102 protein-coding genes and 3 pseudogenes (2 of these 105 running past the window's edge) are annotated in these 113,525 nt (G+C 68.6%); 36 read left to right on the forward strand and 69 right to left on the reverse strand.

Annotated elements, in window-relative coordinates; translation table 11 throughout:
• Nucleotides 1–445, reverse strand: the 5' end (the start) of a protein-coding gene (locus ACFYTE_RS14245) for a SpoIIE family protein phosphatase (protein ID WP_388709673.1). Its footprint begins 1,337 nt before the window's first position; the window shows 445 of its 1,782 coding nt (coding positions 1–445); its start codon is at nt 443–445; its stop codon lies off the left edge, out of view.
• 33 nt (nt 446–478) lie between these two features.
• Nucleotides 479–1,174 (reverse strand): annotated as a pseudogene (locus tag ACFYTE_RS14250) (PAS domain-containing protein); the annotation flags it as partial.
• A 539-nt stretch (nt 1,175–1,713) separates the two neighbouring features.
• On the opposite strand from ACFYTE_RS14250, the gene ACFYTE_RS14255 reads away from it, so the two are divergent.
• The 4 genes from ACFYTE_RS14255 (at nt 1,714) to ACFYTE_RS14270 (ending at nt 5,479) form a co-directional block, all read left to right on the forward strand.
• Nucleotides 1,714–2,877 carry an acyl-CoA dehydrogenase family protein gene (locus tag ACFYTE_RS14255; RefSeq protein ID WP_388709303.1) on the forward strand — a complete coding sequence of 388 codons (1,164 nt, stop codon included), beginning with the start codon at nt 1,714–1,716 and terminating at the stop codon, nt 2,875–2,877.
• A 446-nt stretch (nt 2,878–3,323) separates the two neighbouring features.
• On the forward strand, nt 3,324–3,926 hold the full coding sequence (locus ACFYTE_RS14260) for an acyl-CoA dehydrogenase family protein (RefSeq protein WP_388709305.1): 603 nt from the start codon (nt 3,324–3,326) through the stop codon (nt 3,924–3,926).
• A 325-nt stretch (nt 3,927–4,251) separates the two neighbouring features.
• Nucleotides 4,252–4,644: a hypothetical protein gene (locus ACFYTE_RS14265; RefSeq protein WP_388709307.1), complete on the forward strand. Its 393-nt coding sequence runs from the start codon at nt 4,252–4,254 to the stop codon at nt 4,642–4,644.
• Between the two features lie 61 nt (nt 4,645–4,705).
• On the forward strand, nt 4,706–5,479 hold the full coding sequence (locus ACFYTE_RS14270; protein WP_388709309.1) for an enoyl-CoA hydratase-related protein: 774 nt from the start codon (nt 4,706–4,708) through the stop codon (nt 5,477–5,479).
• A gap of 30 nt (nt 5,480–5,509) precedes the next feature.
• On the opposite strand, the gene ACFYTE_RS14275 is transcribed toward ACFYTE_RS14270, so the two are convergent.
• Together ACFYTE_RS14275 and ACFYTE_RS14280 are read right to left on the reverse strand one after the other, a co-directional pair.
• Entirely contained in the window at nt 5,510–6,427 is a 918-nt protein-coding gene (locus ACFYTE_RS14275) for an MBL fold metallo-hydrolase (protein ID WP_388709311.1), read from the reverse strand.
• A gap of 101 nt (nt 6,428–6,528) precedes the next feature.
• A complete protein-coding gene (locus ACFYTE_RS14280; RefSeq protein ID WP_388709313.1) occupies nt 6,529–8,397 on the reverse strand; it encodes a flavin-containing monooxygenase in 1,869 nt (622 codons plus the stop codon).
• A 153-nt stretch (nt 8,398–8,550) separates the two neighbouring features.
• Here ACFYTE_RS14280 and ACFYTE_RS14285 point away from each other — a divergent pair, with 153 nt between their 5' ends.
• From ACFYTE_RS14285 to ACFYTE_RS14295, 3 genes are all read left to right on the forward strand, one after another.
• The gene (locus ACFYTE_RS14285) at nt 8,551–9,321 is read left to right on the forward strand and encodes an SDR family NAD(P)-dependent oxidoreductase (protein ID WP_388709315.1); all 771 of its coding nucleotides are present in this window, start codon (nt 8,551–8,553) and stop codon (nt 9,319–9,321) included.
• 235 nt (nt 9,322–9,556) lie between these two features.
• Complete coding sequence (locus ACFYTE_RS14290) at nt 9,557–10,786, forward strand: cytochrome P450 (RefSeq protein ID WP_388709317.1); 1,230 nt, start codon at nt 9,557–9,559, stop codon at nt 10,784–10,786.
• A 111-nt stretch (nt 10,787–10,897) separates the two neighbouring features.
• Nucleotides 10,898–13,240, forward strand: a complete 2,343-nt coding sequence (locus tag ACFYTE_RS14295; protein ID WP_388709319.1) for a pyruvate dehydrogenase — start codon at nt 10,898–10,900, stop codon at nt 13,238–13,240.
• A 471-nt stretch (nt 13,241–13,711) separates the two neighbouring features.
• Here ACFYTE_RS14295 and ACFYTE_RS14300 read toward each other — a convergent pair whose 3' ends face one another.
• The 7 genes from ACFYTE_RS14300 to ACFYTE_RS14330 all read right to left on the reverse strand — a co-directional run bounded on the left by ACFYTE_RS14300 (nt 13,712) and on the right by ACFYTE_RS14330 (nt 20,144).
• Complete coding sequence (locus tag ACFYTE_RS14300; RefSeq protein ID WP_388709321.1) at nt 13,712–14,266, reverse strand: flavin reductase family protein; 555 nt, start codon at nt 14,264–14,266, stop codon at nt 13,712–13,714.
• 67 nt (nt 14,267–14,333) lie between these two features.
• Complete coding sequence (locus ACFYTE_RS14305; protein WP_388709323.1) at nt 14,334–15,461, reverse strand: acyl-CoA dehydrogenase family protein; 1,128 nt, start codon at nt 15,459–15,461, stop codon at nt 14,334–14,336.
• Between the two features lie 177 nt (nt 15,462–15,638).
• Nucleotides 15,639–15,986: a DoxX family protein gene (locus ACFYTE_RS14310; protein ID WP_388709325.1), complete on the reverse strand. Its 348-nt coding sequence runs from the start codon at nt 15,984–15,986 to the stop codon at nt 15,639–15,641.
• Nucleotides 15,987–16,049: 63 nt separating this feature from the next.
• Nucleotides 16,050–16,451, reverse strand: coding sequence for a nuclear transport factor 2 family protein (locus ACFYTE_RS14315; protein WP_388709327.1), 402 nt, complete (start codon nt 16,449–16,451; stop codon nt 16,050–16,052).
• 338 nt (nt 16,452–16,789) lie between these two features.
• Nucleotides 16,790–18,562 (reverse strand): FAD-dependent monooxygenase, encoded by a 1,773-nt coding sequence (locus tag ACFYTE_RS14320; RefSeq protein ID WP_388709329.1) that lies wholly within the window; start codon nt 18,560–18,562, stop codon nt 16,790–16,792.
• 84 nt (nt 18,563–18,646) lie between these two features.
• Nucleotides 18,647–19,516, reverse strand: coding sequence for a fumarylacetoacetate hydrolase family protein (locus tag ACFYTE_RS14325; RefSeq protein ID WP_388709331.1), 870 nt, complete (start codon nt 19,514–19,516; stop codon nt 18,647–18,649).
• A gap of 46 nt (nt 19,517–19,562) precedes the next feature.
• Nucleotides 19,563–20,144 carry a VOC family protein gene (locus tag ACFYTE_RS14330; protein ID WP_388709333.1) on the reverse strand — a complete coding sequence of 194 codons (582 nt, stop codon included), beginning with the start codon at nt 20,142–20,144 and terminating at the stop codon, nt 19,563–19,565.
• Nucleotides 20,145–20,561: 417 nt separating this feature from the next.
• On the opposite strand from ACFYTE_RS14330, the gene ACFYTE_RS14335 reads away from it, so the two are divergent.
• From ACFYTE_RS14335 to ACFYTE_RS14355, 5 genes are all read left to right on the forward strand, one after another.
• The gene (locus ACFYTE_RS14335; RefSeq protein WP_388709335.1) at nt 20,562–21,902 is read left to right on the forward strand and encodes a hypothetical protein; all 1,341 of its coding nucleotides are present in this window, start codon (nt 20,562–20,564) and stop codon (nt 21,900–21,902) included.
• Nucleotides 21,899–23,068, forward strand: coding sequence for a thiolase family protein (locus ACFYTE_RS14340; protein ID WP_388709337.1), 1,170 nt, complete (start codon nt 21,899–21,901; stop codon nt 23,066–23,068). The genes ACFYTE_RS14335 and ACFYTE_RS14340 overlap by 4 nt, the downstream gene beginning before the upstream one ends.
• 15 nt (nt 23,069–23,083) lie before the next feature.
• Nucleotides 23,084–24,727, forward strand: a complete 1,644-nt coding sequence (locus tag ACFYTE_RS14345; protein ID WP_388709339.1) for an AMP-binding protein — start codon at nt 23,084–23,086, stop codon at nt 24,725–24,727.
• A 312-nt stretch (nt 24,728–25,039) separates the two neighbouring features.
• Entirely contained in the window at nt 25,040–25,717 is a 678-nt protein-coding gene (locus ACFYTE_RS14350) for a TetR/AcrR family transcriptional regulator (RefSeq protein WP_388709341.1), read from the forward strand.
• A gap of 91 nt (nt 25,718–25,808) precedes the next feature.
• Nucleotides 25,809–26,456, forward strand: a complete 648-nt coding sequence (locus tag ACFYTE_RS14355) for a TetR/AcrR family transcriptional regulator (protein WP_388709343.1) — start codon at nt 25,809–25,811, stop codon at nt 26,454–26,456.
• Nucleotides 26,457–26,507: 51 nt separating this feature from the next.
• Here the strand turns inward: ACFYTE_RS14355 and ACFYTE_RS14360 are convergent, their stop codons facing one another.
• The 4 genes from ACFYTE_RS14360 to ACFYTE_RS14375 all read right to left on the reverse strand — a co-directional run bounded on the left by ACFYTE_RS14360 (nt 26,508) and on the right by ACFYTE_RS14375 (nt 30,242).
• Nucleotides 26,508–26,966, reverse strand: coding sequence for a Zn-ribbon domain-containing OB-fold protein (locus ACFYTE_RS14360; protein ID WP_388709345.1), 459 nt, complete (start codon nt 26,964–26,966; stop codon nt 26,508–26,510).
• On the reverse strand, nt 26,963–28,126 hold the full coding sequence (locus ACFYTE_RS14365) for a thiolase family protein (protein WP_388709347.1): 1,164 nt from the start codon (nt 28,124–28,126) through the stop codon (nt 26,963–26,965). Before ACFYTE_RS14365 ends, ACFYTE_RS14360 begins: the two co-directional genes overlap by 4 nt.
• A complete protein-coding gene (locus ACFYTE_RS14370; protein WP_388709349.1) occupies nt 28,123–29,193 on the reverse strand; it encodes a hypothetical protein in 1,071 nt (356 codons plus the stop codon). The genes ACFYTE_RS14365 and ACFYTE_RS14370 overlap by 4 nt, the downstream gene beginning before the upstream one ends.
• Nucleotides 29,194–29,276: 83 nt before the next feature.
• Entirely contained in the window at nt 29,277–30,242 is a 966-nt protein-coding gene (locus tag ACFYTE_RS14375; protein WP_388709351.1) for a PDR/VanB family oxidoreductase, read from the reverse strand.
• 177 nt (nt 30,243–30,419) lie between these two features.
• Between ACFYTE_RS14375 and ACFYTE_RS14380 the strand changes: the two genes are divergently transcribed.
• Nucleotides 30,420–31,313, forward strand: a complete 894-nt coding sequence (locus ACFYTE_RS14380) for a cyclase family protein (RefSeq protein WP_388709353.1) — start codon at nt 30,420–30,422, stop codon at nt 31,311–31,313.
• Nucleotides 31,314–31,384: 71 nt separating this feature from the next.
• Nucleotides 31,385–31,516, forward strand: coding sequence for a hypothetical protein (locus ACFYTE_RS14385; protein ID WP_388709354.1), 132 nt, complete (start codon nt 31,385–31,387; stop codon nt 31,514–31,516).
• Between the two features lie 208 nt (nt 31,517–31,724).
• Here the strand turns inward: ACFYTE_RS14385 and ACFYTE_RS14390 are convergent, their stop codons facing one another.
• The 6 genes from ACFYTE_RS14390 to ACFYTE_RS14415 all read right to left on the reverse strand — a co-directional run bounded on the left by ACFYTE_RS14390 (nt 31,725) and on the right by ACFYTE_RS14415 (nt 35,756).
• Nucleotides 31,725–32,381 (reverse strand): CoA transferase subunit B, encoded by a 657-nt coding sequence (locus ACFYTE_RS14390; protein WP_388709356.1) that lies wholly within the window; start codon nt 32,379–32,381, stop codon nt 31,725–31,727.
• The gene (locus tag ACFYTE_RS14395) at nt 32,381–33,136 is read right to left on the reverse strand and encodes a CoA transferase subunit A (RefSeq protein WP_388709358.1); all 756 of its coding nucleotides are present in this window, start codon (nt 33,134–33,136) and stop codon (nt 32,381–32,383) included. Before ACFYTE_RS14395 ends, ACFYTE_RS14390 begins: the two co-directional genes overlap by 1 nt.
• A 212-nt stretch (nt 33,137–33,348) precedes the next feature.
• Entirely contained in the window at nt 33,349–34,197 is an 849-nt protein-coding gene (locus ACFYTE_RS14400; protein ID WP_388709360.1) for a fumarylacetoacetate hydrolase family protein, read from the reverse strand.
• On the reverse strand, nt 34,194–34,646 hold the full coding sequence (locus tag ACFYTE_RS14405) for a nuclear transport factor 2 family protein (RefSeq protein WP_388709362.1): 453 nt from the start codon (nt 34,644–34,646) through the stop codon (nt 34,194–34,196). Before ACFYTE_RS14405 ends, ACFYTE_RS14400 begins: the two co-directional genes overlap by 4 nt.
• Nucleotides 34,640–35,236: a VOC family protein gene (locus ACFYTE_RS14410; RefSeq protein ID WP_388709364.1), complete on the reverse strand. Its 597-nt coding sequence runs from the start codon at nt 35,234–35,236 to the stop codon at nt 34,640–34,642. Before ACFYTE_RS14410 ends, ACFYTE_RS14405 begins: the two co-directional genes overlap by 7 nt.
• Before the next feature lie 172 nt (nt 35,237–35,408).
• Nucleotides 35,409–35,756 (reverse strand): DoxX family protein, encoded by a 348-nt coding sequence (locus tag ACFYTE_RS14415; RefSeq protein ID WP_388709366.1) that lies wholly within the window; start codon nt 35,754–35,756, stop codon nt 35,409–35,411.
• An 80-nt stretch (nt 35,757–35,836) separates the two neighbouring features.
• On the opposite strand from ACFYTE_RS14415, the gene ACFYTE_RS14420 reads away from it, so the two are divergent.
• Nucleotides 35,837–36,178, forward strand: a complete 342-nt coding sequence (locus ACFYTE_RS14420; protein ID WP_388709368.1) for a winged helix-turn-helix transcriptional regulator — start codon at nt 35,837–35,839, stop codon at nt 36,176–36,178.
• Nucleotides 36,179–36,360: 182 nt separating this feature from the next.
• Here the strand turns inward: ACFYTE_RS14420 and ACFYTE_RS14425 are convergent, their stop codons facing one another.
• Nucleotides 36,361–37,047, reverse strand: coding sequence for a TetR/AcrR family transcriptional regulator (locus ACFYTE_RS14425; protein WP_388709370.1), 687 nt, complete (start codon nt 37,045–37,047; stop codon nt 36,361–36,363).
• A gap of 215 nt (nt 37,048–37,262) precedes the next feature.
• Here ACFYTE_RS14425 and ACFYTE_RS14430 point away from each other — a divergent pair, with 215 nt between their 5' ends.
• The 5 genes from ACFYTE_RS14430 to ACFYTE_RS14450 are packed head-to-tail and all read left to right on the forward strand — an operon-like array spanning nt 37,263 to nt 41,534.
• The gene (locus ACFYTE_RS14430; protein WP_388709372.1) at nt 37,263–38,237 is read left to right on the forward strand and encodes an ABC transporter substrate-binding protein; all 975 of its coding nucleotides are present in this window, start codon (nt 37,263–37,265) and stop codon (nt 38,235–38,237) included.
• Nucleotides 38,238–38,256: 19 nt separating this feature from the next.
• Nucleotides 38,257–39,210: an ABC transporter permease gene (locus ACFYTE_RS14435; RefSeq protein ID WP_388709374.1), complete on the forward strand. Its 954-nt coding sequence runs from the start codon at nt 38,257–38,259 to the stop codon at nt 39,208–39,210.
• The gene (locus ACFYTE_RS14440; protein ID WP_388709376.1) at nt 39,203–40,036 is read left to right on the forward strand and encodes an ABC transporter ATP-binding protein; all 834 of its coding nucleotides are present in this window, start codon (nt 39,203–39,205) and stop codon (nt 40,034–40,036) included. The genes ACFYTE_RS14435 and ACFYTE_RS14440 overlap by 8 nt, the downstream gene beginning before the upstream one ends.
• The gene (locus tag ACFYTE_RS14445; protein ID WP_388709378.1) at nt 40,033–41,163 is read left to right on the forward strand and encodes an alpha-hydroxy acid oxidase; all 1,131 of its coding nucleotides are present in this window, start codon (nt 40,033–40,035) and stop codon (nt 41,161–41,163) included. Before ACFYTE_RS14440 ends, ACFYTE_RS14445 begins: the two co-directional genes overlap by 4 nt.
• The gene (locus ACFYTE_RS14450) at nt 41,160–41,534 is read left to right on the forward strand and encodes a RidA family protein (RefSeq protein ID WP_388709379.1); all 375 of its coding nucleotides are present in this window, start codon (nt 41,160–41,162) and stop codon (nt 41,532–41,534) included. The genes ACFYTE_RS14445 and ACFYTE_RS14450 overlap by 4 nt, the downstream gene beginning before the upstream one ends.
• A gap of 128 nt (nt 41,535–41,662) precedes the next feature.
• On the opposite strand, the gene ACFYTE_RS14455 is transcribed toward ACFYTE_RS14450, so the two are convergent.
• From ACFYTE_RS14455 to ACFYTE_RS14465, 3 genes are all read right to left on the reverse strand, one after another.
• Entirely contained in the window at nt 41,663–43,978 is a 2,316-nt protein-coding gene (locus ACFYTE_RS14455; protein WP_388709381.1) for an LLM class flavin-dependent oxidoreductase, read from the reverse strand.
• Nucleotides 43,979–44,190: 212 nt separating this feature from the next.
• Nucleotides 44,191–45,522, reverse strand: coding sequence for a cytochrome P450 (locus ACFYTE_RS14460; RefSeq protein WP_388709383.1), 1,332 nt, complete (start codon nt 45,520–45,522; stop codon nt 44,191–44,193).
• A gap of 205 nt (nt 45,523–45,727) precedes the next feature.
• Nucleotides 45,728–46,297: a MarR family winged helix-turn-helix transcriptional regulator gene (locus ACFYTE_RS14465; RefSeq protein WP_388709385.1), complete on the reverse strand. Its 570-nt coding sequence runs from the start codon at nt 46,295–46,297 to the stop codon at nt 45,728–45,730.
• A gap of 222 nt (nt 46,298–46,519) precedes the next feature.
• Here ACFYTE_RS14465 and ACFYTE_RS14470 point away from each other — a divergent pair, with 222 nt between their 5' ends.
• On the forward strand, nt 46,520–47,377 hold the full coding sequence (locus tag ACFYTE_RS14470; protein ID WP_388709387.1) for a calcium-binding protein: 858 nt from the start codon (nt 46,520–46,522) through the stop codon (nt 47,375–47,377).
• Nucleotides 47,378–47,473: 96 nt separating this feature from the next.
• Here the strand turns inward: ACFYTE_RS14470 and ACFYTE_RS14475 are convergent, their stop codons facing one another.
• Entirely contained in the window at nt 47,474–48,145 is a 672-nt protein-coding gene (locus ACFYTE_RS14475) for a response regulator (RefSeq protein WP_388709389.1), read from the reverse strand.
• Complete coding sequence (locus tag ACFYTE_RS14480) at nt 48,142–49,329, reverse strand: sensor histidine kinase (RefSeq protein ID WP_388709391.1); 1,188 nt, start codon at nt 49,327–49,329, stop codon at nt 48,142–48,144. Before ACFYTE_RS14480 ends, ACFYTE_RS14475 begins: the two co-directional genes overlap by 4 nt.
• Nucleotides 49,330–49,462: 133 nt before the next feature.
• Here ACFYTE_RS14480 and ACFYTE_RS14485 point away from each other — a divergent pair, with 133 nt between their 5' ends.
• The gene (locus ACFYTE_RS14485) at nt 49,463–50,728 is read left to right on the forward strand and encodes an alpha/beta fold hydrolase (protein ID WP_388709393.1); all 1,266 of its coding nucleotides are present in this window, start codon (nt 49,463–49,465) and stop codon (nt 50,726–50,728) included.
• A gap of 97 nt (nt 50,729–50,825) precedes the next feature.
• Here ACFYTE_RS14485 and ACFYTE_RS14490 read toward each other — a convergent pair whose 3' ends face one another.
• The 6 genes from ACFYTE_RS14490 to ACFYTE_RS14515 form a co-directional block, all read right to left on the reverse strand.
• A complete protein-coding gene (locus ACFYTE_RS14490) occupies nt 50,826–52,157 on the reverse strand; it encodes a flavin monoamine oxidase family protein (RefSeq protein ID WP_388709395.1) in 1,332 nt (443 codons plus the stop codon).
• A 141-nt stretch (nt 52,158–52,298) separates the two neighbouring features.
• Nucleotides 52,299–52,739, reverse strand: a complete 441-nt coding sequence (locus ACFYTE_RS14495) for an Lrp/AsnC family transcriptional regulator (protein WP_388709397.1) — start codon at nt 52,737–52,739, stop codon at nt 52,299–52,301.
• 517 nt (nt 52,740–53,256) lie between these two features.
• Complete coding sequence (locus ACFYTE_RS14500; RefSeq protein ID WP_388709399.1) at nt 53,257–55,155, reverse strand: NAD(P)-binding protein; 1,899 nt, start codon at nt 55,153–55,155, stop codon at nt 53,257–53,259.
• Between the two features lie 241 nt (nt 55,156–55,396).
• A complete protein-coding gene (locus ACFYTE_RS14505; protein ID WP_388709400.1) occupies nt 55,397–56,278 on the reverse strand; it encodes a sugar kinase in 882 nt (293 codons plus the stop codon).
• Between the two features lie 52 nt (nt 56,279–56,330).
• A complete protein-coding gene (locus ACFYTE_RS14510; protein WP_388709402.1) occupies nt 56,331–57,227 on the reverse strand; it encodes a dihydrodipicolinate synthase family protein in 897 nt (298 codons plus the stop codon).
• A 4-nt stretch (nt 57,228–57,231) separates the two neighbouring features.
• On the reverse strand, nt 57,232–58,401 hold the full coding sequence (locus tag ACFYTE_RS14515) for a mandelate racemase/muconate lactonizing enzyme family protein (protein ID WP_388709404.1): 1,170 nt from the start codon (nt 58,399–58,401) through the stop codon (nt 57,232–57,234).
• A gap of 262 nt (nt 58,402–58,663) precedes the next feature.
• On the opposite strand from ACFYTE_RS14515, the gene ACFYTE_RS14520 reads away from it, so the two are divergent.
• The gene (locus ACFYTE_RS14520; protein ID WP_388709406.1) at nt 58,664–59,488 is read left to right on the forward strand and encodes an IclR family transcriptional regulator; all 825 of its coding nucleotides are present in this window, start codon (nt 58,664–58,666) and stop codon (nt 59,486–59,488) included.
• Nucleotides 59,489–59,634: 146 nt separating this feature from the next.
• Here the strand turns inward: ACFYTE_RS14520 and ACFYTE_RS14525 are convergent, their stop codons facing one another.
• The 6 genes from ACFYTE_RS14525 to ACFYTE_RS14550 form a co-directional block, all read right to left on the reverse strand.
• Entirely contained in the window at nt 59,635–60,639 is a 1,005-nt protein-coding gene (locus ACFYTE_RS14525; RefSeq protein WP_388709408.1) for a DUF4862 family protein, read from the reverse strand.
• Nucleotides 60,603–61,325, reverse strand: coding sequence for an SDR family NAD(P)-dependent oxidoreductase (locus ACFYTE_RS14530; RefSeq protein ID WP_388709410.1), 723 nt, complete (start codon nt 61,323–61,325; stop codon nt 60,603–60,605). The genes ACFYTE_RS14525 and ACFYTE_RS14530 overlap by 37 nt, the downstream gene beginning before the upstream one ends.
• 215 nt (nt 61,326–61,540) lie before the next feature.
• Nucleotides 61,541–62,368 (reverse strand): IclR family transcriptional regulator, encoded by an 828-nt coding sequence (locus ACFYTE_RS14535; protein WP_388709412.1) that lies wholly within the window; start codon nt 62,366–62,368, stop codon nt 61,541–61,543.
• A 51-nt stretch (nt 62,369–62,419) separates the two neighbouring features.
• Complete coding sequence (locus ACFYTE_RS14540; protein ID WP_388709414.1) at nt 62,420–63,721, reverse strand: ABC transporter substrate-binding protein; 1,302 nt, start codon at nt 63,719–63,721, stop codon at nt 62,420–62,422.
• 41 nt (nt 63,722–63,762) lie between these two features.
• Nucleotides 63,763–64,629, reverse strand: coding sequence for a carbohydrate ABC transporter permease (locus ACFYTE_RS14545; protein WP_388709416.1), 867 nt, complete (start codon nt 64,627–64,629; stop codon nt 63,763–63,765).
• The gene (locus ACFYTE_RS14550; RefSeq protein WP_388709418.1) at nt 64,626–65,462 is read right to left on the reverse strand and encodes a carbohydrate ABC transporter permease; all 837 of its coding nucleotides are present in this window, start codon (nt 65,460–65,462) and stop codon (nt 64,626–64,628) included. Before ACFYTE_RS14550 ends, ACFYTE_RS14545 begins: the two co-directional genes overlap by 4 nt.
• Before the next feature lie 373 nt (nt 65,463–65,835).
• Between ACFYTE_RS14550 and ACFYTE_RS14555 the strand changes: the two genes are divergently transcribed.
• The 4 genes from ACFYTE_RS14555 (at nt 65,836) to ACFYTE_RS14570 (ending at nt 70,425) form a co-directional block, all read left to right on the forward strand.
• Complete coding sequence (locus ACFYTE_RS14555) at nt 65,836–67,161, forward strand: hypothetical protein (protein ID WP_388709420.1); 1,326 nt, start codon at nt 65,836–65,838, stop codon at nt 67,159–67,161.
• Nucleotides 67,162–67,305: 144 nt separating this feature from the next.
• On the forward strand, nt 67,306–67,881 hold the full coding sequence (locus ACFYTE_RS14560; protein ID WP_388709422.1) for an L-rhamnose mutarotase: 576 nt from the start codon (nt 67,306–67,308) through the stop codon (nt 67,879–67,881).
• Between the two features lie 103 nt (nt 67,882–67,984).
• A complete protein-coding gene (locus tag ACFYTE_RS14565; RefSeq protein WP_388709424.1) occupies nt 67,985–68,845 on the forward strand; it encodes an amidohydrolase family protein in 861 nt (286 codons plus the stop codon).
• Between the two features lie 260 nt (nt 68,846–69,105).
• A complete protein-coding gene (locus ACFYTE_RS14570; RefSeq protein WP_388709426.1) occupies nt 69,106–70,425 on the forward strand; it encodes a hypothetical protein in 1,320 nt (439 codons plus the stop codon).
• 129 nt (nt 70,426–70,554) lie between these two features.
• On the opposite strand, the gene ACFYTE_RS14575 is transcribed toward ACFYTE_RS14570, so the two are convergent.
• The 16 genes from ACFYTE_RS14575 to ACFYTE_RS14650 form a co-directional block, all read right to left on the reverse strand.
• The gene (locus tag ACFYTE_RS14575; RefSeq protein ID WP_388709428.1) at nt 70,555–70,842 is read right to left on the reverse strand and encodes a hypothetical protein; all 288 of its coding nucleotides are present in this window, start codon (nt 70,840–70,842) and stop codon (nt 70,555–70,557) included.
• Between the two features lie 88 nt (nt 70,843–70,930).
• Nucleotides 70,931–72,460 (reverse strand): GMC family oxidoreductase, encoded by a 1,530-nt coding sequence (locus ACFYTE_RS14580; protein ID WP_388709430.1) that lies wholly within the window; start codon nt 72,458–72,460, stop codon nt 70,931–70,933.
• The gene (locus tag ACFYTE_RS14585; protein ID WP_388709431.1) at nt 72,457–73,944 is read right to left on the reverse strand and encodes an aldehyde dehydrogenase family protein; all 1,488 of its coding nucleotides are present in this window, start codon (nt 73,942–73,944) and stop codon (nt 72,457–72,459) included. The genes ACFYTE_RS14580 and ACFYTE_RS14585 overlap by 4 nt, the downstream gene beginning before the upstream one ends.
• 47 nt (nt 73,945–73,991) lie before the next feature.
• Nucleotides 73,992–75,422: an aldehyde dehydrogenase family protein gene (locus ACFYTE_RS14590; protein ID WP_388709433.1), complete on the reverse strand. Its 1,431-nt coding sequence runs from the start codon at nt 75,420–75,422 to the stop codon at nt 73,992–73,994.
• Nucleotides 75,419–76,321: an NAD(P)-dependent oxidoreductase gene (locus ACFYTE_RS14595; RefSeq protein ID WP_388709435.1), complete on the reverse strand. Its 903-nt coding sequence runs from the start codon at nt 76,319–76,321 to the stop codon at nt 75,419–75,421. The genes ACFYTE_RS14590 and ACFYTE_RS14595 overlap by 4 nt, the downstream gene beginning before the upstream one ends.
• Entirely contained in the window at nt 76,318–76,701 is a 384-nt protein-coding gene (locus ACFYTE_RS14600) for a carboxymuconolactone decarboxylase family protein (RefSeq protein WP_351727255.1), read from the reverse strand. The genes ACFYTE_RS14595 and ACFYTE_RS14600 overlap by 4 nt, the downstream gene beginning before the upstream one ends.
• 34 nt (nt 76,702–76,735) lie before the next feature.
• The gene (locus ACFYTE_RS14605) at nt 76,736–77,680 is read right to left on the reverse strand and encodes an MBL fold metallo-hydrolase (RefSeq protein WP_388709437.1); all 945 of its coding nucleotides are present in this window, start codon (nt 77,678–77,680) and stop codon (nt 76,736–76,738) included.
• Nucleotides 77,674–78,834: an FAD-dependent oxidoreductase gene (locus ACFYTE_RS14610; protein ID WP_388709439.1), complete on the reverse strand. Its 1,161-nt coding sequence runs from the start codon at nt 78,832–78,834 to the stop codon at nt 77,674–77,676. The genes ACFYTE_RS14605 and ACFYTE_RS14610 overlap by 7 nt, the downstream gene beginning before the upstream one ends.
• A 23-nt stretch (nt 78,835–78,857) precedes the next feature.
• The gene (locus tag ACFYTE_RS14615) at nt 78,858–79,385 is read right to left on the reverse strand and encodes a YbhB/YbcL family Raf kinase inhibitor-like protein (protein WP_388709441.1); all 528 of its coding nucleotides are present in this window, start codon (nt 79,383–79,385) and stop codon (nt 78,858–78,860) included.
• A complete protein-coding gene (locus tag ACFYTE_RS14620) occupies nt 79,382–80,098 on the reverse strand; it encodes a cupin domain-containing protein (RefSeq protein WP_388709443.1) in 717 nt (238 codons plus the stop codon). The genes ACFYTE_RS14615 and ACFYTE_RS14620 overlap by 4 nt, the downstream gene beginning before the upstream one ends.
• Nucleotides 80,095–80,994 (reverse strand): amidohydrolase family protein, encoded by a 900-nt coding sequence (locus ACFYTE_RS14625; protein ID WP_388709445.1) that lies wholly within the window; start codon nt 80,992–80,994, stop codon nt 80,095–80,097. The genes ACFYTE_RS14620 and ACFYTE_RS14625 overlap by 4 nt, the downstream gene beginning before the upstream one ends.
• An 8-nt stretch (nt 80,995–81,002) precedes the next feature.
• The gene (locus ACFYTE_RS14630) at nt 81,003–82,100 is read right to left on the reverse strand and encodes an ABC transporter permease (protein WP_388709447.1); all 1,098 of its coding nucleotides are present in this window, start codon (nt 82,098–82,100) and stop codon (nt 81,003–81,005) included.
• Nucleotide 82,101: 1 nt separating this feature from the next.
• Complete coding sequence (locus ACFYTE_RS14635) at nt 82,102–83,202, reverse strand: ABC transporter permease (protein WP_388709449.1); 1,101 nt, start codon at nt 83,200–83,202, stop codon at nt 82,102–82,104.
• Complete coding sequence (locus ACFYTE_RS14640) at nt 83,199–84,740, reverse strand: ABC transporter ATP-binding protein (protein ID WP_388709451.1); 1,542 nt, start codon at nt 84,738–84,740, stop codon at nt 83,199–83,201. The genes ACFYTE_RS14635 and ACFYTE_RS14640 overlap by 4 nt, the downstream gene beginning before the upstream one ends.
• An 8-nt stretch (nt 84,741–84,748) precedes the next feature.
• Nucleotides 84,749–85,801, reverse strand: coding sequence for a BMP family protein (locus ACFYTE_RS14645; protein ID WP_388709453.1), 1,053 nt, complete (start codon nt 85,799–85,801; stop codon nt 84,749–84,751).
• A 966-nt stretch (nt 85,802–86,767) separates the two neighbouring features.
• Nucleotides 86,768–87,523: a GntR family transcriptional regulator gene (locus ACFYTE_RS14650; RefSeq protein ID WP_388709455.1), complete on the reverse strand. Its 756-nt coding sequence runs from the start codon at nt 87,521–87,523 to the stop codon at nt 86,768–86,770.
• A gap of 406 nt (nt 87,524–87,929) precedes the next feature.
• Here ACFYTE_RS14650 and ACFYTE_RS14655 point away from each other — a divergent pair, with 406 nt between their 5' ends.
• The 3 genes and pseudogenes from ACFYTE_RS14655 to ACFYTE_RS14665 all read left to right on the forward strand — a co-directional run bounded on the left by ACFYTE_RS14655 (nt 87,930) and on the right by ACFYTE_RS14665 (nt 89,988).
• Nucleotides 87,930–88,145, forward strand: a complete 216-nt coding sequence (locus ACFYTE_RS14655; RefSeq protein ID WP_388709457.1) for a hypothetical protein — start codon at nt 87,930–87,932, stop codon at nt 88,143–88,145.
• Nucleotides 88,146–88,190: 45 nt separating this feature from the next.
• Nucleotides 88,191–88,472 (forward strand): annotated as a pseudogene (locus ACFYTE_RS14660) (family 1 glycosylhydrolase); the annotation flags it as partial.
• 94 nt (nt 88,473–88,566) lie between these two features.
• Nucleotides 88,567–89,988, forward strand: coding sequence for a glucoamylase family protein (locus ACFYTE_RS14665; RefSeq protein WP_388709459.1), 1,422 nt, complete (start codon nt 88,567–88,569; stop codon nt 89,986–89,988).
• Nucleotides 89,989–90,058: 70 nt separating this feature from the next.
• Here the strand turns inward: ACFYTE_RS14665 and ACFYTE_RS14670 are convergent, their stop codons facing one another.
• The 5 genes from ACFYTE_RS14670 to ACFYTE_RS14690 all read right to left on the reverse strand — a co-directional run bounded on the left by ACFYTE_RS14670 (nt 90,059) and on the right by ACFYTE_RS14690 (nt 99,816).
• Nucleotides 90,059–92,338: a family 43 glycosylhydrolase gene (locus tag ACFYTE_RS14670; RefSeq protein WP_388709461.1), complete on the reverse strand. Its 2,280-nt coding sequence runs from the start codon at nt 92,336–92,338 to the stop codon at nt 90,059–90,061.
• A 103-nt stretch (nt 92,339–92,441) separates the two neighbouring features.
• Nucleotides 92,442–96,098 carry an alpha-glucuronidase family glycosyl hydrolase gene (locus ACFYTE_RS14675; protein WP_388709463.1) on the reverse strand — a complete coding sequence of 1,219 codons (3,657 nt, stop codon included), beginning with the start codon at nt 96,096–96,098 and terminating at the stop codon, nt 92,442–92,444.
• Between the two features lie 585 nt (nt 96,099–96,683).
• On the reverse strand, nt 96,684–97,196 hold the full coding sequence (locus ACFYTE_RS14680) for a copper chaperone PCu(A)C (protein ID WP_388709465.1): 513 nt from the start codon (nt 97,194–97,196) through the stop codon (nt 96,684–96,686).
• Between the two features lie 77 nt (nt 97,197–97,273).
• Complete coding sequence (locus ACFYTE_RS14685; RefSeq protein ID WP_388709467.1) at nt 97,274–99,553, reverse strand: heavy metal translocating P-type ATPase; 2,280 nt, start codon at nt 99,551–99,553, stop codon at nt 97,274–97,276.
• Nucleotides 99,553–99,816, reverse strand: coding sequence for a hypothetical protein (locus ACFYTE_RS14690; protein ID WP_388709469.1), 264 nt, complete (start codon nt 99,814–99,816; stop codon nt 99,553–99,555). Before ACFYTE_RS14690 ends, ACFYTE_RS14685 begins: the two co-directional genes overlap by 1 nt.
• Nucleotides 99,817–100,213: 397 nt before the next feature.
• Here ACFYTE_RS14690 and ACFYTE_RS14695 point away from each other — a divergent pair, with 397 nt between their 5' ends.
• The 3 genes and pseudogenes from ACFYTE_RS14695 (at nt 100,214) to ACFYTE_RS14705 (ending at nt 101,183) form a co-directional block, all read left to right on the forward strand.
• Entirely contained in the window at nt 100,214–100,621 is a 408-nt protein-coding gene (locus ACFYTE_RS14695) for a hypothetical protein (RefSeq protein WP_388709471.1), read from the forward strand.
• Nucleotides 100,622–100,713: 92 nt separating this feature from the next.
• A pseudogene (locus tag ACFYTE_RS14700) lies at nt 100,714–100,839 on the forward strand (hypothetical protein); the annotation flags it as partial.
• A gap of 188 nt (nt 100,840–101,027) precedes the next feature.
• Entirely contained in the window at nt 101,028–101,183 is a 156-nt protein-coding gene (locus tag ACFYTE_RS14705; RefSeq protein WP_388709675.1) for an ATP-binding cassette domain-containing protein, read from the forward strand.
• 398 nt (nt 101,184–101,581) lie between these two features.
• On the opposite strand, the gene ACFYTE_RS14710 is transcribed toward ACFYTE_RS14705, so the two are convergent.
• From ACFYTE_RS14710 to aztB, 5 genes are all read right to left on the reverse strand, one after another.
• On the reverse strand, nt 101,582–102,619 hold the full coding sequence (locus ACFYTE_RS14710; protein WP_388709473.1) for an ABC transporter substrate-binding protein: 1,038 nt from the start codon (nt 102,617–102,619) through the stop codon (nt 101,582–101,584).
• Between the two features lie 245 nt (nt 102,620–102,864).
• Nucleotides 102,865–104,064, reverse strand: a complete 1,200-nt coding sequence (gene aztD / locus ACFYTE_RS14715; protein WP_388709475.1) for a zinc metallochaperone AztD — start codon at nt 104,062–104,064, stop codon at nt 102,865–102,867.
• 91 nt (nt 104,065–104,155) lie between these two features.
• Nucleotides 104,156–105,145, reverse strand: coding sequence for a zinc ABC transporter substrate-binding protein AztC (gene aztC, locus ACFYTE_RS14720; RefSeq protein WP_388709477.1), 990 nt, complete (start codon nt 105,143–105,145; stop codon nt 104,156–104,158).
• A complete protein-coding gene (locus ACFYTE_RS14725; RefSeq protein WP_388709479.1) occupies nt 105,142–106,377 on the reverse strand; it encodes a hypothetical protein in 1,236 nt (411 codons plus the stop codon). The genes aztC and ACFYTE_RS14725 overlap by 4 nt, the downstream gene beginning before the upstream one ends.
• Nucleotides 106,378–106,398: 21 nt before the next feature.
• Nucleotides 106,399–107,253, reverse strand: a complete 855-nt coding sequence (gene aztB, locus ACFYTE_RS14730) for a zinc ABC transporter permease AztB (protein ID WP_388709481.1) — start codon at nt 107,251–107,253, stop codon at nt 106,399–106,401.
• Nucleotides 107,254–107,268: 15 nt separating this feature from the next.
• Here aztB and aztA point away from each other — a divergent pair, with 15 nt between their 5' ends.
• The gene (aztA, locus tag ACFYTE_RS14735; protein WP_388709483.1) at nt 107,269–108,012 is read left to right on the forward strand and encodes a zinc ABC transporter ATP-binding protein AztA; all 744 of its coding nucleotides are present in this window, start codon (nt 107,269–107,271) and stop codon (nt 108,010–108,012) included.
• A gap of 54 nt (nt 108,013–108,066) precedes the next feature.
• Here aztA and ACFYTE_RS14740 read toward each other — a convergent pair whose 3' ends face one another.
• The gene (locus ACFYTE_RS14740; protein WP_388709485.1) at nt 108,067–109,278 is read right to left on the reverse strand and encodes an FAD-dependent monooxygenase; all 1,212 of its coding nucleotides are present in this window, start codon (nt 109,276–109,278) and stop codon (nt 108,067–108,069) included.
• A gap of 154 nt (nt 109,279–109,432) precedes the next feature.
• Between ACFYTE_RS14740 and ACFYTE_RS14745 the strand changes: the two genes are divergently transcribed.
• Entirely contained in the window at nt 109,433–110,101 is a 669-nt protein-coding gene (locus tag ACFYTE_RS14745; RefSeq protein ID WP_388709487.1) for a TetR/AcrR family transcriptional regulator, read from the forward strand.
• Between the two features lie 283 nt (nt 110,102–110,384).
• A complete protein-coding gene (locus ACFYTE_RS14750) occupies nt 110,385–111,158 on the forward strand; it encodes an IclR family transcriptional regulator (RefSeq protein WP_388709489.1) in 774 nt (257 codons plus the stop codon).
• Between the two features lie 10 nt (nt 111,159–111,168).
• Here the strand turns inward: ACFYTE_RS14750 and ACFYTE_RS14755 are convergent, their stop codons facing one another.
• The 3 genes in view from ACFYTE_RS14755 to ACFYTE_RS14765 are tightly spaced (each overlapping or abutting the next) and all read right to left on the reverse strand, a layout consistent with a single transcriptional unit that may run on beyond the window.
• Complete coding sequence (locus tag ACFYTE_RS14755) at nt 111,169–112,011, reverse strand: citryl-CoA lyase (protein WP_388709491.1); 843 nt, start codon at nt 112,009–112,011, stop codon at nt 111,169–111,171.
• Complete coding sequence (locus tag ACFYTE_RS14760; protein ID WP_388709493.1) at nt 112,008–113,234, reverse strand: CaiB/BaiF CoA transferase family protein; 1,227 nt, start codon at nt 113,232–113,234, stop codon at nt 112,008–112,010. The genes ACFYTE_RS14755 and ACFYTE_RS14760 overlap by 4 nt, the downstream gene beginning before the upstream one ends.
• A protein-coding gene (locus ACFYTE_RS14765) for an IclR family transcriptional regulator (protein ID WP_388709495.1) crosses the window boundary here: on the reverse strand, nt 113,231–113,525 show its 3' portion. 443 nt of this gene lie beyond the right edge of the window; the window shows 295 of its 738 coding nt (coding positions 444–738); its start codon lies off the right edge, out of view; it ends in the stop codon at nt 113,231–113,233. Before ACFYTE_RS14765 ends, ACFYTE_RS14760 begins: the two co-directional genes overlap by 4 nt.

The raw sequence follows: 113,525 nt of genomic DNA on the forward strand, positions 1-113,525 counted from the left end.
CCACCATGGTCGAGTGGACCTCGTAGGTACGCATGCTGTGGGCACGCTCTGGAACGCCGATCGCCCATGACATCCGGGTTTCCTCAACAACGGGATGACGCATCGCTCTGCCGGTTGCCAGGGCCTGGCCCGGTGGTGACTGCTCATGGTAGGTGTGCCGCTCATCCAGTGAGATCACTGACTCGGGGCATCCCTCCAAAACCGACTGCTGGGCCACCCGGCGGAAGACGAGAGAGACGGGGGCGGCGGGTTCCGAGTCATCGCCGGACAGGATCGCGTCGAGTAGGTCGACGGCAACGAAATCGGCGAAGCAGCCGACGGCCACCTCGGCTAGTTCCTCGGCGGTACGGGCCAGGTCCAAGGTTGTCCCGATGCGCATGCTCGCTTTGTCGAGCACCTCCAGCCGTCGGCGTGCCTGATACTGCTCGGTGGTGTCGAAAGCCATCGCGGATACACCCTCAACCCGCCCTGTATGGTCCTTCAGCGGGGAGAACAGTGCGGTCCAGGCGTGTTCCCGGCTGTCCCCCGGGAAAGGCATGTACAGTTCATGGGACGCTGGCGCCCCAGTCCTGAGCACCTGCTCGACGATACGGCCCAGCTCTTCCAGGCCAGGCAGTACCCGGCCGGGCTCCATCTCACCGGCAGGCAGACCAAGCACCTGCTGTTCCACCCTGCCGACCAGCCGCTCTGAGATGGCGTTGGTCGCGACGAGCCGCCCTCGGCAATCGAAAAGTGCCACCGGTATCGGCAACTGATCCAGCCCCCGGGCACGCAGCAGCGCCCTACCGGGCTGGTTTCGCCGGCTTGAGGAATCCGGCGGCGGGCCGGCAAGGGTCAGACACCACTGGGTCTCCCCGGCGGCGTCCAGCAGCGGCAGGCCCTGAACTGACGCCCGTACCGGATGCCCGTCCGCATGCCGGAGTACGAGCGGCGCTCTCCATGCCCTCATCCCTGCGCAGCAGATTCTGACTGCCTCGGGCAGGCCGTCAACGAGCAACCAAGCCGCAGGCTGCCCGACGACGTCACCCGCTGCATAGCCCAGGAGCTGAGCGGCTCCGGTGCCCCATGCCGTAACGGTGTCCCTCTCGCCAACCATTACTACAGCGGTCTCATCCAGCGCGGCATGCGGATGCGTGTCACCCCGATCCGGACTCACGCCACCATCATTATTCATTGGGACCACTCATCCCTGGGCCCCCGCAGCATGGCATACAAGCCGCCCTTTACCCCAGAACCCAGCATGCTCCTCGGCCGAAGTGACATCAAGCGCCCTGCTCCTCGGCAAACCCGCCCTACCGCATCCACCGATGCCCCTATCTACGCACAGCGGGACGGGTCAGCCCCGAGGCGCTGTCCGCCGGGCGTCGCTGCCGGCCGCCCCTACTGTTGGCCTGATCAGTAGCTTGTCGCCATCTCGATCACAGTCATGGGCCGCCGCCGTTCATCACAAGGCGCACTTGGTCCGGGGTGAGGAGGCGACACATCGGGCGATCATGCTCGGTCCCGGTTCGGCGTCGCGCCACCCGGGATCACGCCTCACTCCGGATGCCCGCCGAGTTGCCGGCCGGGAGGAGACCGTGCGGGTACAGCACTTCGACAAAGCACCCGGCGCGGACGCGCTGTGCACGCTGACGTGATCGCAGGTCGCCCGGCCTCACACCTGGTGCCACTCGATCGGACAGCTCATCAATCAACATAGATGTTGACAGCCTTGTGGAGTCCTTCCTACGATCAGCGCATTCGTTGTCCGATGCGGGAGGTTTCGACATCGACGGGCACATTCGGGAGCTCCGCCATACGACACGGGCCCAGATCGAGCAGGACATGTCAGCACTCAGTGCGAAGGCACACTGCGACTCCTGGATGACGGCGCACTCCCCCGAATTCAGCCGTGTCGCCGGTGCACACGGCTGGATCGGGATGACTCTGCCGCAGGAGTTCGGCGGTGGCGGGCGGACACCTCTTGAGCGCTACGTCGTCATCGAGGAGTTGCTGGCCGCAGGCGCCCCTGTCGCAGCTCACTGGTTTGCTGACCGGCAGGTCGGTCCCGCCCTGCTGCGCCATGGGACCACCCAGCAGCGTGAGCGTTACCTGCACGGCATCGTGCGCGGCGAGTGCTACTTTTCGATCGGCATGTCGGAGCCTGAAAGCGGCTCCGACCTTGCGGCGGTCCGTACGAAAGCCACCGAGATCGACGGTGGGTGGCGCTTGAACGGCACGAAGATCTGGACCAGCCATGCCCACGCCGCCCACCACATGCTTGTGCTCTGCCGTACGGACGCGCCCGAGGACGGAGACCGCCGCACCGGTCTGTCACAGTTCCTCGTCGACCTGCGCCTGCCGGGCGTCACAGTCCAGCCGATCATTAGCCTCGACGGTCACCATCACTTCAATGAGGTGCTGTTCGACGATGTCATGCTCCGCGATGACGACCTCCTCGGCAGGCGGGGCCAGGGCTGGAACCAGGTCATGGAGGAACTCGCCCTTGAGCGCAGCGGGCCCGAGCGCTTCATGTCGACGATGCCGCTGCTGCGCGCCCTGGTGCGCGGCAGCAGCGCTCGTCCGACCGCTCTCGGTGCTCTGCTCGCCGAGCTTCAGAGCCTGCGGGCACTGTCGACCGCAGTCGCCGAGGCACTGAGCCGGGGCGAGGTCCCCACGGTCGACAGTGCCCTGGTGAAGGATCTCGGCACTAGGTTCGAGAGCAAAGTGGTCAGCCTGGCCCGCGCCATGTCGCCTGCAGTCCCCGATACCGAATCGCAGTGTGACCTTGAGCGGCTGCTCGCCGAGGCGATCCTGCATGCGCCCGACCGAACATTGCGCGGCGGGACCAACGAGATCCTTCGCGGGATCGTGGCAAGAGCTGTGGTGACGGCATGATGAGTGAGGTGGGTGGCGCCGTCCGTTCCCTGCTGGGCGGCCGTCCGCAGGACAGACCTGAGGGCTCCTGGGACGAGTCGGCAGGTCGGGCCGTTACCAAGGCCCTCGCCGCCGACGGGTGGCTGGGGGTGGGACTTTCTCCGGAGCGCGGTGGAGAAGGCGGTGATCTGGCCGATGCGGTAAGCGTGGTAGACGCTGTGACCAGCATCGGCTGGCCTTCTCCAGCAGCTGACGTGCTTCTGGTGACCAACACCGTGTTGTCGACGGTCAGCGGGCGGCCGCCGGACCTCGGGCCCGGCCCTGCTGTCGTGGTACCCGCCGTGGCGACCAGGGATCCACAGGGGCGAATCTCGGTATCAGCCGACCGCGTGGCCTGGGCGCCGTGGGCCGATCGGCTCCTGGTAGTAGTACCAGGATCGGACAGCTCCACTGCTGTCCTGGCCGCTGTGGATGCTGCTGACGCCCTCAATCGTCGCGGCACCGCGCTGCATGGCGCCCCCTGGGGGGACGTCCGCCTTGAGTCGCTTCCCGCCGGCAAGGTCACACCGCTGGACCGGCCGGCCGAGGACGTCATCGATCTGGCGGTGTGCGGCGGGGCCCTGGCCCGGTGTGTTCAGTCGCTCGCCGCGCTGCGGCGGCTCCGTGAGCTGTCGGTCGCCCACGTCACCAGCCGCCAGCAGTTCGGCCGACGCCTGGTGGCCTTCCAGGCCGTGCAGCAGCACCTGGCCGTGCTCGCCGGCGAGGTCGCCGCTGCAGAGGCCGCAGTGCGCGTGCTGCTCGACGCCACCAATGCAGTCGCACCACTGGTGGGCGACCCACGGCTGGCCACCGCGCGGATACGCACGTCGCAGGCCGCAGAGGAGGCCAGTCGCATAGCCCATCAAGTGCACGGCGCGATCGGGACAGCGCGGGAGTACGAGTTGCACCGGCACACCATGGCGCTCTGGTCATGGCGTGAGGAGTTCGGCAACGAGCACTACTGGGCGGACAGGCTCATCGCCGGGGTGGACCCGGTCAGTGACCTGTGGGCGTGGATCGCCGACTCATGACGATATCCGCCGGGCACTCTCGATGGAGGAGCCTTCCACGCACCCGGTGGGCGGGAAGGTCACACCAGGGCTTCGCGGGCAGTACCCAAAGGGCGACAGCTCGGCAGCAGCTCAAGGCAATGGCTGAGTGTACGTCCGTACAGCCCGAGCCGCGCTTGTCGAGCCGGAGGAGGTCCTGGTCCGTTGTCTCACGGAGAGGCGTCCCCCGCTGCAAAGAACAAGGTGGCGGGGAGTGGTACGGCCGGTCCGTCAAGGGCTCCGGTGAGCCGAGCGCCAGGACTTGGACCCTGGCCGGACAGAGGTTCGCTGCCTCCGCCTGCGGACGGTGACGGACGAGGGGTTGCGTCAGTGGATCGTCTCGGACGAGCTTTGCGTGCTGGTCGAGCGGTTCACGCAACTCCTGCCCTGCTCGACAAGGTCCCCGCCGTATCCGCCGTCGTCAGCCGACCGACCCGGACACCGAACCGACACGCTCGTCGCGGACCGCCGCTACGATCGCAACGAGTACCGGCGCCTGCTCTGCGGCATCCGCCTGGTCTTCCACCGCCTGCGGATCCGCTCAAAACGATGCGACGACATCCGTGAGGTCTTTCCTCGGCGTCCCCACCTGTCTGATCAGCCACCGCCGCACCATTTCTTTGTCGGCGCGCTTGAGCACGACAGTGTCATCGGCCGGCTCTCCGCAAGTCTGGCAGCCACACTGGTTGCAAGCCGCTGAAGGCAGAGAGACACAGAAAATGCATCGGCCTCCCGGGCCGCCCGACAATGTATGGAGTGCCATGAGTGCCCTCGTCGACGTCCAACGGACGAGCAGCGCCGTCGCCGTGCTGACCCTCAATGATCCCGACCGGCGCAACATTCTCTCCTCCGAGCTGGTGCGCGACATCGCGACCGCCCTCGACGAACTAGAGGCCACTCCAGGTGTGCAGGCACTCGTCGTCACCGGCACCGGGACAGCGTTCTGTGCCGGGGCGGAGTTGGAGACGCTGGCGCGTGCCGCCGAGGGGGATTTCGGGCTCATCCGGGAGGTGTACTCCGGCTTCCTGCGCGTGCTTCACTCACCCCTGTTGACCATCGCGGCCGTCAACGGACCCGCAGTGGGAGCCGGCTTCAACCTCGCTCTCGCCTGCGACGTCCGGTTCGCGGCCGAATCGGCGCAGTTCATTTGCCGCTTCGCGGAGCTGAACATTTTCCCAGGGGGTGGTCACACATGGATGCTCAGCCGTGCGGTCGGCCATCAGGCAGCCGTCGGGGGTCTTCTGCTCGGACAAACGTGGAATGCTGCCGATGCCCTGCGCATCGGTCTGGTGGCCGAGGTGGTCGCTCCGGACGAAGCTGTCGTGGATGTGGCGGCCGCCGCGGCATCCAGGTTGGCCCGCCTCGATCCCGAGTACACCCGCCGCTTGGTTCGGGTTCTCCGCGAGGCTCCGCTGCTCGACAGCCACGCCGCCGCACTGGAGATCGAGGCAACGCACCAGAAATGGTCCACTCGTCAGCCGTCGTTCCTCGATGGGCTCGCCCGGATCAGCTCCTCGGTCGGGCGGCACCGGTAGGTCGGTCGGCTGCGTCTGGGTACCGTCCGGTCAGACCGGGCGGTACTCCCACACCGCGTCGCCCGCCATGGTGAGAGTTCCACGGTGCACCAGGCAGGCCAAGTGCGCTTGGGTCTCTACCACCGCCAGCATGCGGTTGAAGTCATCCAACTGATCGAATCGACGCCCGCGTCGGGTCCACGTGAGCAGTTCGGCGACCGCTGCTGTAGAGGCCGATCCGAGATGCTCGACGATCGCGCTTGTGCGAGCCAGTCGCTCGTCGTGGTGTTGTATGAGTTCGTCGATCCGGGCATGGGTGCGCGCCTCGTCGGGTCCGTGGGCGGGCAGCACACGCAGATCAGGAAGGACACGGAGGCGCGCAAGCGAGTCGAGGAACGACAGCAGGGGCTGTGGTTGCGGAACGGCCTCGAAGCCGATCGACGGAGTGATGTGGGGCAGAATCTGATCGCCAGTGAAGAGCAGGCCTTCCTCGGGCGAGAGCAGCATGATGTGGCCCTTGGTGTGTCCCGGCGTCTCAAGCACCTGCAGTGTGCGTCTGCCGATCCTCAACTGGCTCTCTCCCAGCCAGACATCCGGCAGCTCCCAGCCCTCGTCCCGCGGGTCGGTTCGCTCGTCGTGCTGAGGCAGGGCACCCACAAGCCCTGCGGCGCCGGCGGCAACGAGCAGGGCCGTCTGGCGCTGGTGGCGCGGCCCCTTGCCAGCCAGCCACTCCAGCGACTCCCGCTCCCCACGTCCCACATTCACCTGGGTGCCGAACTGCTGCCGCAGTCTCACGGCCAGGGTGTAATGGTCGATATGCGCGTGGGTCACTACGATCCGCGTAACCTCGGACGGCGCGTAGCCGATCGACGCCAGGCTCTTGTCCAGCGCCTCACGTGCTGCGGCGACTGCCCACCCGGCGTCGACCAGGGCGACACCATCGTCGTCTTCGATCGCGTAGACGTTCACTGCCTTGAGGCTGTCACCTGGCATGGGCAGAGGTATCCGGTGGATACCCGGCGCGACCTCAAACGCGCCGGGCCTGGTCCACTCAGCTGTGCTTGCGCGGGTCATGATGTGAGGGCGGCTCGGGGGGTGCCGTCGGCGTCGTAGCGCGTCGAGGGCAGCCCCACCTCGGTCTGTGCAATGCCCTCAAGCTCTGCCTTGATGAGCAGGGCGAGGAAACGGGAGTACAGGCGGCAGTCGAGCAGTGAGCCGCCCATGAGCCAGAGGTTCTCCTGGGCCGTGCGCTGCCACATGTTGCGCATGATGTAGTTCTCGTCGAAGCCCCACACCGGGCCGATCTTGTCCGCGATCTCGTCGCCGAGCATCCGCCGAATGCCCTCCTGCTGGTTGGAGTATCCGGTCGCCATGACGACGAGGTCGAAGTCGTACACCTCATCGTTGCCCATCCTCAGGCCTGACTCGACAAACCGGTTGTAGTCCTGGGAATGGATGAGCTTGATCTCCCCGGAGATGATCATGTCGGAGCAGCCGACGTTGATGTAATAGCCGCCTCCGCGCCGCAGGTACAGCATGTGGAAGCCGGTGTCATCGGGGCCGAACTCCAGCTGAAAGCCACGCTCGCGCAGACCGTCGAGGAGTTCCTTGTCCAGTGCGCACGTCCTCTTGGTGAGCCACTGGTAGGTGTTCTGCAGCACGGGAAACGGGATGGCGGCGGTGACGAGGTCGACGTCGTCGGCCGGCGGCCCTTCCGAGTAGACGCTGTAGACCATCGTCCCGCTGGGCACCAGGCTGACGACGCATGTCGGCTTGCGCTGCATGATCGTCACGTCGGCCCCATTACTGTACAGATCCTGGGCAACGTCGTGGCCGCTGTTGCCTGTCCCGATGACGAGCGCCTTCCGGCCGGTGAAGTCCAGGCCGCTGGTGAACTCACTGGAGTGCATCACCGTTCCGCGGAAGTCGTCCAGGCCGGGGAGGTCGGGCCGGTGGGGAATGCCACTGGTGCCGCCGGAGGCGAGCACCAGATGCGTCGGACGCAGTTCCTGGATCGTGCCGTCCTGCCCTCGCACTCTGGCAGTCCACCGTTTCGCCGTCGTGTCGTAATCCGCCTCGACGAACTCCGTGGAGGTCCAGACGTCGAGCTCCATGAATTCGGCATATCCCTCAAGCCACCCCGCCAGCTTGTCCTTGGGCACGAAGGTGGGCCAGGTGGACGGGAACGGCAGGTACGGCAAGTTGTTGGCCCAGACCTCGTTGTGCAACGTGAGTGAGTGGTACCGGTTACGCCAGTTGTCCCCGATGCGCCCGTTCTTCTCCACGACGAGGGTGCGGACGCCCACCTGCCCAAGCCGTGCGGCCAGGGCCAGGCCCCCCTGTCCCGCGCCCACGATCAGGACATCGGGCGCACCATCAACGCAGGACGCCGACCTGCGGCGCTCATCGAGCCAGTTGTCGCCGGCGAAGCTGCGGGAATACTGTTCTCCCGTCGGGCGGAGGTCCCCGATCCGCTCCTCGAAACCGTGCAGCTGCTGCAATGTCGTCAGCAAGATCCAGACTGCCGGGTCGTCAGGCCGGTCGGCATCGTGCAGCAACCGGACGAAGCCGGTTCCTTGCCCGATTGGTGTGTCGAAGTCGAAATACGCTTCGATCACCGACCGCGCCGAGCGGCGCACGACCCTGGGCTTCGTCCTGTTGGCGGCGGGACGCAGCCGGGAGGGGCGCGTCTGGCTCAGGGTCGCCTCCAGGGCCGCGGAGATGTCGTCCTTCCCTCCAAAGGTGCGATAGCCCCAGGTGAACGACAGGATGTCCTTCCAGAACCCGTCCTCGGCGAAGAAACCCACGACCTCGGCTGTGTCCTGGCGTTCAAGGGCCTCACCGAAGCGGGTGAGCCATGCCTCGAAGATCCCTTCGATGCCTCCGGTGTCCGCCTCGTTTGTCGTGTGCGCTGCCTTCTTTGTGTCGACCCCGCCCATGAGAACCCTTCTTGTCAATCCGGCCAACTCGGTGTGGAGAACACCCATTACAGAGCCGCCTTCGCATGGTTGTCAACGCATGCGTTGACAACCCTTGCGGATGGACGCCAGTCTTGGCGCACACACTGAGATCAAAGCCGTCCGGGAGTCCCGATGCAGGGTCACAAAGCCACAGCAGTGGTCACAGGAGGCGCCTCCGGCCTGGGGGCCGCAACCGCTAGGGCCCTGTCGGCCCGCGGGCATGCCGTCTTCGCGCTCGACCTGACACCCGCCATCGAGGCGGCGGAACGCCCTCCTGGCGTGGAGTATCTTCCAACCGACGTCCGAGTGGCCGAAGAGGTCCGGTCATCCATTGCCGTCGCAGCGGCGTCCGCCGCTGAGCACCGGCTCCCCCTACGGGTCGCCGTCAACTGTGCCGGCACCGCGCCGTCGATGCGCATCCTCGGCCGTAAGGGCCCTCACGACCCCGAGCTATTCGCGCGCACGTTGGCCGTCAACCTGATCGGCACCTTCCACGTGCTGCTCTACGCCTCCGAGGCCATGGCCGGCAATACCGCCACGGACGACGGATCCCGAGGCGTCATAGTCAATACCGCTTCCATTGCCGCGTTCGACGGCCAGATGGGCCAGGTTGCCTACGCGGCATCCAAGGGTGGCATTGTCGGCATGACCCTGCCGGCGGCTCGCGACCTGGCCCAGCACGGGATTCGGGTGTGCACGATCGCCCCGGGCATCATGGAGACACCGATGTTCGCGGCATTCTCACGTGGCATGAAGGACGCACTCGCAGCGTCAGTCCCGTTTCCCCAGCGCCTCGGGGAGGCTGCAGAGTTCGCCCGCCTCGTGGAGATGATCATAGATCACGGCTACCTCAACGGTGAGACCGTCCGTATGGACGGTGCCCTGCGGCTGCCGCCGCGATAGCGCGACCCGCCGGCCACTCATCACGCGCACTGCCCGGGGGCCCAAAGTCCACCGAGCCGTTCGCTGAGCTGTACCAAAGGAATCAACGTTTGTGTTGACAACATGAAGTGGCGACCGGAGGATTGTCAGAGCCTGGCCACGCGAGGAGGTCCAGGCAACGCCAAAACACAGCGAACGGACCCGACCAACAGAGGGAGAGCGGACGATGACGACGACGGATGGCGGGGACAGTGCTGTGGCGGCCCGGCAGGCATCCCTCGTTGACCTCCTCAGCGACGAGGCCGTCAACGACCCGACGACATACTTCAACCGCGTGCGGGACGAGGGCCCCGTCTTCTGGAACCAGAGGTGGAACGGATGGATCGTCACCCGCCACTCGGACGTTGCCGCAGGGTTCCGCAACCACGAGCAGCTGTCGTCCGACCGCTTCGCCGGTCCTTTCGCTGAGGACATCCTGGAGTCGAAGACCAAATACACCCAGCTCATCGAGTTCATGAGCAAGTGGATGTTCACGAGCGACCGGCCCTATCACACGCATCTGCGTTCCCTTGTCAACGTGGCTTTCACGCCTCGCAGCGTGGAGGTGCTGCGCCCGCGCGTCCGCGAGCTGGTGCATTCACTGGCGGAGCCGCTGCGAGAGCGCGACCGGGTGAACTTCCTCGCCGAGTTCGCCTTCACTCTGCCCGTCATCGTCATTGCGGAGTACCTCGGCGTCCCCGCGGAAGCCCGCCAGCAAGTACGCGAGTGGTCGGAACACCTTGGGGCGGTCGTCTTCGTGGCCGGCGACAACCCCGACCGCTTCGTGACCGCGGAAAAGGCCATGAACAACCTCGTCGACCTCATCCGACCGATTGTCCGGGCGCGTGCCGTAGAGCCCAAGGACGACCTCATCAGCGCTATGGTCAACGCAGACGTTGACGGAGATAGGTTTACCGAGGAAGAGATAATCGCCAACGCGGTACTCATGGTGTTCGCCGGCCATGAAACCACCATGAACCTGCTGAGCAACGCGACCGTCCTGTTCCACCGGTTCCCCGACACATGGCACCGAATGAGCGAAGACCCCCGCCTGGCACGCACCGCTGTGGAGGAGGTCCTGCGGTACGACGGCCCCATCAAGGCGCTGGCGCGCTGGGCAACCGAGCCGTTCGAGATGGGCGGCAAGCGCATCCAGCGCAACGACCGGGTCCTACTCGTCCAGCACGCCGCCAACCACGACCCGGCATTCTTCGAGAACCCGGAACGGTTCGACCCGGCGCGCTGGCCCAACAAGCATCTGGGGTTCGGTCAGGGCATTCACACTTGCCTCGGCGGACCGCTGGCCCGGCTCGAAGCCCAAGAAGCACTCACCTACCTTTCGCGGGAGTTCGCCTCGATCGAGGTGCTCACGCAGGAACTGACGTACAACCGAACACTCGTCTCCCGCGGACTGCGAGAGCTTGACGTCCGGTTCCACCAGCGGTGAGCGGGAGTCGCCGTGCCGCAGGCTGCGGCAGATGCATCCATGTCCACTCATGCAGCACAAAGCGAAGAACCGGGGAGCACATATGTGTGCTTGGCGGCGGAGGTATCACACATGATCAGCGACGCAGTCTCGACGGTAGCGAAGACCAGGAACGGCTCGCGGCAGGACACCCTGAAGACCCTTCGTGACGTCGAGCGCAGGGTTCTCTGGCTCTCGACAGCGATCATCGACCACGCCAACCGGGTACGTCCCAACGCGTCCCGGCTGAAGGTGGGTGGTCACCAGGCGTCCAGTGCGTCGATGGCATCGATCATGACAGCGCTGTGGTTCCATGAACTCACCGCGGACGACCGAGTGTCAGTCAAGCCGCACGCCTCACCCGTACTCCATGCCATCAATTACCTACTGGGCGACTTGGACGCGTCATACCTGACGACACTACGGTCCTTCGGTGGCCTGCAGAGCTACCCCAGCCGGTCGAAGGATCCCGACCCGGTGGACTACTCCACCGGCTCGGTGGGCATCGGCGCGACCGCCCCTGTCTGGGGTGCCATCGCCCGGCGCTATGTCGATGAGCACTTCGGCGGTGTGGGTCGGGGACGGCAGTACTCACTGCTCGGCGACGCCGAACTCGACGAGGGCGCGATCTGGGAAGCAGTCCAGGACCCGACGGTTGCTGACCTCGGAGAAGTTGTCTGGATCGTCGACCTCAACCGCCAGTCGCTGGACCGTGTGGTGCCAGGAATGGCAGCCGATCGTCTTCAGGGCATGTTCACCGCGGCGGGCTGGCAGGTGCTCACGCTCAAGTACGGCGAGTTGCTGGAGGAGTTGTTCGCCCGCCCCGGCGGGGACCTTCTCCGGGGACGTTTGGACGCCATGAGTAACCCGGAGTACCAGCGACTGCTGCGCTGTACACCAGAGCAACTGCGTGAACGACTGCCCGGCATCGGCTCGGCGGCGGATCCCATCTCTCATCTGATCGCAGAGCTGGACGACGCCACCCTGCAGGCCGCCATGCGCAACCTGGGCGGACACGACCTGGGAGCGCTGCTAGATGCCTACGACAGCGTTGATGACTCCCGCCCCACCGTAATTTTCGCCTATACAGTGAAGGGTTACGGCCTGCCCACGGAGGGCCACCCACAGAATCACTCATCCCTGCTGACTGCCCATCAAATGAGCGAGCTTGCAGTCCGCTTGGGAGCGGACCTCGATGATCCTTGGGCCGGATTCGCCGGCGACTCAGCAGAGGCAGCACTGTGCGCAGCGGCAGCTGAGCGGCTGCGACGGCCCAGTTACGCGACGGCGGAGCCACCCCAAGTCCCTTCAGATATTGGACGCACCCCGACCGGCACTGGTAACACACAGCAGGCCCTAGGACGACTGTTGCTCGACCTGTCCCGGCAGGCGCCCCAGGCCGCAGCCCGAGTGGTCACCGTCAGCCCTGACGTCAGCTCCTCCACGAACCTCGGCGGCTGGCTGAACAAGGCCGGGATCTGGTCACAGACCGAGCGCACGAACTGGTTCGCCGACGACGCCGAGACGATCCTTCATTGGCGTGAGAAGCCCGACGGACAACACCTGGAACTGGGCATAGCCGAGACCAACCTGGTCGGCCTACTCGGCGAATTGGGCGCCACCTGGAGCCGATGGGGACAACCGCTGTTGCCGATCGGGGTCGTCTACGACCCGTTTGTGAACCGGGCCTTGGAACCCTGGTCATTCGGAATCTACGCGGGAGGTCAGTCCATCCTGGTAGGCACCCCATCCGGGGTATCCCTCGCCCCGGAGGGCGGAGCCCACCAGTCGATCACAACGCCGTCTCTCGGCATTGAACAACCGGGCTGCGTCTCCTACGAGCCCGCCTTCGCGATCGACACCGAGTGGTGCCTGCTGGCAGCCTTGGGCAACCTGGGTCATAGCAACGGCAGTTCAGCGTATCTACGGCTCTCCACCCGTCCGGTGGACCAGAACCTGGCTGTCGTACCAGCCGATCCGGCAGCCCGGGAGCGACGTCGTCGGCAGGTAGTCGCCGGTGCCTACACATTGCGACGGGCCGAGCGGCCGGCAGTGGCCATCGCGGTTATGGGCGCCATGGTCCCCGAGGCCCTGGCCGCTGCCGAGCGCCTCGGTGCACTGGGCCTTCCGGCCGACGTGATCTGCGTAACCAGCCCGGATCTGCTTTTCCGTGCCCTGCAGAGTAGGTGCAGTCACGAGGAGGCTCCCGGCTGGATCCTGGACCAGGTCTTTCCGGCCGACCGGGCGGTGCCATTGGTCACTCTGGTGGACGGCCACCCGCACACCTTGGCCTTCCTGGCCGCAATCAACAACGTGCCCATCGCTCCCCTTGGCGTCAGCCGCTTCGGCCAGTCCGGCGAACTCGACGATGTCTATCGCTACCACCGCATCGATACCGACAGCGTGGTGGAGGCTGCACTGGACCTCGTCGACTGAAATCGACTGAAGGTCTCAGAAACCAGGAGACCCCATGTCCACCGGCCCCCGCTGACCATCAATGCCTCCAGCATCTCCCCCGCTACCTACCGAAGCGACATACAGCCCGCACCCATGCGTGGCTCCCCAAACGCCGTCAGCCGGGCAAGGCCCTGTCCGACCAGCCCGGCTGACGGCTCCACTCTCCTCGGCAACGCTGCTGACTTCGGTTCGTCGGGGTGAACGTCGGCGAAGTCCCCGATGGGCCAGGAGCGGCGGCCGTATCCCGTGCTGTGTGAGATATGCGGATGGAGGCGGGTTGAGTGCTGCGGAACGCCGCGCCGGGAGACCCTGCGGATGCAGGCGGTCGTCAGCAGGGCGGTCAGCAGCCGGTAGGTTCCGCGGGTCAGGCTGCCGTCGACGCCGAAACGGCGGGTGACCCGGAACTCCCGTTCGAGCGGCAAACCCCGAGATCGGCCGCGCCCGGGCCGGTCACTCCCATCCCAGCTCCCACACATACGCGCCGACCACGTGCATCGGATCCAGGCGTGTCATGCGTCCCTCGGCAAAGACCAGTGGGCGGCGCGCGGGGTGGCGCTGCTCGATGGCAATCACCTCGCCGAGAACCAGCTGATGATCACCGGCTGGGATGACGGAGTGGACCGTGGTGTGGAAGGTCATCACCGCGGTTTCGATCACCGGCGTGCCGTGGGCAGACACCGACCATGCCAAGTCGGCGAAGCGTTCGTCGAGGGGCTTGCGGAATCGGTTGGCGGCCTCGATGTCGTCCTGGTCGAGCACGGAGAACGACATGTGCTCCAGCTCCAAGAGCAAGGGAAGCGTCGAGGACCCCCGGTCGCCGAGGAAACCCACCAGCAGCGGGTCGAGCGACACGCTGGTGAACGTCCCGACCAGCATGCCGACCGGGGAACCGTCGCGGAGCCCGCCGGCCACGACGACGGTCGTGGGCAGGCGGCGCGTGGCGGCGCGGAAGGCGGACGGTCCGAGCGATGTACCCGTCATCGGTGGCCGGTCGGTCGTCGTCACTGTCGTCCCTTCCTCTTCAGATGATGCCGGCTGCATCTGCGGAACGCGTGCGCATCCCGCCGGGTGGTCAGACGAGGGTGGTGTTGGGCTCCAGGCCGCACAGGTGTCGGCCGTAGAGCTCGTCGGAGCTGGTGGGCTGAATCAGCGCGTGCAGATTGAGCGAGTTCGCGTCGCGGAAGTAGCGCTGGATGTCCGAGGCATGCTGGATGGCAGAGCCCCCACTGGCCTCGAACAAGGTGTTGACGCACGCCTTCGCATTGCGCGCGATGTGCCCGAGCCACGCGCGGGTCTTGATCCGGTCCGCCAGCGAGGCCTCCTTGTTCCAGGAGCTGAGGAGCAGGTCTTCGAGAGCGCGCATCATCAGCTCCGCCGTATCAAGGTGCAGCTGCGCCGTGGCGACCTGGTGGTGGGTCAGCGCAGCCTCGCCCGCCTTGGAGTAGGTGCTGTACGTGATGCCGCGGCTCGGCAGCTTCTCCAGATAGACGTCCATGGCGCCCCGGGCCATGCCGAGCATGGTGGGTGCGGACATCACGAGGAACACCTGCACCATCGACCGGTTGTAGTACGGGTTCCCGGAGAACTGACGCTGCGGAAACTGGCCCGTTGCCAGGGTGGCAACGGAGACGACCCGCTCCTGCGGGATGAAGACGTCCTCAGCGACGACCTTGTTGGTGGCCGTTCCGGACATGCCGGATGCATCCCAGGTCTGGAAGAGTTCGACCTCCTCGGTCGGAACGAGGCACGCGATCGGGGACGGGCTCCCGTCGGTGCCGAGCATCCCCACCAACCAGAGGTACTGACTGTGGATACCACCGGTGTTCCACATGAAGGTGCCGCTGAGCCGAACGCCGCCGTCGACCGAGCGCGCCTTCCCCGTGGGGGCGATCAGCCCCGTACAGCGCAGATCCGGCGTCGCGAGGATCTCGTTAGCGCTCTCGTCGGGGAGCAGCGCAAGCCACAGGTTGGACGCGGAGATGATCGAGCATATCCAGCTCGTGGACGCACACCCCCGTGCGATCTGGGCGAGCACCTCGGTCATCTCGCGGGGGCCGGCCTCGTAGCCGCCGTGCGACTTCGGCAGGGTCAGCTTGAACACCCCGGCCTGGGTGAGGTCCTCAAGGTTGTCGGGGTGCATGTGCTTGAGCTGCTCGGTCTCGCGGGCCCGGCTGCGCAAGGCTGGCACGAGCGCGTTCACGCGCTCTACCACCTTCTGGGCGGTCGACGGCTGCCCTAGGCGAGTGTTCGGCGGGGCGGACGTGGTCATGTCGACGTCCTTCCTTGTGGTGGTGATGGTGGCCGGCAGGGTGCCTTATGTCTTTCGTCAAGCGTGGCGTGGGCAGCGTGAAGTGTCTCCTGCCCTGTATCAGAGTGATCACATGGTGAGAGCACTGAGTACGAGGGCCGCGATGCTCAGCCCGAGCATGCCGCCGGATGCGGTGAGGTCTCGGTCACCAACACGCAGGTGGGCTGCGACCGCGCCGACGAAGTACAGCACAACGCAGATCGCTGCGGCTATTCCGAGTACAGGAACGGCGAAGCCGACCAACAGTCCTGCCGCACCCGCTAGCTCAAGCACTGCAAGGTACGGCACGCGCCCTTCCGGTACTCCAACCGTGCGCAGGACTTCCATCTGCAGGTTCTGTTTGGTCAGCTTGCCTCCAGCGGAGGCAACAAGCCCCAGGACAAGTACAACAACCACGATGACACTCGCGACAGTCACATTTGCTCCAGTTCCCAACGGGAGAATCGTTGAGTTTCCCAACGAGTGCTCCATGGCTTCATCTCACGTGGACGAGGCGCCAGCGGGAAGCGCTGCGGCGACAACCGGGGAGGGGTCCATGTAGATGTGGTATTCGGCTAGATGCTCGCCGAAAAAACGCATCCGCGTCATGGCGGGCAGGATGATGACTTCGCCGTTTCCCATCGTGTACGTGACCTCGACACGGACCGCAATCGTATCGTCACGCTCCCAGATCTCGACGACCCTGTGCCGGACACCGAGCACCGTACCCAGATAACCGCCCACCCACTTCGCAATCGCAGAGCGCCCGACTATGGCGTCGTTGTTGCCCATCTGGAACACCGAGTCGTCGGTGAAGAACTGCAGGAATCGCGCCGCGTCCGTGTCACCGGCTCGCAGAACCTCCAGTGCACGCACAGAGTTCGAGCTGTCCTGGGTGGGCATATGTGCCTCCTCGTCTCTCACATTTCTGACATTCCGCTTGATTCTGAGCCGTGAGCCCGATTTCGGCTTCGGGGGCCGGCAGCGCCGATCGGAACTCGATCGCCCCTCCGCCCGGCGAGCCAGGCGGAGGAGCGATCTTCCAGTGCCGGCGGACGCTTTCCGCCCCTGGCAGAGGCCGCCGTGGATGCCGTTCTTGGTGTGAGCACGCCGCAGTTCTCAGCCCACGGGAAAGGGCTCTGGCGGCTTGCCGCGTTCTGACAGGCGAGGTTTCGACGGCGGTATACAGGGTGCCCGCGACGCGCGGGTCGCTGAGGCGCGGGCCTCCTCGGTGCGGCCCCTCAGCAGCGCAGAATCGACTTGAGCGCGGATGCCAGCGCGTCGCCTTCGGCGTCTGCGCTGTCCAGCGCACGCCAGGCCACGTGATTGTCCGGCCGCACAAGGATCGCGCCGTCGTCGGCGACCTCCCGCAGCCCGTGCCATGCACGGTCAGGGTCGGTGTATGCGGTGCCCTCTCCAATCACTACTGCTGTGATCGGGGTGCCGAACTTGGCAGTAGCCTGGGACGCTGCCGTCTCCCAAACGGACGCGCCGGACGGCCCGGTCAGGAGGACGAATCCGCCCTGGGCGCCGACGAGGTCGTGCGTGGACAGAAGTTGCCCACCGTGGGCCAACCAAGCATGCGGAAGCCGGTGGCCCGGCCGCGTCGTGGGCTGGTAGACGAGTCCCATCGGGTCACGGGGCGGCGCCTCGGAACCGTCCGGCACCAGCGCCCCCGCCTCGTAATTGAACCCGAGCTCGATGTCGTGGGCCTGGAACTCCGTTCGCTGGGTGTCGGCGACCTCCTTGAAGCGGGCCCGCAGGGTGTCCCCGTGTGGGGAGGCAGAGAAGAACGCGGCGTAAGCCTGCTCGCGCATCTCGGACGGTGCTCCGGGCGGAAGTCCGAACCCGGCATCGACGACGGCGTGGTTGCCGAAGGTGAACATCGCCCATTCGACATTGCGGGCGGCCACTGGCTTGCGCTCGGCCTCGTAGCTGTCAAGCAGCGTCTCTTCTGCCCGCCCGTCGAGTACAGCAGCAAGTTTCCAGGCGAGGTTATGGGCATCTTGGATGGCGGTGTTCAGGCCAAGGCCAGTGGTCGGCGGATGACGATGAGCAGCATCTCCAGCGAACAGGATTCGGCCTACCCGGTAGCGGTCGGCGATCACACCCTCGACAATCCAATGGCTCAGGTTGATCGGGGTGATATCGAGATCGGGCACCTTCAGCAGGTCCCGGATCTTCGGAATGATGGTGATCTCGTCGAACTTCTCCGGGTCGTCAGGACGGAACCCGAAGGTGATACTCCATTCCTCGGAGTGTTTGCCCCACGTCGGCCCCATCTGTGCCATTGCCCCGGCACCCCATGTCGAGCCACCCGAGGGGTTGTTGAAGAATGTGATCACCGCCCGGTCATCCCACCAGAGTGACAGGTCTGCACTGAAGTGCAGGTTGACCATGTCAGCGAGACCGGTGGGGCCCTCCAGAGTCACCCCAGACATGGGGCCCACGGTCTTGCCGCCGTCTGCCGCGATCAGATACCGCGCACGCACCGTGTAGGTCTGGTCATCGTCGCGGTTACGGATGGTCGCGAGGACTCGGTCGTCGTCCTGGACGAGAGCCACCAACTCGTGGTGAAAGCGGATTCTGCCGGGTCGACGGCTCTCGGCATGACGTCGCAGCAACGGCTCCAGCCGGATCTGAGGATAGTTCGTGGACGGTCCGGGACCGTCACGGACGTACGTCTCCGTAAGGGATCCGCCACCGAAGGAATCCATTTCCTGGAGGGTGCGGCCGTCGAGGGGGCCGTCACCGCCCAGTGTCGTCACCATCTTGACCATGCCGAGATGCTCCATCGGCGTACCGACCGTATACACATCGTCGGCCAGGTTGTGCTGCCGAAAGATCTCCATGGTCCGCTGGTTCAGATAATGGGCCTTCGGCAGGTGTGAAGTCGACCGGTGGCGTTCTACCAGCAGGTGATCGACCCCGTGGTCGGAGAGGAAGATCGAGCTGGAGAGCCCGCAGCCTCCGCCGCCGATGATCAGGACAGGCACGTCAATGTCTTCCGACATACGTCAACTCCACGTTGAGTTCGACCGCAGCGGTTCAGGTGGTTTCGGGGGTAGGTAGGCCGCTCAACGGGAGCGACAGAGCAATCAACGGCCAGGGCCGGCATAGAAGCGATGCTTCATCGAGCCGATTCCCTCGACATAGGTCAGCAGTTCGTCGCCAGGCGCGATAAGGCGCTTCGGGGTGCGAGTGAAACCGACTCCGGCCGGGGTTCCGGTGAAAATCAGGTCCCCCGGCAAGAGGGGGAGCACGGAGGAGAGGTAGGCGATGATCCGCGGGACCGAGAAGATCATTTCACGGGTCCGCGCCTTTTGCAGCTGCTCACCGTTGAGGCGGCATCCGATCTCAAGGTCGGAGGGGTCCTCGAACTCGTCCAGGGTCACCACGGCCGGTCCGATGGGCGAGAACTTGGGGAACGACTTCGCCAGGCTGAACTGCGGAGGATGGGGCGGGCCCGTCTGCAGCTCCCGCTCGGACAGATCTTGCCCGATGGTCAGCCCGGCGACGTGGCACCAGGCATGGTCGGCCGAGACACGTTCGGCCCTCTTGCCGATGACGGCCACGAGTTCCGCCTCGTAGTCGACCGCCCCAGCGGGCAGGGGGATCTCGTCGTACGGGCCGGCGACCGATGTCGGAAACTTGGTGAAGACCATCGGCGTCGCCTCAGGGGCGTCGAGGCCGCCCTCGGCGGCGTGGTCTTGGTAGTTGAGGCCGATGGCAAAGATCTGTCGGGGTTCCGGAACGGGCGCGGCCAGCTCGGTCTCGTCCAGTGCAGGACCAGAAGCCTCATGGGGTTGCAGGCCGGGCTCCTCCGCGGCCCACGCTACGAATTCCTCCCATCTTGTATAGACGGCTTGGGGATCCGCGTCGAAACGCCCGCGGCTGACACGCTCTACGTCCACGACCCGGCCGTCGACGACTACTGCGAGACGGCCCTCACCACTCACCACGCGCACGAGGTGTCGCTCCTCAACTATTCAGATTGCACTGGGCAGTTGCCGGTCACGCAGGCGCAAACAGCCGGGCCATCGGGTCCGAGTAGGGGGAACCGGATTCAGCGGCCCAGCTGCGGGTCGTCAGCTCCTCGACGGAGGCACCTGACTGCAAGGCCTCGACCATCTTCTGCGGGTCGAACGAGGGACCGACGGGGTCCGCCGCGTATTCGACCCCGGTCATGTATGCGGTCGCGTCCTCGGGCCGGGCGAAGTTGTCGATCTGCAGCTCCACCGTGTTCCCGTCGGGGTCACGGTAGTAGAGCGAGGTGGTCACCCCGTGCTGGATGGGTACCCGTGGCTCGATCCCCGCTGCGCGGAGGTCCTCGAACTTCTCAAGCAACGCTTCCAGGGTGGGGAAGGTGAACGCGCTGTGCTGGAGCCCGACCGTGAACGGGGTCCGCTCGACCCATGGCTCGGCCGGCGCCCCGACGAGCGCGATCCGATGGTGCTCCTCATCAAAGGTCAGGAAGCACATGCCCGGGTTCTCGTACACGATGTCGGCGCCCAGGACAGTCCTGTACCAGTCGCGCATCTCGGCGACCCGGTTGGTCTGCAGCACGATGTGCGCGAACTTCGGAGTGGCAGTCATCTTCGTCCTCATGTCGTTGGTTTGAGGATCACCGGAGCAGCGGCGCCCACTGTGACGCGGCTTACGTAGCCAGCTGAGCGATGACGTTAAAGTGGCGTTGAGCGGAAGTCAATGAGCGGCACTCAATGAAATTTCCACGCGCCTGCAGGCTCTCGACAAGGCGATCAACGCTACTGTTGACGGCAATGCCGTGCGTCGTTACCGTCCTGAGGAATTGGCGGCCACGCCCGGTTCGCCCGCCATGGATCCGTTCTCGGTAGGGCTGGAACACATGCACGACAGCACCCGCCCGTGGACCAGCCAGTCCGCCGCTACAGACCGTCCGCGCCTCCGCTCAACGTGCGCGGCGCAAACCGATCCGATTGTCCGAACGGGAGTGCCGCATCACAGCCGCCCCGCCACAGAAATGAGCTGATCGTGCCCGCTCCGTCCCGACCTGCTGTGGTTGCGGCAGGAAGTTATGCGCCACCCTTCTCAGTCCGGCGTGGCCGCCGCCGGATCCTTGTCGCCAATGGTGATGAGGATGCCGTCACCCTGGCGATAGAGGCTGCAGACGACTGCCTCGCCCGGTACGAGGGCCCCGTTGACGAGCTTCATCTGGCTCTTCCCCGTCCCGAACTGATCAACGGCCCGCAGGTCGAGATCGTCCGCGAGGCGATCGGGCTCGATGCGGGTGTCCCCGTCTCGGTCAGCGCGGGAGACTCGCTGGCCGGGCTGGCGGCACTGGCTGCGGCCACCGATGCGGTCCGGGCCGGCCGCGTGCGCTCGGTCCTAGTCGTCGCAACGGAACCCGGAGACGGCGAGCGGGTCTCGGCAGGGTCCGTGGCCCTGATGGTGGCAGGATGCGACACGCCCTCATTGCGGCCGGCGACACAGCGCAGCAGTGGAGACGTCGTGTACGGCAACTGGGTTGACGGCAACGGTGGCCGGCATCCCGGGGACAGCCGCTACATCGAACAATGCGTCACACATCATGCTCGCTCTGCTGTGGCTGCGCTCGACGGAGCAGAGGCGCCACCGCCCGCCGCCGTGACCGGTGTGGCCGCAGCAGCGGTTTCCGCTGCCTTCGGAAACGGCCTCTGCACCGTCCTCCCCGATCGTGGCGTGGCCGGCCCGCTTCTGGCCATCCTTGTGGTCGGAGCCGCTACGACGGAGTCGGCGGCTCCCACCGTCGTCGCGACGACAGCGAGCCGAGCTGTCGCAGTCGGCGTCGAGATTGAGGCGGGCGCTCCTCTCCTTGTCCGGGACCTCCCGGGAGAGATTCCGGAGCTGCCTGAGCCGATCGATGTCCACGCATCGCCGCCCCTCTCCCTGCCAGGCAGCTCACCGTTCTTCCAGCGGTCCGCGCGTGAGCTGCTTCGGTATGAGGGTGGCCGCTGCGGCCGTTGCGGCCACGTGGTCTTCCCGCCTTCACAGCGCACGGTCTGCCCGGCGTGCCATGGCTACCGATTCACGCCGGTCCAACTGAGTCGGACCGGCAGTGTCTATACCTTCGTCGTCAACCGGTTCCTCCCGACAGGTTTCGGCAGCGACATGATCCTCGTCCTCGCAGAGATGGACGACGGCTCACGGTACTGGGCGCCGACATCCGGCATGAGCCCGGACGTGGTCAGTATCGGGGCGCGTGTCGACCTCCGGTTGCGCCGATTCACCGACCATGGCGGCGCCCCCGTCTACGCCATGAAGTTCGTCCTGCCACGCACCGCATGCGGTGCGGAATCCGCGGGAGCCACAACAGAGTCGAGGGATGTCGCGTGAGGAACAAGGTAGCCATCGTCGGGGCGGGAATGACACCGTTCGGCGAGCACTTCGCCCACGGGCTTGAGCAGCTCTCGGCGGCCGCATACCGGTCGGCACTCGCCAGCGTCGACAAGGGAATCGATCCGACGGATATCGACGCCGGCTTCTTCGCCAACGTGATGGGCAGCCTGGGCGGGAACGAGATCCCCTCCGGCGCGACCCTGGCCAACGCCATCGGACTCCCAGGGCTCCCGGTGAGCCGGATCGAGAACGGGTGCCCGAGCGGCAGCGACTCCGTCCGGATCGGCGCGATGGCCGTGGCGTCGGGCATGCACGACATCGTCGTGGTCGTCGGTGCCGAGAAGCTGCGCGAACGGCCCCCCAAGGAGAGCCTGCTTGAGAGCGGGCGGGTAGGCCATCCCATCCTGTCCTATGCGAACACCGCGGCGACGATCTTCGCTCCGCAGACAGCCCGGCACATGCACGAATACGGCACGACTCGCGAGCAGCTCGCGATGGTTGCGGTCAAGGCTTGGGACAACGCCGCACTGAACTCCCATGCCCAGCGTCAAGGGTCCATCACCGTCGACGACGTCCTGAACAGCCCCCTGGTGTGTACTCCGTTCAACGTGCTGGACTGCTGCCCGCAATCCGATGGCGCCGCGGCGGTGGTGCTGTGCCGGGCGGATATCGCACACCGGTTCACCGACTCCCCCGTCTACATCGCCGGTGTGGGACTCGCCACCGAAGGACTCTATTACCACGAGAAGACCCGCATGACCGGCTGGGACTGCACCCGGTTGGCTTCCTCACGCGCGTATGAGATGGCCGGGGTGACCGCACGGGACCTCGACGCAGTCGAGTTGCACGACTGCTTCACCGGTACCGAGATCATGACCTACGAAGATCTCGGCCTCTGCGCGGAAGGCGCCGGCGGGAAACTCATTGAGTCCGGTGAGACGACCCTGCACGGACGGATCCCGGTGAATCCCAGTGGCGGTCTGCTCGCGAAGGGACACCCTGTCGGGGCTACGGGCGTGGCTCAAATCGTCGAGCTCTTCGACCAGTTGCGAGAGCAGGCAGGCGCCCGGCAGGTCTCGCTGCGCAACGGCAAAGCACTCCAGCACAACGTCGGCGGCTATTCCGTCGGCATCTCCGTTGTCACTGTCCTGTCCCGGGACTGAACAGAGAGGGTCACGATGGCTCACCTCAGCACGTCAGATCTCCGTCGGCTCGTCGATGCCGACGGAGATCTGCGTCGACTCGTGGAAGACAGGGCCGAGCGGTACGCAGACGCCACGTTCCTGCGGTTCGGCAGCATGGACCTGTCGTACGGCGAGATCGACTCCCTTGCTGATCGTGCTGCTCAGGGCCTGATCGCGGACGGAATCGGGCGCGGCGACGCTGTGGCGATCATGATGCGGAACTCTCCCGACTGGCTGGCCGTATGGTTCGGCGCCATCAAGATCGGGGCGATGATCGTGCCGGTCAACGTCGCGCTGCGCGGTGACGGCCTGGTCCACGTTCTCAATGACTCCCGGGCAGCCCTCGTGGTCGTTGACGCCGATCTGTTGCCTCAGTTGCAGACCGTACTGAGGGAACTCGCCCATGTGCGACGCGTCGTGGTGCGTGAAGCCGGTGGCAGGACCGGCCATGGCACCGGGCACACCGATATCCGGGAGTTCCTCGACCGCCCGTCCATCCGGCCACCAGTGCTTGACCTGCGCAGCAAGGATCCCGCGACCATCCTCTACACTTCCGGGACCACAGGTCCGGCCAAGGGTTGCCTGCTGCCACACGGCCAGTACATCGCCGCTTCACATCAGATGGCCATCAACCTGGAGTACGACACCTCCGACACCTTGTACTCATGTCTGCCGTTGTTCCATATCAACGCACAGAACTATTCGGTGCTTTCGGCTTGGACAACCGGCGCGACGATGGCCATGGATGCGACGTTCACTGCGTCCGGCTTCTGGCGACGGATCATTGATACCGGCGCCACCTCGTTCAACATCATCGGTAGCATCCCGCAAATACTCTGGAACCAGCCGCCTTCTGAGTTGGACCGGAAGCACAAGGCCCGGGTCGCCTTCGGGGTCCCGGTGCCGCTGGAGATCTGGGAGCAGTGGGAGGAACGTTTCGGGGTGCGGATCGTCTACGCCTACGGGATGACCGAAAACGGGCTGCCGACACTCTTCCCTTACGCGAACACCCCGGCGCCCGCCCATCTGCGAGGATCGGGTGGGCAGGCCAGTGCAAGTGCCGAGGTCGCGATTGTCGATGACAACGACGATCTCGTTCCTGCCGGGACGGTCGGTGAGATTGCCACCCGTCCGAAGATCGCCAACACAATGATGCTGGAGTACTTCGGCCAGCCGAAGACAACGGTTGAGGCAACACGCAACAGCTGGTTCCACACCGGCGATCTCGGCTACCTCGACGAGGACGGGTACCTCTTCTACGTCGACCGCAAGAAGGACGCGATGCGCCGACGAGGGGAGATGGTGTCGAGCTGGGACGTCGAGTCCGTCGTCCTCAAACATCCGTTGGTGGCTGACTGTGCTGCGTACGGAGTTCCCTCTCCACTAGGAGAGGAAGAGATCATGATCACCGTCGTGACAGAGCAAGGCACCGGCTTCGAACCCACTGTGCTGCTGGATTTCTGCCGCGAGCGGATGGCTCCGTTCCAGCTACCGCGCTATATCCGGGTCGTCGAATCGCTTCCGAGGACCCAGACCCAGCGAGTCGAGAAGTACAAGCTGCGTGCAGAGGGGATCACGGCAGACACCTGGGATGCGACGGTGGTGTCGCAGGCGGCACCCTCGAATGTCGCCATATGAGCACGGGCTCGACCAGCCGTAGTGGCAACGACGGCCTTCAGACACCCGTCATCCTCGACGCCGGTCATTGAGGCAGGTGTCTGAGGTGGCTACGCAGTGTCGGGCTGCCAGCTAGAAGATCGATGGCCTTCCATGTCGAGGCGGCCACTGCCGGCCCCGCGACTTCGGCTGCACAGCCGACTCCGTCGCGGGGCTTCGTGGTGCCCGTAGAACGTTCTGACTCAGCGAGCGTCGTACGGCAGCCGACCGCAAGTCGCTCCTCCGGAGCTATAGTCGACTGTGACAGGTGACCGCAGATGACCAGGAGGTACCGTGGAGAGGCCCGAGCCGTCGGCCCCACGGGTCTCGGTACGTCAGGCCTCGGCTGAGGAGAGCAGACGCAAACTGCTCGATGCTGCTTTGTTCCACTTTTCCCGCCGTGCCTTCGACGAGGTCACCGCTGCGGAGATCACCAGCACCGCCGGTGTCGCGAATGGTCTGCTCTTCCACTACTTCCGGAACAAGAGGGGCATCTACCTAGAGGCACTCGCGGAGGCCACCCGTCGCCTTGAGGCCGCGCACGATACTGATCCAACGGCAGAACCCGGCCTACAACTGCGCCAAGTCCTGCGCCAGCACCTCATGCATCTCACCGAAAACAAAGACCTCGCGATCAACGTAATCCTCGCCCGCAACACTGTCGGACATGACGCGTCGGACCCCTTCGAGCTCACGAGGTGGGACACCATCGCCTGGGCCTGCAAGATCCTGGACCTGGATGCCGACCATCCTGCGCTGCGTCTGATGTGGAGGTCGTTCGGCGACGCTTCGGACCAGCTGACTGTCAGCCTGCTGCAGGCCGGCCACTCCTACGCCATCGAGTCACTGGTCGAGGCGCTCGTCGAACTCCTGGTGGGTGCACTACAGGGTGCTGCACGACTGGCCCCTGAGCTCGATGTCGAGAAGGCGGTCGCCGAGCTGCGGCGTCACTCGCCCTCTTCGAACACATAGGGGTCGTTCGTGCCGGCGACGCCGACCACCGCTGCGAGTTCGATGGCACCAGTCAGACACCCACCCGGCTGCGGGTGGATAGACTGCGCCAATGACACGGAGTGGTATTGGTAAGCGGCGTACAGCTGCTTTGCGCGACGGTGGAGAGAGCTACACCCAGCGTCGCAATGAGATCATAGCGGCGGGAGCGGAGGTCTTTCGTGAGCGGGGCCTGGAAGCCTCCAGTCTGCGCGACGTAGCCGCCAAGCTCGGCACCGACCGGGCCTCACTCTACTATTACGTGGCCAGCAAGAACGAGTTGTTCCAGCTGGTCACGCAACGGGCCGTCGAAGAGGTCGTCGTATCGGCGGAGGCCGTCGCCGCCGAGGAAACCGACCCCGTGGCGCGTCTGCGCAAGCTCGTTGTGACAACGGTCCAGAAGTACGAGGACCACTACCCATACATGTTCGTATACATCCAAGAGGACATGAACCGGCTCGGCACCGACACTCTCGATGAGGTCTGGGCACGTACCATGGTCCAGCTGGGACACAGGTTCGATGAAGCCCTGCTGAGGGTCCTCAAAGACGGCATGGACTCGGGGGTTTTCTCCATCGCCCATCCGCGCATCGCGCTGAATTCCGTCATCGGCGCAGTCAACTGGACGCACCGGTGGTTTCGGCCGGGTCGCGACCTCAGCGGCGCCGAGGTAGGCGAACACATCGCGACAACGCTCCTCAATGGGCTCGTCGCCCACTGAACGACAGGCAGTCACCGCGGCGCGCGGCGCGCCATGAGCGCGCCGTACGCGTCAGATCGGCCGGAAGTGGAAGTCCGTGATCCGGCCACGGGGTACGTCGTCGAACACCACGGCGACGCGGTTCTGTTTGAACAAGAAGCTGCCGGCGGCGTCTGTATCGGTGAGGTCGATGCCGCGGACGAAGTTCAAGACGGCCGAGTCGGCGCCGTCGAGCGTGACGAAGGCGATGGCCAGGGGAGGCTCCGGGAGCCCCGGAAACTGGGTCTGAATGATGGCGAATGCCTCGATCGTGCCCTGAAGCCCCACCGGTTCCCAGCCGCCGGTCTCGACGTAACAGGCGTCGCAGTACGAGCGGGCGGGCACGAGCAGGCGGGCGCATGACGGGCAGCGTCGCCCCAAGATCCTCTTGTTGTCGCGAAGTTCCGCAAAGAAGCGGCTCGCGGTCTCCCCCGCAAAGTACTGGTAGTCGAAGTTCCAGTTGCCGGGCAGGACCAGAAGGTCGTCGCTCATGGTGTCTCGCTTCCTAGAACGCAGACGGTTGAGAACTGAGTGGCGCCTCCCTGGCCCGTTGCGAGCGCGAGGCGAGCCCCGTCCACCTGACGCTGCCCGGCGAGCCCACGCACTTGGAGCGCGGCCTCAGCGATGCGGACCAGTGCGGTGGCCGACACAGGGTTCGCGGCCTGGGCACCGCCAGATGGGTTGATCGACAACGGGATATCGCCCGTAATGGCGCGTTCGACGAAGTCGAGGTTCCCTTCAAGAGGGCACAGGCCAAGGGCCGGATACGCCATCGCCTCGATGATGGCGAAGGGCGCTTGGAGTTCCAGAACGTCGATCTGTGCTGCCGGGTCCGTGACCCCCGCCTCCCGGTACGCCTGCTCGGCGGCTCGGCGCAGTGGCACCATCTCGATGAGACTCCCCTCAGGCCGGTTCATCCGGTCGCCCATGGCATAGGTGTCGCTGAAACCTGCCGTCCCGTGGATCCAGGCTGTTGACCGTGACCGGGCCAGGTCCCCACGTGCCACAACCACGGCGCAAGCGCCCTCGGACATCGGGCAGGCTTCGTAGAGATGGATCGGCCACGCGAGGACCGGCGAGTCGAGTACGTCCTGGACACTGCGCGCCTTGGCACCGACCACCAGGGGGTTCAGGGTCGCCTGGGTGAAGTTCCGGGAGGCGATCCCGGCCCAGTGGGCGCCTGTGAAGCCGTACCGCTTCATGAGCATCGTTGCGCGCAGCGCAGCCATCGTGATGGTGGTGAGGACGAAGTCCTTCTCATAGATGGGGTCGAAGATGGTGTTGAAGACGCTTTGGGCTGTTGTGGCCTGGCCCATGCGTTCGAGGGCCACGACGAGGACGACGTCAGCGCGGCCTGCATTGATCATCGTCTTGGCAGCCAGCAGTGCCGACGCCCCGGACGCCCCACCGGTGTGGACGTGAAGGTATGGCTTGCCGGGCAAGCTGATCGCAGCCTTGTCGATGTCGGCGACCCCGCTCAGCGCATCGGGGGCAACCGCGCCGATGACGCAGTCGATGGCGTCGGGTTCGATGCGCGCGTCCGTCAGCGCTTCGGTCACCGCCACTCTGACCAGCTCACCGGCTGACAGGTCCGGATGGCGCCTGCGGTAGGGCGTCTGCCCAATCCCGATGATGCCCAGTGCGTCAGTCATTCGGCCTCGATGATCAGGGCCGTCGTCGTCTGCGACGCGACGGCGGAGCCGGCCGCCACCAGGGCCACGGTCGGCCGGGGCGCCAGCTGTCTGGGCCCGGCGTCCCCACGGAGTTGATGGACGGCGTGGACAAGGCGGAGAAGCCCGCTGCAGGGGTAACAGTCACCTGATGCGGATCCTCCGGACGGATTGATCCAGTCGTTGGCCGCGTAGGCGTCCAGGCCCTCACCCGCCTCGGCCAGGCCGGCGGCCTCAAGGAGCATGATCTCCTCAAAGAGGGTGGGCCCGGCCAACTCGGCAACGCGAACCTCCCACGGATTCCGGCCTGCTTGCTCAAAGGCAGCCCGGGCCGCAGCCTGAGCACCGACCGGTGTGGCAAGGTCACGGTCGCCCAGCCGGGAGGCCTCCGTCCCATGCCCCGTACCGGTGATGCGCGGGCCGCCGGCCGAGCCGAGCACGATGGCCGCGGCCACATCGGCAGTGACAGCGAGTTCAGCGGAACGGAGTGGGTATACCGGGTCGGGCGCCCGTACCTGATCCAGCAGCGTCCCCGTCCTTGCCCTGCGCTGCCGCGCCGCTATTGCCGCCAGCCGTGACGTGGCGCTGTACCGCTGTAGATATGCGGAAGCGCGGAGCGAGGAAACGATCCCGTCCGATATCCCCAAGGGTTGTTCGGTGAACGGATCGAACGATACACGCGAGGCTCGTTCTGGATCTCCCTCGCTGGCACGCCCCCAGGAAGCGACCACGACCTTGGATGCCTCACCCGCCTGCACCCGCGCGGCCCCTATCGACACGGCCACCAGGGCGTCGTCCGAGACCCGGATCTCGTCCCGCAGGTACGCCCCGGCGGCGGGGCCTGTGATCATGCTGGACAGCCCGCGGCCGTCGATCAAGTCGTGGCCGGCGATGACGATGCCATCAATGTCGCCCATGGTGCACCCCGCATCGGCGAGGGCGTCGCTGACGACGTCGAAGATCACTTCAGACAGGGATCGGCTGGTGTCGACCGGTGTGGTTCGCGCACTGACCCCGTCCACCGTGACGCTCATCAGTGAACTCAACATGTGAGCATCCTGGCATCCACTCAACCCGCAGTCAACATGTGTGTTGACGGCACTCATGGGGCCACCGACACCGGCGCCGCCGGTCAGACGTCGAGAACGAGTCGGTTTCCCCGACAGCGGGACACGCAGATCATCATCGTGTTGCCGTGCGCACGTTGCTCGGCCGTCAGAACGGAGTCGCGATGGTCAACCAGACCTGACAGCACAGGCGTTTCACACGAGCCGCAGGTGCCTTCCTCGCAGCCGGCAGTCACGAAAGCACCCGCCTCCTCGGCAACACTGAGGATGGAGCGGTCCGCAGGCACGACAACCGTCACGCCGGTCTGCGCCAATTCGACCTCGAACTCACTGTCCTGAGCGTCCGGATCGCGCTGGACCGGGGCAAACCTCTCCACGCGCAGGCTTCCCGCCGGCCAGGCCTGCGCCTGGTGTTCCACCGCCGCCAACAGAGGGCTGGGGCCACAGCAGTAAATCAGCGTGTCAGCCGCCGGGTTGCCGAGGAACCCATCCAGGTCCAAAAGTCCGAACTTGTCCTGGGGTCTGACAAGGACCCGGTCGCCGTAGCGCTCCTGCAGCTCGCTCGCGTACGCCATCGTGCCGGCGGACCGGCCGCCGTACAGCAGCTGCCACTTTGCGCCAAGAGACTCCACCACGGGCAACATGGCACGGATGGGCGTGATCCCGATGCCACCGGCGACGAACCGATATCGCGCCGCCGGGTCGAGAACGAAGTGATTACGCGGGCCGCCGACCGAAATGGCGGATCCCACGTCGAGCTGCTGGGAGATCTCCTCGGATCCACCCCGCCCGGCCGACTCCCGCAGAACCGCGATCTCCCATATCCGGGGATCGTCGCCATCACCTGTGAGGGAATACTGGCGCACCCGGCCGGACGGGAGGATCACATCGATGTGGGCGCCAGGCTGCCAGGCGGGAAGCGCGGTGCCGTCCCTGCGCCCCAGCAGCAGGCAGATGACGCCGTCCGCCAGCTCGTACCGGCCTTGAATCACCAGGTCGAGCCCGGTCTCGGCAACAGCAGTGGTAGTCATGGCCCTCATCGCAGTCGCGTACGCACCCGTTGTCGTGCTGGAGCCCGGCCACCGGCCGCCTCCAACCCGTATCGGCCCTTCTGAAACCGACCAGGATGACCGAGCGTAGGCGCAAGCACAGTAAATTTGTCAACACCCATGTTGACTACCGTCTCTGCGGGAGGGCACCATGCGAGTGTGAGCAATGTGCGAGAGAACCCCGCGGCAGACGATCACTGGGGCCGCTGGGGGCCCGACGACGAGATCGGTGCGGCCAACGAGATCGGGTCGCAGGCGACAAGACGAGGCCTTGACGCCGCGACTTCGGGAACCGTGATCCCCCTTGCTACGCCCATTCGCAACGGGCGTGGTTTTGGTCTCGTCGGTCGCACACCCCCCGCACACTTCATGCTGCGCAGCGGAAGCGATTACGCGGCCGGCCTGCCGGAGCGCGGCGGCTTCGGGTTTGCCGACGACGTGGTCACGATGCCGACCCACGGTTCCACCCATGTCGATGCGCTCAGTCACGTGTGGTGCGAGGGGCGCATGTACAACGGATACACCGCTGACAGCGTGACCAGCCGCGGCGCACGGCACCTGGGGATCGACAAGATGCCGCCGATCGTCACCCGTGGTGTCGTCGTGGATACGGCGCCCGGCGGCGTGAGGTCCGTCGATGACCCCGTCGGGCCAGAGGAGCTGGCCGATCTGCTGGCCCGTGCCGACGTCGAACTGGCCCCGGGGGACGCTCTGCTGGTCCGCACCGGGTGGCTCTCCGCCGCGTTGCGCGGTGAGGCCGACGGGACGAGCTGGCCCGGTCTGGACCGTACATGCGGCTCCTGGCTCGCCGAGAGGCGGATCGCGCTGGTGGGAGCCGACAATCCCGGCGTGGAAGTGTTTCCTTCCACCGACCCAGGGTGCCAGGTGCCGCTGCACCTGGCGCTCATCCGCGGTTGTGGCGTCTACTTCGCGGAGTTGATGGCCCTCGACCCCCTGTGCAAGGCTGGGCAGGCGTGCTTCCTCTTCGTTCTGTCACCGCTGCCGATCGTGGGCGGGGTCGGCAGCCCGGTTTCCCCCGTGGCTGTCCTGTGACCCGGGGAGCGCTTGCCTAGGCGGGGCCGGCGAGCCGCCCGTGGCCGTATCTGCGGCATGAGCCGGGCGAGGTGCTGGACGCGTGGTTCGGCTCCGTATGCCACTTCGGCGACACCGACCTCGACGAGTTGGTGGCCTCCGCCCGCGAGCGCCGCCCCAGCGGCGGCGTGGAGCCGTTCAAGGCATACCTCAACACACGATGACGCATCAGGTCCGCGAAGACGCGGGCGAGACCGCAGGCCCGGGTGATGTCCGGGCGGGCCGGCCTGACCTGGAGGAGTCGTTTGTCCTGGCTCTCGATGGCGGTCCCGCGAGGTCGCATAACCCACGATGTGATGTTCCAGGGGCCGCTGGGCCGGTGGCTGTCCCGGACACCGGCCCAGCGGGGATCTGGACGAACCGGCGGCGCAGTCAGTCGACGGCCGGAGCGGCGGACTCGCGAAGACGTACGGGCGCGGCGGTAGCCGCACGAATCTGGTCGATGCCGGCCCCGGGGGCGGCCTCGACAAGGACGAGGCCGCGCTCCGTGATGTCGAGGACAGCGAGGTCGGTGATGATCCGGTGGACGCATGCCTTTCCGGTGAGTGGCAGAGAGCAGTCCTCGACAATCTTCGGGCTGCCGTCCTTGGCCGTGTGTTCCATGAGCACGATGACCCGGCGGGCCCCGTGGACGAGGTCCATCGCGCCGCCCATGCCTTTGACCATCTTGCCGGGAATCATCCAGTTGGCCAGGTCGCCGTAGGCGGAGACCTGCATGGCGCCAAGGATGGCGGTATCGATGTGGCCGCCGCGGATCATTCCGAACGAGAGGGCGGAGTCAAAGAAGGATGCACCTGGCAGGACCGTCACGGTTTCCTTGCCTGCGTTGATCAGGTTCGGGTCTATCTGGTCCACGTCAGGGTAGGGACCTGTGCCCAAGATGCCGTTCTCCGACTGCAGGACCACATGCACGCCCGCTGGAATGAAACCGGAGACCAAGGTCGGCAACCCGATGCCGAGGTTGACGTACTCTCCGTCGCGTAGTTCAGCTGCGGCCCTGGCCGCCATGTCGTTCCTGCTCCAGGTCATCAGGCTCGCACCGTCCTCTTCTCGATCTGCTTGTTCGCCACCTGACTCGGTGTGAGGGCGACCACGCGCTGGACGAAAACGCCGGGAAGGTGGATCTCGTCGGGGTCCAGAGCACCCGGCTCGACCAGTTCTTCGACCTCTGCGATGGTGACCTTGCCGGCCATGGCCGCCAGAGGATTGAAGTTCCGGGCGGACTTCTCGAAGACGAGGTTGCCGTGCCTGTCACCGCGGGCTGCATGTACGAGGGCGAAGTCGCACGTGATGGCCCGCTCCAGAATGAAGGCCCGGTCGCCGAAGATCCGAGTCTCCTTGGCTGAGGAGGCCACGGCAACGCTGCCGCCGGCGTGATGGCGCAAGGGGATGCCGCCCTCGGCGAGCGGGGTTCCGACTCCAGCCGGGGTGTAGAAAGCAGGTATGCCGTGTCCGCCGGCGCGCAGCCGCTCAGCAAGGGTTCCCTGCGGCACGAGCTCCACTTCGAGTTCGCCTGAGAGGTACTGGCGGGCGAACTCCTTGTTCTCGCCGACGTAGGAGCTGGTCACTCGGGCGAGGCGGCCCGCGCTGAGCAGAATGCCGAGACCGTGGTCGTCGGTACCGCAGTTGTTCGACACCACCTGCAGGGAGCCGGCGCCCTGGATGTACAGGGCGTAAATCAGGATGGTCGGGATGCCGCACAGGCCGAATCCGCCCACGGCCAGGGAGGCGCCGTTGCCGATGTCAGCCACGGCCACGGCCGCGGAGGATGCTGTCTTGTCCATATGGTTCTTTCTTCGTGGTAGGGCACTGTGCACAGCGATGGCGGGCCCGGACCCGCCAACTGGTGTCCGGGCCCGTGCCATCCGTTCCCCCGATCTGCGTCCGAAGGCATGATGCGCAGTGTGAGGCCGCCACCAGCCAGGACCAGGGCCGCTGAACCAAATCAAGCGCTCGTCGAGGGAGCACAGACAGGTCGTGGACGCCGAAGCACCTCTCAGCGCGCGGAGATCACTTTGTTGCGCAGATGCCCGATCTGATCAATGCGGATTTCGACGATGTCCCCGGCTTGCAGGTACCTGCCGGACGCCAAGGCCACTCCCGCAGGTGTGCCGGTGAGGACCACGTCTCCTGCTTCGAGAGGTACCGATGCCGAGACGGTCTCGATGATCTCGGGCACGGAGAAGAGCATCTGGTCGGTGTTGCTGTGCTGACGCACCTCACCGTTGACCCACGTGGTGATGTCCAATGCAAGGGGTCGAGCGAATTCGTCAGTGGTCACGACAGCGGGACCCAGGGGCTTGAAGGTGGGGTAGGTCTTGCCCCGGGCAACGGCGACGGTGTCGGTGATGACGCCTTCGCGCATGCCCGCGAGTTGAACATCACGGGCGGAGACATCGTTCGCGACCGTCAACCCGGCGATGTGATCCCACGCCCGCGCAGCCGGGATGTTTGTCCCGCCGACACCGATGACAACGGCGAGTTCGGCTTCGTAGTCGACACAGCCGGAAGCGTCGGCCGGCAGGACGATGTCCGAATAGGGCCCGGTCACCATGCTGCCGGTCACGGTGATGAACACCGCTGCATCAGGGATGGGCATCCCGGCTTCTTTGACGTGATCGCGGTAGTTCGCACCCGCGAGAACCACCTTCCCCGGGTGCGACAGCGGCGCCAACAAGGTCGTCGTGCGCGCGGGCAGCCTCAGGAGTGCCGACGCCGTGCCGGCGAGGCTGAAGTCGTCCCGGAGCAAGGCTCCTACGTCGGGGTGAGGAAGATCGAGCACGACCAGCTCGTCCTCCTCCTCCCGCGCCAGCCCGTACGGTGTGCAGTAGAGACGCAACGTCACTCGTCTCCTGCCAGCACGGTCACCATCCGGTGCGCCAGGCGCCACACGCGCTGTTCGTCGCGCACAAACCTGTCCTTGATGTGCGTCAGCGTTCGGGCCGTGGGCTTCTTGTCCTGGCCGGGACCGAGGTGGAACAGTTGCAGGAGGATCTCGGTCTCGGCCTCATCGGAGTTCACCAGACGGAACGAGGGCTCACCGGGCAGGTGCAAGCGTTTGATGCCGTCCGTCTCCCGGGCAGCCAGGCCGGCGCGCAGGGCCTCACCGGAAGCAGCGACGCCGTTGACGACCATCTCCGCATCCTCGGTGAACAGTTCCAGGGCCCGTGAGGCATGTCCGCTGTCCACCAACTGGAAGAACTCCGTCAGAACATCCAGACACGCCATGCGTGCCGCGAGTGCTTCCTGGCCGGGTTCGGAGCCGATGGGCGCGCCCCCGGTGGTGGCTACCACGTCGGTGCGGTCAGGTCGTCAGCGGACTCGCCGCCACGCAGCCGGGCCAGCAGGTCATCGGGGTCGTAAGGGACTCCGACGGGATTCTTGGCGAAAGAGTCCGATTCCATGAACTCCACGCCCTCTTGAACAGTGTCGAAGTTGTCCACCTGAAGTTCGATCTGATTGCCGTCAGGATCCGCGTAGTACATCGACGTGGTGGTGCCGTGGTTGATCGTCGCGGTCGGCCTGATCCCTTCCTTCCTGAGCCGCTCGTAGTTCTCAAGGAGATCCTGGAGGGACCCGTAGGCGAAGGCGATGTGCGCCAAGCCATGGAGGGGCAGGGAAGCGAGGTCGACCGGAAGCTCAGCCGCCGCCGTGCCGCCGCCGACGAGTCCCTCGGACCCGCCGGCGTGTTCGGCCGCCAACTTCGCCGCGCCATCAGGGTCCGTCACCGCGATCCTGTGGTGCTCGTCGTCGTAGGTGAGGAACGCTGCAGCCGGGTTCTCGTGCACCACACGTGCTTGAAGAACATTGAGGTACCAGTCCCGCAACTGCGGGACCTGCCTGGTCCACAGAACTACGTGCGCCAGCTTCATCGGTGAGGCCATGTTCTTGCCTTCCTGTACAGGTGAGGGACCACGCGTCACCGGCCGCAGCAGGTAACGAGCAGAGTCGGGAGCGGAGGTCTGAAGCCCGCCTGAAGGGGGCCCGGTTGCTCCTAAAAACAGAGTAGCACGCAAAATAGAAGTAGCTACGGCTCAACGGCCGCTGGTTGCGACCTCACACCGCCAACAGGCGCAGGGCCAGGGCGCCCGCGGCGACCGCGAGCAGGACGACACTGGGACCGACCTCGAAATCGCGAACGCGCAGGTGCGACGCAACCGCTCCCACGAAGTACCCCATGACGCCGATGGCCGCAGCCGCTCCGAGCGGCCACCAGAAGAGGCCCATGACCAGACCCGCAGCGCCCGCCAGCTCTGCCCCGGCCAGGAGCCAGAGCTTGCTCGCAGGAAAGCCGACCTTGCGCATCGTCTCCATCTGCTTCGGATCGTGCAGCAGCTTGCCGCGGGCGGAGGCTGTCAGGACGGCAGCCAGTAGGATCGAGACGATGCATGCGGCTATGAACATGGTGGACCTTCCGACTGGGGCTAGGTACTACGAAAAGTAGAGTAGCTATGGGCAGAGTAGCGGGTTGATAGTATGGAGTCATGCAGGTGAGACGAAGCCGTGATGCCCATGACGAGCGAGCGTGCGACGCGGCACTGAAGCGTGCCTTCGAGTTCCTTGGCAAACGCTGGAACGGCGTCCTCCTCGGCACTCTGATGGAGGGCCCAGCCAGTTACGCCGAACTGAAACGATCCATCACTGGAATCAGCGACTCGATGCTCTCCGACCGTCTCAGCCAGCTGGGAGCCGCGGATCTGATCCAACGCGTCATCGACGCGGGGCCGCCCGTGGCCGTCATCTACAGGTTGACCCCAGCGGGCCAGGCTCTGCTTCCTGCTCTCCGGGAGCTGAGCGCCTGGGCGGAAGACAATCTCGCCCCCTGAGCCGTCAGGCTGTTTCGGCCGGCTACAGGGGCAGGGGCGCCGTGGGGCTCCTGCTGTCCATCGCTTCCGCGCTGGGCGCCGTCGTCGCAGTCTTCCAGCCGGGTTGGCTCGCCTCGCTCTTCGGAGGCTGCGGTCATGACTTCCTCATGGATCGACAACACCGAGAAGCGGCAGATCTGGGCTCAGCGGTTGTCGACCTGAAACGGGTTGCCGCGCGACTTGAGGACGGACATCAAGGAGGCCGAGAGCGTGCGAGCCGCTGTGGCGGTGCTCCATCCGAACGTGTCGAGAAGGTCCGCAAAGACCCGCTCGTCGAACAGGGTGACCCACATGAGCACCGCGTACTCGATTTCCTGGTCCGGGATCGTGCCGTCGTCGATCATCTGCTGGATCACCGGAGCAAAGATGTTCATGAAGTCGGTCGCCATGCCGTCCCCGGAGCGCAGCCGTTCCACGAAACCCACAGGGCTGCGGATCAGCGTGGCGGTACGAGCCCAGTCGGCCCCCAGTTCTACCCAGGTCTCGCAGATGCGCTGGTACAGTTCGGCGCCCCGATAGCTCTGCGAGAGTCGGCGGAGTTCCAGCAGGAGAGTTTCCAGGGTGCGCTCGTAGAAGGCCTGCCGGATCTCAGAGGCGTGATCGAAGTGGCGGTACGCCGTCGCGGTGGACACCCCTGCCCGCTTCGCCAGCGCAGGAAGCGAGATGTTCTCCTCGCCTGACTGCAACATGTCGCCGAGCACATCGAGCAGTCGGTTCCGGGTCCGCTCGGTGTCGGCGCGGAGCTTACGATGCCGGACCGGGCGCGGGGTCGAAGGACTGGTACTCACAGCGCCTCTCACGTCGTTGTCACTCACCTCATCCTGCCCCATGTGCCGACTGTCCAAAGGTACGGTGCGGCCACGGGCTGCGTTTCGGACACGTTAACTGAGAAAACTTCTCGTTTCCAAGCTGGCTGAACGCGTCATCAGGCATCAAGGTGAGAAGAAGTTCCCATGTTCACGCCGGCAAGATCGGCTTCCTGAGAGTGCAGCTCATGAACATGAATACATTCCTCCCTGATCCTCGGCCGCTGTCATGTCGCCTCGTGGGCGTCATCGTGAGTGCGGCGATCGGCGCAGGATCCCTCACCGCCTGCTCGCAGGCTTCATCCGACACCTCCGGCAGTGGCCCGAAGACCTACACCGTAGGCATCATCGAGGGCGCGAAAGCCGACCTGATCGACCGCATCGACAGCAAGTTCCAGAAGGCCGTCGCAGCCAACCTCGGTGATGCAAAGGTCAAGTTCGTGGTGAAGAACGCGAACTCCAACCAGTCACTGATCACCAGCATCTCGACCGACTTCGCCACCTCCGGCTACGACGCGTACGCCGGCATCGGCACCCCGGCCATCCTGTCGCTGGCCAGTCAGGTCAAGCACAAGCCTGTCATCGCGGTGGCGATGGGTGATCCCGTCGGAGCCGGGGTGGCGAAGAACCTCGACGCACCCGGCGGCAACGTGACCGGGAGCACCGACTTCATCGATCCGTCCCACGTGCTCTCGTACATCGCAAAGATCAACCCGGCCATCCGGACGGTCGGCACGGTCTACGACCCGTCCAACCAGAACATGCAGATCTGGCTCAAGCGACTGAACTCCGCAGCGAAGAAGAGCGGGTTGAAGGTGACGGCAGCATCCATCAGCGGGCCGTCCGCCGTCCAGGCGTCCGCAAGCAGCCTGGTGGGCCGTGCCGACGCGATCGTGATCGGGCCGGACACGACCGTCATCTCCGGCATGGCGGCGATAAGTTCGACGGCGCTCGGCGCCAAGCTGCCACTGTACGTGTCCGGCAGCGGCGCCGATGTGAAGGGGGTCCTCGCCAGCGTCGGTCCCGACTATGACGAACTCGGCACCCTGGCCGGCGAGCGGATGGCGAAGGTACTGCTGGGCGCCGACCCGGCCAAAGAGGCGTTCGCCCTGCCCAATCAGGCGGGGCTGACCATCAACACTGCGACCGCCGAGATACTTGGCATCACAGTTCCCGACGCCGTCATGTCCCAGGCAACGACCGTCAAGAAGTAGCGGCGGAAGGAGCCGGACAGTGCTCGGCAACATCTTCACCAACACCCTCCTCACAGGCCTCCCGCTCATCCCGGTGTGCCTCGGCGTATATCTCGTGCTCCGGATCCGCCAGGACTTCGACCTGACCGTCGAAGGCAGCTTCACGCTCGGCGGCGCAACAGCAGCAGTCCTCATCTCCCACGGACTGAACCCGATCCCAGCCATGGCGACCGGCATCGCGGCCGGCGCGGCAGCCGGTCTCCTTACGAGCCTGGTCTCGCTGACCTTGCGGCAGCCCGTGCTCCTGGCCGGGCTGATTGTCAACATGGGCCTCTACAGCGTCACCCTCGGAGTGCTGGGCTCCCCCACGGTGAGCCTGCTCGGCGCCGGCACGATCTTCTCCGGCTTCGACGATACGGCGGACAACGGCAGTCAAACGACGCGGATCATGGTGCTGGCTGTCATCGCCATGGCGCTGCTTGCCGCGTTCGCCGTGTTCCTCAAGACAGAAGTGGGGCTCGCATTGCGCGCCAGCGGGGAGAACCCGCGGATGGTACGCAGCCAGGGTGTCAACGAGAACGGGCTGACGGTGCTCTCGCTGATGCTCTCCAACGGCCTGAGCGCTCTGGGTGGCACGCTGCTGGTCCAGGTCCAAAGCTACGCCGACGTCAACATGGGAACCGGCATGTTCCTCGCCGGCACCGGATCGGTCCTGCTCGGTGTATTGCTGTTCAGCCCGAGCGGCTCCCAGGTCGTTCGGATCGTCGCCGCAGTCATGGCCGGCGGGCTCCTGTACCGGCTGATCCTCGTCGCCGCACTGCGCTTCGGGCTCCCGGCCAACAACCTCAACGGCATCACCGCTCTCACTCTGATCGTCACGGTCGCGGCGCAGAGCTACGTCGTTCCCGTCATCGGGAAGTACCGCAGGTCCGCATCCCGGCGCGCGGCCGGACTCGCAGTCATTCCCAAAGAAGTGGAGGCCCCTCGTGCCTGAGGACCACATGCTCTCCCTGCGAAACGTCCGCCTCCTCTACAACCGCGGCAAGGTCGATGAAGTCATTGCGCTCGACGGTCTGGACCTCGACGCCGCGCCCGGGGAGTTCATCACCGTCGTCGGTTCGAACGGTGCGGGCAAGTCCAGCACGGTGCAGATCATCTCTGGGTCCGCCCGTCCCACCGAAGGCCGCGTGTTCATGGACGGACGCGATGTCGGCAACTGGCCCGACTACCGGCGCGCACGGATGGTCGCCCGGGTGTTCGATGACCCACGGATCGGCAGCGTCCCCGAGCTGAGCATCGAGGACAACTTCGCGCTCGCCGCATCACGAGGGCGGCGCCGCGGGCTCCGCTTCGCCCTGGGACACCACCGACGCGCCCGCTTCCGCGACCGGATCGCCCACCTGGGCCTCGGACTTGAGAACCGTCTCCACGACCGAGTCGGCCTGCTGTCGGCGGGACAGCGCCAGAGCCTCACGGTGGTCATGGCCGGGCTGGTCGCGCCGAAGATACTGCTCCTCGACGAGCACTTGGCGGCGCTCGATCCCGCCACCGCCAGCCGCGTCCTCACCCTCACCGGCGAACTGGTCGCAGAGATGGGCTGCACCACGCTCATGGTCACGCACAACATGGACCATGCCATCACCACGGGCGACCGTCTGATCGTGATGAGCCGTGGCCGCATCGTGAGCGACGTGGCCGGTGCGGCGAAGGCGCGCCTCACCCCCCAGGGCGTCGTCACTCTGATCACCAGCGCGGGAGACGCGGTAAGCGACCGGCTGCTGCTCCAGGACATCGCTGTTCCGGAAGGAAACCCCTCATGACCCAGACCTCCTCTCCCACGCTGCCCTCCGCGAACGCAGCGGCCGAAGACGCCCCCTTCCGCTACCACACCCTCGACGAACTCCGCGAGGCAGGCCTGCGCCGCCTCGACGTCGGCCCCCTCGGATATCTCGAAGGCGGATCCAGCGCCGAGCGCACCCTTCGCCGTAACCGCTCAGCGTTCGATCGCTGGACTCTCGTACCGCGTGTGATGAGCGGCCTGCCGACACCGAGCACGGCGACATCGTTTCTCGGCATCCGGCTCGAAGCACCCATCCTCACAGCGCCGTTCGGCTCGGACGGGCTGTTCGACGCCGACGGTCACATGGCCGTCGCCCGCGCCAACGCCCGCGCCGGAACCGCAGGCATCGTCCCCGAGGCGGGCACCCACTCCGTCGAGGCCGTCCGCGAGGCGGCCCCCGCAGCCACACCGTTCGGCCAGCTGCACCCCATGGGCGACCCAGACAACTTCGTCCGCATGCTCAAGCGCTACGAGGCAGCCGGATTCAGCGCCCTGTGCATCACCTGCGACTGCCCGACATCCGGTTGGAAGAACCGCAACCTCCGCAACGAGTACGTCCTGCCCGAAGACGTCATCAACGGAAACTACCCGCCCGGCTCCGGAACAGAGCTGGAAGCTGTGTTCGGGCAGATCTACAGTCCTGCCGAAGCCGTCTGGGGATGGGACCGGCTGTCCAAGCTCATGGCCAACACCTCCCTACCGTGGATTGCGAAGGGCGTCCTCACCCCGGAGGACGCCACGGCGGCGCTCGTCGCTGGAGCAAGCGCGCTGCAGGTGTCGACACACGGCGGCCGACAGCTCGACAGCACGATCTCCGCGATCGAAGCGCTCCCCCACATACGCGATGCCGTCGGCCCGGAGGTGCCCATCGCGTTCGACAGCGGTATCCGGGACGCAACCGACATCGTCAAGGCCATAGCCCTCGGCGCGGACGTCGTCGTCCTCGGCCGTCTTGCCGTGTACGGCCTCGCGGCGGCCGGTGAGGAGGGTGTGTACACCACGCTTGAGCTGCTGCAGAACGAACTCACCACTGTGCTCACGCTACTCGGACGTGGCGGAGTGGCAGAACTCGACCGCACCGCGGTCCGACGGGAGACCGCAGCATGACCGAGATCGAACGCATGCCTGGGCAGTCCCCGATGGTCCCCGGTGCGATCAGAGCCGGCGGATTCGTCTTCACGTCAGGCACCGTCGCCGACGTCAGCGGGAGCGCGCTGCCCATCGAGGAGCAGGCGTCAGGAGCGCTCAACGCCCTCCTGGACTCCCTCACACAATTCGGGTGTACCCCGGCAGATGTCGTACGCCTGGAGGCATTCCTGGCGGACGCAGACGACTTTGCCGCGTGGAACCAAGCGTTCCTGATGGTGTGGCCACAGCCGGGGCCGACCCGGACCACGCTGGTGTGCTCGTTTGCACTGCCCGGCATCCTTATCGAAGTGCAGGCGATCGCAGTCGTCCCTGACCGGAATCGCTGCTGAACCGGTGAAGTGAGTTCGGCCTCTCGGGGCCGAACGGCCGAGACCAGCGACGTACCGCGAAAGGTGCGCGAGGAGGGGCAGCGCCTGACCCAGCTCCTCGTGGAGCACGAAGTCCTGAAGGCCGGTCTTCAGGCCGCTGGATCAGCCGGCGTCACGGCTGTGGGAGCGGCCGGGGGCGTCGCCGGAACGATGCTGAAGTTGCGGTTGAACACCCCGTCCGGATCCCAGGCGGCCTTCAGGGCGCGCAAGCGGGCCAGGGCGGACTCCGGGAACGCGTCGAGGAGGTGGGCAGGGTCGGTGCTCGTCTCGAAGCTCAGGTACATGCCGTTCAGGAGCGGACGCAACCGAGCCCAGTGGGCGTTCAGGCGGGTGGCGTAGACGGGTGCCGTGGCGGCGATGACGGAGAAATGCTGAGTGCGGTGCGACCAGGCCATGGCATCCCTCGGAACATCGTGCACGGCGCCGCCCATGGAACGGAACTGCGTGATCAGAATGTCGCCCGACTTCATCATCTCTTCGATGACCGCGGCGGCTTGTGGGGTGATCTGCTCAAGCAGCCCGCTGTGTGTGTCCTCCAGGCCCTGGCCGTGGTGCCGGTTACCGGGCGGAGCGACGATCACGTGATACGGGGCGAGTTGTGCCTGCTGGTCGAGGACGGGGGCGATGCCCAGGAACGGGGTCAAGGCGTTCTGGGCGTCCTCGACATCATCACCTGCGTACACGAGCGTGATCTGTCCGGTCACCGGTCCGCCTCGCCGTGCAGGGACCAGCGCCAGAAAGCTCGTGACCTCACGCGGAGCGGCCTCGACGAGTCGTCCCCATTCAAGGAGGAAGCCCGCCGTGTCGGTCGCGTCCACGACGATCGTCGCAAACACGACGTCCGTGATCTCATGAGCCGTCAGTTCGAAGGCCGTCACGATGCCGAAGTTGCCCCCTGCACCGCGGATCGCCCAGAACAGGTCGGAGTGGTGATCGGCGTCGACGCGGAGTCGGCGGCCGTCGGCGACAACGATCTCGGCGGCGGTGATGTGGTCGATGGTCAGGCCGTACCGGCGGGCCAGGAAGCCCAGACCGCCTGCCGTTGCGAGGCCGCCGACCCCGACGTCGCCGTAGTCTCCCGAGCTTATGGCCAGACCATGCGCTGCGAGCACACGGGCGACATGCCCCCAGCGTGCCCCCGGCTCGATGCGAACGCGCCGGGCGGCCCGATCGATCACCTCGACGGAGTTCATCTTCGACAGATCGATGACGATGCCGCCGTCGTTGGTCGATCTACCGCTGATGCCGTGGCCGCCGCTGCGCACCGACAACTCGACGTCCTGGCCGCGCGCGTAGTCCAGGGCCGCCACGACATCGTCGGCGTTCGCGGCCTGAATGACCAACGCGGGGGACCCTGTGCGGATGTAGGTATGACGTACGCCCTCGTAGGCGGCATCGCCCGGCTCGACGACCTTCTCGGCGAGGGAGGGCGGGATGCTGTCGTAGTCGAGGGAGGCGTGCCGTTTGGCGAGGACGACCGCCGGACGCTGCGCCGCGGCGGGTGTGCCGGTCGTCGCCCGCTCACGGGCCACGGCCGCCCGGAGCGCGGGACCCACTTCCTCGCCGAAAGTACGGATCAGTCTGGGGTCGTCACCACCGATGAAGAAAGCCGAGAAACCGTGCTCAAGGATCAGGGGGAGCAACTCGTCGACCCACTGCTCCGGCGGCCCGTGCAGGTAGCTGCGGCTGGTGGCGGAGAAATCCACGTCGAGGAGGTTGAGCAGGCGGCGGATGTCGTCGGGACGACGGCCCCCTTCGAGGGCGGCATCGTCGATGATCTTGAGCGCTTCCGTCATACCGGGGTTCTGGAGGTATCCGAGCGTGGGCAGCCAGCCATCGGCCTTGCGCCCCGTCAGGCGCAGCATCCGCGGTTTGTACGCCCCCACCCAGATACCGATGTCGTGGGCCGGGCGCGGACCGCGCTTCATCGCGGGCACTGAGTAGTGCTCGCCGTCGAAGCGCAGCGGGCCGCCTTCGTTGTTCTCCCAGACGCCGCGGACGATGCCGATCGCCTCGTCGAGAGCGTCCACTGATTGGGCCGGTGTCAGGCTGCGGCCACCCATGCCGTGTACGGCGCGGGGGAAGGCGCCTGCGCCCAGCCCGAGTTCGAAGCGGCCCTGGGAGAGGATGTCGAGGCTCGCCGCGATCCGGCCGAGCATGGTCGGCGGACGCAGGGTGAGGTTGGTGACGTTCGCTGAGACGCGGATCCGCCTCGTCCTGGCCGCGACCCAGGTCAGCAGGGTGTAGGTGTCTAGGTAATCGGGGTTGTACGGATGGTCCTGAAACGTTACGACATCCAGTTGGGCCGCTTCCGTCAGCTCCGCCAACCCCAGGGCTCGTGCCGGGTCATGCGCGGTCGGGGTGATGAAGGAGCCGAGCAACAGCTCGTGACCGTAGTCGGGCATCGCGTCCGTTCCTTAGAGTGCATCGCCCGGCGGCACACCCGCCAAGCAATAGTCTACGTTACAGAACATCTCGATAGCTGCATATATTTCGCCGCGGGGCCGCAGGCATACGCAGCCCGACAGCTGGACGCTTCCCGCGCCTCACAGCCCTCTGGTGCCCCGGCAGCCTCCGTGTCCTCGGTCTGTCCCTGCCCCGGCCGGACCCCGGCCCGTCACTGTGCGGTCACCATCACACGCAGCGGCGCCCGGAAGGACAGCAGGCCGAGCATCGGCGGCTCCGCCTCGCCCACCGCAAGCCTCACCTGCGGCAGCGCCCGCGCCGCCGACCGCAGAGCCACCGCTGCTTCCGCGCGGGCCAGTGCGGCACCTGGGCAGCGGTGGCTGCCGGCACCGAAGGCAAGGTGGCGGCGGACGTTCGGCCGGTGAGGGCACATCCGCCCCGGCTCGGCAAAGACCTCCGGATCCGATCCGGCGCCCATGAGCGCCAGCAGCAGTTGAGCTCCTGCGGGCAGCTCCACTCCGCCCAGTTCCACCGGCTGTGCCGTCACCCGCCGCCACGTGGTCACCGGCGGCTCGCGACGCAGTACCTCTTCCGTCCATCCCTGCGCCAGGCCCGGCTCGTGGGCCACGCGCGGCCACAGTCCCGGCTCGGCAAGGGCCCGGCGCAGCACGGTGGCGATGAGCTGTCCAGTGGTGATCTGCCCGGCGATGAACACGAAGAAGCACACGCTGATTGCCGTCTGCGGGTCCAGAGGCTCGCCACCGGGGAGCCGGTGCCGGGTGAGGGCTCCTATCAAGGACTCCGGCGCGGCCGTGCGGGACTGCACGGTATCAGCCAGCCAGGTATGGAACTCGCCGACGAGTTCGGCCAGTTCCACCTGCTGCCGGGCTGCAGGACGGCCCCAGAACAGCTCCAGCGCAGCGTCGCTCCAGCGGATCAGCTCGGTCGGCGCAGTGCCGTCGATGCCGAGCAGGTCCATCAGCACCCGGCACGGGAGAACCTGCGCGAAGGAGGCGAACAGGTCGCAGACGCCGTCGGAGTCGAGCCGCGACCGCGCCGCCGACAGGAGCTCGCCGGCGATGCGCTCGATGGCCGGTACAGCGGCAGCAACACGCCGGGAGCTCAAGAACCGTGCGACCACCTGGCGCAGACCGGGATGGCTGTCGGTGCCGTTGTTGGCGAGCGCCGGCGGGAGCTGGAAGCCGGCCCGGGCCAGCACCCTCAGCGCAGCCACGGGCAGGGCGGTGACGGCGTCCTGGGCGTTGTCCGGTCGGAAGACAGCCGGGTCGAGGAGTACCCGGCGCACGTCCCGATGACGGCTGACCAGCCACAGCCCGGTGCCCGGATCGAGATACACGGGCGCCGCGGCGCGCAGCAGATCCAGCCACGGGTGCGGAGTGCGCACAAAGTCGTCACCGAACACGTCGAGGAGACCGAGCAGATGGGGAGCGCCGGGCGCCTCAGATCCCGGCAGCGAAGCGCGGGAACTGGCGAGGTCGGCGTGTGCGCCAAGCGGAGAAGCGTCCGCAGCCGGGGTGATCACGGGCGGACGCTAACACGGACGGCTTCCGGTCCTGCCCGGCATGTGTGCGGCATCACGCGCGTAACGTCGGAACAGGGCAAGCACCTCGCGCATCGCGTCATCGGCCTCACCGGCAGGGTCGGACGCCTCCCTGCGCAGCCATCGGCACGGGGCATGGTGTGTGCCGCGACCACGGCGCGGCTGGCCTGGCGGCGACCCGACGCTCTCAGCGAGTGGAGCTGCGCCGGCCGCGACGCGATGCGCGCTCCGGTTCCTCGGAGCGATCGAGTTCGGCGACCATCTGGCAGGCGTCGACGTTCGCACCGTGCTCATGCACGTGGCTGGCGAGTATGCACAGCATGGACCGGAAGCTCGCCTGTGACTCCGCCGGCAGGGCGGCGAGGATGTGCTGCTCAACGAGTTCGACCCTGCTACGCAGTTCCACCCACCGGTGCTTGCCGTGGGGGGTCGCGACGATGTGGCGACTGCGGCGGTCTGCGGGGTCCGGCTTGCGCTCGACCAGTCCGGCCCGTTCCAGGTCGTCCAGGAGGTACGTCATGACCGTCCGGTCAACTCCGAAGCGTTCCGCCAGGGACCGCTGGCTGTCGGCCTCACCCTGCACGGCGGCCGTGAGCACGAAATAGCCGCGGGGTCCCCCGGGGATGTCCCCGACAGCTGCCTCGGTCGCCTTCGCGTACGCACGGAAGACCATGCCGATGGCGATTCCGAAGTCCTCCCCTGTGGGGGAAGCCCCGGCCACCACGGCGTCTTCTCCGGAGCTGCGGTGTGAAGTCACACAGCACAGCTTAGTTCATGTTCAGTGCGCAATATACTCTGCCCGACAGAGCATCTCCTCGGCATCGTTTATGAGCACCCGCGTGCCCGGCTCCTCGGGGCAACCATCGGTCGGGGTAGGCAGTCGTAGGAAGTGACACACATCCGTCTGCCGTCGCTCGCCGTCAAATGCCCTTCCTCATAGGGCGGTTGACGGCAAGGCCTGTCATCCCTCGGAGGATTCATGAGCCGCTTCGCCGCACCATCCGGCGCCAGACAAAGCGGCGGGCGTGACATCGCCCAGCTCATCGCCACCGCACGTGCCCTACGGCGCAAGCCCGTCGGGCGCGCGGCGTCACGCGGTGTCGTGGTGGGGGCCGTCGCCGTTCTGCTGGCGGGGGCCGGCACCTCGGCCGTTGCCGCGCCCGGCGACCCTGTGGTCAGCGGTGCCACCGTCAACTCCGGACATGACGTCATCGTGGGTATCACGCACAACGTGGTGTTCCCGGTCACGGTCACCGGATCGGATGACTCCGGCCTGTCTTTCGCCGATGTGGATCTGAAGGGGCCGCACGGCGGTTTCTACACCACCGACGCGTTCTGCGAGACCGCGACGGCATGCACGACGGTGTTCACCGCCAACGCCCACCCGGCACCGGGCAGCGACGATCCGGTGGACCTGGCCAACGCCAACGCGGGAACCTGGTCGGTCGACGCCTTGGTCGACGCCAACGATGGCGGTTCGGTCTTCGCCCCCGGCGTGGGGTCATTCAGCCTCAAGCGTGCCGCACGGCTCACGGTCAACGCCTCACCGGAACCGGTGGCCAAGGGTTCTCGTATCACCGTCACCGGCAAGCTCGTGCAGGCCAACTGGGACACCTACCGGTATGCGGGATACGCGGGCCGAGCCGTCAAACTGCAGTTCCGCCCCAAGGGCAGCAGCACCTACACCACGGTGGCCACGGTGAAGACCCGCACCACCGGCGCCCTGCGCACCACGGTCAAGGCAGTCAGGGACGGCTACTGGCGTTGGAACTTCCCCGGCACCGCCACCACCGGCCCGGCCAAGGCCGCCGGCGACTACGTCGATGTACGCCCCTGATCCCGGCGAGCACCGCCCCGAGCAACCGATGACGACCTGGGCGCGACCCGGGTGCCTGGTGGCCTTCGGCGCGGGGTGGTGCGAGTGGAGTCGGAGTCAGCCGCCGCCAGGGCGCACCAGGCCGTGGTCGAAGGCGAAGACGACGGCGTGGACGCGGTCGCGCAGGGCGAGTTTGTCCAGGACGCGTGTGACGTGTGTCTTCACGGTCGCCTCGCCGATGTGGAGGCGCGCGGCGATCTCCGCGTTGGACTGGCCGCGGCCGAGCAGGAGCAGGACGTCGTGTTCGCGTTCGGTGAGCCGGGACAGGCGGCGGGTGATCTCCGGCTGGGGTGCGGCCGGGGTCGCGCGGGCGAACTCGGCGAGCAGACGGCGGGTTATCGACGGGCCGAGTAGCGCCTCTCCGGCGGCGAGGGTGCGGATGCCGTCGATGAGGACTTCCGGCGGGCTGCGCTTGAGGAGGAAGCCGCTGGCGCCGGCGCGAACGGCGTCGAAGACGTATTCGTCGAGCTCGAAGGTGGTCAGGATCAGCACTCTGGGTCCGCCGTGCTCGGCGGCGCCGGTGATCTGCCGGGTCGCGGCCACTCCGTCGAGCAGCGGCATCCGTACGTCCATCAGCACCACGTCCGGCGTCGTGGCCGCGGCCAGCGACACCGCTTCCCGGCCGTCGGCGGCCTCGCCGACCACGGTCAGGTCGGGCTGGGTCTGCAGCATCATCCGCAGGCCGGCGCGCATCAGGTCCTCGTCGTCGGCGAGCAGGACACGGATCACGAGGGTTTCTCCTTCGAGGCGAGCGGCTTCTGCGGGGTGCGCGGCTTTCGCAGCCGGGCCGGCCTCTTCGACGGCCTCGGCATGTCGAGCGGGATCACGGCCGCCACGCGCCAGCCGCCTCCGGCGCCCGGGCCCGCCTCAAGGCTGCCGCCGAGGACGCTGACGCGATCCCGCATCGCCGTGAGCCCTCGTCCGCCGCCCGGCCGGTGCGCTGCGGCGCCGGAGCCGTCGTCCGTGACCACCACACCGACCGTACCGTCCTTCACGTCGACGGTGACGACGACTCGGGCCGGGCGCGCATGGCGGACGACGTTGGTCAGCGCCTCCTGGGCGATGCGGCCGGCCGCGTGCGCGATTGAGGGGTCCAGGCGTTCCAGCAATTGCGGTGCGCAGAGCCGTAGTTGGACGCGGACGTCAGCAGGCAGACGAGCCACCATCGCCCGGAGTGAGGCGTCGAGGTCGTAGCCGTCGGTGAGCAGGCCGAGGATCCGGTCGAGGTCGGTCATCGCACTCCGCCCGACCTCCTCGATCCGCGACAACGCCTCGCGCACGGGCGGCGACTGGCTCCCGAGGGTGAGCCGGGCGGCCCCGGCGTGGGTGACCATCACGGTCACCGCATGGCCGACCGCGTCGTGCAACTCCCTGGCCATCCTGGCTCGTTCCGCTGAGACGGCCTGTTCGCTCTCACGGGCGCGCAGGGCGTCCCGCGCCTCGCGTCGCGCACGTCCGGCGCGGCCGGTGATCCAGGCCACCGTGTGCACGGCGAGTGCGGGCACGAAGGCGTTATGGTCGGCGGCGAGCGCGGCGACGGCCACGAGGGCGGGCGGTGCCGCGCACTCCACGGCTCGCCCGAGCGGTCGGATCTGCACCACAAGCGTGAGGGCGAGCGCGCTCGCCAGCGACACGTTGGTGACCTCCGCCCCCGCTGCGACCGCCGTCACGGTCGCCGCCACGGCCGCCCACAGCGCACACAGTGGCGCGAACCGTCGTCCCGCGATCGCCACGAACCACACCACCGCGCAGCCGCGTTCGGCGATCGGGCCGGACAGCACCGAGGCCGTGTGGTCCGACGGCCCGACGGCGATGACCGCCGACAGGTACGCGGTGATGATGTCGAGCAGCACCCACAACGGCCCCCGGTCCACGACCTGGTCGGGCCGCCGTCTTCTCCACCACTCCCCCACGGCGACCAGCCTAGGGAAGCCACCGGGCCCCTCGCGTCCACCCGCGGGCGGACATCGCATCCGCCCGCACGGGGATCCGGACGGTCCGCGACGGCGGACGCGACCGACCGGCCGACGGCCGCAGCATCGCCGTATGACGACAACTCAACTCTTTTCGGTGACACGGCAGATCAGGCGGCCCGGCCGACGTGCCCTGCGCCTCCTCGGCCGCTTTCTGCTCGTCCTGCTCGGCGTCCTGATCGCGCCCGTCGCCGCGACGGCGGCCGTATGGGCGACCGCCACGGTCACCGCCGACCTCGCGCTGCTCGCCGCGGCCGCGGTCACCGCGCTGGTCATGAGCTGCGCGCCGTTGGTGTACGCGGGTTCACGACGGCCGGCCGTCACCGCCCTGGCCACGACGGCCGTGCTGGTGGCCACCTCGGTCGCGGCCTACGTGACGGTGCTCCAGCCCCTCGGCGGGACTCCCCCGCAACCCCACTCCCGGCCCACCGGCTACTGGACCCTGCCGACCGGATCACGCCTGGCCTACACCCTGCTCCGCGCCCACGGCACCCCGCGCCCGACCCCGGTGATCGTGCTGCACGGCGGACCCGGCACCCCCGGCGACGGGCCGGATCCGCTGGAGAAGCAACTCGCCGCCCGCGGTCACGACGTCTACTCCTACGACCAGTTGGGTTCAGGACGCTCCGGCCGACTCGCCGATCCGACCGGCTACACGGTGGCCCGGCAGGTCGCCGACCTCGATGCCGTGCGCGCTCGCATCGGCGCCGACCGCGTGGTGCTGCTGGGTGCCTCCTGGGGTGCCACGCTGGCCGCTGAGTACCTCGCCGCCCATCCCGCCCGGGTGTCCCGGATGGTGCTCACCTCGCCCGGGGTGCTGTGGGCTCCGGCGTGGAAGGGCCGGGCCGAGGGCGACATCTGGGACCGGCTCACCGCCGATCAGCAGCGCCGTCTCGACGCCCTGGAGGCGAAGCCTCGGCTGCTGGCCTGGTCGCTGCTGATGGAGGCCAACCCGCGCGCCGCACACGCCCTGGTCTCCGACGCCGAACTCGACGCCGTCTTCGCCCGCCTCCTTGCGATCTCGGCCCCGGCGGCCACCTGCCACCCCAGCCGACCGCTGCACGACCTCCCGGCATCCGTACCGGGCTTCTACGCCAACCAGCTCACCACGGCCGACCAGCTCACCGTGCCCGACCCGCGCCCCGCCCTGCGCCGCATCCGTGTGCCGGCGCTCATCCTGCGCGGCACCTGCGACTACAAGAACCCGGGCATCGCCCGCGAGTACGACGAAGTGCTCCCCAACTCCACGCTGGTGACCGTCGACGGCGCGGGCCACCTCATCGACGCCGAACAACCGGGACGCTACCGGCAGTCCGTCATCCGTTTCCTGGAACGGTGACGCCCCTCCCTTCCCACCACCGTCCCCTTCTACTGGCGCCGGGGTCCCCGACAGCGCCAAGACAGCCCAACTGCGCTGCGCTGACTGTCGGATGACGTCACGTCGACGGGTTCACGGCCCGTGTGAGCTCGGCCAGGGAGATCGGTGAACCGAGGATCCGCTCGGCCGCGCGATGCCCCGAGTGGAGCGCGCCGTGGACAGTGGCTGGGTCGTGTCCCCAGGTTGCTTCTCCGGCAAAGTGGAGAACGCCGTCGACGGGTTCTGCCATCGCATCGTGATCGTCGTGCGAGGAGCCGACGGCGACGTAGGAGTACGAGCCGAGGGCGAGAGGGTCGCTGCCCCAGCGTGTGATCCAGTGCGCCACCGGCTCGGGGACGGAGTCGCCGTACATCTTGCGGAGGGAGCTGAGCACCGACGCGACCACCTCGTCGTCGGTCTTCTGCTCGATCTCCCGCCCCCAAGCACCGCCGGCGAAGGTCAGCAGCATCGGCTTGCCGCTCACCACGGAGACGTCGTACCAGGAATGCCAGGGGACGCCGGCCCGGCCGTGCTGCCGGATCGCGTAGACATCGTCCTGCCAGAACCGCTCTGGGAACTGAAGGAAGACCTTGTTGAACACGCCCATTCCGAGTCGAGCGATCGGTCCCGCAACGGCGTCCGGCAGAGCGGGCGTGAAGTCGATCGCCCCTGATTTGAGCACGCCCAACGGCACCGTGACGATGACGTGGGTGGCCTCGAAAGACTCGTTCTCCGTGTCGACGCGCACTCCCGTGGCCGACCTGGTGATGGCGGTCACGGTCGTCCCCAAACGCACGTCGAGGCCTTCCGCGAGAGTCCGGGGAAGCACATCGTAGCCACCGGGGAAGATCACTTCGTCACCTTCGATGGTGTCCTCGTCGAGGGCGTGAGCGGCGACCTGTTCGATCTCTGCGCCGCATTGCTCCTCCGTGCGATGCCGGTAGAACACGCGGACCCGTTCGGCGCGTTCGGGTTCCCAGCCGGTAGCGGCAAGGGCGCGCTCGGCCGCAGTGGCGTAACTCTCGTCATGGCCGGACGCTGTGACGGTCAGCTGGAAAAGGTCATCTGCCGTGTCGACGTCGAGGGTCCATTGTCGTGTCGCGTCGTCGTCCAGCAGGCGCCCCGATTCGTCGTAGTCGGCGATCGGGCGCCCGCCGGCCTGGAAGCTCCCCACCGTGAACTCGCGTGTCTCCATCTCAAGCGCGGTGACAAGTTCCGTGAGTGGGTTGCCGGTGAGGCCATGGATCCATGAGGCACCACGGTCGACGGAGAACCCTGCCGTGCGATCCGTCCACATCCGCCCACCGACGCGATCGCGCGCCTCAAGCACGACCACACGGTGTCCTGCGGCGTGAAGCAGTCGCGCTGCGGTGATGCCGGCGATTCCCGCGCCGACGACGATAGTGTCCATGATCTTCTCTCTTTTCCAGGGAACTCAAGGTCGATGTGCAGGTGATCCGCAGTGCCGGGTGAGCCGCGGCGATCAGGTCGGCGGCGGTGTCCTGCATGGGCAAGGGTGAAACGAACAGGCGGTACGCGGTCGCCGGGGCAGCTAGTCGACCCCCCACAGGAAGCGGTGCGTGTGGATCGCGAAGTACGGAAAGCTCTCCACGGATACGACCCCTTCGGTTGCCCGGACGACGTCGTTGATGAAGTTCAGGAGATCGCGCGGCTGACTGCACACCACCTCGGCCAACAGGTCGAAGCGTCCCGAGGTCAGGACGATGTAGACGACCTCGTCCTGCCGGGAGAGCGCATCGGCCACCACCCGGGAATCGCCCCCGATCCGCAGCCCCAGCAGCGCCATAGTCCGTTTGCTCATGGCTATCGGGTCGGTCACCGCGACGACCTGGACCGCCTTGGCGTCGATCAGCCGCTGCAGTCGCAGTCTTGTGCCCGAGGGCGACAGACCGATCTTCGGTGCCAGGTCGGCGTACGGGATACGCCCGTCGATCTGCAGCTCCCGCAGGATGGCCCGGTCGACGTCATCCATCAAGCACCTCTCTCCTCTGCGCGAACGGCACGCCGCACGATCGATTCAAGCACAATGACGGATTGGCGCGCTTGAATCAACTGTCCCGACGATTGGATTACGTTCCAGGCAGAGAATTTTGCTGTCAGAGCAAACGCCGACGAGGTCGGTTACGGTGCCTCGGACCGCAAGGGGAGGCCGGCATGACGCTGTCGGCGATCGTGCGGATGCTGCACCGGCACGGATTCAGTCACCAGGTCCCGGCCCCCGGAGCCTGGAGCGCGACGAGGCCGCGGTCACCGGCTGAGGGAAGGAGATCTGGCCCCGCGTGGAGACGCCGCGGCGGCGCTCGGGGCCTGGCTGTGCTACGAGGACGAAGCCGTCTACTTGATGACGCCGCCCACCAGCCGATGGTGTCGGCGAAGACGCCGGCCCTGCCGGGTCAGCTCCGCTGCCGGCTTGCGGGGCCCTCTTCCCGCCCGGCACTGCCGGGCGGGAAGAAACGCCTCACCTGCCGCAGGACACAGATGACACCAGGTCAGACGAGATCGGACACCGCTCGGTACGCGGCATCGAAGGCGGCATGCGTGTAGCCGAACGCCTGCGCATCGGAGTTGGCGATGGCGATCCGGCCGACAGGCCTACGGGCTTTCACATAGGGCCGCTCCGACTCAGGCCGGAACAGGTCAGGATCATCAAGGGAGTTGTACTCGTACGCGTAGCCGTGCGCCCACCGGTTGACGGTGATCGCGGTGATGTCGCGGGCCGGGTCGAAGCCGTGATCGGCGAGAGAGCGGGCCATCGAGTCGCGGATCTCACGCTCGAAGTCCTCGAAGGGCATCCTGATCAGCTGTCGGCGGCCGGCCTTGTGCTGCTCGCGGCAGACCAGGCCGGGGGAATGGGGAGTGGCCGACAGGGAGACCACGGTGGGCAGTTCGGGCCGGTGCGGCATCGTGAAGTCGCCGATCTCGGTGACCGTCGGCAGGCCGAAGCCGCTGAAGAAGCCGGAGGGCGTACTGACGCGGGAGACCCGGGCCGCGGCGAACGGCCGCCAGTCCTTCAGCGCGACCCGCGCGTACACCAAGGGCACCTTGACGCCGTAGCGCATCGCGGTGATCTGTTCCTTGGGCAGTTCGGGGACGAGGTAGGAGGTGACGGAGTTCCAGCAGGCCATGACAGCGCCCTTGGCCTTCACCCGGTAGCTGCGGCCGCCCTTCGAGTAGGCGACGACCACGCCGTGCCGACCGTCATTGCGTACCTCGAACGCCGTGCTGGACAGCCGGACGCGGACTCGGTTGCCTGGATGGTCGAGTCTGCTGTAGTCGGCCTTTGCGGTGACGATCTCCTGCCAGTCGGGGTGGCGCACATCGAAGGCGTGCGGGACGAGCTTGCTGACGAGCAGGCGGGCGATCGACGCGTTGCCCTCGGGGAAGTAGAAGTTGCCGTCTTCCTCGGTTTCCTTCAGGTGCATCAACGGCGTGAAGCCGGCGCCCGGCCACGGAGCGTTGGTGAGTCCGAGTCCCCCGAAACCCGGCTGCCCGGTGGCCCACGCGTCGGCCGCGGCAACCCGGTCGACGTTGACGCCCCACAGGCCGTTCGTGCCGCGCTTGACGATCTCCAGGGCGTCGTCGTCCAGGCCGATCTTTTCCCGCAGGTAGGTCTCGTACGGAGTGCGCGCGAGGATCTCCTTTTTCTGGGCGTCGGTCAGGCCGGGGTAGAAGTCCTCGGTCGTGGTGCGCAGGCGCACCAGGGCCGACCGGCTTGCCTCGCTCATCGGCAGCTTGGCGACGTACGACGCCCAGGACTCCCCCGGTTCTTGGGTCACCAGATGGTCCTTGCCCCACCGTTCGGCGGTGAACAGGGTGGCGCTGCGCAGGGAGTAGGGAGCGTAGGCGTTGCTCTTGACCGTGGCTTCAAGGGCCTTGAGGTCGACACCGAGATCCTTGGTCAGCAGGTCGCGGGCCTCGCGCGACCAGGTGCTGGGAGTGTCGATGTTGACGGTGCCGCCGTTGGACAGCAGCAGGGTGCGGCCGACGTGGAACTCGTTGCGCCGGGCATGCCCGCCGAAGTCGTCCAGGGCGTCCAGGATCAGGACGCGGGCGCTGGGGCCTGCGTGTTTGCGGTAGAGGTAGGCCGCCGCGAGACCGCTGAGGCCGCCACCGACCACCACCAGGTCGTAGGACTCGTGGGTGTCGCTAATGTGCCCTGACTCGAAGTCGCCGTCGCGGACGGCGTGCGCTACCTCGTAGGCGCCCGGCTGCTGCCCTCTCAGTCCGGTCTGGGTAGGCGGGTACGGTGCGTTCCGGTGGTGCCGGCCGTGGCCGTGTGCGGCGGGCGCGGCCTGCGCGGCGCCCGGCAGGACCGTGGCGGCCGCCACCCCGGCCGCAGTGACTGCCACGCCGTCCAGGAAGTCGCGGCGTGTGATCTTCTGTCCCATGCCGAGCTCTTGATCGCTGAATCTGGGCATGCGATACCCCCACAGTGGTTTGCGGATTTCGGAGATCGAGCACGTGATCGGTACGGTAACCAGTCATGGACGCGCCGTAAAGAACGTATTCCGTTGACAGTGGCCATTTGACTGCGGAATTCGTATGCTCAACGAGCGCTGGAAGAAGGCTTGTCGACGGCGTTCCAGCCCCGTCAGCGTCTGGTCCGCGAAGGCCTCGTCGAACCACTGTTCACAGCTCGCCTCCCGCCACGAAGTCGCCCATGCCGCTGAGCGCACGCGCAGCCACCGCATGCCCCCGGCTCAGGCATTCCGCGGGCGCCGAATCCCGCAGCAGGCCGGAGAGATAGCCGGCGGCGAAGGCGTCTCCGGCACCCACCGGCTCCACGACCTCCGCATGCGGCGCTGGCACGAACGTCTCCCGCCCGCCGGCGAACTCGGTGGCACCGACGGCGCCGTCCTTGACCACCAGCCGAGCCGCGCCGATCAGGTCCCGCACCGCACGCGGTGTTCCCGCGCCCCACAGCGTCTCGGCCTCGTCCTGGCCGACGAACACGATGTCAGCTCGCCCGGACAACTCCAGCAGGACGGGGGCCGCCTCGGCGACGGGCCACAGGCCCGGCCGGTAGTTCACGTCGAACGAGACCGGCAGCTCCCGGTCCAGCACCGCATCCGTCAAATCGTAGCAGGACAGCGAAAGCGCGGGCGTGATCCCGGTGAGGTGCACGAGCGGCACTTCGTCCAACGGCAGCCCCGCAAGGTCGGCGACGGACAGACGCGATGCGGCCGAACCGCTGCGGTAGTAGAGGACACGTGTGGCACCGTCGCCGGGGTCCTTGAAGTAGACGCCGGTCGGCGCCCTGTCATCGAGGCGGACGTGGCTCACATCCACGCCCTGCCGAGTCAGCAGCGTGACGATGCGTCGACCGAACGGGTCGTCACCGACGCGGCTCGCCCATGCCGCACGGTGACCCAGATCGGCGAGGTACAACGCCACGGTCGACTCGGCCCCACCGACGTCCAGCCGCAGGCCCATCGCTTCGTCCAACGGCTCGGGCGCCGCCGGGGTGACCATGGCCATGGTCTCGCCGAGGCACAGCACCTCCGTCCTCACAGCAGGCGCCCCGTACGCGCATCGCCCGTGCCGGCGATCATCCCGCTGCGCCTCATCGTTGGCCCCCCTGCCAGGCCGGCAGGGCGAGCTCGTCAAGGATCTCGTTCAGTGCCTTCGCCGTCACCGGGTCCAGCCGGCGGGCGGGCAGGCGTACCGCCGCGGAGGCGATGACGCCTCTGCGGCGCAGGACCTCCTTGTGCACGGCCCATGCCTGCCCGGGGCGGACCCCGATGTGGATCAACGGCAGGATCCGGGTGAATGCCGCCCGAGCCTCGGCTCGCCGCCCGGCCGCGAGGCCGTCGAGGATCGGACGCAGCAGGTCGGTGAACTCGCAGGCCGGCATGGTTCCGGCCGAGCCGTTGTCGTACTCCTCGATCAGCGCCTGCGCGTTCTGCCCGCCGAGCACCGCGAGGCCGGTGTCCTTCAGGGCAGCGATCTTCGGCGGTGTCGGCGGAGCCTCGACCTTGATCGAGGTGATGCCGTGGACGCCGGCCAGCTCCGCGACGGTCGACACGTCGATCGCGGTTCCCGTCACACCAGGCGCGTCCTGGATCATCACGGGTGTACCACCGCGCTCGGCGACCTCGCCGAAGAAGTCGGCGACCTGCCCCGGAGCCGGCTTGACCAGGTACGGAGGCAGGACCATGACCTGGTCCGCCCCGGCGGCGGCCCGGACCTGTTCCAGAGCGCCGACCGTGCTCGTAGCGTTGACGCCGGCCACGATCGGCACGTCAGGACCGGCGACCGTGCGCACCTCACGCAGGATCACATCCCGTTCCCCGGCGGTGAGCGCGAAACCCTCGCTGGCCATGCCGAACACGGCCAGCCCGTCCGCGCCCGAGGCCAGCTCGAACTCCACGAGCGAGCGCAATGACGGCACGTCAAGCGCGCCCGCGTCGGTGAACGGGGTGGCCAGGATCGGAATGAGTCCGGTGGGGGTGCCGGGCATGGATTCAGCTCTCCTTCGCGAGGGCGATGACGCGCTCGGCGTCGACATCGACGCCGAGGCCGGGGCCGGTCGGCACAGCGAAGCCGGTGGGCCCCTCGACCAGTGGCGTGCGCAGGATGCTCTGCGCCATGGGAACGGTGTCGGGTTGGTACTCGAAGAAGAGGGTGTCGGCGCCGGCAGCCGACACGTGGATACCCGCTGCGAGGGAGATACCCAGGCCCACCGAGTGATGACAGGCGATGGGCACGTGGTGGCAGGACGCCAGCTCCACGATCGACACCGCCTCGGTGATACCGGTGCGCGCGACATCGGGTTGCGCAAGCCTGAGGGCGCGCCGGTCGAGCCAGTCGGCGAACTCGTACCGGTTGCGCATCGCCTCGCCGACCGCCACCGGCGTAGTGATCCGGCTGACGAGTTCCGTGTGTCCCGCGACGTCCTCGGGGACGAGGGGCGCCTCGAAGAACAGCGCGTGACGGCGGTCCAGTTCCTGGCCCAGCTCGATGGCCTCGCCGATCGAATAGGCCCAGTGCGCGTCGACCGCGATCCTCATCGAAGGCGCCGCGGCGGCCACCGCGTCGAAGGTGGCGAGGTCGGCCTCGACGCCCTTGCCGAGAGCGAGCTTGACATGGGTCGCTCCCTTCTCGACCCACTGCGCGGCGAGCGCGGCCCGCTCGGGATCGGTGGGGCGTGGCAGCCCGGAGATGTACACGGGGACGCTCTTTGCGTGCGCGCCGCCGAGGAGCTGCACGACGGACAGCCCGGTGAGCTTGCCGTAGAGGTCCCACAGCGCGATGTCCACCGCGGCGAGCGCGTCGGCCTGGTGCCCGACGAGGTGCCCGCGTTCCCGCATGAGGTCGCGCAAGCCGTACCACAGGGGTCGGACCCCCTTCAGTTCGCGTCCCTTCAGCCAGTTGGCGAGCAGCCGGTCGACCACGGCCGCGGAGATCTCCGGGCCGACCGGGGCAAGCGCCTCGCCCCAGCCTTCGGTGCCGTCGTCGGCGGTGATGCGGACGAGCATCGTCTCGTAGCGACCGGAGTAAAGGCTGCGCCATGGGTCGCGTACGGCGTAACCCTGTTCCTCGTCTGCCTCATCGTCGTTTCCGAGCTTGCCGAGATAGGCCTGCGGCCCCGACAGCTTCAGTACGTAGGTCTGCACGTTGGCGATGCGCAACATCAGGTGCCCCTCCGGGAACAGTAGAGCGATCCGAGGCCATCTTTGCATGCCTATTACACGATGTGCAATGAGTCTTCAGATAGTTCGAACGCTCCCCAGCTTTCGGTCAGCGGCATCGACGCGGCGGCCTACCGGCGGCGTTGACCTTCGGCCGCGGGGCCGACCGGGCTTCGACGGGCTCCGGTACCCTGGTAGCACCATTTGAACGATGGATTCACAACATGGATGACCGGCGAACCCAGAGCCGGAAGAGGAGGGGTACGTGGCCGCCGAATCGGGCGCGGGGACAGGTACGGGAACACAGGCTGTCGAACGCGCACTGTCGCTCCTGACATGCTTCTCCGCCGAGGAGAGCGAGCTGCGCAGTTCGGAGCTGTCCCTCATGACGGGCTTGGGTCAATCGACGGTGTCCCGCATGGTCTCCACCCTCGAACGGCTCGGGTTCGTCGTGCAGGACGACCGCACCGGCCTGTACCGGCTGGGTCCCACGGCGGTCACCCTGGGATCGGTCGCGCTCAACAGCTCCGCAGTCTTCCGCGCAGGACGCCAGACCTTGCAGAACCTGGCTCAGGCCACCGCCCTCGGAGCGAACCTCGCCGAACTCAACGGCTCCACGTTGTTCTACCTCTGCAACTTCGAAGGCAGCACGGCCCCCAAGTCGTTCACCATGGCGGGGCGATCGGCACCGCTGCATGCCACCGGTCTGGGAAAGGTGATCCTTTCCGGCCAGTCGGAGGAGTTCGTCCACGAGTACTTCAAGCGCGGCCTCGCCCACTCGTACACACCGCGCACCATCACCCGGCTCGACGAGATGATCGCCGCTCTGGACGAGGTCCGTAACCGCGGCTACGCCACCGAGGTCGAGGAACTCGCATTCGGCCGTGCCTGCCTGGCCGCGCCCATCCGCGGGCACGCCGGGGACGTGGTGGCCGCGCTCTCGGTCAGTGGCCCCCTGTCGGCGATCGACCTGCGCCAACGGCAGCAGGAGCTGGGGTTGCGTGCCATCGAGGCCGCCGACGAAATCTCCGTGGCCCTCGGGTACACGGCATCCGTCGTCGGCGGGAAACGGCACATCGCACGTATCTGAGCGCGTACCCGGGGTGGTTCGCACCGCCCCTCATGGCCGCCCCCGGACCTGCGGCTCATCGGCAGGGCCCCGCGCGGAACGCGGGCCCCGCCCGGCCTTCGCCCCCCCCGGAAGGTCATGAACGCGTTGCTCCGTTGGCGGGGCTGTCAGCCCTGCCGGAGCGAGGGAAGCCCGGAGACGAGGCGGCGCGGGAGCGCGTCCAGGGAGGCGCGGACCACCGCCACTCGTTCTTCCCATGCCGCGGTTCTGGGACGGACGGCGAACTTGGCGCCGTACAACCAGGCGGCTGATGCCTCGTCCATCGCCGCGCGGGCCCGCGCAGGAGTCAGCAGAGAGTCGGTGAGGCCAGACGGGGTCGCCACGGGGAGGTGGGCATCCGCCCAAGGTTCGCCGTAGAGGGTCTCGTTCGCCGAAACACCGGAGAAGACCAGCCCCGCGAGGCGGCCGGCCGATGCCGCGGCCCGCAGGTGTTTCACGGCGCCGGCCGCGCTTCGTTCCTCAAGGACGGACCTGCCCCAGTTGACGACGAGCCCCATCCCGTCATCGCCGGCGGCCTCGACAGCCCGCAGCTCTCCTGTCAGGGGGAGATACCCCTTGGCGGGAGAGTGGCCGGGACGCCGCGCATCGCAGTGCTCCACCAGAAGCCGTGCCCCGCTCCAATCCCACGACGCGATCTCGGCGAGGGATCGGGCGAAGGCGTCCACGTCTCCCGCGCCCGGTGCGGAATGCACCAGAACGGCAGGCACCGTACCGGGACCCCGCCGCTGCGTCAGCCCGCGTACGGCGTCGCGCATCTGCCGATGGGCCGCGACAGCGGCGGCCCGTCCGGATTCATCCGACGAGGCGAGTCCGAACGTCGGGTCCTCGCTCGCCCTGGCCACGGTAGCGGGCAGGGCGGTGACAACCACCCGCCAGTGAGGTGGCACACGGGGAGGGAGCCGAAGTGCGCCCTGTCCGTCCGGCCCGGCAGCGAAGGGCACTTCGAGCCCGCCGATGTCAGGCATGCGGGCCAACTGCCGGTAGAACTCCTGTCGTTCACCGGCAACAGCGGGTTCGGCGGCGTACGCCCCGAGGATGTACCCGGGCACCCCTGTTCGCCTCACGCGGTCCCCGGTCACAGGAATCGCTCCCGCAGATCCGGCCGGAGCCACGCCGCAGGTGAGGAGATTCCCAGCCCGCCGTCGACGGGCACGACCACTCCGGTCACGAAACCGGCGTCCGGCGAAGCCAGGAACACGGTCACCGATGCGACTTCCTCGGGCGTGCCAACACGTCTCAAGGGGTAGCCCTCGGTGACGAACGGCAGGTCCTCGTTGCCGATCATGCCGGGGGCCACGGCGTTGACCCGCACCCCGACCGGTCCGTACTCCAGCGCGAGCTGCCGGACCAGCCCCTCCAGTCCCGCCTTGGCCGCCGCGTAGCCGGGCAGCCCGGGCGCTGCCCGAGTCGCGTTCACCGAACCGACTGCCACGACGGACGATCCGTGACCGAGATGGGGAAGCGCCGCACGGCTGACGTAGAAGGCGCTGTCGAGGGTCGCGCCGATGGCGGAGCGCCACTGTTCGTCGCTGGCGTGTGCGGCGGCGGCGACCGGCATGACGGCCGCCGCGAGAACGACCACGTCGAGCCGTCCCAGAACCGAGAGAGCCGACGCGACGGCCGAGTCCGCCCCGGTGGGCGCAGAACAGTCCACTGCGAGGTGCTCGGTGAAGGAATCGTCCTCGGCGTGATCCAACGACGCCCCGACGACGCGCGCTCCCTGCTGGACGAAGGCGCGGGCGATCGCCCTTCCGATGGGGCTGCTCGCACCGGTGATGAGAACGCCGCGGTCGGTCATGCCCGTACCTGCCCATCGAGGGGGGCGGAGTTCAGGCCGAGGGGTGGAGCGCCGCCTTCAGCAGGCTTCATGGGACCTCGCTTCGTTGAAATGACTGAACGGCGCACCAGAGCACACCCACGGGAGGATCCACCCAGCTCAGGGTGGGGCATTCGCCGGGGGAAGCAGGCAACACTCGTGGCGCGACTCGATGGCGCATGGTTCGCTCGTGGCTCTCAGTTGGCGTTCTGATGGACGTGTACGGCGTGCGGGGGCCCGGCGGTCGGGGTCGGCACGTAGCCGAGTGCCACAGAGATCTCGTCGACCGCCTCGATCAGGCGCGAGCCCAGTAGCTGCTGGCGCCTCGGCAGGTCGATGGCGGACAGCGGGCCGCTGATCGACAGCGCGGCGATCACCTCGCCGGTACGCCCGCGGATCGGCGCTGCCAAGCAGGCCCGGCCGAAGGCCAGTTCTTCGACCTCGGTGGCGTAGCCGCGGTCGCGGATCTCCGTCAGGGCCGTGGTCATGTCCTCCGGCCGCGTGATGGTGTGCGGGGTGAACGCCGTGGCCAGCTCGCTCCTGAAGTAGTCGCGGACGAACTCCGCGGACCGGCCGGAAAGGACTGCCTTGCCCAGGCCGGTTGCGTGCAGCGGGGCCGAACGTCCCGCCATGGTGAAGGACTTGGGCGAGCCGGTGCCCTCGAAGTTGCAGAGGTAGAACAAGGCGCGGCCGTTGAGCTCGGCGAGGTTGACTCCGAGGTTGGTCACCTGGGCCAGGTGCTGCGCGATCTGGCGCCCCGCCCGGTAGACCACCGAGCTGTTGAGCGCGACCGAGCCCAGGGTGACCGCCATGGGGCCGAGCCGGTACAGACCGGTGCGGGGATTCTGCACGACGAACCCGAGCCGGTCGAGGGTCGACATCATGCGGGACACCGTCGACTGCCCCAGGCCGGTCTTGGCACACAGTTCGGAACTCCGCAGCTCGTTGGTCGTACCGGAGAAGCAGGACAACAGCGATATGGCACGTTCGATGGCCTGTGTTCCCGCGCCCGTTTCGACGGCCACGCCTCACTCCTCATACGTCGTCGTGCGGCTCTCTGACGCCGCGTGCCGTGGTCACTGCTTCTGGTCGAGCTTCTGCTGCACCTGCCTGCGCAGGTCGTTCAGCCCGCGCTGCACCCCCACCTGTCCGGCGAGGATGCTCGCGATGCCCTCCCCTATGGTCGTGTCGATCAGGGCGGCGGTGGCGAGCTTGTCCCACGCGGCGGCGCGGGACTTCTCGGAGACCGCACCACGGAACGCGGTCTGGAACTTGTCGTCGGCCAGCCCCGGGATCTGCGAGGCGACCTTCTTGTCCGCAGGCGGCGTCGCAGACTGCTTGTACAGCGCGGTTTCCGCGCCGACATCGGTGGCGACGTAGCGGATGAAGTCCTTGCTGGTCTTCTCGCCCTTGCCGGCGCTGCAGAAGAGTCCGCCGCCCCACCAGCGGTTGCAGGAGGGCTTGCCGTCGACGTGCGGTCGCTCCAGGGCAGTGATGTTGGCCCTCAGCTCGGTGGACCCGCCGTTGGTCTTGAGGAAGGTGTCGGCCAGCGGGGCGTCGTCGTACATGGCGGTCTGGCCGCGGGCGAAGAGGATACGCGCGTCGCTGCGGGCGACACCGGCCTTGATCAGGCCCTCATCCAGCAGTTGCTTGTACCAGGTCATCGCCGCGACGCTCTCGGCGTCGCCGATGGTGCACTTCAGGTCGGGGGTGACGACCGGGCTGCCCCACACCCACATCCAGTGCACGGCGTCCTTGAGGTCGGGGTTCTTGGTGACGGCGGCGTACGGGATGGTGTCGGGGTCCTGCTTCTTGACCGCTGCGAGCGCGTCGGCGAACTCGTCGGTGGACATCCCCTGGCGCAGGTCGAACTCCGCCGCGAGGCGGCCGTCCGCGACGAGGCCGATGCCGGCGGACACGGTGGGGACCACGTACAGCTTGCCGTTCAGTCTGAACGAGTCGAGCACGTCGTGCGGCACATCCATCCCCCGGACGAGGTCGGAGACATCAGCGAGGACGCCCGTCGGTACCAGCGCCTGCCACGAGCCCTGGCCCACACCGGCGAAGTTGCCGGATCTCGCCGCGAGGACGAGCTGGGTCGATGCCTGGTCGTAGGGGTAGACGACCGGCTTGATCTTGTGGCCCGACTTTCTCTCCCATCCGTGGATGACCGTCTCCCAGGCACCTTTCTGGGCCTCCTCGCCCAGGACGTTCGAGTAGAAGTTGATCGTGTCGCTCTCGGTCGCCGCGCCGGCGGTGCCCGTGGGGGTGGTCGAGCAGCCGGTGGCGGCGAGCAGGCCGACTGCGCCCAGGGCTCCCGTTCCGGCGAGGAAGCCGCGTCGGGACAGCGCAGGGTGGATGGGACGGTCGTTGTTCATTGCGACTCCACTGGCGGAAGTGGGCGAGGGGAATGTGCGGGTCAGCCCTTTACCGCGCCGGCGGCGATGCCGGAGACGAAGAAGCGCTGAAGCAGGATGAAGATCACGGCCAGCGGGACGGACGTGATCACGGACGAGGCCATCAACGACGGCCAGTCGGCGCTGCCTTCGTGGATGAAGGCGGACGCGAGACCGGCGGGCAGTGTCTGCTTGTCGGGGCCTGCCAGCGTCAGTGCGAAGAGCAGGTCGCTCCAGCCGCGCATGAAGGCGAACATGCCTGCGGTGACGAGGCCCGGCAGGGTCAGGGGAAGGACGATCCGGAAACAGATGGCCAGGTTCGACAACCCGTCGACCTTTCCGGCCTCGATGATCTCGTCCGGCAGGGCGTCGATGATGCCCTTGAGCAGGAAGACCGTGAGGGGGAGGGTGAACGTGGTGAACGCGATGATCAGGCCCACATAGGTGTAGAGGATCCCCGCAGAACTGAACATCAGGTAGAGCGAGACGAGCAGGAGGGCTCCCGGGATCAGCTGTCCCACCAGGAACATGACCATGATCATGTTCCTGCCGCGGTAACGGAACTTCGACAGCGAGTAGGCCATGAACCCGGACGCGACCACGGACACGAGTGCGGTTCCCGCCGAGACGATCGCCGAGTTGGCCAGGTTGTGCAGCAGGGCGCTGTTACCGAAGAACGAGGTGAAGTGGTCCAGCGTGGGGTTCACCGGAAACAGCGGACGGTTCCGGGCGAACACGTCGTCGCGCTTCATGAACGCGGTGGCCACCAGCCAGTAGACCGGCAACAGTCCGAACAGGCACAGAACGGTCAATCCGAGCTTGCCCCCGATGCCCAGAGGCGGCAGCACGATGTTCTCGCCCACATCCCTGGAGCGACGCGGAGTGGTCATGATCGTGACTCCAGCTTGCGGTTGAGAAGGAAGTAGCCGGCGCAGATCACCGAGAGGGCCACCAGCCACAAGACACCCATGGCCGCGGCCTTGCCGAGTTCGAACGACGTGAACGCGTACTGGTAAAGACTCACGGCGAGGGTCATGGTCGAGGTGCCGGGGCCACCGCCGGTCATCACGAAGATCGTGTCGAAGCTGCCGAAGTTGTAGATGAACTCCAGCAGGCTCACCAGGGCCACCGGGCCGATGATGTGCGGGAACACGACATAACGGAACCGCCCGAAGCGGGACGCGCCGTCGATCGACGCAGCCTCGATCTGTTCCTTGGGCAGAGTCTGCAGGACCGCCAGGGCCACCACCATCACCCACGGGAACGCGTTCCACGTCTTGGCGACGACCACCGCGAGCATGGCGGTGCTGGGCCGGCCCAGGAAGTTGACCTGTGGCAGGCCGGCCATGTCGAGCATGTGGTCGACAACGCCGTAACTGTCATTGAAGATCCAGGCCCAGAGGAAGGAGACGACCACGCCGGGCAGCAGCCACGGCAGCATGAGCAGGCCCCGCAGCAGGTTTCGGCCGCGGAGCCTGCTGTTGAGCAGCATCGCCAGCGAGACCCCGACCAGGACGGGCCCCAGGGTGGCCAGCACGGAGTACACCAGCGTCGTGCCCAGACGGCTGATGAACGCAGGCCAGACATCGGCGTAGTTGTCCAGGCCGACGAAGGACCGCTCCGCCCGCAAAAGTGATTGGTCGAACAGGCTCGTCCACGCACTCGCCACCAGCGGATAGATCGCGACGACCAGGAAGAGAGTGACGGCCGGCAGCGCGAGCATGAAGCCGAACGTCCTGTCGCGCGTACCGAGCGCGCTCCTCCCCCTCGAACGGGAAGAGATGGCCCCTCCGGGCTCCGCCCGCTGAGCCGTAGTTGTGCTCATGGAACCTCCTGCATGTGCGTTGGCAGACCATATCTCACAAGTCACTTCTAGAAAATGGATGTCCTATGGAAGTTCAAGGGGTTGCGGACCGGCCAGGACGGGAACGCGGCGGCCTCTACTGGTCACACTCACGCCCAGCAGGCGGCGCCGGAAGGCCAGGGCGTCGGGCGCGGGCTCGTGGAACGGAGATCGATTTCTGCAAGGTACTTGCTGATGCAGCATCCGCCAACCATCATATGGCAACTGCATCTACAAAGCCGCTAGGAGCACCATGCCCAAGCAATCGGGTAGAGCATCCATATCCCGCGTCTTCATCGCGATCGCAGCGCTCCTGCTGTCGCTCGTGGCACTGTCCCCGGCCGAGACGGCCCTCGCGTCGACGGCGAGTCCGGTGCTTCCGGCCGACCTCGCCGCCGCCTACGGCTCGACACCGGCGTTCGCCGACGAGTTCGACGGCACCAGCGTTGACACGACGTCCTGGTACCACCGGATCACCGGCCCCTACGTCGGCGGCTACGAGACCGCGGACTCCGTCACCGAGTCGAGCGGAGCCCTCCACCTCAACTTCAGCCAGCGCGATGTGACCGGCGACGGCACACCGGACTACGTCTCCGGCGGGATCATCTCGAAGCGGCTCTTCGGTTACGGCTACTACGAGACCCGCGCGAAGCTGTACACGGGTAACGTTCCGCTGCACACATCGTTCTGGAGCATGGGGCTGCGCCGAGGGATAACGGGAGCCGGCGGCGACCCGGCCATCGACCAGGACATCGCCAACGGTACGGCGCCCGAGAACAACCAGCTCTTCGAGATCGACGGCTTCGAGCACACCTCGCCGAACTGGCTTGACCTGGGCAACGCCGCACAGTCGCAAGGAACATCGGTCGTGCGCATGGGCGGCAGGTCGGGAGCACAGCTCGGCATCGATTTCGGCGACTGGAACGTGTACGGCTACGAGTACACGCCCGCCGCGACCAACTTCTACGTCAACGGCCAGCTGAAGCTGTCCATCGACAACGCAGCCACCAAGTACCAGTTCAACCCCATGAACGCGTGGCTGACCGCGTTGCCGTACTACCCGAGCGGCACGGTCGTCCCGGGCTCCAGCGACTTCGACTACTTCCGCTACTGGAACAAGACGCTGCCCGGAGCCAACCTGCTCGGCAACGCGAGCTTCGACGCACTGCCGACCTCCAACCCGGCCACGTCGACCGTCCCCGGGTGGCTGGAGAGCTACGACACGGCGGCCAGTTCCATCGCCACCGACAAGGTGGTCGACGGCACGAGGTCGCTGATCCAGAGCTCCACGTCGAACTACACGGTCAGCACCAAGCAGAATCTGACGCTCATACCGAACGGGACGTACACCCTGACCGCGAAGGTACAGAGTTCGGGCGGCCAGGCGCAGGCCCTCATGCGCGTACTCAACCACGGCGGCGCCGAGGCCTCGGTACCCGTTCCCACGACCTCGACGTGGACCCAGATCACCATCCCGAACGTCAGCGTCACCAACCACTCGGCGACCATCGCCTTCACCTCAGTCGCCACAGCCGGCCAGTGGCTGCGTGTGGATGCCGTGAACTTCTCGCGCAACTGACCTCGTGAGACGGAAAGGACGCGGGTGCAACAGTGGCACCGGCTACTCCTACACCATCGGCACCGGCGGAACGTCGGTCCTGGCCATGCTCCGCGAGCACCTGCTGCCGCGGCTGCATGCGGTCCGCGACGCGTCGGACCGTCCATGGACATCATGATCGACGCCAACCAGTCGATGACGTACGCCGAGGCCCGCAGACGAGCGGCGGTCTTCGAACCGCTCGATCTGGTCTGGTTCGAGGAGCCGCTGCCGGCCTCTGGCTCGTGGGGCGGCGTCCGTCGTGCCGAAAACGCGCGTGAGCGCGAGCGCGGAGATCTCTCGCCGAGCGAGTTCCACCGCACAGGACACTTTCGGCGCTCATCAACGTCATGGAGCAGGAAAGGCAGTGAGTCTCCCGTGCAGAGATACGGCATGGTCATCGAGGTGCGAGCGGAGAAACTTGAGGAGTACCGACGTCTGCACGCCCAGCCCTGGCCGGGGGTTCTGGAAACACTGCGGGCCCACCACATCGCCAACTACTCGATCTTCGAGCACTCCGGATTGCTCTTCTCCTACTTCGAGTACCACGGCGACGACTTCGCCGCTGACATGGCAGCGATCGCCGCCGACCCGGTGACCCAGGAGTGGTGGAAGCTCACCGATCCATGCCAGCGGCGCCTGGCCACGGCAGGCGACGGCGAGTGGTGGGCGCAGATGGAGCAGGTCTTCCTCATGGAATGAGCGGCGGCCTGCCACGGCCCGCCCCTTTCTCGACACCTACGGCATCCGCAGCTTCCACCGGGCGGGCCGGCCCCGACCACCCCATCGTCCTCCGGGAGCACCCATGGCTGATCGTCAGATCATCGATGCACATCACCACCTGTGGGACCTTCGAGTACGTCCGCAACCCTGGATCACCGGTCCGGCGCTGGAGCCCCTGAACCGCAGTTTCTCGCTCGCCGACCTGGAAGCCGAGGCGAAGGCCGCCGGTGTCGGCGCCACCGTGGTGGTACAGACGGTGTGTCTGCCGGAGGAGACACCCGAGCTTCTCGCCACGGCCGACGAGAGCGACCTCATCCATGGAGTCGTCGGCTGGGTCGACCTGACCGCACCAGACGTCCCCGACCGCCTGGCCCGCCTACGCGAACTGCCCGGCGGCGACAGACTGGTGGGCATCCGGCATCAGGTCCAGTCGGAGAACGACCCTCGATGGCTGCTGCGCCCCGACGTGCGGCGTGGTCTGATCGCCGTCGCCGAGGCCGGTCTCGTCTACGACCTGATCATCTCCTCCCACCAACTGCCCGCGGCCATCGCCGCGGCTGCCGGACTCACTGGCCTGACGTTCGTCCTCGACCACCTGGGCAAACCCCCGATCGCCTCCGGGCAGGTCGAACCGTGGGCGTCGAACCTCCGCCGCCTTGCCGAACTGCCCAACACGGTGTGCAAGCTCTCCGGCCTGCTCACCGAAGCGACACCCAGCACCTGGCGGGCGGACCATCTGCGGCCCTACGCCGACATCGCCCTCGACGTCTTCACCCCCCAGCGCCTCATCTTCGGGTCGGACTGGCCGGTCTCAATCCTGGAAGCCAACTACGGTGAGGTGGTGCGCGTCACCGACGAACTGACCGATGAACTCGGCCCACACGACAAGGACGCGGTCTTCCACCGGAACGCCGAGCGCGTCTACCGCCTGAAGGTGTACTGACACGGCCCGGCATCGGGTCGGCGGCGCTACCGACGGGCGGCTCGGTGGCCTGGCCGACGGTCATCCGCGAGTCCACGTCCAGGACGAACGCCACGTACACCGACCCGGAAAACCGGGGCGCGGCGGGGTCCCCTGCCGTGTGATGATCCTCCCGATGCGCTGGGGCTGCCGGCGCGTCAGTCGCCCTACCACACCCTTGGGGGGTAGCAATGAGACCGTTCTCTGCTGGACGCCCGTTACGTCTCAGATCCGGCGCCGCCGTGGCGGTGGCCGCCGGTCTGCTGACCGCCGGCCTCGCCGCGCCCGCGCTCGCTGACGAAGACCCGCCACAGACCGACCAGTTGTGGATCAACCAGCCGTACGAGCAGACGCTGCCGCTCGGCACCGACGGCGGTCAGCCGCAGTCCCGCACCCTCGGCGTCGGCATCTACCACGACAACGAGAACTTCACGGTGACCGACGGCAGGCTCACCGTCGACGTCTCCGACCTCGCCGGGGTCGCCGAGGTAACCTGGCCCGACAACTGCACGCCGAGCGGCACAAGCGCGGTGTGCACCATCCCCGTGGTGCCCGCGATCGGTGGCGACTACGAGGACCAGGTGTTCCTGACGGTGCGCGCGGCCGACGGCGCCGAAGTCGGCGCGCAGGGCAGGATCACCTACGAGGCGACGGCCACCGGCGGGCCCGACGGCACGCTCACCGCGCCGCACGACAGCTTCGACACCACGCTCACCGTCGGCGCCGGGCCCGACCTCGCCATCGACCCCGTCGCCGACATCGAGGACGGTCAGCCCGGCGACGTGCGGACGATCCCGTTCAAGGTCACCAACAACGGCAACGAGAGCGCGAACGGGGTCACCGTCAAGCTGTACGCCTCGTACGGCCTGACGGATCTGACCCGGTACGACGCCTGCACCTACACCACGACGGACGGCAACGACTACGCACCGTCGAGCACGGCGATCTGCACGTTCGAGCAGGTGCTGGCGCCGGGCGACTCCTTCGAGTTGCCCGAGCCGCTGACGGTGCGGCTCGCCCCGCACTCGCTGAACGAGCGGCTCGACATCGACGTCGAGCCGGGCGACGGCGCCCAGGACATCGACTCCCAGAACGACTACGCGGTCCTCCAGATCGGCGCGGAGAACACCGCGGACTTCTCCGTGACCGGTGACGCCGTCTCCGGCGCGGCGGGCGAGACGGCCACGGCCCAGCTCACGTTCAAGAACAACGGCCCGGCCTGGCTCGGCAACCTCGGCTCCGGCGACCCGGTCGCCGAGGTCCGGCTGATCGTGCCCAAGGGCACCACGGTCACCGGCGTGCCGTCCGGCTGCCACCCGCGCACCCTCGACGGCGGCTACTACCCGAAGCAGACGGGCGCCCCGCGCTACGACTGCAACCTGCGGTACTGGGTGCTGGAGGACACCCAGCGCACGTTCGCGTTCTCCGTGCGCGTCGACACCTTGGTGCCCGGCGCGACCGGTGCCGTGAGCATCCACCCCGCGTTCGGCGAGTTCGGCGCGTACCCCTTCGAGTTCGACCCGGACCTCACGAACAACACGGCGGTCCTGGCCGTCAACTGACCGGCCCGCGGGTTCGGAGCGAGCCGTCCGAGCGGCTGCTCCGAACCCGCCCTTGGCAGAGCGGACGCCGCCGGCCGGGATCAGCCGGCCACTGGGACTGCCACCGTCCGCCATCGAGTCGAGCCGGGTTCAGCCGAGACCACGATGCGCGGCCCACAACCCCCCGGCACGGCTGGCAGCTTCGGCGGCCAGGGCCGCCAGTTCGGGTTTGTCGGGGACGGGGAACGAGACGTACGCGCCCCGGCCACCACCGACCGGACGGCCATATGCCTTTACGGCGAGGTGACCGTCCGGGAGAAGCCGGACGTTGAGTGTGGTCAGCATGAACGCTTCACCGCGTCGAGTGTCCGTCCAGCGGAGCGCCTGCGGGATCGTGACATTGATCGCCAGAGCACTCACTTCCAGGTCGCTGCTCATGGACGGATGATCTCACGAGAGTCACCGCAGGCGGCAGCCACCGGCTTGTGCAGCAGGCAGTCTGATCACGACTCGACGGGCCGGCGGCTCAGTCCTCGGCTCGGTCGCGCCCGCGCAGCAGGTCCGCCGCCTTCTCGCCGATCATGACAGTGGCCGCGTTCGTGTTGGTCGACACGATCTCCGGCATGACCGAGGCGTCGGCCACCCGAAGGCCCGTCAGGCCGTGTACCCGCAGGCGCGGATCGACGACCGCCAACGCGTCCACGCCCATCCGGCACGACCCGGCGGCGTGTCCGTAGGACTGCACCGCGTCCCGGACGAACGCCTCCACCGCCCGGTCGTCGGCGCCGACCAGTGGGTGCTCGGCGCCACGCCATGGGTCGAACGGTGCCGTCCGGCTGATCTCCAGCGCGTGCCGGACCCCCGCGACCAGGGCGCGCAGGTCCTGCGCCTGGTCCAGGTAGCGGAAGTCCAGCAGCGGCGGGGCCTGGGGGTCGGCGCTCGTCAGCGACAGCCGCCCCCGGCTCGCCGGGCGCATGTGCCCGACGCCGAAGGTGTAGCCGTACTCGGGCGGGCGCTGCCAGGGGTTGGTGAACGGCACGTGGATGAACACGATCTGGAGGTCCACCGAGGCGCGGCCCGGCTCGCTGTCGAGCAGCAGGGTCACCTCACCGAGGTTGCCCGACGGCGGGGGCAGCGGCCCGCGTGAGGGCATGGTCAGCCCGGCGAGGATGATGTGGTCCTGAAGGTTGCGGCCGACGCCGGGCAGGTCGTGCAGGGCCTTCACACCGGACCGTTCGATCTCCTCGGCCGGCCCCACGCCGGAGCGCAGCAGCAGGTGCGGCGAGCCGATCGCCCCCGCGCACAGCACCACCTCGGTGCCCGCCGCGCAGTGGACCGGGTCGCCGTCCACGACCGCGTCGACGCCGGTGCAGCGGTCGCCGTCGAAGGTGAGCCGCTCCACCAGGGCCCTGGGCAGCAGGTCCAGTCCCGGGCGGTCGAGGGCGGGCTCCAGATAGGCCGTGGCGGTGCTCTGCCGGCGTCCGTCGGCGATGAGCAGGTCGTGGCTGCTCGCTCCGCGCAGTTCGGGCCCGTTGAGATCCTTGGTGAGGGGGTGCCCGGCCTCCTGCGCCGCCTCCAGGTAGGTCAGGGACAGCGGGTGCAGTGACGCGGAGGGCGCCGGACGCAGCGGTCCGTTGCCGCCCCGGTAGCGCGGGTCGCCGTGCGGCGCTGTCTCCGAGCGCCGGAAGTACGGCAGGACGGAGGCGTAGTCCCAGCCCGTGCAGCCCTGGCGGGCCCAGGTGTCGAAGTCACCGGGGTCGCCGCGCAGGAACGCCATGGCGTTGGTGCTGCCGGTGCCACCCACCGTGCGGCCGCGCGGGACATCGTGCACATGGCCTGTCGCGCTCTGGCGTACCGTGCGGAACGCCCAGTCGACGTCCGTGCCGTACAGGGCGGGCCAGGTGTGCGGGGTGGTGATCCGCGGGCTGCTGTCGGGGGCGCCGGCTTCGACCAGCAGGACACTGCGTGCGCCGTCCTCGGTGAGCCGGGCCGCCACGACGCAGCCTGCTGTCCCCGCGCCCACCACCACGTAGTCGTGGGTGAGGGTGCGGGTCACAGCGCCACCACCACTGTCTTGGTCTCCAGGTACTCCTCCAGGTTCTCCCGGCAGGTCTCGCGCCCCCAGCCGGACTCCTTGGTGCCGCCGAACGGCAGCGCGGAGTCCGCGGCCTGGTAGCAGTTGACCCAGACCTGCCCCGACTCCACGGCGGCGGCCATCCGGTGGGCGCGCGAGACGTCCCTGGTCCAGACGGCCGCGCCCAGCCCGAAACGGCTGTCGTTGGCCAGGCGCAGCACTTCGTCCTCGGTGTCGAAGGGGACGGCGCAGACGACCGGCCCGAAGATCTCCTCGCGTATGGCGCGCGAGTCGGGCCGGACGCCGACCAGCACGGTCGGCTCGACGAAGTAGCCCTCGCTCTCGGGGGCGCGTCCGCCGGTGACGGCCCTGCCGCCGTCGGCGAGGCCGATCCGGATGTACTCCAGCACCCGGTCGCGGTGCTCCGCGGAGATGAGCGGGCCCATCTGCGTGCCCGGCTCGGTGCCGCGGCCGAGCTTGAGCGAGGCCGCGTGGTCCGCCAGCCGCCGCACCACTTCGTCGAAGACGCCGCGCTGGATGTAGAGCCGGGATCCGGCGATGCAGCTCTCCCCCTGGGTGGCGAAGGCGCCGGCCGCGGCCCCGGCGACGGCGGCGTCGAGGTCGGCGTCGTCGAAGACGATGTTGGGGGACTTGCCGCCCAGTTCCAGGGACACCCGCTTGAGGTCGTCGGCCGCGGTGCGGACGATGGCCTTGCCGGTCTCTACCGATCCGGTGAACGTCACCTTGTCCACGCCCGGGTGGCGGACCAGTGCCGCGCCGGCGTTCTCGCCGTCCCCGGTCACGTAGTTGACGACGCCGGCGGGGAAGCCGGCCTCGATGGTGAGCCGGGCCAGCAGGGCCATCGAGACCGGGGTCTGCTCGGCGGGCTTGAGCACGACGGTGCAGCCGGTGGCCAGGGCCGGGGCGAGCTTCTTGACGGCCATCAGCAGCGGCAGGTTCCAGGGCACGACGGCGGCGACGACGCCGACGGGCTCCTTGAGCGTGTAGGCGTGGAAGCGGCCCCCGGAGGCGGCGGGGTAGGAGACCGGGATGGTGTCGCCGGTGATCTTGGTGGTCCAGCCGGCGTAGTAGCGCAGGACGTCCACCGAGAACGGCACGTCGAAGTAGCGCATCTCGTCCAGGGGCTTGCCGCTGTCGACCGAGTCGAGCGCGGACAGCCGTTCGGCGTGGTGCTCGACGAGGTCGGCGAGCCGCCAGATCAGCCGCCCGCGCTCCTGGGGCGTCATCGTCCGCCACGCGCTGCCGGGGGCGAAGGCGGCGCGGGCCGCGGCCACCGCCCGGTCGACGTCGGCGGCCTGCCCGGCCGGGGCGTGGACGATGACCCGTCCGTCGGCCGGGTCATGGACCGGGAAGGTCCCGCCGTCGAGGGCGCCGACCCACTCACCGTCGATGAGCATGGTGCGGGCGAGGAGGATGTCGTCCTGGACGTCACGGGTGTCGGCCATGGCTGTGCCTTCCTGGTGGATGCGCCGATTGGGGGTGCACGGGGGCCTCAGCGGCCCGTCAGGCGGATGCTGATGCTCTTGACGTGCGTGTAGTGGTGGAGGGCCTCGATGCCCTTCTCGCGGCCGTACCCGCTGTTCTTGTGGCCGCCGAAGGGCATCTGGACCGACTGGGTGGACCAGGAGTTGATGTAGACCTGCCCGGCCTCCAGGGCCTCGGCCACCCGGACGGCCCGGGAGATGTCCGCGGTGAACACCCCGCCGGCCAGGCCGAATTCGGAGTCGTTGGCCAGGGCCACCGCCTCGTCCTCGGTGTCGAAGGGGATGACGACCAGGACCGGTCCGAAGACCTCCTCGCGGGCGATGCGCATGTCGTTGGTGACACCGGAGTAGACGGTGGGCTCGACGAAGAAGCCGCCGGCCAGGCCCGGTTCGTCCGGCACCCGGCCGCCGGTCTCGGCGGTGGCGCCCTCCTGCTCGGCGATCTTGAAGTACTGCTGGACGGTCTCCCATTGGCCGCGGGTGATCATCGGGCCGACCTCCTGGCCGGGCCGCAGCCGGCGGGTGGCGGCCACCACGGCGGCGGTGAACTCCTTGTGGATGGTGCGCTCGACGAACAACCGGGTTCCGGAGGAGCAGACCTGGCCGGCGTTGGTGGTGAACGCGCGCACGGCCTCGGTCGCGGCGAACTCCAGGTCGGCGTCGGCGAAGACGATGTTGGCGGACTTGCCGCCGAGTTCCAGGGTGAGCGGCAGCACGCGGTCGGCGGCGATCCGCCCGATCTCCTGCCCGACGGGCACGGAGCCGGTGAAGGCCACCTTGCGCACCAGGGGGTGCCGCACGATCGCGGTGCCGACCTCCGGGCCGCGGCCGAGGACGACGTTGAACACACCCGGTGGCAGGCCCGCTTCGCCGGCGATGCGGGCCAGCGCGACGGTGGTGCGGGAGGTGGACTCGGCGGGTTTGGCCACGACGGTGTTGCCGGCGGCCAGGGCGGGGGCGCAGGCGCGGGCCGCCTGGTTGAGCGGCAGGTTCCACGGGGTGATCACGCCGACCACGCCCAGCGGCTCGCGCAGGGTGTAGACGTGCAGGTCGGGCCTGATGTCGAGGACGTCGCCCGCCGGCAGGTTGACCAGCGCGGCGTAGAACTCGAAGTACTCGGCGGCGCCCTGGATCTCGGCCCGGGACAGGGCGAGCGGTTTGCCGGTGTCGGCGCTCTCCGCGGCGGCCAGGGTGTCGGTTTCGGCCAGCAGCCGGCGGCCGATGGCGGCCAGCAGCCGTCCGCGTTCGGCGGAGGCGAGGTGCCGCCAGCCGTGGGCGGCGGCGCGGGCGGCGCGCGCGGCGCGGTCGACGTCGGCCGCGGTGCCGAGGGTGACCTCGGCGCCCCGGCCGCCGGTGGCCGGGTCGGTGCCGACGCGGGTGGTGCCGTCCGCCGAGGGTACGGCGGCGCCGTCGATCCAGTGCAGCAGTGCCCCGGTCATCGGGTCGTCTCCTTGTCTTCCTCGTCGGCCGCCGCGCCCAGCAGCGCGTACATCGCGGTGTGGTCGGTCTGCGGCGGGACCGAGCGGGCGACGCGGCGCCACTGGTCGGCCACGTGGTCGGACAGCTCCGCGGTACGGTCCAGGGAGCGCGCCAGGCCGACGGCGATGTCCACGTCCTTGGACATCAGCCGCAGGGCGAAGCCGGAGTCGAAGCTGCCGCTCGTCATGAACTGGGCCACCTTGTTCTCGCTGGTGTTGGTGCGCCCCGAGGAGCTGTTGAGCACCTGCGTCATCGTCTCGGGCGGGATGCCGAACGCCTCGCCGAGCGCCAGCGCCTCGACGGTGACGGACACCGTGGCGGCCGAGACCAGGTTGTTGAGCGCCTTGGCGGCGTGGCCGCATCCGGTGCCGCCGACCGGGACGACGGTGCGGGCCATGGCGCGCAGCAGCGGGGCGGCCCGTTCCAGGTCCTTCGGTGCCCCGCCGACCAGCACCGACAGGGTGCCGGCCCGGGCTCCGCGGACGCCGCCGGACACCGGCGCGTCCAGCAGGGACAGGCCACGGTCGGCCAGCCGGCGGGCCAGCGCCCGGGTGCGCAGCGGTTCGGAGGAACTCATGTCGACGACCAGGCAGCCAGGCGGCAGAGCCTCGGCCAGGCCATCGCCCTCCAGCACCTGCTCGACGACGTCCGAGTCCGGCAGCATGAGCACCAGGGTCCCTACCCGCGCGAACGAGGCGTTGCCGTCGGCGACTTGGGCGGTGGGGTGTTCGGCGGCGAAGGCGGCGGCCACGCCGGGGGCGGCGTCCGCGACCGTCAGCCGGTGGCCTTCGGCGGCCAGCCGCGCCGCCATCGGCCCGCCCATGTTGCCCAGGCCGACGAAACCGATCTCACCGCTCATCGCTCGGCGTCCATCGCGTCGAGGACCTCGGCGGCCAGCCGGAAGGACTCCAGGGCGGCGGGGCCGCCGCAGTAGAAGGCGCTCTGCATGAGCACCTCCTTGATCTTCTCGCGGGACACGCCGTTGTTGACCGCGCCGCGGACATGGGCCTTGAACTCGTGACCCCGGTTGAGGGCGGTGATCATGGCGAGGTTGACCAGGCTGCGCTCCTTCAGGTCGAGGCCGGGGCGGTTCCACAGGTCGCCCCAGCAGTACTGGGTGACGTACTCCTGGATGTCGCGGGAGAAGTCGGTGACCGCTGCCAGCGAGGCGTCGACGTGGGCGTCGCCGAGCACCCGGCGGCGCAGGGCGAGGCCGTCGTCGTAGAGGTCCTGGTTCACTGCGGGCTCCTTCAAGGAGAGAGGACGGGGGATGTCAGACCGGGTCGAAGCCGGCCCAGTCGCGGACAGCGAAGGCGTCGGTGCCCGGCGGTTCCGCTGCCGCCGGGTCGGCCGGGGCCGTCCGCCGCACCCGGCAGGCCGACCGGCCGCCGAAGTGGCCGGGGAAGACGAACAGTCCGCGGTCGGCCGCCTCGGCGAGCAGCCTGCGACGGGTGGACCGGGCCAGGGCCGGGGCCTCGCAGAAGCAGCTGTTGACGTCGGGACGGGCGATCTGCACTGGCGAGTGGAGGATGTCCCCGACGAACAGCGCGCCTTCGCCGCGGGACTGGAGTCGTACGACGGCTGATCCCGGGGTGTGGCCCGGGGCGGCCTCCAGGACGAGTTCCCCGTTGACGCGGTGGCCGTCGTGCCACAGGCCGACCTGCCCGGCCCGGTGGACCGGCGCGACGCTGTCCTCGAAGACGTTCTGGTTGCCGTCGCCCTGTGGGCGGGGCGTGCGCACGGGGTCCCAGCGCACGAAGTCCGGCTCGCCCATCAGGTAGCGGGCGTTGGGGAAGGTGGGAACCCACTCCCGGCCCTCCAGCCGGGTGTTCCAGCCGACGTGGTCGACGTGCAGGTGGGTGTTGACCACGATGTCGACGTCCTGCGGGCGGACCCCGGCCGCCCGCAGATTCTCCAGGTACGGCGTGTGGTGGTGGGCGTAGACGGGCGCGTACGGGCGTTCCTTGCCGTTGCCCGCGCCGGTGTCGACCAGGATGACCATGCCCTGGCTGCGGATCAGCCAGGTGTGCAGCACCGAGCGCAGGGTGCCGCTTCGGGCGTCGTAGAAGTCCGGGTCGAGCCGGTCCGCGTTGTCGGTCCAGTAGGCCGGGTCGCTGTCGGGGAACAGGAAGGCCGGCGTGGCGGGGCTCGGCCCCGCGTACTCGCTGATCCGCCAGACCTCGGCGTCGCCGACCATGACGGGCTGGGCCGTCACCATGAGCGGTTCGCCTCCGGCACGGGGTACCGGGCCTGGAGTTCCTCGGAGACGGCCGCCGAGACGAAGTTGGCGGTCTCCATCAGTTCCGGTGTGAATCCGTTGCCGCGGGCCAGGCCGCGGGTGGCGGCCATGAGGGCGCTGCGGGCCTGGGCGTCGTCGGTCATGCGGCGCTCGCGGGCCTCCCACTGTGCGAGGGACACCTTGATGTCGTCCCCCTGCTCCAGGGCGTGGGCGAGGTCGACGGCGTTGACGATGCCGACGCTGGCTCCCTGGCCCAGTGCCGGGCACATGGCGTGGGCGGAGTCGCCGACGAGGACGGCACGGCCGGCGGACCAGGGGGTGACCCTGGTGGTCTGGTAGGTGTCGTGCCGGCCGCCCTCGGCCTTGCCCGCGAGTTCGATGACCTGCGCCAGGTGCGGGAAGCGCTGCGACCACACCTTGACGTCGATGGGGATCCGCGAGGCGCGCGGGTTGCGGGTCTCGGCCATCATGCCCAGGTAGATGGTGTCGGGGCCGGTCGGGATGAACAGGATGCGCATCGCGTCCGGTTCGAGGGTCCAGAAGTCGATGACCCGGTCCCACCGCTCGCCGCGGAAGGCCTCGGGGCGCGGGACGAGCAGACGGCACACGCCGTCGGAGTACTTCCTGCGCTCCTGGGCGAGGTCGGTCAGGGAGTCACGCACGGCCGAGCCGGCGCCGTCGGCGCCGATGACCAGGTCGGCCTCGGCCCGGTCTCCGCCGGCGAGCAGCAGGGCGCCCGCCGGATCGGCGCCGACGGCGCGGGAGCCGGTGACGATCTCCACGCCCGCGGCTCGGGCGGCGTCGGCCAGCAGGGCGTGCAGCCGGGGCCGGGTGATGGCCCAGTAGGGGTAGCCGGGCAGTTCGGCGGAGACGGTGCTGCCGCCGAGGCTGGTCTCGTAGTACTGGGGCCGTACCCCGTCGGCGCGGATGGCGTCGGCGACGCCGATGACGTCGAGGGCCAGCATCGCGTTGCGCCACAGCAGGATGCCGGCGCCGAAGTCGCGGACGTCGTCGTTCTGTTCGTGCAGGCGCACGGTCCAGCCGCGCTGGGCCAGGGCGGTGGCGACGGTCAGGCCCGCGAAACCGGCTCCCGCGACCTCGGCGTGCCGGGCGGTGGTGCGTTGCGTTGTCATGTCGGTGCCTCCCGGGCCGGGTCTCATCTCGCCGCGTCGACCCAGACGGTCATGCTGCCGCGGGCCAGGGTGTGAAAGTGCAGGTTGAAGCCGAGTACGACGGGCGTCGTGTCGGGGTCCAGGTCCAGCCGGGGAACGTCGACGGCGTGGACGATGAAGACGTAGCGGTGGCGGCCGGAGCCCGGCGGCGGGTTGGGGCCGATGTAGTGGCGCATCCGCAGGTCGTTGGGGAGGGTCAGGGTATCCGGCGGCAGCCGGCCGCCGGGAGATCCCGCGCCTGTGGGAATCGAGGTGACGTCCGCGGGGATGTCGGCCACGGCCCAGTGCATGAAGCCGACACCGGTCGGCGCGTCGGGGTCGTAGCAGTTGATCGCGAAGCTCCTGGTCTGCGGCGGGAAGCCGCTCCAGGACAGGTGCGGCGAGGTGTTCTCGCCGCCGATCTGCGGGTCGTGGAAGGGCTGCGGCATCCGCTCGCCCTGGCGCAGGTCGTCACTGCGCAGGTGCAGGGCGGGCGCGGGGGTGACCGCCGCGTACGGGTCGTCGTGGATCATGGTGTGTCCTGTCGGGGGGTGCTGTGGATGGCGAGGGTGCGCAGGGTGCGGTGGACGTCCCAGGTGCCCGTCCAGCCGGAGGGAAGGGCGGCGGAGCTGCCCGTGGTCAGCTCGTGGCGGGTGCCGTCGGCGTCGGTGACGGTGGCGTCGCCGTCCAGGACGTGGAGGAACACCGCGCGGCCCGGCTCGGTCGGCGGAGCGCTGCCGGGCTCGCAGGCGAGCACGGCGCAGCGGCCGTCGGGCCCGTCGAAGAGCACGGCCCGCCCGCCCGGCAGCGGGGCGTGCAGCACCTGTTCGGTCGGGGTGAACGCGCAGGGCACGGGGGCGCCGGGCAGCGGGGGCACGGGGGTGGTGTGCAGATAGACCTTGCGGATGGTCTCCCGGATCCGCCAGGTGCCCTCCCAGGCGTAGGGCAGGACGAGCACGCTGTCGGCGGTCAGCTCGTGGCTGGTGCCGTCGGCGTCGGTGATGGTGGCGTCGCCGGAGAGGATGTACATGAACGAGCCGCGCCGGTCCTTGACCCGCGGGTAGACCCCGGCGTCGCAGGCCCAGACCGCGAAGAAGCCGTCGGGGCCATCGAGGAGGGTGCGCTCGGCGGCGTAGGGCGCCCCCTCGGTGACGGGCTCCATGGAGATCTTTTCGGGCAGTGGGCCCCGCGCCACCTGGTGGGGGCCGAGGTGGACGGACGGTGGCGTCCGCGGGTCGACGGTCATGGATGCGCTCCTCGGTCGGGAGAGGTGACCAGTGCGGGCTCGGCGGGGGCCGGTATCCCGAGCAGGTCGAAGGACGGGCGGTGCATGAGGGCGTGCAGTTCCTCGTCGGTCACGGCTGTGTGGGCGATCTGCTGCATGCGGGCGACGACGCGGGTCAGGGCCGCGGCGGCGCTGCCGGCCGCCACCATGGGCGAGTCGCTGCCGAACAGGACCTTGTCCAGCACGCCGTACTCCTTCGCGGCGGACAGCGCGGTGGCGAGGACCGTCGGACGGCTGGCGATGGCGGAGGTGTCGGCGTAGACGTACCGATTGCGCCGCATGACCACGGCCGTCTCGTGCACCCACGGGTGGCCCATGTGGGCGATGACCAGGCGCAGCCGCGGGAAGGCGATGGCGACGTCGTCCAGCAGCAGCGGGTTGGCATCGGCGAGTCGGCCGGCGTTGGCGAAGATGGCGCCCTGGTGGATCATGACCGGCAGTCCGAGCCGCTCGGCCGCCGCGAACACCCGCATGGTCAGCGGGTTCAGCGGCGAGGTGCCCTGGTAGATGGGGCCGAGTTTGAGGCCGCACAGGCCGAGGTCGGCGTGGCAGCGCTCGATCTCCTCGACCGCGTCGTGGCGTGTGGGGTCCACCGACATGAAGCCGACGGTCTGTCCGCCGACGGCGCGCACGAAGGCGGCGACGGCGTCGTTGGGGACCACGATGCCCGAGGCCTGGGCCTGGAGTCCGAAGACGATGGTCCGCTCCGCCGGGGCGGTCTGCCTGCGGTAGGACTCGACGGTCACCCGGTCGATGGAGTCGGCGGCCAGGCGGGTGGAGACCCGGCCCAGGCCGTCGGTCCAGGGCGGCCCCTGGTGGTCCGGCAACCAGAAGTGCGTGTGAACGTCCGTGATCATGGCTGACGCTAGACCTCGCTTCGCAGATAGGGGACTGCCAGTGCCTCGGGGGCGCGGTGCCGCCGTTTGCCTTCGGTGCCCAGGGCGACCAGCGCCAGCAGGTAGGGCATGCCGAGCCAGAGCGGGACGGGCACGGTGAGGGTCGGGGCGGTGACGGCCAGGACGGCCAGGACGGCGGTGCAGGCCAGGCCCGCGGCCTCCACTGCGGTGGGCCTGGCGACGGGCCGGGTGCGGGTGCCGCGCCGCCGGAACCGGGCGAGCGCCGTCGCCAGCAGGACGAGGACCGCCGCGGTGACCCACACCTCGCGGGGGATGCCCCCCACCGCCTGGAGCCGCAGCTGGGTGGCGTCGGCGACCGCGAAGACGGCCACCGCGGTGCCCAGTCCGGTCATCCGCCAGCCGCCGAAGAGCACCGCGGCGATGGCCAGGTAGCCCCGGCCGCCGGTCATGCCCTCCCGGAACACCCCGACGTCGCCGACCGAAAGGTATGCGCCGGCCGCCCCGGCGCACAGGCCGGAGAAAAGCACCGCGGCCCAGCGCATGCCCCGTACCCCGACCCCGGCGGCGTCGGCCGCGGCCGGACTCTCGCCCACGGCTTTGAGGTTGATGCCCCAGGTGGTCCGGCCCAGCGCCAGCCCGACCAGGACGACCATGACGGCCGCGGCGTAGATGAACGCGTCCTGGTCGAACAGTGCCGGGCCTACCACGGGCAGGTCACTCAGGCCCGGAACCGCGAGCCGGGGCAGCGGTTCGAAGGTGCGCGGCGAGCCGAGGAACCGCTCGTCGAGGAAGGCGGTGACACCGTAGCCGAGCATGGTCAGGGCGATCCCGGCCACGATCTGGTCGACCTTGGCCTCGATGGCCAGCACGGCCATCACCGCGCCGAACAGCAGGCCGGCGGCTATGCCCGTGAGGAACGCGGGCAGTATCGAGCCGGTCAGCCGCATCCCCAGGTATCCCCCGAAGGCGCCGGCGAGCAGGACCCCTTCGAGGCCCACGTTGAGCACGCCGGCCCGCTCCGAGACCAGTTCGCCGGTGGCCGCCAGCAGGATGGGCGCCGCGATCGTCACGACAGAGACGAGGAACGCCACGTCGAAGATGCCCATGTCACCTCTCCTCCGCGCCGACGAGCGCCGGGACCCCGGCCTCGGTCCGCGTCGGTGGTGCGGCCGGGCGCGCCGTGCGACGGCGGGCCAGGACGGCGGCCAGCAGCACCAGTACGATGACGGCGCCCTGGAGGACCTGGGCCAGAGACGACGGCACGTCGAGGCCGGCCTGCAGCGCCGTCCCGCCGACGGTGAGCGCGGAGAAGGCGATCGCGGTGAAGACCGCCAGCACGGGCGAGTTCCCCGCCAGCAGCGCGACGGCGATGCCGTTGAAGCCGACGCCGCCCTCGAAGCCGTCGCTCATCCAGGGCGCCGTCCCGGCGAAGAGCAGGGCCGCGCCGGCTAGTCCGGCGAAGCCGCCTGAGACGAGGATGGCGGCCACTCCGGCGCGCCGGGGGTCGAGGCCCGACCACCGGGCCGCCTCCGCGTTGCCGCCGCAGACCCGTAGCGCGAACCCGAAGGGGGTGCGCGAGAGCAGCAGTGCCACGCCGAGGGCGCACAGCGGCAGCAGCACGACGTCGTAGGACAGGGTCTGGCCGGGCACGGCCGCGGAGCTGGGCCAGAGTGTGGACGGCGGGAAGGTCGCGGACTGCGGCTCCTGGCTGCCCGGCCCCTGGAGTGGCCCGCGTACGAGCCAGGCGGCGACCTGGGTGGCGACGAGGTTGAGCAGCAGCGAGGAGATGATTTCCAGTACGCCCCGCGAGGCCCACAACCAGGCGGTCAGTCCCGCCCACAGCACGCCGCCGGCGATGCCGGCCAGTGCGGTGACGGTGACGGCCAGCGGCGCGGGCAGGCCGCCGCAGTGCAGGCCGACCGCGGTGGCGAGCGAGCCGCCGACGATCACCTGCCCTGGGTAGCCGACGTGCAGCCGGCCGGCACGGGTGGCGACGATCCAGCCGAGCGCGATCAGGAGCAGCGGCACGGCCTGGGTGAGGGTGGTGCCGGCGTTGGTGCCGGTGCCGAACGTGCCGTCCCAGAAGACGGCGGCGGCGTCCGGCAGGGTGACCCCGCTGGCGAGCAGGATCAGCGAGGTGGTGACCACCGCGGCGGCCAGCACCCCCGCAGTGGTCAGCACCCGCGGCAGGTGCCGTGCGATGGTCATGGCGCATCCTCCGCTGAAGTCATGAGGGCGCCGATGCGCGTCCTCGTCGCGTCGCGCGCCTCCAGCACCCCGCGGATCCGGCCGTGGGCGAGCACGGCGATCCGGTCGGACAGCGCGATGACCTCGTCGAGGTCCATGGAGACGAGCAGGATCGCCCCGCCGCGTTCGCGGTGTTCGGCGAGCCGTCGGTACACGAAGTCGGTGGCCCGCACATCCAGGCCGCGCGTCGGCTGGACGGCCACCAGGAGCGTCGGTCGGTCGGCGAACTCCCGTGCCAGTACGGCCTTTTGCTGGTTGCCTCCGGACAGCCGCCCGATGGGCACCTGCTCGGAGTCGGCCCGTACGTCGAACTCGGCCATCAGATCGCGGCCGCGGGCGCGGGCCGCCGCCGTGTCGATCAGGCCCCGGCGGCGCAGCGGCGCTCTGCGCAGCGCGCGCAGGTTGATGTTCTCCCACAGCGCCATGCCCGGCACGATGGCCGCGTGGTGCCGGTCCTCGGGGATGAGGGCGCCGCCCGCGGCGTAGAAGCGTCGAGGGGAGCGGTCGTCGAAGGGTCTGCCGTCGAGTTCGATCCGGCCCGAGCGGGCCGGATGGATCCCGGTGAGGGCTTCGACCAGTTGACTCTGGCCGCTCCCGGCCACCCCGGCGATGCCGAGGATCTCCCCGGCGCGGACCTCCAGGTCCACGCCGCTGAGGACGGGCGGGCTGTGCGGGTCGAGCGGATCGCGCGCGACCTCCAGGTCGCGGACGGTCAGCACCGGCCGCCCGGGGGTGATGGGTGTCCGCTCGGGACGCGGGGCGACCACGTCGCCGACCATCATCCGTACCAGTTCGTCGGCGGTGACACCGCCGATCGGACCGGTGCCGACAACGGCTCCGCCGCGCAGGACGGTGTACCGGTCGGCGACGGAGAACACCTCGGAGAGCTTGTGCGAGATCAGCACGACGGCATGCCCGTCGGCCGCCAACCGCCGCATCAGCACGGCCAGTTCGTCCCACTCCCCGGGGCTGAGCGCGGCGCTGGGCTCGTCGAAGATCAGGATGCGGGCACCCCCGCAGAGGAGTTTGACGATCTCCAGCCGCTGCCTCTCCCCTATGGAGGCGTCGGCGACCAGGCGGTCGGGGGTGATCCGCAGGCCGGTGACGGCCGCGATCTCCTCGGCGTGGCGGCGCACTTCGGCCGTCGCGTCGCCCCACGGCAGGCGAGCCGGGCGCATCGCCAGGTTCTGGGCCTCGGTGAGGGTCGGGACGAGGGTGAAGTGCTGGTGCACCATGCCGATACCGGCGCGCAGGGCATGTTCGGGCTTCCTGAAGTGCGCGGCCTCGCCGTCGAGCCGTATCTCGCCCTCGTCGGGCTGGTACAGGCCGGTGACGATCCGCATCAACGTGGTCTTGCCCGCGCCGTTCTCCCCGAGGAGTACGTGGATCTCACCCCGGTGGACGTCGAGGTCGACTCGGTGGTTGGCGGTGAAGGCGCCGAACCGCTTGGTGACGCCGCTCAGCCGCAGGGCCGGGGCCTTGGTCGCAGTGGTGGGCATCGCGGGTCCTAGCGCTGCGCGAAGGCGTAGGAGGGTCTGGGCAGCAGGACCTTGTCGGCCGGGGTGATGCTGCCGTCGATGATCTCCTGGGTGACCTTGTCGGCGATCTTTTCGGCCTTCCCGGTGGCTCTGCCCGGACAGAACTTGAAGGTGACCGCGCCCTTGGCCATGCCGTAACTGATGGCGCCCGCGGGGAGTTGACCGGTCGCGGCGTCGGTCACGGCGTCCTTCAGGATCGCCGACCAGTCGACCACTCCGGAGCCGACGACGTTCTTGTCGGCCGCGCAGTCCAGGCCGAACACCTGGTAGACGTCCACCTTCGAGCCGGCGGCGTCGGCCGCCTGGTAGACGCCCTGGGAGCCGCTGTCCAGGTCGGACAGGATCGAGTCGACGCCAGTGGCGATCATGGCCTCGGCGGCCTGTTTGGCCTTGCCGACGTCGTTGTAGTCACCGGTGTAGGTCTGCACGACCCGGGTCCCCGAGCTGTCCAGGCCGGCCCCCTGGAGCATGCCGTAGTACCAGCTGGCGGAGGCCGGGACCTGGAGCCCGGCGATCATCCCGAGTTTCTTGGACTTCGACAGCGCGGAGGCCACCGCGCCGACGACCATGGCGTCGTAGCCGACGGCGGCGTCGACCGAGGTCACGTTGTCGGCGAAGGACTCGGTGTGGGCGGCGACCAGGATAAACCTGACCTTGGGGAACTTGGGCGCGACGGCCTCGACCGCCTTGTTGAGCGAGGCCCCGTCGGCCACGACGACGGCATTGGAGGCGGCCAGCCTCTGCAGGCCCATGATCTGGTCCTGCGAGTTGGAGACGTTGTCGACGATGGAGGACAGCTTCAGGCCCTTCCCGGCGGCGATCGCCGCCTTCACCCCGGCCAGGCCGTACTGGGTGAACCCGCCGTCGTTGCGCGGGGCTTGGGAGATGAAGCCGATCGAGACCGACTTGCCGGCCTGACCGTGGCTCGTGGTGGAGGCGGCACCGCCGGACGCACCGCCGCACGCGGCGAGGGTGACGGTCAGGGCGACGGTGGTCGAGACGAGAGGGATCGCGGCACGCATGATGACCTTTCCAAGGCCCGACTCTTCGGGCACTGCATGAGCGAGATGCGGGGACGGCGCCCGCTGAACTGGTATGCCAGTCGAGCAGCAGAGGTACCACGTGGTGTGACGGTGCGATCAGATTTCCACCTACCATACTAGGTGTCAAGGGTCGTGCACTCGTCGCCTTGCCCTGCAGAAATGAGCTTTGGTCTAGCCCTCTTGGTGTGAAGGGAAGGGCCAGGGCATCTGATTCAGAATGCGTCGCGGCCCATCTGACATGTCAGTTTGGAGAACCGAGTACTGACATTCCAGAGGGCGGGTAGCGGTGAGGACGTCGCACGATGGGATGCGGTACGCACACGGCACGGGTGCGGCAAGACCGAGAGGGCGCGGGCGGTCGGGCCCGCCCCGGTGTGGCCTGGCGGCAGTCCTCCTGCGCGAGACAAGGCCGATTCCGCAGTATGCAGTCAGCCTGACGGGGCGCTCCCATCCCTCGCGGAACCCGCTCCGACCGCCTGGCGCCGGGCCCGCGCCACCCGCGCCCCGGCCTTCGGGCGCCCGTGCGAGCGGGCGCTGTGCGACTTTGCGGAACGCCCCCTCTGCGTCGATCACTCGATCAGGGTCCGGTCCCAGGACCAGGCGCGTCATCCCTCGCGCAGGCAGTGGTCAGCACCTGGTCCAGGTTCGGGGCCCGGTCGGACCAGGACGTCGACACCCTCGCGCGGACAGCAGTGGCCGGTGGCCCGGGAGCCGCCGGCGCCGCGGTCCGGGCCGTGCACGCAGCATGCTCGCGCATCGGCGCATCGGCGCATCGGCGCATCGGCGCATCGGCGCAAGACCAGCACGGCCTGGCGTCACGGCCCCAAGGCCCACGAGCCCTTGGGCATTCCGATTCGGCACCGGCGAGAGGCCGACGGGCCTACTGCTCGCCGGCGTTCCGCTTCATTGCGGCCCGAATCCGCATCCCACGGGGCCGCGCCTGCGTCACAGCGAGAACTTGACGCTGACCTCGTCGGCGAGTTCGAGGCGTCCCTGCTGAACGTGGGCCCGCATGGCCTGCTCCGCCGCGTCGGCGTCGTGGGTCCGGATCGCCTGGATGATGGCCTGGTGCTCCGCCAACGACCGCTCCATGCGGCCCGCGCGCCGGGTGACTATGGAGGACAGGAGACCGCGGTGGAGCTGCTGGACCAGCAGGCGGTAGTGGTCGGTCAGGCGGTCGTTGCCCGCGCCCTCGGCGATGAGTTCGTGCAAACGTTCGTCCGTCGCGCTGTAGCCGTCGTTGTCCCCCGCCGCCACCGCCGCCGCCAGGGCGATCATCGTCTCGTCTAGCCGGGCGACGATCTCGTTGTTGGCGCGGTTGGCACACAGCCGGGCCGCCATCCCCTCCACGGCCTCCCGGACCTCGAACAGATCGAGGATCTCGTGGCGGCTCAGCCGCTTCACAAATGTGCCCCGGCGCCGCTCGATGGTGACGAAGCCGGCGCCCTCAAGTTCCTTGAGCGCCTCGCGCACCGGCATCCGGCTCACGCCGAACCGCTGGGCCAACCGGGCCTCGGAGAGCTTCTCGCCGTAGGCGATCGCGCCGGAGACGATGTCCTGGCGCAACTGCCGTACGATCGCGTCCTTCATGGAGCCGCCATCGAGGTCGTCGACGGACAGCGGAGCCTGCGGCGACGCGGCCGCGCCCTGCGGCTCCTGGTGTGCTCCGGCGGAACGGCCGCCTGCCTGAGCCCTGGCCATTGGATTGCGCCCCGCTTCCTCGTCGGACCTCCTGGCCGCTGAACGATTTCTACCATACCAGTTGCTCGTCGCGGGTCGGCAAAGGGTCCGAGGAGTAGCGGGGAGCACCGCGACGGCGTTCGGTCTCCTGAACGCTTCGGCCGCATGGGGCAGTTGCGCCCATGACGGAGCAGCGAGCGCCACCCCCAGACACGCGTCCCCGACGCGGTCGCGGCCCGCCGGCCCCCGGTCGCGGCTTCACGAAGGACGGGTTGGGCTTCGGTGAGGACGTTGCACAAACATGGGCACACCACCCGCCTGCCACATCCGATCCGTTACGAGAGCGTGACCGGCAACCCGCTTGCCAGCCCTTCAGCGCTTCCCACAGAGTTATGTATGCGCTTACAGGCAGCGCATACATTCGGTCATGCTCAAGGAGGAGCACCCCATGCACCGCGCCGCCAGAACCGCCTCACGCGCCGTCGACGCGGCATCCGCTCTCACGCTGACCGCATGCGGAGGCTCCGGGGGCGCCGACGTCGCCGCCGATGTGACGCAGACGGGTTCGAGTTACCCGGGCGAGTTCGCCGACATGGGCGCTCTGGAACCGGTCGGCACCAAGGCCTTCAACAGGACCGGCTGATGCGGCAGTTCATGCAATCGGGGCCCGACGAGGTGCTGGAGGCGGCTGATCGTCACCGAGAACGGCATTGCCACCGGCGACGACAGCCGCCGTAGCGACTGCTGCACCGGCGCGCTCTCGGCGGTCGCCGCCGCCTTCGCGGACGGCCTCGGCGTCCAGGGCTACCTGGCCTGGAGCGCCCTGGACACCTAGGAGTGGGGCTCCTTCGAGCCCGCCTTGGGCCTCATCGCAGTCGACCCGGTCGCCTTCGAGAGCACCCCCAAGCCGTCCGCCGCATGGCTCGGCAGCCTCGGCCTCACCCGCGAACCGCCGCGCGGCGTGCGCTGACCGCGTCACCTCCCCATGAGCCCGGGGGCCGGTGGGCCCTGACACCCACCGGTCCCCGTCTTCCCATCCGCCCCTTCGAGGAGTTGAATCCCGCATGAACCGTCGTCGGTTCCTCACGGCCGCCACCGCCTCCGCAGCGGCCGTCTGCGCCACCGGTCCCTCGGCCTTCGCCGGCAGTTCCCCCCATGCCGGCACCGCCTCGGGCAGCGGCCGGCTACGCGCCTGGTTCGAGGCGACCTACCGCTCCATCACGGCCATGACCACGGACTTCGGCCTGACCGCCGACAAGATCGACGTCCGCGGCACCGGCACGCCCGTCGTCTCGTCACAGACCTCGCCCACCAACATCGGCTGCGGGCTGTGGTCCACGGTGGCCGCGGCCGGCCTCGGCGTCATCTCCCCGTCGCTCATGCGCGATCGCCTCGCCCACACGGTGGCGGCCGTGGAGCGGCTGGAACGCGCGCACGGTTTCTGGTTCAACTGGTACGACGCCCACGACGGCTCGATCCTCACGACCTGGCCGGAGAACGGCAGCACGGTCCGCCCGTTCCTGTCCAGTGTCGACAACGCCTGGCTGGTCACCGGCCTGAAGATCGCCGCCGACGCCGACCCCGCGTTGCGCCCACGCATCGCCCGGCTCCTCGACGCGGCCGACTGGTCGTACTTCTACACCCCCTATGACCCGGCCGACCCGGTCGTGGGCCCCGGCCAGCTGCGCGGCGGCTACTGGCCCGACAAGCCGGGCAAGGGCGAACCCACCGGCCACCACTACGGCGCCCTGAACACCGAGCCCCGCATGGCCAGTTACCTCGGCATAGCCGACGGCTCCCTGCCCGCCGAACACTATTGGCACATGTTCCGCACCCTGCTGCCCGGCATGGGCCAGGAACAGGAGCCCGCGGGCCGCTACGTCACGATCGACGGCGTACGCGTCTGGCAGGGCCACTACACCTACCGCGGCCGCAACCTCGTCCCCACCTGGGGCGGATCGATGTTCGAAGCCTTGATGGTGCCGCTGTTCGTGCCCGAGACGGAGTGGTCACCGCGCTCTTGGGGGACCACCCACCGTCGTTACGTGCGCAGCCAGATCGAACACGGCCTGGACGAGGAGAAGTACGGATACTGGGGCTTCTCCCCCGCCAACATTCCCGAAGGCGGGTACCGCGAATACGGCGTCGACGCCATCGGCATGCAGGAGGAGGGCTACAACAGCCTCGGCGTGGTCACCCCGCACGCCTCCTTCCTGGCCCTGCCCCAGGCACCCGACGAGGCCATCGCCAACCTCCGGGCGCTCGATCGGGACTTCGGCGCGTACGACGACCGCTTCGGCTTCCGCGACTCCGTGAACGTCGCGACGGGCCGCGTCAGCGAGTTCGTCCTCGCCCTCGACCAGGGGATGATCGCCGCGGCCCTGGCCCAGCACCTGCGCCCCGGGCTGCTTCAACGCCCCTTCCGTACGGGCGGTTTCCACTCGCGGGTGCGGCCGCTGCTGGGCAAGGAGCGGTTCAGCATCTGAGCCCTTCCGCACTTCAGAGTCCCGCCCTGCCCTGCTCTGCGGACGGGGCAGGGCGGGATCCCGAAGCGACTCAGCGGTAGAAGCGGACGTAGTCGAACTCGGCTGTCAACCCCTCGCCGGCCAGCGAGACAAGGCCGATGCGTGGGTCGTCGCCGGCCGGCAGATGCCAGACGCCGCCCCAGATGTATTTCTTCCCGTCGCGGCTGGTCGCCGCCTGGTACATGTGCTCGCCGGTCTTCGGGTTGACGGTGTGCCGCATGCGCAGCCACATGGTGTCGGCCGAGGGGCCGATCTGCATCTCCGGCCACGAGTCCCGGTCGCGGCCGATCCACAGGAACACCTGGCGAGTCGGTCCGGTGCGGGTCGGTGCGAGATGGATGGAGTCCTTCGGGCTGCGGAAGGCGATGATCCCGGCCTGGCTCCGGCCGTCGGGGGCGTCGGTGATCGGCAGGTGCAGCTTGGTCTCCACCGTGTAGGTGCCCTTCGGAGCCGCACGGAGCAGGGCGGAGGCCATCGTTCCGTTGCCGGAGAAGTCGGCGTCCTGGGTCGGCCACACATACTTCCCCTCGGCCACCTTTCCGTCGGGCGGCCCGAACCACTCCCAGCCGTCCAGGCTGTCGTCGGTGAAGTCCTCACGGCGGGAGGTCAACTCCTTGCCGACCTTCGGCTCGGGTTTCTTCCTCGTCACCGGGGTGAAGAGCCGCGTGACCCCGACGTTGTCGACCTCGCCCGAGCCGTGGCTGGACGCGGCGCCACCCCTGTCCCATCTGTCGGGGACGTCCACTTCGATCTCGGCGAGGGGCATCCCGAGCATCGCCGAGCTGATCTCCACCCGCGCTCGGCCGTCGCGGATCTCGGCGTTCAGCGAGTGCCAGGTCCTTACGTCGGCGTCGGAGTGCAGTCGCTCCGTCCAGGTTTTCCGCACCTTGCCGCCCCGGGTCAGCTCGACTGTCAGGGCCCTGCCGGCTCCGACCCAGGCGATCAGGTGGTCGGTGGCGCCCTGGGAGGCCAGGACCAGCCCGACACGCCCGCGGTCGTCCCGCACCCGCACGTCGGTCTCCAGCCGCACATCGCCCTTCGGGGCACGGTTCGGCAGCAGAATCTGAGGGGCGGAGCCGTCGCCGGCGGCTCGCGCGTAGCGGCCCGAGTCCGAGTCGACGCCTACCTTCCAGACGCCGGTTCCCAGGGTCCGGAAGCCTCCGAGTCCGGACCGGAAGTCGCTGCCGACGTCCCACTTCGCGACCGGCGCGGTCTGGGTGCCCTCGCTGGTCCAGGCACCGGCGCGCACGGTCGGCCATCCGCCGATCCAGTCGAGGCGGTCCATCACCGTGGGACGTCCGCCCCAGTCCGGGTCCTTCTCGAAACGATCGAAGCCGTTGGTGAGCATCCACTCCTGACCCGACTTGTCCACCACGCTGGCCGAGTGCCCGGTGGCCACCCATCTGTTGCCGTTGGGCGAGTTGACGATCGTCCCGCCCGGATGGAGATCGGCCAGGCCCACGCCCTCGGCGTCGGCGAACGGCCCCATCGGACTCCTCGACCGGCCGACGTACACCGGGTACGCACCCTTGTCACGGGCGCAGCAGCCCAGCCCGGAGTAGAAGAGGTAGTACCAGCCGTCGCGCTTTGCCACGTACGCCGCCTCGCCGCGGCGTGCGCCGACCACCTGCACCGGTTCGCCGGCCGGCGCCGTGCCCTCGGCGTTGAGCCGTACCGCCTGGATGCCGCCGTCGCGGAACGAGCCGTAGTAGAGGTATTTCTCCCCGTCGGTGTCGACGAACACCGACGGGTCGATCTGGTTGACCTTCTTGCCGTACGGCAGGACCGGGCGGCCGATGTCCTTCCACGGTCCGGCGGGGTGGTCGGCGGTGGCCAGGGCGATGGTGTTGTCGTCGTTGCCGGCCACCGAGTAGTACAGGTAGTACGTGCCGTTGATGTACCGGATGTCGGGCGCCCAATAGTAGGTGCTGTCGAAGTCGCGCCACTGCGGGTGGTTGTCCGGACCGAACACGTCCCCGACGTAGGTCCAATGGACCAGGTCGGACGAGCGGGTGATCGGCATGAAGTGCTGTGATTCCCACGGTCCGCCGGCGTTCTGCCTGGTCATGGAGGTCTGGGTCGCGTAGGCGTACCAGTAGCCGTCCTTGCCGCGGATGATCGACGGGTCGGAGTAGGCGTCGGCGATGTCGTCCATGATGTGGTTCGTGTACGTGCCGGGACGGTCCCCGGGGTCGGCGGTGGCCGGCAGCGCGCCGAAACCGATCACGCCGATCGCCACGACCGTCGCAACCAGCCGCACGGCCCGTCTGCGCGGTGCTCCTGTCTCCGTGGTCGTCTTGGATCGTGCCATGTGTCGTGGTCTCCTTCTCCGGGCCGGGCCGCCCACGGCAGCCGGGAAACGGTGAGAATGGTGCGGGTGTGCGGGTGTGCGGGTGTGCGGTCGCGGGACGCGGTCAGACGACCACCAGCGCGCCGATCCGCCACAGGCCGTTCAACTTCGAACCGGTGATGTCCAGTTCGGCGGTGCGGCCGGACGCCCCGCCGTCCAGCTCGAAGGAGAACCAGACGAAGGTGCGCGCCGGCAAGGTGTCGTCACCGGAGCTGCCCAGGACGGTGCCGTTCTCCGAGATGGTGGTGATCGCGGACTCGGCGACCATGTCCCCGCTCAGGACCCACACGGTGTGCTTGCCGGCCGGCACACGCAGACGGATCGCGGAGTCCTTGATCTTCTGGGTGACGAAGTCGCGCCGCAGGGCATCGCCGGTGCCTCGGTCGCGCGGTTCGGGGCGGCCCTTGGTCCAGCCGAAGCCGCGCTCGTCGTCGTACCGGTCACCGGGGGTGAGCCGGGTCCAGCCGGGTACCAGGGGGCTCCCGTCCGGCCCTGCGTCGAGCGCCAGCACGGCGTCGTCAGCGTGCGGGGCGGTCACCACCGGCACCGAACGGCCGCGCTCGATCTCCTCGTCCCCGCTGTCGACCCGGATGCCCACGGTGGCGAAGCCGGGCTTCGAGTCCGGGGTGGCGGTGACCGTCAACTCAGCATCCGTGCCCGCCTTGACGGTGACGGTGCCCGAAGCCGTCTCCCAGTTGTCCGGGGCGGCGAGCCCGGCAGTGACCTCGCGGTCCGTGTCGCCCGCGTTGCGCACCAGCAGCGTGACCTCGTTGGGCCGCCCGGTCCACCAGACCTGTTCCGTGGTCGCCTTCATCACCAGCAGGGACGGCTTCAGCAGCGACTCGTCCGGAAGGGCCAGCGCGTTCAGTCGCCAGGGCCCTCCCTCGCCGGTGAAGGTCAGGTCCAGGGTTCGGCCCGAAGCGCCGCCGTCCAGCGGTAGTTCCAGCCAGGTGAATGTGCCGCCGGGCTGCCTGGGGCTGGTGGCGACCGTCCTGCCGTCCACCGCGATCCTGGTCCGCGAGGCCGTCGCGTCGGTGTCGCCGACGAGCGCGTACGCAGTGTGCCGCCCGGCCGGTACTGCGATGCGCAGCACCCGGGAGCGGTCGTTGTAGAGCATGTCGCGGATCAGCGGTTCGCCGCCGCGATCGCGTCCGGTGGGTCTGTCTCCCACCCAGCCGAAGCCGGCCTGCGGCGACCAGGTCGACGACGGCTTCAGCGGGGTGTAACCGGGCATCGACGCAGCGCCGTCCGGTCCCGCGTTCAGGGCCAGTCGGCAGCGGGCACCGTCCGGGGCGACCACCAGGTCCGGGATCGCCCCGTCCAGGCGGGTGAGGTTCGGTGACACCTCGAAGTCCGACGGTGCGACGGTGCCGACCAGCGGCGGGGCGACCGACAGTTCGAGTTCGGCGGTTTGGACGCCGGCAGCCTCGCCGATGGCGATCGCGGAGGTCCACCGCCCGTTCGGCGTGCGCAGTCGCACACGCAGGTGATGCTTGTCCTTCGACGCGTTGGTGATGTGGACCGGCAGGAGGTTCGCCCTGCCGCCGAGCAGCACACGCCGTGCACCGAGGGCGACCTGAAACCATCTGCGCCGCTCGTCGGTGCGCCGGCTGTGGTCGAAGTAGAAGCCGACGACGACGTCCCGCCACAGCCTGGCGTGCTCCAGCTGGGCCGTGAAGGCTGCCTCGATGTCGTCGTGGCGCTGCCCGTCGACCCGCCCGGCGAGTGCGCGCCAGGCGAGGAGGAACCGCTGGGCCTCTTCGACACCTCGGAAGTGGGTGTCGTAGATGTGCTGGATGACCGTTGAGCCGGAGCGAAGGCGGTGGTCGTAGCGGACCCAGTGCATGAACAGCAGCAGCTCGTCCGGGCAGGACTCCAGGGATTCGTAGACGTCCTGCCAGGCCTTCGGGTACTGCCCGGCGAAGCCGCTGCCGGTGGCCGCGGTGCGGTCGAAACCGGTGCCCTCGGCGGTGGTGTGGTGCGACTGGAAGAGCGTCGCCCTCGGATTCGGCTCGAAGTGGTCGCCGCCGGGATCGGTGAAGTACCCCAGTCCGAGCGGAGAGGAGTACGCCTCGTACGTCTCCCGGGAACCCGCAAGGATGTCGACGACGACTCGGGTGACCTCCGCATCGGTACCGAAGGTCATGCGCACCCATTCCTCGGCCAGGTCCCGAGGGTCGGCGTCGGTGTCCCAGCACATGCGGCCGAAGGCGTAGGTGTTGGCCGCGCCCAGCTGATAGCCGGTCCAGTCCCGGTCGTTGCCGAAGTTGCTGACGCCGGCGATGCCGGTGCACGGCTTCCGCTGCGAACCCTCCGAGAGGATCTCGGCCACGGTCGGCCCGCTGACCGGCCCCTGTGTCGGGAAACTCAGCACCTCGCGCCACATGGGCGCCAGATAGCAGGTGTGCACCGCGTGGCCGGTGTACTCCTGGGTCAGCTGGAGCTCGACCATCTGGTGGGTGCGGCGCATCCGGCCGAACAGCGGGTGCACCGGCTCGCGTACCTGGAAGTCGATCGGTCCGTACTTCGTCTGCAGGACGACGTTGTCGTGGAAGTCGCCGTCCAACGGCGCGAAGGTCCGGTACTGGTACTCCGCCCAGTCGCTGAAGTCCTCGTGGACGAAGCTGCGCCAGACGATCTTCCCGCCGTACGGGCGTACCGCCTCGGCCAGCATATTGGCGCCCTCGGCGTGGGTACGACCGTAGTCGAGCGGACCGGGCCGGCCTTCGGAGTTCGCTTTGACCAGAAAGCCGCCGAAACCCTCCAGCTTCGAGAAGATCTCGTCGGCCTTCGCGCTCCACCATTGCCGCACACGGGGGTCGGCGGGGTCAGCCGTCGTGATCGGGGCCTCGTCGTCGGTCGTGAGCACGAGTGGGCCGGCATAGTCGACCGAGAGCCACAGGGAAATGCCCCACGAGTGGAAGAGAGCGGCCAGCGGCGCCAGTTTGTCCAGCATGCCGCTGGTGATGAAGTCCGCATCGGCGTTGACGTTGTTGATCACCGAGGCGTTGATCCCGATGGAGGCCATCGCCCGCGCGTAGTCGACCTGCCGGTCGGATATCCCTGGCAGATCGTCCCAGCCGAAGATCGTCGTGCCGGCGTAGCCGCGCTCGATCGTGCCGTTCCGGTTGTCCCAGTGATTCATCATCCGCAACCCGACGGCCGGGTTCTGCCGGGTCGACACCTTCGACAGCGATGTATGGAGCTGCAACAGCCGGATGAGGTGGAACACTCCGCTGAGGACCGCGCGGTCGGTGTGACCGATGATGAAGATCCGCCGACGCCCGTTGTGCGCGTGCACTGACTTGATCACGAAGCCCTCCTCACGGAGCCGGAAGTCCCGCTGCTCGTCCACGTAGGAGCGCAGCATCGACGAGTCCTGCACCCGGCCGACGACGATCGCCGCTTTCGAGGCGCGGACATCGGCGAGCGGATTGCCGGTGAGCCCCTCGACGGCCCGCCGCAGCTCGGCCTCGGCGTTCTCCAGCACTGGACCGTCACCGTGTCGGGCGATGCTCGTCAGGCTCCGCCGGTATTGCTCAAGGCGGTCGGGATCGGATACGAGCGGGTAGCGCAGCCACAGCTCGTAGCCGTCCTCGTCGACCAGCCGCGCGGCCGCAGCGGCAGAAGCGGCAGAAGTGCTCCACGGGGCGGCCGCCGCGGCGAACGCCAGAGCCGACGCCTGCAGCAGGCGCCTACGCCCGATTTGATGCTGCGTCATCGCAGTGAGCCCCCTCCATCGGTCGTTACAACGTTTACCGCGGCGGCCACCTTCGCGTCGTACCGCCCCGAAGTCAACGGCACGTGCAGCAATTCGTGGTGGTGCTCAAGCGTGGGTCCTTGTCTCCGGCCGCGGTTCCACCCCTGGCGACGAGGAGGAATGCCGGCTACCCCGATCGCTCCGGGAACGCCCGCTCGCTCGCACGGAGTTGGGCCCGGTGCGGGACTGATCAGGCAGACGGTTGACCGTCTCGCCGTTTGGGACGTCGAAGGGTTGACGTCACGAGAAAGCGCTTGTTACAACGTTGCAACAGCGTGACAGCATCCGGTGTGGCGGGTCGCGGGTCGGTGCTCCCTACCTGCCTCCACGAAAGGGGACCGTATGCCCGGCTTCGCCGCGCTCCCGGCCGCCGCAGTGCGCGTGGTACCGATGCGCGCCCCGTCCCCGTGCCAACCACCTGTGATGGAGCGTGACATGGTCAGTGTTCCGCGACTAACGCCTCCGGCCCTCGTGCCGCATCCGCCGTCCTGCCGTTTCGGCTGTGCCCGGGGTCCGTAGCGTCCTGCCGTCGGGCTCCCGCGCCGCTCACTCCGTACCAGGGCGTATCACCACGGCGAGTGCCCCGACCCGTCCGGTGTGCTCGAAGCGGAGGGTGAAGGGCACGAGGTCCCCGGGCCGCCAGTCACCGTTGGCCGGGACGGTCACATCGCTGCTGAACGGGGACATGTCGAGGGTGTCTCCCGCCGGGACCGTCAAGGAATCCGCCACCTGCCGGTAGGCCGCGCCGCCTGCCGTCATGCCGTGCCGGCTGAGCGCGATGTCCCCGCTGACTCTCGGGGAGGACACCGAGAGCAGGCGGTCGTCGGACCCGCCGGTGTTGGTGATCCGGAAGAACGCGGCCGTCTCCGGGGTGCCCTGGGCGGGAAGGTACAGCCGTGCGTCGGTGACGCCGATGTCCGCGGGGCTGCCCGCGTTGCCCGTGGCCGTCCAGGCCGCGAGTCCGCCGACGGACAGGACGCAGGCGCAGACCGGCGCGATGACGGCCGGCGCGGTGTCCGCGAGGCGACGGCGGGTGGGAATCCAGGCGTGGGATGCCATCGGGCGGGGCTCCGTGACCGAGTCGGGTGTGGTGGACGGGACCGGGCTCGTGGACCGGCGCCGTGCGGGTATCTGCGTCACCGTTGTTCCCTGCCGGACGCCGGTATGGGCCGTCGTCCCGTCGGGGAGGGCTGCCAGGCGCGCAGGCGCAGGCTGTTGCCGACGACGAGCAGGGAGCTGACGGACATCGCTGCGGCGGCGAGCATCGGGTTGAGCAGGCCGACCATGGCCAGGGGAACGGTGACGACGTTGTAGCCGAACGCCCACAGCAGGTTGGCGCGGATGGTGGCCAGGGTGCTGCGGGAGAGGCGGACGGCGTCGGCGAGGGCTTCGATGTCGCCGCGTACGAGGGTGACGTCGGCGGCGCCGATGGCCACGTCCGTGCCGGTGCCCATGGCGATACCGAGGTCCGCGCCGGCCAGGGCCGCCGCGTCGTTGACACCGTCGCCGACCACCGCCACCCGGTAGCCCTCCTGTCGCAGTTGCCGCACGAGGTCGGCCTTGTCCTCGGGGCTGCAGCGCGCGTGCACCTCCTCGATGCGCAGGTCGGCGGCGACCGCCCGCGCGGGTGCCTCGCGGTCGCCGGTGGCCAGCACCGGTCGTACGCCGAGGCGCCTGAGCCGGTTCACGGCCCGGTAGCTGCCCGGTCGCAGCACGTCGCCGACCTCGATGAGGGCCACCACCGTGCCGTCGACGCGGACCATCACCGGTGTGTGGGCGGCCGTCTCGGCAGGCGGCACCGTGTGGGCGAGGGGTGCCGGCAGCTCGTCGTCCGGGGCCAGCACTTCCACCAGCCGCCCCTGTACGTGCCCGCGTACGCCTCGTCCCGGCAGGGCGGTGAAGCGGGTCACGTCCGGAAGCGGGTCCGGGGCGCAGGTGCGGCGGGCGTACCCGGTGACGGCGCGCCCCAAGGGGTGTTCCGAGGCCTGCTCGACCGCGCCGGCCAGACGGATCACCTCCTTCTCGCCGAGGCCGCCCGGTACGGCCGTGACCCGGGCGACGCTCATGTGTCCCGAAGTGAGGGTGCCGGTCTTGTCGAGTACGACGGCGTCGATGTGCTGGAGTCCCTCCAGCGCCTGCGCTCCGCCGATCAGGACGCCCAGTTGGGCACCCCGGCCGGTCGCCGCCATGAGGGCGGTGGGGGTGGCGAGGCCGAGCGCGCAGGGGCAGGCCACGACCAGAACGGCCACGGACGCGGTGACCGCGGCCTGCGGGTCGGCACCCGCGCCCAGCCAGAAGCCGAGCACCGTGACGGCCAGTGTGAGGACCACCGGTACGAAGACTCCGGCGGCCTTGTCGGCGAGGCGCTGCGCCCGGGCCTTGCCGGCCTGTGCCTCGGTCACCAGGCGGGTGATGCGGGCGAGTTGGGTGTCTGCGCCGACCGCGGTGGCGCGGACGAGGAGGAGGCCGCCGGCGTTGACGGAGCCGCCGATCACGGCCGATCCGGGGCCGACCTCGGCGGGTTCGCTCTCTCCGGTGACCAAGGAGAGGTCGACGGCCGAGCTGCCGTCCGTCACGGTGCCGTCGGTGGCCACTCGCTCTCCCGGGCGTACGACGAAGAGCTGACCAGTTGTCAGTTCCTCGATCGGGATGAGGCGTTCGCCCGAGCCGTCGCGTACGGCCACCTCCTTGGCGGCCAGCCGGGCCAGTGCGCGCAGGGCGGCACCGGTCCCCCGCCGGGCGCGCGCCTCCAGGAACCGGCCCGCCAGGACGAACAGCGGTACGCCGACCGCGGCTTCCAGATACACATGGGCGACGCCGTCCGAGGCGGTGGGCATCAGGCTGAACGGCATGCGCATGCCGGGATCGCCGGCGCCGCCGAGGAAGAGGGCGTAGGAGGACCAGGCGAAGGAGGCGATCACTCCGAGGGACACCAGGGTGTCCATGGTCGCCGCCGAGTGCCGCAGCCCGCGCGCCGCTCGCTGGTGGAAGGGCCAGGCGCTCCAGACGACGACAGGCGCGGCGAGGACGAAGCACAGCCACTGCCAGTTGCGGAACTGCCAAGCGGGCACCATCGACAGGACCAGTACGGGCACCGCCAGCAGTGCCGTGATCACCAGCCGGTCGCGGTCCTGTCGGGTGTCGTCCGCCTCGTCGCCGTCCCCACGTGCCGCGCGCCGCGGCGGCTCGGGGAGCGCGGCCGTGTAACCGGCCTGCTCCACCGCCGCGATGAGCTGGTCCGGGCCGGTGGTGGAGGGATGGTGCACCCGGGCCCGGCCGGTGGCCAGGTTGACACTCGCGGTGACCCCGTCGAGCTTGGCGAGCTTCTTCTCGACGCGTGTCACGCAGGCGGCGCACGTCATGCCGCCCACGGCGAGGTCGGTCACGGCCTCCACGGTCGCCGGTTCGGTCGCCATCAGCCCCCGCTTCCGTGATGCATGTCCATATCACCCATGTCATCCGTGTCCGTGCCGCCGTCGTGGCCACCCGTGGAGCCGCCTCCGGTCGTGCCGGGCCCGTGCATGCCGGGCGCGACGGGACCCATGCCGGTTCCGGCGGCATAGGAGGCGGTGAACACCAGCACCAGCAGCAGGAGGAAGCCGCACAGGGCGGGGGGCGGCAGAACTCCGCACAGCCGGGCAGCCGTCGGACGGGAAGCGGGTCGCCGAGTGTGCGGCATCTGTCGTATCTCCCGTTCACGTCGTACGGCTTCCGCGAGACCGAGCCGTACCGGTACAGGAGTCGGGGTGACGGTCGGTTGAGTTCCGAGCGGAAAACATGACCTGCGTCACGTGAAGGTCGTAGAGATGCCCACGCTCCAGTGGATGCGTGTGCCGTGATTCCGGAGCAACAGGCAGGAAGGTACGTCCACATGCCGGTCACCCCCACCCGCCGGAGTGTGCTCGCCGCGGCGGTCGCGACAGGCGCCGGTGTGCTCACCGGCTGCTCGTCCCCGGACTCCGGTTCCCCCTCGCCGAAGAAGGGCGGGACGCTGCGCGCGGCCTGCCCCGGCGCGGGCGTGAAGGAGACCATGGACCCGCACGCGGTTCGAGCTGCGCCAGGCCCGTTGCCACGACGTGGACCGCAAGCGGCTGGTGGAGGTGGTCTGCGCGGGCCGCGCGGAGATCGGCAACGACCTCTACGGCAAGGGCTATACGTACTATCCGGACGGTCTGGAACAGCGCGAGCGGGACGTGGCGGAGGCCCGGAGGCTGCTCAAACGCACCGGTCTGTACAACAAGAAGGTCACCTTCTACACATCCACGGCCGCCGCCAACTTCCTCGGTCTCGGGCTCGATCCGACCTCTCCGGACTGGGGCGTGGTGATCGCCGCGAGCCGGGAGGCGCTGTTCGTGCAGCCGTCGGCGGTTCTGGCGCCGACGCTGATGCTGGTGATGTTCACCGTCGGCGTCAATCTGCTGGCGGACGGCCTGCTTCCGCACGCCGGGCGGACCGGAAGGAAGGCAACGGCGTGGAACCAGTGATCGAGGTCAGCGGTCTGACGGCGCACGCCGGAACGGCCCGGCTCCTGGACGGCGTCGACTTCACCGTCACACCCGGCGAGGTGACCGCCCAGGTGGGCCCCTCCGGCAGCGGCAAGACCACCGCTGCGCTGGCCCTGCTGGGCGAGAGCGCACCCGGTGTACGGCTGAGCGGCACGGTACGGGTCGCCGGCATCGAGGTGGTGGGCGACGAAGGTCCGACGGGCGCCGCCCGGCAGATCCGTGGCCGCGTCGTCTCCTATATGCCACAGCACCCGGCCCACGCCCTCAACCCGCCCGGCGGATCGGCTCGGTCCTCACCGAACTCGCCCGCCGGCACCGGCCGGACGGTGCCCGCGGCCGGTCCGCCGCCACGGAGCACGCGCCCGAGGCACTGCTTACCGCCGGCCTGCCCGACGACACGGCGACCCGGCGCCGCTTCCCGCACCAGTTCTCCGGCGGCCGGCGACAGCGCGTGGCCCTCGCCCACGTACTGGCCTGCGGCCCCCGCGTCCTGGTGCTCGACGAACCCAGCACCGGCCTCGACACGGTGGCGCGACTGTGACTGGCGGGAGAGCTGACCCGGCTGGCCTCCGACGGATACACCTCCTGCTGCTCAGTCACGACCACGACCTGGTGCGCGCGGTGGCCGCCCGCACGGTGCTGCTGGATCACGGTCTGGTGACCACGACGGGCCTCACGCCGGGGGTACTCCCCGCCCCTGCGGTGCCGCCCCCTCCCCCGGCGCGGGCCGCGCCCGTGGGCTCCCGGCCCGTGCTGGACGCACGGGACCTGACCGCGTGGCTGCGCCCCGGTGGCCGGGGCGATCACGCGGCCCGATGAGATCCTGCTCCTCCACTCCCGTCGTGTCTTCGCTGCCCTGTCCTTGCGAACGCCTTCTCCGACTCACCGGACCGGACACCACGGCCAGGAAGGTGAACGCCGGCGGGAGCGTGAGCCGGCTCAGAAGGCGTCCGGGTGCAGCAGCTTCGCGACCCTGTCCACGGCCACGTCGTTGCTGGGGCCCAGGTACATCGAGTCGGACAGCGTCACATACGTGTTGTTCTCGGCGGCCGGCCACTGGGGGAACTCCTTGAGCAGTTTCTTCGCGTAGGCCGCCGGGTCGGGGTCGTTGTAGGCGATGACGACGAGGGCGTCGACGTCGGTGGCGGCCACCTTCTCCTTGCTCAGGTCGGCGAAGGTGGTCCTGGAGGCGTTCTCGAACGCGTTGGCGCCGCCGGCCTTGACGAGTATGTCGTTGATGATGCCGTTGGCGACGACCGAGCTGAAGTCGTTGCTGCCCATGGACATGTTGGAGAAGAGCACCATGACCTTCGGGGGCTTCTCTCCCCTGACCTTCTCGGAGACCGCCGCGATCTTCTTCTCGGACTCGGCGATCAGCTTCTCGGCCTTGTCACGGACGTTGAAGATCTTTCCCATGTCGCGCAGCAGCTGGTAGCTGTCGGCGACGGTCATCTTGGAGGGGTCGTCGTCGCAGCCCTGCGGGGAGACGTAGCTGTCGGCTCCTACCTGTTTCAACTGCTCGCGGGTGGCGAAGCCGTTCTTCTGGTCGAAGCCGTACGTGGTGACGGACAGGACGAGGTCGGGGCGCAGGCCGAGCATGGCCTCGCGGGGAATGTCGTAGGCCTCGTTGGGTTTCACGTTCCCGGTGGGCAGCTTCTTGATGGCCTCTGCCCGGCCCGGCACCTCGGACATGCCGTAGCCCTGCTGGTTGGCGACGATTTTGTCCCCGAGGCCGAGGGCAAGCAGCGTGGAGACCTCGGCGACGGAGGCGCCGTTCATCACGACGACACGGCTGGGTGCCTTCGCGAAGGTCTCCTTCTGACCGCAGTTGTCGAGAGTCACCGGGTAGCCGGTCTTCGATGCCGCAGCCTCGGTCGTCCTGTCGCTCGACCTGTCGTCGGACGAGGAGCCGCATGCCGCCGTGAGCAGACAGAGGGATGCGGCCAGGGCGGCAGCGACCGGCCGATTCATCGACATTGGAGGCTCCTTGCGTGCGGGCTGTGCTCCTGGGCTGAATGGTTCTGGTGCAGTAGTCGCGGCGAAGCCGTCGTCAGTTCCCGGCGGATTGCGCACTTGTTCAGCCAAGGCGCTGGGCTCCGCCGGCTCCTCGGATTCCATCGGTTCGGCGGACGCGTCCGGCTCCGGCCCACGGACGCGGAAGCGGTACCTGGTGTACGCACTCCCCCCGCGGCCTTCCCGGCCGCGGGGGCAGTGGGGGTGCGTCAGTGTCCCGCGACGACGCCCGACAACTCGTTGGTGCTCTCCGGCAGGGTCACGGAGGTGATCTTCTTGCCGGTCGCCAAGTCGATGGCGTGCAGAGCCTTCTTGCTGGGGTCGGAGACATAGGCGGTGTGGTCGCGGACGAACAGGGTGGGCCGGGCCTGCTGCCAGTCCAGCGGCTCCTGCCACTTGCCCACGGCGGGGATCTTCTTCTCGGTCTTGCCGGTGTTCTGGTCGATGACGTGGATGGCGCCGTCGGTGCCGAGGACAAGGGCCTCGGCCTCCGGACCGCGGGCCAGCGAGCGGAAGGAGTAGCTGGTGCCCAGATCGACCAGGCGCAGCTTCTTCTTCTCGGTGTCGATGAGGGAGATACGGGTGGGGCGCTCCAACTCGGCCTCAGGGTCGGTCTTGTAGTCGCCGAGGAGGACCGGGGAGACGTCGCTGCCGGCCTGGTTGCCGATACGGCCGTAGTCGTCGGGGGCGTCGACCTTGGTGAACTTGCCGTTCTGGTAGATCAGTACGCCGTCCTCGCAGCCGACGGCGACGGCCTCGTCCTGGGCGGCCGCCTCGCCGTGCACGCCGGGGCAGCTCTCGTTGCGCGTGATCTCCTTGTTGTTCTCGTCCAGGACCAGCGCGCCGGTCCGCTTCTCCTCGGTGCCCAGGGTGCCGAGGAGTTCGCCGTTGGCCAGTTCGATGGCGACACCGTGGTGTGCCTCGGCGGAGGTGTAGGTGCGTCCTTCCGGCTTCTTGCCACTGCTCAGGTCGGCGGGGTCGAAGACGTTGACCTCTCCGGTGCCGTCGGTGAAGAGCACGGTCTTGCCCGCGTGACGTACGACGTGGCCGGGCTTGGCGCCCTTGTACTCGATGCCGGTGAGTGCCTGGCCGGTGGCGTTCAGGACACGGAAGCCGGTGTCGGTGGAGACGATGACGTGGTCCTCGTCACCGGCGGGGTTGACCCGGTTGAAGCCGGACAGCTCGATGGTCTTGGTCAGCTTCAGGCTCTGGCCGTCCAGGATGTACAGGCCGCCGTCGAAGGAGGCGACCAACGGGTCCTTGACCGCGGCGGCGGGCGTGGCGCTCGCGGTGCCCTCGGCCTTGGCGCCGGTGGAGGAGTCCTCCCCTCCGCAGGCGGTCAGCACGGTGGACACCGCCAGGGCGAGTGCCGTCCCCGTGAGGGCTCTGCTGCGTATCGACTTGTTCATCGGTGTGTTCCTTTCCGCGCCGCTCGGTGGCGGCAGTGGATACGTGACGGTTTCGGCCCGGTCGGCCGGTGTCCGTTGACGGCTCGGGGGGTCAGTCGCCGGTCGTGCCGGCGGTCAGGCCGTCGGTCATGGCGGTGGTGTTGGCGCGCATCATCCGCAGATAGGTGTCGGCGCCCTCGCCCTCGGCGGTCAGCGACTCGGAGTACAGCTCGATGACCCGAACCTGACCGCCGAGTTCCGTGCGCAGCACCTCGGCGAGCCGTGTCGGCTGGGAGGAGTCGGCGAACACCGTGTGTACGCCGGCTTCCTCCATCGCCTCGGTCAGGCTGCTCAGGTCGGAGGAGCTGGGTGAGGCCAGGGTGGTGCCGCTGGGGATGACCGCGCCGATCACTCGGAAGCCGAAGCGGTCGGCGAGGTAGCCGAAGACGTGGTGGTTGGTCACCAGGGCGCGCCGGTCCTCGGGTATGCGGTCGAAGGACTTCTCCATCCAGGCGGTGAGGTCGGTGAGTTCGTCGCCGTAGCGGTCGGCGTTGGCGCGTATCGCGCTGTCGTCCACACCGTGGACATGCTCGATCACCTGGTCGGCTATCAGGCCGGTGGCCTTGCGTACCCGGTCGGGATCGGTCCAGAAGTGCGGGTCGGATTGTCCCTTCTCTTCCGTGGGGCCGCCGTCGTCGGCCCCACGGAAGGTGAGCGGGTCGACCGCGTCGCCGACCGCGAAGGTGGCGATGCCGGAGTCGCGGGCCGCGTCCACGTGCCGCAGGACGTTCTCCTCCAGCCCCAGGCCGTTGTAGACCACGAGGTCGGCGCGCTCCAGTTCGGCGGCCTGTGCCGCCGACAGGCCGAAGGAGTGCGGATCGGCGTTGGGTTTCATGAGGACGGTCACGTCGGCTTCGTCACCGACGATCTCCCGGGCGATGTCGCCGAGGATGTTGGTCGTGACGACGATGCGGGGCTGGTCCTCACCGGTGGTGCAGGCGGTGGCGGTGGCGGCCGCGACGAGGACGAGCAGGCCCACGATCAGGCTGCGCAGGCGCGCGATGCCCACCCTCGCGCGCCGCTTGGCCTCGGTCCGGCTCATCGTCCGGTCTCCGCCATGAGGACCGGCTCGATGTCCAGGTCGAAGGAGCGCGCGACGCGCAGGCCGTCGTTGTAGTCGATTTCGAACACCTTCTTGCCCTCGGGGTCGTTGACGTAGGCGCGGCTGCGGTCGACCTCGATGACGGGGGCGCTGCCGTCGGTGCCGGCCCGCTCGCCTCCGGTCAGGAGCGTCTTGGTCCGCGCGGTCTGCTTTCCGGTGGCGATGTCGTAGCCGTGCAGCGAGCCGTCGGTCTCCAGGACGAGCAGCGGGGAGCCCTCTCCAGCGGTGTTGGCGGCGACGACCGGTCCGGTCTCCACCCGGGTCCAGGTCCGCTCGGTGACGTCCAGGACCCACACGGCGTCGTCTCCGGCCGGGGCGGTGAGGGTGTCGCTGCCGGGGCGCTGCCGGAAGTCGGTGGCCCGTTCCTGCGCCGGCACGTCCTCGTCGTAGGGGATCTTCTCTGCGGTGAAGGCACCGTCCTCCTCGCGGACGAGCAGGGCGCCGTCGGCGCAGCCCAGCACCACACCGCGCCGGGTGACGGCGTCGCCTCGGGGCTCCTCGCACTCCACGTCCGGGGTGGCGACACGCTCGCCGTTCCGGCCGAGCACGACGAGCTTCGCGCTGCCTCCCACTTCCACGAAGGCGAGCAGGTGCTCCTCGTAGGGCACGACGGCACCGGTGTGGGTGCCCGCCAACGTCCGGGAGGACTCGATCTTGCCCTTCTCCAGCTTGCTGCGGGCGTAGAGGACGGTCCGCCCGTCCTCGTCGGTCACCGCGGTCACGACGACGTCGCTGCGCACCTGTGCCTTACGACCCACGGGAAGCTCACCCACGTCGCGTATCGCCGCGCTGTAGTAGTGGACGTGGTCGCCGTGGTCCACCATCCAGGCGCCGCTGTCGAGCACATGTGTGCCGCCGGAGGAGTGGAGGTAGCCGAACCGTCCGTCCGTGCCCAGCCGGTGGGCGCCTGCCACCCGGGCCGTCTTGTGCACCTTGCCGGTGATGAGGTCGAGGACCCGGCTGTCTCCGCTGTCCGGGTCGTTGAGGAGGAGACGAGACTGCTGCTCGGCGGCCTCCTGTGCTCCCTCGACATACCCGTGCGGAGTGCCGGACGGGGAACTCGCCGCGGACCGCGAGTCGTTGTCCTTGTCTCCGGCGCAGCCTGTGGTGAGCAGCGCCGTGAGTACCAGTGCGGCCGAGGCCCATGGGGTGAGGTTTCTGCGGACGGTCATGACGATCGCCTCAGGCTTCTTTCAGTTGATGTCGAGTACGGGGGCGGGGGCGGGGCGCGCCCGGCGGTGACGCAGCCCCGACAGCACGTGGGAGAGGAAGAACAGGCTCACCGCGAGGGCCGCGACGGTCGCGCCGGCGGCGGTGCTCAGGTGCCAGGACAGCAGCAGGCCGCCGAACGTGGCGGTGGCGCCCAGCAGGGCGGCGAGCACCATGACCCCGCGGACGCTGCGCGCCCAGGGCAGGGCCGCCGCAGGCGGAGCGATGAGCAGGCCGAGGACGAGGAGCGTTCCGACGATGTGGAACGAGGCCACAATGGCCAGTCCGAGCAGGCCGAGCAGCACCGCGTGGGCCAGGCGCGGCCGCAGCCCCAGGGTCTGGGCCTTGCGCGAGTCGAACGCCAGGGCAAGGAAGGCGCGGTGGCCGAGGACCGACACCACCAGCGCCGCGAACAACGCCGCCGCGAGCAGGAAGAGGTCCTGCTGCCGTACGGCGAGGACGTCGCCGAACAGGAAGCCGGTCAGGTCCACGGCGAAGGACTGCGAGCGCGACACGATGATCACGCCGAGCGAGAGCATGCCGACGAACAGCAGCCCGATGCCGGTGTCCTGGGACAGCCTCGGTGTACGTCCGAGCACGGTGACGCCCGCCGTCATGACGGCGGCGCTGGCCACCGCCCCCAGCATCAGGTTGCCGCCGAACAGCGCGGCCAGCGCGACGCCCGGCAGCAGCCCGTGGGACATGGCGTCACCGAGGAAGGCCATCCCCCTCAGCACCACCCAGGTTCCCGCCAGCGCACAGATCGCGGACACGAGCATCCCGCCCCACAGGGCTCGCTGCACGAAGGTCACCTCGAACGGGGCCGTCAACCATTCCATGCCGATGACCCTACAATGAAAACCATGTTCACCAAATCAGGCCCCTCGCCCGCCGCGCACCGCGAACGGACTCCTCACATCCGCTTCGCCGAGCTGTGCGCCGGCTACCCAGGGCGACCTGTCCTCCGTCAACTCAGTGCGGACATACCGAAGTTGGCGACGACGGCACTTGTCGGCCCGAACGGCAGCGGCAAGTCGACCCTGCTCGGTGTTCTCGCCGGTGTGATCCATCCGACATCCGGCGAAGTGCACCACGACGGAGCACGGCCACCCGCGTTCGTACCGCAGCGCGGAGCCGTCGGCGACAGCCTGCCGCTCACCGTCCGGCAGACCGTGGAGATGGGACGCTGGGGCGAGCGCGGTCCGTGGCGTCGGCTGACCCGCCGGGACCACGCCACCGTCAACGCCGCGCTCGACCGGCTCGGCATCGGCGACCTCTGCTCACGCCAACTGGGAGAACTGTCGGGCGGGCAGCGTCAACGCGCCCTCATCGCACAGGGGTTGGCGCAGCAGTCGGATCTGCTGCTCCTCGACGAACCGACCACGGGTCTGGACCCGGAGGCGAGAGAGCGGATCGGGGCACTGCTGACGGCACTCGTCGCGGACGGCGTGACGGTGGTTCAGGCCACACACGACCTGGACGTCGCACGCGCGGCGGACATGTGTCTCCTGCTCCAGGACGGCCGCCTCGCCGGACAAGGGCACCCCGACCAGGTTCTCACCACGGCGGCGCTGGCCCGGATCTGGCAACCCCTCTGAAACCACCGAGACGCTACCTCTCCCCCGTCGACAATGAAACGGGCGAGCGCGTGGTCAGACCGCGGCGATGTCGATGGACTTGTCCTTGAACTGTCGGGCAGCCAGTGACTTCATCACGCGCTTGCCGGCCGGGCGGCTCATCAGCTTCTGGGTAAGGGTCCGCACGGCCTTGTCCCGGCGGCTCTGCGGGACGAACATCATCAGACCCTGCGTACGGCCGCTGCGCTGCTGGACGGCGATGAAGGGGCGCAGCCGCTGGTCCCACTCGCGCAGGGCCCGTGCGATGTTCTCGCCGTTGCGCTGCAACAGAGTGCCGAGGAGATCGGCTCCGGCCAGAGCTGTGGAGGCGCCCATCCCGGAGTAGAGGGTCAGGCACCACGCGGAGTCACCGAGCAGGACGACTCGGCCGGTGTGCCAGGCCGGCATCTCCACCTGGTGGACGGAGTCGAAGAGGTAGTCGTCGGCCTGCTCAAACTGCTGGAGGAGGTGTTCGAGCACGGGCCCGGTCGGTTCGGGGCCGAACGCCTGGCGCAGCGATTCGATGGGCGGGCGGCGGAACTGGGCGTCCTCGTCGTCGGTGCGGTAGTTGAACAGCACCCCGGGCTGATGGTCGGTGAAGGGGAAGGTCCACACGGAGCGGCCGGGTTCGGCGAGGACGACGCCGTCGTGGTGCCGATAGCCGGGTACCGGTTCCTTCAGGATCGTGGCGCCGATGATGTGCCCGAGCGGCCGCATGAACTCCTGGTCCGGGCCGAAGACCAGGCGGCGCACGGTGGAGCGCAGGCCGTCGGCGCCCACGACGAGGTCGAAGCGCTCCGTGGTCTCGGTGATCTCGTCCTTCGTCGTGGTGCGCAGCGTGACGTCCACGCCGTCGGGGTGTTCGTCGACGGCGATCGGGGTCGTGCCGTAGCGGATCTCGGTGCGGGGAGCGACGACGTCGTGGAGGGCGGCCTCGATGTCCCCGCGCAGAATCAGCCGGGGCTCGCCCGGGAGGTCGCCGTAGCCCATGCCGGGACGACGGCGGCCCGACCGCTCAATGTCGTACGTGATGCTGTCGGCGCCGGCCCGATTGCCGATGGCATCAAGCACGCCCATTCGCTGGGCGGTGGCGCGTCCGGTCTCGAACAGGCCGATGAAATAGCCGGCGGGTCGCCTCTTCGAGGCGCGTTCGACGAGTACCGGCTCCCAGCCGATCTCGCGCAGCCGCATGGCCGTCGCCAGCCCGCCGATGCCCATCCCGACGATCAAGGCGCGGGGTGTGTTCATGACGATCTCTTCTCTTTCTTCTCGGGCGGATTCGTCAACGGCATCGCCGCTCCGGATACAGGGCATCAAGTGGAGGTGGGATCTCCGGTTACCGGTTCCACCGTAACATCAAACCGGAGATGTCATCTCCATTTCCCTGGGTAAAGTAGAAGCCATGAGCCGCCGAACCAGTCCCGCAACGCACCCCGAGAGCCCCCCTGCGCGCCCCTTGCGGGCAGACGCGGAGCGCAACCGGCGGCGCATCATCGCGGCTGCCCAGGAACTGTTCGCCCACCGAGGACTGGATGTCACCCTCGACGACATCGCCCGCCATGCGGGCGTCGGCGTCGGCACCGCCTACCGCCGCTTCGCCAATCGCGAGGAACTCATCGACGCCGTCTTCGAAGGCGCCTTGCAGCACTTGATCGCGCTGGCGGAACAGGCCCTCTCCCACGAAGACCCCTGGGAGGGCCTCGTGCAGCTCTTCCTTGCCACCGGCCAGGACTTCGCCGATGACCGTGGGTTGAGGGAGGTCCTACTGGAAGGCACACAGGGCAAAGACCGGGCAGCAGCGGCCCGGGAACGCCTCACCCCCGCGGTCGGCGCCGTCATCAGACGCGCCCAGGAAGCCGGCCAACTGCGCGGCGACATCGAACCGACCGACTTCCCCCTCATCCAGCTCATGCTCGGCGCCGTCACGCAGCACAGCCGGAACCTCGCACCCGAGCTGTGGAAGCGCTACCTCACCCTCATCCTGGACGGTCTGCGCCACGACCGGGATCTCCCCACCCCCCTGACCCATCCCGCTCTCGACCGGGACGAACTGGACCTGGCCATGACGTGACCCTGTCCGCCGACCGTGCACGCCCCTTCATTGCGCCACTGCATGGCTCGGGGCATGCGGCACCCCGGCCGAACCGGATTCCGTGGTCCGTCCGTGCACGCAGACCCACCGGCCAGCCGGCCTCCGTGGAACCGCGGTCCCGATCCCGTTGATCCGGTCCTTGGGCGGGCGACCGATAGCGCGTACCGCCCAGTGGTACGGTCGCCCCACCGAGCGAGGCTACGTCCGTGCCCTCTGGCGTCAGGACGCAAGGCGCCGGATGCGGCAGCGGGGAAGGCGGGTCATGCACAAGACAGCGGGCGAGGGCGCGGACGGAGTGCGCAGCGTACTGCGCGCCTTGGACTTGCTGGCCCTGTTCGACGAATCTCATCGCTCCCGCACGGTGCGCGAGTTGATCGACGAGTCGGGGCTCGCGAAGTCGACCGTGGTGCGTCTGGTGGCGACGCTGGAGCAGCGTGGGCTGTTGTGGAGCCGCGGGGACGGGCGGCTCGCCCCGGGCGCGGGACTGCTCCGCTGGGCGGCGCTGGCACAGAACACCTGGCGCCTGCCGCCGGAGGCGGTGGAGTGCCTGCGGGAGGTGTCGGTGCGCTCGGGCGGCGAGTCGTCCCGTATCTATGTGCGACAGGGGCTGGGGCGGGTGTGCGTGGCGCAGCACGAGGGGACACAGCCGCTGCGGCATGTGGTGCGGATCGGTGAGGAGATGCCGCTGGCCGCGGGCGCGGCGGGCCATGTGCTCCTGTCCGGGTGCCCGGAGGAGTTCGTGCACACGGTCGCCGAGGCCTTTGGCCGGGAAGCGGACTTCGAGGAGGCGCTGGCCCGGCGCGTGCGCGCGGCGCGCGAGCAGGGCTGGGCGCACAGCGACGGAGAACGCGAGGACGGCGTGGCCGGGGTGGCCGTACCCGTCGCCGGCGAGGCGGGCCGGGTCGTGGCCGCGCTGGCGTTGGGCGGCCCCAGCAACCGGTTCGCGGCACAGAGGGCCGAGGCGTTCGTCCCCGTACTTGTCGAGGCGGCCGGGCAACTGACCGCCCTGCGATTCCTTGAGGGCGGCGAGGCCTGACCCCGACGGCTCAACTCGCCGTCCGTGACGGCAGGTTGCGGGGGGCGGGGCCTTCGTAGGACGGCAGCAGCCGGCGCGGAATGGGGCCCTTGATGCGGGCACCTCCCACCTTCTCCTCCCAGCCGTGCGCGAGGATGCCGACGCTGCGGGAGAGGACGAACAGGCCGCGCCCCAGCTCGGGCGCGAAGCCGAGTTCGCTGTAGACGATGGCGGTGGCTCCGTCGATGTTCATGGGGACGGGACGGCTGCGCCCCTTGGCCAGCGCGCGTTCCAGCGCGGTGCCCGCCGCCAGGGCCCGGCCCGGTACGTCACCGTTGTCCGCGGCACGAGCCACCATGTCGAGCAGTGGGTCACGCCGCGGGTCGCGCGGATGGAAGCGGTGGCCGAAGCCCGGGATGTGACGGCGCCGGGCGCGATACGACGCCACGAGGTCCTCGGCCGCCCGGTCGAGATCGTCGTCGCCGCCCTCATGGACGAGGGTGTCGAGGACTTCCATGCATTGCTGGCCGGCGCCTCCGTGGACGTCACCGAGAAGGTTGACGCCGGTGGCCATCACGTTGTTGAGGCCGAGTCCGCAGGTGGCGGCCATGCGTGCCGCGGCGATGGACGGGGCCTGGGGGCCATGGTCCACACCGGCGACGAGCGCGGCTTCCAGCAGACGCGACTGCACCGGGCCAGGCAGTTCACCGCGGACCATGAGCCAGACCATGTCGGGCAGGGACACCTGGCCGATGAGCTGTTCCACCGGGTAGCCGCGCAGCAGGATCTCACCGGGGCTGATGCGGCTGACCGAGGTCGCCCACCAGTCGCTGACCTCGGGCAGCGGGGCAGGGGTGGCAGCGGGCGTGTTCATACGGTGCCTCGTTCCTTCATGGTGTCTATCTCGGCCTGGCTGTAGCCGAGTTCAGCCAGGACCTGGTCGGTGTGCTCGCCGAGCATCGGAGGCGCAGCGGTGTCGCTCACGGCGTCGCCGTCGACCTGGAAGGGGCTGCCGAGCACGTGCAGGGGGCGGCTCCGGCCGTCGGGGAAGGGCAGGGCGCGCACGAAGCCCCGTACGGCGAGCTGTTCCAGACCCAAGGCGTCGGGCACGGACAGGACACGGGCCGCGGGCACTCCGGCGTCGGAGAGGATCTCCTCCCACTCCTTCGCGGTGCGCAGACTCAGTCCCTTCTCCACCTCGTGCCGCAGCTGGTCCCGATGGTTCTTGCGATCGGCCGGGTGCGCGAAGCGCACATCATCGATGAGGTCCTCGCGACCGATGAGGCGGCACAGGGTGGTGAACTGCTGCTGCCGGTTCGCGGCGATGTTGAGATGCCCGTCGGCGGTGGCGAAGGTGCCGGAGGGTGCGGCGGTGAAGTTCTCGTTCCCCATGGGCTGCGGCCGCCGCCCCGTGATGAGGTAGTTCGAGGTCACCCAGCCCATCGCGGTGAGCGCCGACTCCAGCATCGACACGTCCAGGTAGGCGCCCGCCCCGGTCCGTTCGCGGCGTACGAGGGCCGCGGCGACGGCGTAGGCGGCGGCCATGCCGCCGAGGGTGTCGGCCACCGGGAACCCGGCGCGCAACGGGCTGACCTCAGGCGTTCCGGTGACGCTCATCATGCCGGACAGCCCCTGCACGATCTGATCGTAGGCGGGGCGTGTGCGCAGCGGACCGGTCTGCCCGAATCCGGAGATCGCGCAGTATACGAGCCGTGGGTTCTCCGTCCGCAGTTCCTTCCAGCCGACGCCGAGTCGGTCCATGACGCCGGGCCGGAAGTTCTCGATCAGGACGTCGTACCCGCGCACGGCGCGCAGCAGGGCCTCGCGGCCGGCCGGGTCCTTCAGGTTCAGGGTGAGGGAGCGTTTCCCGGCGTTCTGCGCCAGGAAGGACGCGCCGAGCAGTTCCTCGCTCAGGTCGCGGTCGGCGCCCAACTGTCGCGCCAGATCGCCCGAGCGCGGCATCTCGACCTTGAGGACGTCCGCGCCGTGCAGAGCCAGTTGGTAACCGGCGAAAGGACCGGCAAGGACATTGGTGAGGTCGAGTACGCGTACGCCGTCCAGCAGGGCGGCCGGGGTTCGGTGGTCGTCCGAGGTCAACGGGCTGTGCCTCCGATGCAATTGAGGGTGGTCAGGGTGTGCGCCGCGCCCAGCAGGGCGGGCACGAAGGCGTCGACGGCTTCGTCGGTGAAGCGTGTGGTGGGCCCACCCAGGGCGAGGGCGGCCACGACACACATGGCGGGGTCGAAGACGGGGGCTGCGACGCCGCACACCCCTGCCTCCCTCTCCCCGCGGCTGACGGACCAGCCGCGGGCCGCGGCCTCGCGGGCGCGCTCGCGCAGCGTCACCTCCCAGCCGTCGTGCGGGGCGAGTCGGGCCACCGCCTCGACG

The sequence above is a fragment of the Streptomyces sp. NPDC004629 genome (assembly GCF_042873595.1).
In the GTDB taxonomy this organism is placed as follows: domain Bacteria; phylum Actinomycetota; class Actinomycetes; order Streptomycetales; family Streptomycetaceae; genus Streptomyces.

Bases quoted from the DNA above. Each gene is read 5' to 3' on its own strand.
- ACFYTE_RS14270 (WP_388709309.1), top strand. From the start codon at position 4,706: ATGAGTGCCCTCGTCGACGTCCAACGGACGAGCAGCGCCGTCGCCGTG.
- ACFYTE_RS14280 (WP_388709313.1), bottom strand. From the start codon at position 8,397: ATGGGCGGGGTCGACACAAAGAAGGCAGCGCACACGACAAACGAGGCG.
- ACFYTE_RS14285 (WP_388709315.1), top strand. From the start codon at position 8,551: ATGCAGGGTCACAAAGCCACAGCAGTGGTCACAGGAGGCGCCTCCGGC.
- ACFYTE_RS14295 (WP_388709319.1), top strand. From the start codon at position 10,898: ATGATCAGCGACGCAGTCTCGACGGTAGCGAAGACCAGGAACGGCTCG.
- ACFYTE_RS14315 (WP_388709327.1), bottom strand. From the start codon at position 16,451: ATGCCCACCCAGGACAGCTCGAACTCTGTGCGTGCACTGGAGGTTCTG.
- ACFYTE_RS14320 (WP_388709329.1), bottom strand. From the start codon at position 18,562: ATGTCGGAAGACATTGACGTGCCTGTCCTGATCATCGGCGGCGGAGGC.
- ACFYTE_RS14330 (WP_388709333.1), bottom strand. From the start codon at position 20,144: ATGACTGCCACTCCGAAGTTCGCGCACATCGTGCTGCAGACCAACCGG.
- ACFYTE_RS14345 (WP_388709339.1), top strand. From the start codon at position 23,084: ATGGCTCACCTCAGCACGTCAGATCTCCGTCGGCTCGTCGATGCCGAC.
- ACFYTE_RS14355 (WP_388709343.1), top strand. From the start codon at position 25,809: ATGACACGGAGTGGTATTGGTAAGCGGCGTACAGCTGCTTTGCGCGAC.
- ACFYTE_RS14360 (WP_388709345.1), bottom strand. From the start codon at position 26,966: ATGAGCGACGACCTTCTGGTCCTGCCCGGCAACTGGAACTTCGACTAC.
- ACFYTE_RS14365 (WP_388709347.1), bottom strand. From the start codon at position 28,126: ATGACTGACGCACTGGGCATCATCGGGATTGGGCAGACGCCCTACCGC.
- ACFYTE_RS14370 (WP_388709349.1), bottom strand. From the start codon at position 29,193: ATGTTGAGTTCACTGATGAGCGTCACGGTGGACGGGGTCAGTGCGCGA.
- ACFYTE_RS14375 (WP_388709351.1), bottom strand. From the start codon at position 30,242: ATGACTACCACTGCTGTTGCCGAGACCGGGCTCGACCTGGTGATTCAA.
- ACFYTE_RS14390 (WP_388709356.1), bottom strand. From the start codon at position 32,381: ATGACCTGGAGCAGGAACGACATGGCGGCCAGGGCCGCAGCTGAACTA.
- ACFYTE_RS14395 (WP_388709358.1), bottom strand. From the start codon at position 33,136: ATGGACAAGACAGCATCCTCCGCGGCCGTGGCCGTGGCTGACATCGGC.
- ACFYTE_RS14410 (WP_388709364.1), bottom strand. From the start codon at position 35,236: ATGGCCTCACCGATGAAGCTGGCGCACGTAGTTCTGTGGACCAGGCAG.
- ACFYTE_RS14415 (WP_388709366.1), bottom strand. From the start codon at position 35,756: ATGTTCATAGCCGCATGCATCGTCTCGATCCTACTGGCTGCCGTCCTG.
- ACFYTE_RS14420 (WP_388709368.1), top strand. From the start codon at position 35,837: ATGCAGGTGAGACGAAGCCGTGATGCCCATGACGAGCGAGCGTGCGAC.
- ACFYTE_RS14425 (WP_388709370.1), bottom strand. From the start codon at position 37,047: ATGGGGCAGGATGAGGTGAGTGACAACGACGTGAGAGGCGCTGTGAGT.
- ACFYTE_RS14445 (WP_388709378.1), top strand. From the start codon at position 40,033: ATGACCCAGACCTCCTCTCCCACGCTGCCCTCCGCGAACGCAGCGGCC.
- ACFYTE_RS14450 (WP_388709379.1), top strand. From the start codon at position 41,160: ATGACCGAGATCGAACGCATGCCTGGGCAGTCCCCGATGGTCCCCGGT.
- ACFYTE_RS14455 (WP_388709381.1), bottom strand. From the start codon at position 43,978: ATGCCCGACTACGGTCACGAGCTGTTGCTCGGCTCCTTCATCACCCCG.
- ACFYTE_RS14470 (WP_388709387.1), top strand. From the start codon at position 46,520: ATGAGCCGCTTCGCCGCACCATCCGGCGCCAGACAAAGCGGCGGGCGT.
- ACFYTE_RS14485 (WP_388709393.1), top strand. From the start codon at position 49,463: ATGACGACAACTCAACTCTTTTCGGTGACACGGCAGATCAGGCGGCCC.
- ACFYTE_RS14490 (WP_388709395.1), bottom strand. From the start codon at position 52,157: ATGGACACTATCGTCGTCGGCGCGGGAATCGCCGGCATCACCGCAGCG.
- ACFYTE_RS14495 (WP_388709397.1), bottom strand. From the start codon at position 52,739: ATGGATGACGTCGACCGGGCCATCCTGCGGGAGCTGCAGATCGACGGG.
- ACFYTE_RS14500 (WP_388709399.1), bottom strand. From the start codon at position 55,155: ATGGGACAGAAGATCACACGCCGCGACTTCCTGGACGGCGTGGCAGTC.
- ACFYTE_RS14510 (WP_388709402.1), bottom strand. From the start codon at position 57,227: ATGCCCGGCACCCCCACCGGACTCATTCCGATCCTGGCCACCCCGTTC.
- ACFYTE_RS14515 (WP_388709404.1), bottom strand. From the start codon at position 58,401: ATGTTGCGCATCGCCAACGTGCAGACCTACGTACTGAAGCTGTCGGGG.
- ACFYTE_RS14530 (WP_388709410.1), bottom strand. From the start codon at position 61,325: ATGACCGACCGCGGCGTTCTCATCACCGGTGCGAGCAGCCCCATCGGA.
- ACFYTE_RS14540 (WP_388709414.1), bottom strand. From the start codon at position 63,721: ATGAACAACGACCGTCCCATCCACCCTGCGCTGTCCCGACGCGGCTTC.
- ACFYTE_RS14545 (WP_388709416.1), bottom strand. From the start codon at position 64,629: ATGACCACTCCGCGTCGCTCCAGGGATGTGGGCGAGAACATCGTGCTG.
- ACFYTE_RS14550 (WP_388709418.1), bottom strand. From the start codon at position 65,462: ATGCTCGCGCTGCCGGCCGTCACTCTCTTCCTGGTCGTCGCGATCTAT.
- ACFYTE_RS14555 (WP_388709420.1), top strand. From the start codon at position 65,836: ATGCCCAAGCAATCGGGTAGAGCATCCATATCCCGCGTCTTCATCGCG.
- ACFYTE_RS14560 (WP_388709422.1), top strand. From the start codon at position 67,306: ATGGACATCATGATCGACGCCAACCAGTCGATGACGTACGCCGAGGCC.
- ACFYTE_RS14565 (WP_388709424.1), top strand. From the start codon at position 67,985: ATGGCTGATCGTCAGATCATCGATGCACATCACCACCTGTGGGACCTT.
- ACFYTE_RS14575 (WP_388709428.1), bottom strand. From the start codon at position 70,842: ATGAGCAGCGACCTGGAAGTGAGTGCTCTGGCGATCAATGTCACGATC.
- ACFYTE_RS14585 (WP_388709431.1), bottom strand. From the start codon at position 73,944: ATGGCCGACACCCGTGACGTCCAGGACGACATCCTCCTCGCCCGCACC.
- ACFYTE_RS14590 (WP_388709433.1), bottom strand. From the start codon at position 75,422: ATGACCGGGGCACTGCTGCACTGGATCGACGGCGCCGCCGTACCCTCG.
- ACFYTE_RS14595 (WP_388709435.1), bottom strand. From the start codon at position 76,321: ATGAGCGGTGAGATCGGTTTCGTCGGCCTGGGCAACATGGGCGGGCCG.
- ACFYTE_RS14605 (WP_388709437.1), bottom strand. From the start codon at position 77,680: ATGGTGACGGCCCAGCCCGTCATGGTCGGCGACGCCGAGGTCTGGCGG.
- ACFYTE_RS14610 (WP_388709439.1), bottom strand. From the start codon at position 78,834: ATGACAACGCAACGCACCACCGCCCGGCACGCCGAGGTCGCGGGAGCC.
- ACFYTE_RS14615 (WP_388709441.1), bottom strand. From the start codon at position 79,385: ATGATCCACGACGACCCGTACGCGGCGGTCACCCCCGCGCCCGCCCTG.
- ACFYTE_RS14620 (WP_388709443.1), bottom strand. From the start codon at position 80,098: ATGACCGTCGACCCGCGGACGCCACCGTCCGTCCACCTCGGCCCCCAC.
- ACFYTE_RS14625 (WP_388709445.1), bottom strand. From the start codon at position 80,994: ATGATCACGGACGTTCACACGCACTTCTGGTTGCCGGACCACCAGGGG.
- ACFYTE_RS14630 (WP_388709447.1), bottom strand. From the start codon at position 82,100: ATGGGCATCTTCGACGTGGCGTTCCTCGTCTCTGTCGTGACGATCGCG.
- ACFYTE_RS14635 (WP_388709449.1), bottom strand. From the start codon at position 83,202: ATGACCATCGCACGGCACCTGCCGCGGGTGCTGACCACTGCGGGGGTG.
- ACFYTE_RS14640 (WP_388709451.1), bottom strand. From the start codon at position 84,740: ATGCCCACCACTGCGACCAAGGCCCCGGCCCTGCGGCTGAGCGGCGTC.
- ACFYTE_RS14645 (WP_388709453.1), bottom strand. From the start codon at position 85,801: ATGCGTGCCGCGATCCCTCTCGTCTCGACCACCGTCGCCCTGACCGTC.
- ACFYTE_RS14650 (WP_388709455.1), bottom strand. From the start codon at position 87,523: ATGGCCAGGGCTCAGGCAGGCGGCCGTTCCGCCGGAGCACACCAGGAG.
- ACFYTE_RS14655 (WP_388709457.1), top strand. From the start codon at position 87,930: ATGCTCAAGGAGGAGCACCCCATGCACCGCGCCGCCAGAACCGCCTCA.
- ACFYTE_RS14665 (WP_388709459.1), top strand. From the start codon at position 88,567: ATGAACCGTCGTCGGTTCCTCACGGCCGCCACCGCCTCCGCAGCGGCC.
- ACFYTE_RS14670 (WP_388709461.1), bottom strand. From the start codon at position 92,338: ATGGCACGATCCAAGACGACCACGGAGACAGGAGCACCGCGCAGACGG.
- ACFYTE_RS14675 (WP_388709463.1), bottom strand. From the start codon at position 96,098: ATGACGCAGCATCAAATCGGGCGTAGGCGCCTGCTGCAGGCGTCGGCT.
- ACFYTE_RS14680 (WP_388709465.1), bottom strand. From the start codon at position 97,196: ATGGCATCCCACGCCTGGATTCCCACCCGCCGTCGCCTCGCGGACACC.
- ACFYTE_RS14685 (WP_388709467.1), bottom strand. From the start codon at position 99,553: ATGGCGACCGAACCGGCGACCGTGGAGGCCGTGACCGACCTCGCCGTG.
- ACFYTE_RS14690 (WP_388709469.1), bottom strand. From the start codon at position 99,816: ATGCCGCACACTCGGCGACCCGCTTCCCGTCCGACGGCTGCCCGGCTG.
- ACFYTE_RS14710 (WP_388709473.1), bottom strand. From the start codon at position 102,619: ATGTCGATGAATCGGCCGGTCGCTGCCGCCCTGGCCGCATCCCTCTGT.
- aztD (WP_388709475.1), bottom strand. From the start codon at position 104,064: ATGAACAAGTCGATACGCAGCAGAGCCCTCACGGGGACGGCACTCGCC.
- aztC (WP_388709477.1), bottom strand. From the start codon at position 105,145: ATGAGCCGGACCGAGGCCAAGCGGCGCGCGAGGGTGGGCATCGCGCGC.
- ACFYTE_RS14725 (WP_388709479.1), bottom strand. From the start codon at position 106,377: ATGACCGTCCGCAGAAACCTCACCCCATGGGCCTCGGCCGCACTGGTA.
- aztB (WP_388709481.1), bottom strand. From the start codon at position 107,253: ATGGAATGGTTGACGGCCCCGTTCGAGGTGACCTTCGTGCAGCGAGCC.
- aztA (WP_388709483.1), top strand. From the start codon at position 107,269: ATGAAAACCATGTTCACCAAATCAGGCCCCTCGCCCGCCGCGCACCGC.
- ACFYTE_RS14740 (WP_388709485.1), bottom strand. From the start codon at position 109,278: ATGAACACACCCCGCGCCTTGATCGTCGGGATGGGCATCGGCGGGCTG.
- ACFYTE_RS14745 (WP_388709487.1), top strand. From the start codon at position 109,433: ATGAGCCGCCGAACCAGTCCCGCAACGCACCCCGAGAGCCCCCCTGCG.
- ACFYTE_RS14750 (WP_388709489.1), top strand. From the start codon at position 110,385: ATGCACAAGACAGCGGGCGAGGGCGCGGACGGAGTGCGCAGCGTACTG.
- ACFYTE_RS14755 (WP_388709491.1), bottom strand. From the start codon at position 112,011: ATGAACACGCCCGCTGCCACCCCTGCCCCGCTGCCCGAGGTCAGCGAC.